We start from the raw sequence: 115,343 nt of genomic DNA on the forward strand, positions 1-115,343 counted from the left end.
CGTCTTTCTGAAATATTCGCTAACTCAGCAACACCTAATTTAAAGAAGTCCATTGCAAATGCGATTGGTTGACCATGGAAATTCCCACCAGAGAATACATCATCACCGAATAATAATGGATTATCAGTCGCTGCATTCATTTCGATTTCTAATTTTTCTTTTGCATAGTTCAGAACTTGCCAGCTTGCTCCATGAACTTGAGGGATACATCTTAATGTATAAGCGTCTTGAACTCGGATTTCACCTTGTCTAGTCGTTAATTGGCTTGTTGCTAAAATATTGCGGTAACGTTCAGCTACTTCAATTTGTTCTTTATATCCACGAGCAATATGAATTCTTTCATCAAAAACATCTGTAATACCATTTAATGCTTCAAATGTAATAGAAGAAATTAATTCACTTTGATAAGCTAATTCTTCACCTTCAAGATAAGTAAGAATACCCATTGCTGTCATTGCTTGAGTACCATTAATTAGAGCTAAACCTTCTTTAGCTTCTAGTGTGATTGGTAAAATCCCTTCTTTTGCTAAAGCTTCTGCTGTTTCCATACGTTTTCCTTTATAGAAAACTTCACCTTCACCAAGTAAAACTAGAGCTAAATGAGATAAAGGAGCTAAATCTCCACTTGCACCTAATGATCCTTGAGATGGGATAACCGGGTGAATTTGAGCATTAATTAATGAAAGTAATTTTTCAACAACTACTAAACGCACACCAGAGTGACCTTTTAACATTGTATTTGCACGAAGTACTAACATCGCTCTTGAAACTAATTCAGGGAACGGTTCACCAACACCACATGCATGTGAAGCGATTAAGTTATATTGAAGTGTTGAAACATTTTCTTTTTCAATTAATACATCACTAAATTTTCCAAAACCTGTTGTGATACCATAAACGACTTTGCCATTATTTACGATTTCTTCTACTTTTTCTCTACATGCTTTTACCGCAACTAAGCTTTCTTCACCTGCTTTTACATATGCCATATCGAATAAAATACTTTTCATTTGTTCCATTGTTAAGCTATTACCAGTTAAAGTTACCATTAAAAACACCTCCGAATTTTGTCAAAAAAAACACAGAAAGAGGCTATGAGACGTAAATAGTAACTTACGAATCATAGCCCCCTATCATCTAATAAACTATGGGCGATTATATGTGATTAATGCCGAGTCCTGCTGATTCATGCTCCGATCCTTTAATTGGAGCACCAATCGTTCCGTATAGTGCAACTGCTATCCAGTCACCTTCGTTCACGTTTTTATAAGGCTTTCCTCTAACAACAGCAAATCTAAGTCCCACTGTTCTAAGAACATCACCTAATTGAACATGACCTCTTGTTACGCCTTGAATTGCTTCAAGTGTTGCATGATATAATGAATGAACTTCTCTATATAGAGCTCCATTGATTACACCATTTTGTTTGGCAGCGGTTTCAATCGCAGCAACGACCTTTTGAGAATCCATTGTACCGACTTTACCTACACACCATACAACGTTTTCATTTTTCATTAATTCTTCTTCATGATCGGTCAAAGCAAGCATCATAGCTGTTCGACCAATTCGTTGATTTTGCTCTGCCATATCGCTAATACCTCTTACTTACTTTCTCTAATAAACTAGTATCTGATTACATTATATGCCAACAATTAGTAAACTTCAATATTTTCAGATTATTATTTTTAAAAAATATTTTTTTATTAAAACTTGTTGCAATATTCAAAATATTCATCAGTAATTTATTATTTAAAAAAACTTGTCCATTTATCGTCTTTTAATAATAATTTGATGAATAACAGAAAAAAGGAATGATTCGCCGATTATTAAGCTTTTTTTCTTAACACTAGCTGCCAAGTAACACCAAAACAATCAGTCACCCATGTAACCTTACTAAAATCATTCATTTCTACTGGCCCCATAAGTACTTTCCCATCACTCTTCAAGCCACCAAAAATCACTTCAAACTCTTCATCGTCTTTGCATTCTAAATAAAAGGAAACAGCCCAAGTAAAATCAGGACAAGATTCTTTATCCATATCCAAAACCATAAAAGACTGTCCTAAAATTTCAATGATGCCATTTAGAATGTTCCCTTCTACTCCTCGGTCATCTTTCGTATATCTTCGAAGAGAAACGAGTTTTGAATTCGGAAAAATACGAACATAATAGTTCATTGCTTCCTCCGCATTGCCACTAAACGTAAGAAATGGAGTAATCCTTTGCCCTGATACAACCGGTATTACTTGTTCTTGTGTCATCTCCTAAAACCCTCCAAACAATTTGTAATTACCTCGTTTTAGAACTAAAGAAACAGCTGTAATTCATCTATTTCCGCTTGAGATTTAGCCTTTAATAAATCTAAATATAAATAGATTGTACCATATTTTTACATATCTAAAAACTTCGCAAGTATATGAGAGTTAATAAAGAATGAGCTGACAATTAATGATATAACCAGCAATCTTTCCTCTTTCTCCAAGAAACATATAGATATGTTAATCCTCAATTCAAGTATTTCCTAATCTTAACAATTTTCTTCTTTTGTTAATTTTTTAATTATATAATTGTATAAAAGGAGGTTTATATGAAAAAATTTTTTGGAAGAATTTTTAAAAAGAATTTAAAAAATGATAATGCATACTATAACGATCTTTATAAGCAGTTTATAACAAACGACTTAAATCTAAATTCCAACTTTGCTAATTTATCGTTAGTTTCTAAACTAGAAAACGCATGGAAAATGGATTTCCTGGCTAATGTTAAAGAAAGAGTTATAGAAAAAGAAGGTTGGAGCAATGAAAAATATTCCTTTATTGAAAGGGAATTAAAGCGCTTTTTCTTAATGGCAGCAATCTTTGAAAACATTCCAATGTATAGTCAAGAAGTTGATAAAATCTGGCACGAAATGATTTTATTTACGAAAAGTTATCATAACTTCTGCAAGTCTTTTTCTGGTGAAATGATCCACCATGAACCAAATGTTCATAAAGAAGATGTAACTATAACCGATAGAACTGATGCTAGAGCTGTCTACAATTTGTTATATAATACTTTGTTTGAAACGACATCTGTAAATACCTATGTCTTAGGAAATTTAGTTGTTAATGATAAAAATACTAAAGTTCAAGAATATTTATCGAGTAAAACAATACAAACAAAAAGTTTCGTTTCACATTTAAACTCACAAACTAAACATAATTTTTTAAACGAGTTTGCTAGAATTCAAAAAATATTAGTAGAAAAAGAAAAAGAAGGAGCAAGAACTAAACACCAATCACCAAAATCTTACCCAAGTTCAGCTAATCGTTCATCTTCTAACAAAAAATCAGATGATGGGCATATTAATTCAACATTTTTAGCTACAAATACTTTTTTTGCATTAAATGAAAGTTCAAATGATTGTTCTAGCAAGAATGATAGTCATCATCATAGCTCGCACTCTTCATACTCTAGTTCATCACATTCCTCTTGTTCTAGTTCTCACTCTTCGTGTTCTAGTTCAAGTTGCTCAAGTTCTGGTTGTTCAAGTTGATCTATTAATACTGTCATCCAAGTATATTTACATTAACTCAACCTTAAGGTTGGGCTAAATTGCTTTATTTTTAGTAAACTTTTAATGCTTTTATTTAGGGGCAATTTAACCATTTCTCGTATCCCCAAAAGGTAAAATAATATAGCTAATTGTTAGCACTAAAATAATAATTGCTAACCAAAAATTATGGGCCGATTCTCCATTATTTACAATAATAAAACGAATAGTAGCTGTAATTCCGATATATAGAAGATAGCGTATTGGAAAATGATAATTTTCTTTGAAATATTGAACAATAATTGATATAAATCCAAAATATAAGAAAAATATTAAAACTTTGCCAAAAATCTGATGAACATTATTATTACCTAGTAAAATATCGTTAAAAATATAATAAAGTTCTCTGAAAAGGAAATACGCAAGAATCAAGCTCAGTATTAATAAAGATATATTTAATAAAGTTTGATAAAGCTTGATCAACAATTTTCGATTTTTAAACCAACTCATTCCAATCATTTGTCTCCCCCGGTTTTTTGACCCTTATAAAAATTTATTTACAAATGATAACCACTAATCATAATCGTTTCTTCTATATAATATTGCGATCGAACACAAAAACCGAAATGCCTATGTTTTCTTCAACTTTCATATCTGAAAAAAGATGGACTAATTTTGCACCTACAAGTTCCTCTAAACCTTCTGGTGGATTATTTAAGTACAATTCTTGAATCATTTTTGTTCGTGCAGTATGAACCATTTCTGCCCCGTTCATTGTTCCGGAAATAAATTTTTCAGTTGGAGTCAAATTACCATATAATGTTGAAACAGCCATGTTTTCAACAAATACCGTATGAATCCGCTCTGGACCTTTTCCAAACAAATCTTTCCGAAGTTTTCGCATCATATCATTAAATTCGTGTATTTTTTTTGACATTACTTTTTCGCCTCAATTTCAATTTTTTAAATGTTATAGCTTATCTTTGCACAGTATTCTTTAACCTATTTACTAAGACGAGGAATAATATGTTAGTTTCTATTACATTTTTCACAAAATCACTTCACTTACCACTTTTTTGAAAAAAAAAATTCCACCAGGAAGACAATTAGCCGATTCAAAGGCTTTCTGTCGTCATGGTGGAATAGTTAATTAGCAAAAAAATTTACTAAAATACCAATCCAATTTAAGTTAAATGAATTTAATAGAACCATAACAATAACATTATCATGTTTCCATATCATCCGGATTTATTATATCTCTATCTGTTTAAATTAACAATCATATTGTTAATTTTATATTTTTCTGTCAAATTCGAATGTTAAACATTTAATAGCTTACATAATTAAACATTGCCTGTACTGAAGCAGTAATTTTAATTTGTCCCTCTTGAATTGGCGTAGTTGGACCGCTGAATGCTGCTGCAGTCATTGTTAATGAAGACATTGGGCGTACAACTTGAATTCCTTCTTCAGCCATCCAAATTGGTATGTTATTAATCGATAACCCTAGGGATTTCGCAATGTTTTCGGCATTCATTTTTGCATTTAAAGTTGCCTTTTGTAGTGCTTCTCCGTAATATGGTTCGGGATTTGCTACTTCGAATGTAAGATTCCTTACTTCATTTGCTCCATTTTCAACTGCAACGTCAATCACTTTCCCAACATTTGCAAGATCCTTCACGATTACTTTGAAAATATGACTCACCCGATATCCCTTAAAAATTTGCTGTGAATCTTGGTAATCAACTATTCGATCAATTGTATATGAATTCGTTTCAATTTCGTCTTGTTTAATTCCTATCCCTTTTAATGCATCTATAATTTTATTTGAAATGATTGCATTCTCTGTTTGAGCCGTTTGTACCTTCATATCTTCTACTACAGAACCTAATAGGACAAACGACTGGTCGGGCTTTACTGATACTTCACCTTTTCCCGTTGCTTTAATCGTATAATTACTATTCATATTGCCTGATCGGAAAGCACTTTGATATTGAGGGGTTGAATAATCATTTCGCATACCTGTTAAGTTATAATTATTAAATGGATAAATCTTCCTCACATCCTTTTAAGATGAAAAATATTGTATTTGTGCCCATATTTTATGTATTGAGGGCTTTTTCTGTGAATAGATGAATCAAGAGAATATTTAGTTTGATATATTGATTTCAAACGGACAAAAAAAGCCAATAAACTTTAGGAAACTCCCTCTCGTCTACAGGCTTTATCAATTTATTTTCATTAGAAAATATATGGATTACCACTGATGTTTTTTCTCATGTCATCAGTTATTTTCAGTTCTTCTTCACCTAATTCATCATCAGTTTGATCTTTTGGTTTTCCAATTTCTAGTGGTACTTCATATACCGGTACGCTGCCATCGTAATATGTAGAATTGTTTTCCATTTTAATTCCCCTTTTTCAAATAATAGATTCGAAGTTAGTCAGACTTATTTATGTATTATGCTTAAATCTATCCACACTTTAATTAAACTAGAATATACCTTGAATTACTATTGGGGGAATTTAACCAATTTTATCTTGAAAAGAATTCTAAAATAACCAAATTTTAGTTACTTTTAGATTGGAAGCCCAATAAATTCAACAATACTTTATTGGGGGAATTTTTTAAAAAACACAAAAAAATGTTATTAAAATAACAAATAATTATCTAACATTTTTAATATTACTAAGATTATTCAAAAGTCCTACTCAAAAAAGGAATGGATTTCTCCATTCCACTTTTTTAGAAACTAAATACTGGTTTAAAATCACCTTTATAAGGTTCATGCTCAACAAATACAGTTATATCCTTACCATCTTTGTCTTTGCCTGTTCTTTTGTAAGTAAATTTATTATTATTAAGCTCAGTCAATTCAAGAACAGCACCATACTTATTTGTTCCGATTGAAACATGTGCTCTGATTTTATTTTCGTGGGCAATATCGAAATATCCATAGTCACCTCGGCTTTTACCTGTTTCTAAATTGAAAAACTCATATTTATTAGAGTATCCATCAAATTTTGCAAGACTAATAAAATTCGTATTATATTTCGTTACGTCCTTCCCTTGTTCATCTAGTACTTTTGTACCATTCCAAAGTGTTCTACCTAAAATTCTATCACCATCAACTTTTTTTACAATCTCGCCTGTTTTAGAATCTAATTTTTTATCAGGATCTGTAAAAGAAAGCTGTTTTTCTTTATAAGGAACATGTTCAACATATACTTCTACATCGTTACCGTTTGCATCTTTCCCCATTCTTTTATAAGTAAATACGTTTTTATTTAGTTTTGTCATATCGACTACAGCTTGGTAATTCATTGATTCAGAAATTAAAATTCGTTTTTTACCATCATTTGTAATAAAGAATGTTCCTTTATCACCACGACTTTGACCAGTTTTTGCATCAAAAAATTCGTATCTACCTGATTTTGCATCATATTTAGCAAGACCAATAAAATTTGCGTTCTCTTTTGTTAAATCATGATGATTTTTATCATACACTCTTGTACCTTGCCAGTTTGTACTACTTAAAATATTAGCCATTACCTGGCCCTTTGTTAACTTGTTCTTTACTTTTTTAGGTGCTTTGTATACTCTTTCTTGTTTTTGTTTACCATGCTCTACTTGTGCGTTAGCAGCAGAATTATAACTTGTTACTACTAAAGATACTCCGAGTAATATTGATGAAATTGTTTTTGTTTTTTTAATCATTTTAATGATCTCCTCATATTTTTATCGTTATTTATATAATCTCCAATTATTCTTACAATTGGTCATGAACTTTGATTATCTAGCACCTGCTTTTAGCAAAATCTCTTCTATCTCTTTAAAACCTCTCTCACGTGCATGCTGTAAAGGGCTAACATTCTCACGATCAGACAAATTAACATCTGCTCCATGATCTATAAGCAATTGTACTGTTTGCTGTTGTTTTTCACTTCCATCGTTCAAAATAATTGCTTCCAAAAGTGCCGTCCAACCTAAATTATTAACATGATTAACATCAATCTCGGCATTAGTAAGAAGTTCATTGACCACATCTACATATCCATGTTCTGAAGCGGGAATTAATGCTGTTCCACCATATCGGTTCGTAATTGTTGGATCAGCACCAGCTTTTATTGTAAGTTTTAGAATATCAATAAAACCTTCAGCACCAGCATATAAAAATGGATTGTTTTTCATATGATCACGAATATTGACATCTGCGCCTGCATCAATCAGTACTTTGGCAGTTTTGAAATCATTATGATAAGTTGAAATCATTATGGCAGTTTGTCCATTAGAATTCTGTGCATTCATATCCGCACCATTCTCAATTAACTTCTTAATGAGATCAGTTTCTCCTCGTTTAGCTGCTTGAAATAACTGTTCGTTCACTTTTTCTTCCCCCTTAGCAAATGAGGCACATCCATTTAGCAAAAGTATGCAGCTCGTTATTACTGCAAGTAACTTCCACATAAAGTACAACAGCCTCCTTTTCCATTACAAATCACCATAAAAATATCGTATTATTCCTGGGAAATTTTCCTCCAATCTTTTTCATAAGTTAGATCATTGTTTGTCTGAAATCTATGTTAATCCTTAAATGAAAACTCCTTCTAAACAAATTATTAAAAAAGTATAAAATTTTTAATAATATTTATTTATGGATTGCCTCTAATGTTTTTTGAACAAAAAATGACTGTCCAATTAGACAGTCATACACAATTACTTGATCTACTAAATTTTTGTTCGGATACTATAAAAAACTATTACTAGTTCAATTATTACAATGCTAAAAACTTTCAATTTTTAATTATATGTTTAGGTGAAATATAATCAGTCAACCACACTTCATTGTCTGCATAAAAAAATTTAACACCATTCTCGTAGGCATTTTTAGCATCTACTTTCAAAATTACTAATTCTCCCCTACGTTTTCCAGCCAATGTCGCGAATTCAACCCCTTCAGATAAATGAACATAATTACGTCCCATTGGTTTTAACCCTTCTTTGTGAATTAGTTCTTCAACTTTTTTATTTGTACCATGATAAAGAATCTCAGGAGGTTTTTTTGGCTGATATTGTATTTTAGTTTTCGAGTGCCCATAATTCGCTTTAATTCTATCACTATTTATTGCATACCGTTGTTTTGGACAATTCTTTACAACCTGAGTAATGTTTTCAACAGTGACACCGCTCCAATTTGTTTGACTATTTATTGCATCAACTAATTCTGATATGGAACATGACCCATCTTCTTTTAAATTCACTCCAAATTTTAATGGGTCATGTCTTAAAATTTTACTCATAAATTTACTTAGTTTTTCTTCGTCTTTTTGATTCATTTTTTTAATTCCACCCTATTTTTTTCAATTTTTTAATGGTTTGAAATGCAATTTTTTCAACAATTACATTTTGTTTATTATCTAAATCCCATATTTATCTATAAAATTCTACTTTCATTACTTCATTCCTTGTTCAAACAAACTACTATATAGTTAATCTTGCGAGTAAAATGTCAAAATAAAGAAAAAACCGGCACTATGTGACGGTTAAAAAACATAATTTAAATATTAAATCGATACCCTGCTCCCCAAACTGTTTCCAAGAACTTAGGGTTTGTAGGGTCTCTTTCTATTTTTTCACGTAATCTACTAATATGGACAGTTACAGTTGAAACGTCTGCCGCTGATTCGAGGCCCCAAACCTTTTCATAGAGCTGTTCTTTACTTAAAACTTGGTTCGGATTCATTACAAAAAACACCATTAAATCAAATTCTTTTGTCGTAAAGGGTACTTCTTTTTCGTTAATAAAAACTTTACGAGCTGAACGATCGATTGATATTCCATGAACGAAAATTGTTTTTGAAACGGTATTGTTACCAGCTAGCCTTTCATATCGGGATAAATGTGCCTTTACTCTTGCAACTAGTTCACTAGGACTAAATGGCTTTGTAATGTAATCGTCCGCACCTAAACCGAGGCCTCTAATTTTATCGATATCTTCTTTTTTAGCAGATACAAATAAAATAGGAATGTTTTTTACCGCTCGTATTTCTTTACAAATTTCAAAACCATTTTTTCCTGGCAGCATGATATCCAATATGATTAAATCATAATTTCCTTTTAGTGCATGTTGAAGGCCTTCATCGCCATTATGTTGAATATCTACACGAAAATCATTTATTTCTAAATAATCTCTTTGTAATTCTGCAATGCTTATATCATCTTCAATCAGTAATATTTCTTTCAATTTCTCTCACCTTTCTTTAAGGAAAAGAATATACTTGTCCCCTTACCAATCTCACTATTTGCCCAGATTTTCCCTCCGTGCTCTTCAACAATTTGTTTTGCGATTGCCAGTCCTAAACCACTACCGCCAGTTTGTGAATTTCTTGATTGTTCTGCACGGTAAAAACGTTCAAAAATAAATGGTAACGCAGCAGGATCAATCCCTTGACCATTATCTGTTACTTCAACAATTACTTCATTTAACTGTTCATTTAATGAAAATGAAATTTTCTTCTCTTCTTTGTTCATATATTTCACACAATTGCTTACTAAGTTCGACAACACTCTTTTTAATTTCTCTCGATCCGTTGTAACATTGATTGATTTATTTGACTGATTAAATTCTATCTTGATCCCTTGCTGCAGTAAATCTAAATAAATTTCCTCTATATAGCTTCCTATATATTTATTCATTTCGACATTTTCAAAGTGAAAGGGTTCTTTTTTTAAATCCAGTTTAGAAAACAAGAACAATTCATCGATTAATGAATCCATATCCTTTGCTTTTGAGTAAACTGTTGATAAATATTTTTCCATTTTCTCCGGAGTATTTGCTACACCATCTTTTATCCCTTCCACATATCCAATTATTGAAGTAATTGGTGTTTTTAAATCATGTGAAATATTTGACAATAGCTCTTTACGATTTTCCTCATATTGTATCTGTAGATTAATCGACTCTTTTAATTTGATTCTCATTTCCTCAAACGCTTTATTTAATACACCAATTTCATCATTTGAACTCGTATCAATTTCAAAATTCAAATCCCCAACTTTAATTTTTTCTGCACCATTTTTAAGTTTTGAGATTGGTTTAATAATGCTTCGGGAAACTAAATAGTTTAGCATTCCGATTATCATAATAAATAAAAATAACAATAAACCTAGTAAAATTGGAAAAAGATTACGAATAACCTCGGTATATGAGCTTGCCTTCTTTAAGACAAAAATACTCCCTTGGCTTTGATCTGGAAAATAAAAATCAAATTTCACATACGTAAAAAACAAATCATTAATTTTAATCGTATCGCGAGTATTAATATTCGTTTCCTCAAACCCAGGAAGTGCTCGTTCTAACACTTTTTTATCTAACGACGGGGAAGAGTACTCGATATTTGTTCCCTTTCGTACTACAATTCCGATATTCTTATGTTCAATACTTTTGAGTTCCTTCTTATTAAGTAACTGCTTAGGATTATGTTTTGCAAGTAGCTTCAAATCAAGAAACACACTTTCTTCAACTGTAGTCAAAGGCTTTTGTACATAAGTCTTTTTGTAAAGATTTTCTACTGACTTTACATCTCCTGTTATTGCAAAAATTATTAAAAAACCTGCTGCCAATAATAACGTGATCGAAAAAAGAATCACCCCAATATAAGACAACAGAAACCTCATTTTAATTGACATTTATTTCACTCACTCGGTAATAAAATTTTATTTAAATAATCTTTATTCTTAGCATGCAAGCTACTTTCGTAAACTACACACTCTAAAAATTAAAGTGTTTTTTTCAATTGAAATTAAGTGAACTATATCATATAAATCTTAAAAAAGTGTAAAATTTTTGTGAAATAAGTCTAAACAACAAACATTTCATAAAATAGTTAAAAAATCATCAATTATGTAGTTGAATTTGAATGTAAGATAGATTAAAAGGATGTAAAATATGAAAAATCAAAAAGAACGATTTGAATCAAAGGATTATAGTATTTATCAAATATTAAATGCAAGAAGAGAACTATCTGAAAAGGATTCAACATACTTATCGATCTAGAAAAAGGGTTCAAAGGTGAAAAGAAATTAGATTGGACTTCAACACTATCAGATAACTGGCTTATCCTTAACGATTTATTGTTCGAATGTAACAAATCCGAATTCCAAATTGATTCGATTGGTATAAACCGAGAAACTATCTATTTATTTGAAGTGAAAAATTTTGAAGGAGATTATTATATAGAAGGAGAACGATGGTATAAAACCCCAAAAAACGAATTAAAAAATCCTTACGAACAACTTAAAAGAACCGAATCCATGTTACGAAAATTACTGATTGAACATAAGATTTATTTCAAAATAAAACTCCATTTAGTTTTTGTAAACTCCGAATTTTTTTTATACAATGCTCCTATGAACTTACCCAATATTTTCCCATAACAATTAAATCGGTTTATAAACGAATTAAACATGCAACATTTCAAATTAAATGTTAATCATTACAAACTCACCAAAGCCTTATTATCTCTTCATAAAACAGACTCAAAATACTCCCAATATCCAATGAATCACTATGACCAACTAGTAAAGAGGAAGCATTTTTCATCTTTTTGCTATTATACTTCCCCATGAACACCTCATAAACGCATTTTTGTCTTACTCTCAAAAATTGTTCTAACAAAAAAACCACCAGCATAAAAGCTAGTGGCAATAACTACAAAATACAACTTATCCTAATGGTTTAATATAATCGTCAATCGTTTTCCCTTTATATTTTGTAACTGGTTTGATTTTTCCAGATACGTCAGGGTTTTGCATTAGATAGTTTCTCTTAACATAGTCAAGATCTTTGTAATCAACTATTCCGTCGAAATTGATATCTGCATTTCGATCATTTGTATTTAGTTTGCTAGTGATGTAGACTGCATCCATTATATCAACGACATTATCATTGTTAACATCTCCAGCTTTCATAATTGCGTAGTAGAAATATTTTAATTTTCCAGCATCCATTGTATCGTATGAATCTACCATTTCATTAACATTTACATGTCTTTCGAAATGTCCTGGTATTTTGATAACAATTTCGTAGGATTGATCTAGTAATGGTAGATTAGGTACTGAGAATCTAGCAGCACTGTTAATCGTTGCATCATAACGTTTTCCATCTTTGCCACCGATTACATACACTTCTGCTCCTACTTTTGAATAATCCCTCTTTGGATCTAACCAAATTAAATTACTTGGAATAAATCCATCTGGCAAGAATCCACCTTCAAGAATTGAATAAGAAGGAATAATATTAACTCCTTGGCCGAATTTGTTGTTAATCGTCATTTGTGGTTGTCCTAAAATATTCGCTTTAGCAGTTTGGAATCCTAATTGTTGAACCCATTTTGTATATGCGTTTGGTTTATCTTTAACTTTTAATGTAATCGTCGCAACTGGCATATTTGAATTAATTCCAGATGAAGGAGTAGGTCCATCTAAACTTGACGTTAATTTAAGCCAGTTATTAGATGTATCAGTTTTTTGATCTTGTGCTGTTAAGTTAGCTGTTAAGCCCAGTGCCTTTGCTGCATTAACATATTCACTACTAATTTCTGTGCTTTGGTATTCAAATACATCTTTAGGATAAGTAAGTGTAAACTCACCACCCATTAGGTTTTTAATATTGTGTTCACTTAAAGTTACTTTAACAGTATCACCGTATTTTGCGTCAAATTTGTCAGTTGTTAATTTGATGTAAGGTTGTCCTTTTTTAACTAATGTGTATATCTGACTTGGGTGATTTTGTATACCGTTCGTTGCAATATCTTGGCCTAATAAAGTCATTGTTGAGAAATTTTTCTCTGCTTGGATTTTTCTTGTGTACTCAAAGTTTCCTTTACTGTCAACGACTAATGGTACATTACCAATAGGGTTTTGTGCGCCAGTTACTTTGACTGTATTTTTTGATTGGTCAATATTATCACCATTTTTGTTTATTAGATCAATACTTGAATCTGAAATATTACCAGTAATTTTTAGACCAGAATCATCAACCTCGTAAACTCCACCTGGTATATTCATTTTCATTGTTGGAAGTGTATTATCAATGACAACTTGCTGAGACTTTTTAAATACTTTTCCTTCTTCATTTGTACCAACAACTTCAATCTCGTATCGTCCTGGAGATGCAAGAGCTTTTGTAACATGAACTGGTTGGTCAGGGTTTCCAGTGAACGGGAAATAAAGTCCGTTAAATCCACCATCTAAACCGAATGTCATGCCTTCATTAAATCCACCGTCAAATGAGTCAATGATTCCTAATTGCTCACCAGTATCCGCGTTCTTTAAAATGATATCAACTGTTTCCATGCGACTATTCAGAGAGAATGCAATTCCAGTAGATCCAGAGATTGCAAATGGTAAATCTCTTCTTGTATTAAAAGCTTTTGTTGTTAGTAAAACTTCTTTAATACCTTGCTCCATTTTATTTAAGCCAAATGGAATTTGATAGACTTCGTTGTTGTCATCTTTATTCGTAAAAGTAATGTAACCTTCATAAATGCCTAATTCTGCGGTTTTTGGAACTGTTAGTATCGGTTTAAATTTGGACATTCCATGAACTTTAGCTCTAACTTCAGATGGTACTGCTAAAGAAATACCATTTTTTACTGCGTCCTGATCGTAACTACTAACATTATTAAATTGAACTTTTACGTCAAACACTTTATCTTTGTCAGAGTTGTTTGTCAGTTCAATTGTCTTTTTGTCTGTATAATCCTCATCCGTTGATACAATGCCACCGTAGCTTAGGTCGCCAGCTGTTTCAGGGATCATCATTTTATTACCATTTTCATCGAGCGTTGGTGCATCATCATTCACACCAATTTGGATTGAAGAGTGTACAGCCTCATCTGCATCAATTCTACCCGATCCTTCTTCAAAAACACTATATGATCCGTTTAATGCGTCAGCAGAATTCATTAATGCTAATTTAACTTGCTCAGGAGTATAGTCAGGATGAGCTTGTAAAATTAAAGCAGCAGAACCTGTTACATGTGGTGCAGCCATCGAAGTACCATCAAATCGTGCATATGCATGTTCGTAGTCATCTTTATGAGTTACTCCATTGTAATAAGCTGGGATTGAAGAAAATACTGCTACTCCAGGCGCAGTAACCTCAGGTTTAATATCATAATATCTTCTTGCTGGTCCCTTTGAACTAAAGTCAGCCAATTTATCCCCTTCAGTATCAAAAGATCCAAAATCATTCATCGTTACGTTAACATTACCTTTAGATAACATATTGACAAGTTTTGTACCTTGATCATTCGGGATACTAAAAGTTGGAATAAAGTCAAAATTGTTTCCGAAATAATAAGGTATATAAGTTTCACCATTAATATTATTGAACATGATTACGGCCTTAGCACCATTTGCCTTTGCATTCTTAATTTTTACATTTAAAGTTAAATCGCCACGCTCCATCAGTACAATCTTGTCTTTAACATTTTTACCATTGTAATCTGAAACTTGACCTTTACCTACATAAACAATTGGAAGGTTAGATCCCTTTAAGGAATTGAGATTAGTATAATCTGAACCTAGTATTCTCATATTATCTAATTTAACAGTTTCAGTTGCTGAAGTTGCAACTGCATTGCTTGTTTGAACCGTAATTGGCGAACTGCTTGCGCCAACTGTAATACCAAGCGCTGATGAAGCAGGGCTACCAATTGTATACTGAGTAGGTCCAGCATTACCAGCAGCAAGGACACAAACTGTTCCAGCTAAAGTAGCATTATTGATCGCAACTGCCAATGGATCAAGCGGGTTAGCAACTGGTGCCCCTAAAGATAGGTTAATTACATCCATCTTATCTTCTACCGCTTTTTCAATTCCTGCAAGTATTGTATTCGATGAGCCAGAACCATATGGTCCGAGTACTTTATAACCATAAAGTTCAACTTCAGGTGCTACACCTGTTATGGCAAAATCGGATTTATTTTTACCTGTTCCCGCAATAATACCTGATACATGTGTTCCATGTGCCGTATACCACGGTTCACCTGAAGTTGGACTTATTTCAGGTTGCCCAGATTTTTTCCAATCATCATAAGTTGACTCCATAGGATCTGAGTCGTTATTTACAAAGTCATATCCGCCCTTATACACATCTTTTATATCAGGATGAGTATAATCGATACCTGTATCAATGACACCTACTTTAATCCCTTTACCAGTGATTCCTTCTTTGTGTAGCTTTTCAGCACCGATTTGTTCCATATTATTTAATTTAATCGAAGCGTTGTTTGTCGGCTCACCATTTTGTTCTACGAAAGGTTCGACAGTAATTTCTCGATCTTCATAAACTGCATTTACCGTATCTAATGTTAAAAGTTCTTTTACTTCATTAGCAGGTAATGTCATTGCAACTCCATTAAAGATAGTCTTATATTCTCTTTTAAGATCAATCGATTTTAATTTTGCATTTCCATTTAATTGTTCTTTGAATTTTTTATGAGATTCCTCTACCTTATCTCTTGACTCCTGCATGGAAGCATTAAGACCGCTCTTTTGTTTGATTTTAAAATCAATATCTGATGGAGCTTGTTTAAACTGAACAATTACATTTAAAGGAGTATCTACATTTAAATCTACGTCAGGTGAGATCTTTAGCCCTTCCGCATTATTATTTTCCTGCATGCTGTGAATCATTTCTCTATCTGCATTGGATATATTTTTGATATAACTATCAATATCCTTAATACTACCATTGGAGCCCGTAGAGTTTGTCACTGCGAATGTTTTGTGACCAGACATTAAACTTGCCGAAAATAAGCTAGAGGTGATTACTCCAGCAGTCATTACTTTGACAATTTTTTTGTTTTTATGCTTCATCATCTGCATTCTCCTTTTTGTACTTTTCTGAAAAATCTTACAATTATTATTATAATCAGACAAATTCTTAAAGTGTATTGGGGGAATTTTAGATGAAATTATTCCTCATTTTTCTACAAAAATTACATTTATTCCCAATAAATCTTGTTTTATTTCGAGATAATCATCACTAAATTTTAGTGGATTACAAAAATAGCACATTAAATTTTCATACTAATCTACTAAGTAAAGTCAGAATATTCATTTATTTTTTAACTTAGTTTTAATATTTTTCATATTGACTTCTATATGAAAATAAAAAAGAAATAAAATCACAAAAAGATGATTTTTGTTGTTTTTTGTAAGATTTTTTCAGCTGAAAATTGTGGGATTTGTAGGAATTCATGTCAAAATACAGGATTTTTTATTAAATTATTACAAAAAACTATACTCCTTTTTGAAGTATAGCTTCATTGATTTGCTCCAATATATTAGATTAATAAATCAATCTCTCTAAAATCTGTTTAATGCACTTACGATTTAATCTATAGTTTTTCCATTTTTATTTTTTTAGACGTTTTTACAGTTGGAATTGATACACCTCTAATAAAAGTGCGTTGTATTATCATTTATTTATGAAAGAGGATTCGATCATATTTGATTTCCTTACTAAGTGTTTCCCCATCTTTTTCAATAGGAATATAGCAAATTACCATACCACCTATCGTTTTTTCATTTGGAATATTAAAATGAATCATCGTTTTTGCGCTTTTCCAAACATCAACTGTTGTTGGTAATGCAACAAGATCATCCTGCCGATCGTAATTACCTGCTATTACTCCACTGTTTTCATTCTTAATACCATCAAATGTGCACAGCTCTACTCCAGTGTAATCTGTTTTGAATGTTACATTGTAATAAGTATTTTTTTTATCTTTCCATCTCTCTATTTCAAAATCGTGATTTTTTGTATTCGTTAACAACATTTCATCCATGTGTTCAATAGTTGCTTCATTTTTTGATATTGCCTCATTATTAAGTTTGAATTTATATTGACCAGATGCTTTATAACCATCCATTTCCACAATATAAATACCGCTTCTTGGTATATTAAAAGATCCTTGATATTTTGCCTTCTTTTTAATTGATGTTGTAAAAACAATATCTCTCGTTTTTTTATTATAGACAATTAAATCTACATAACCTTTATTAACAACAAATGAATAATCAACATAGTACACGTCTCCTTTATGTGCACTAAATGAAGTTAATTTATCATAATCATCCAATTCAAAATAGTTGCCATTAAATGATTGCGTTGCACAACTCGACAATAATACCCACAATAAACTTACATACAAAATAAACATTTTCTTTCTCATTTTTGATCCCCTTTGTTTAATGACCAACTTAATAGTCACATAAACACAAAGAGTTGGAAAGCAAAATTCTTATAAACTAATTTAATTTCATCACCGTTTCTTTCATACCAAAATTTAGTAGTATTTAGTTTGTAGTAATGTGTCAAACATACAAAATTTAGACTATATGATTTTCTTAATTACGCATGACTTTTTACTATTTTTGTATAGGAGATGGGAATAGCCCAATTTGCATAAAAAAAAAGACCATTCAAATGATTGGTCTCCAAAATTATTTAAGATTTCTTTTTAAAATTTTCCCAGTACTATTTTTAGGCAGTTCTTTTACAAAATTAATTTCCTTAGGAACTTTATAATAAACTAGTGCTTTTTTGCAAAAATCCATGATCTCACTTTCTGAAAGTGAGTCATTTGAAACGACTAAATAAGCACATACACTTTCACCTATTAATTGATTAGGTTTTCCGACTACCGCTGCTTCAATAATATTAGGATGTTGATAAAGTCTTTCTTCTATTTCTCTAGGGTAAACATTATATCCGTTCGTTATAATTACATCTTTTTTTCGATCTAATAAAAATAAATATCCATCTTCATCTTTTTTACCGAGATCACCCGTTTTAAACCAACCGTTAAAAAATGCTTTTTCAGTTTCTTCTATATTATTTAAATAACCACTCATCACATTCGGTCCATTCGCAACAACTTCTCCTACTTCACCAGTTGGAACTTCTTCGCCATTTTCATTTACTATTCTTGTCGTAACACTAGGTAGATCAAGTCCAACTGATCCTGGTTTACAAATTCCACGATATGGATTGAAAGTAAGAACTGGGGCTGTTTCAGATAGTCCATAGCCTTCTACAATTAATACTTTGTATTTTTCTTGAATTGACTGAAATAATTCGATAGGTATAGATGCCCCGCCTGAAATACATGCTCTCAAACTACTAAAATCGTTTGCTGTCGCACTATTTAATTGATATAAATAATTATAAATCGTCGGTACTGCCGCAATTAAAGTAGCTTTTTCTTGTTTGATTACCTCAACTAATTCAGCTGGATTAAATTTAGGAATAATGATTGTTGATGCTCCATTTAACAAAATCATATTTACACATAATGTTAAACAAAATGAATGAAACATTGGAAGGACTGCGATCATTTGATCATTTTCACTTAATTCGATTAACTTGGAAAAATCATTTGCATTTTCAATTAAATTAAAATGAGACAACATTGCCCCTTTAGGGTTACCGGTTGTTCCTGATGTATATAGAATAACAGCCGTATCATCTTGAAGGGTTTCAATTTCTTCTAATTGATTTTTTATTACCGTCTGTTGTATTTCATCTATTAAAATAATATTTAATAATGAAGGACACTGATTTTTAACACTTTTAAGTTTTTTCTCCTGTTCACTAGTTGATATAACAAGTTTTGTAGAAGAGTCTTTTAAAATATAGCTGAGCTCACTTTCCGTAAAAGCTGGGTTTAATGGAATGACGATTGCACCTAATCTTAATATTGCTAAATAAGCTTGTACAAACTCAGGAGAATTTCCTAATAAAATCGCAATTTCATCTCCCTTTTCAATCTTATTTTCAACTAATAGTTGTGCTATGTTTTCACACGAAGAAATGAATTCTTCATAATTTATTTTGTTTCCATCGTAACTAAAAGCTATGTTTTTACCTTTTTTATCTGCTACCTCTTTAATCATCCCATATATATTCATTTCTTTATCAATCCTTAGTTAATTTCATTGTTACTATTTCATATAATAAAATATTCTAGAAAAATGCAAAAGTTAGAAAGATAACTTTCTAACATTTACTTAAACTCATCTAATTTGTTATTTTCATCTTAAATTTTTTCTTTTTATCTCAGTAAAACGGCAGACTTTAGTCCCTATTTCTTTATTATTCTATCAAACAAATAATCTTTAATGATATAATTTTAATACTACATAATCATATCATAATTAGCGAGAAGGTGAAATGAATGGCACAACCAATGATCAATAACAAAACGAAAAAATCATTAACAAGAATTGGTGTTGTAATCGCACTAATAGGAACAAAATTAAAGCTACTTTTACCGCTATTAAAAGCTGCAAAATTTTTATCTTTTTTAAGCATGATATTGTATTTATTTGTATACGGATTTACTTTTGGATGGTATTTTGCTTTCGCACTTGTTTACTTATTAATTTGTCATGAAGGCGGGCATTTAATTGCTGCGAAACAAAAGGGTCTACCAACTTCACCAGCATTTTTTATTCCTTTTGTCGGGGCAGTTATATCACTTAAAGAAATGCCAAAAGATGCTGTAACTGAATCTTATGTAGCGTTTGGTGGTCCGTTTTTAGGCTTAATTTCGGTTCTACCAGCAATTCCGCTCTATCATTACACACATAATGAATTCTTCGGATTAGTCATTGCTTTAGGCTGTATACTTAATTTGTTTAATTTAATTCCTATTTCTCCTCTAGATGGCGGGAGAATTTTAAGTGTATTACCTCCAATTTTTTGGTTTATCGGAATTATGATGATGCTAGTGTATTTATTTTATCAACCTAATTTTATCGCATTTTATATTATTATTTTAGGTATTACGACATTCATTAAACGAATTCGAGAAGCTTACCAGTTAAAGGTAATTAAAGAAAAAATAAAATTATACGAGCATACTATTAAACAATTTCAATTTGGGATTTTTAATGTCTACTCTGATCGTACGATTGTAAAACGGTTCTTTTTCCCATTTTTTGAGGATAATAAGAAGTTAGAATTAGAAATTCATAAGGAACGTCTTGAAATAAACTATCTAATTCGTTCAGTTCGAGCACGCTTACAAGAACCAGACTTAGACTGGAGAACTTATATTGATGAAAAGATTCAAGAAATTAAGCATAAAAGAATTGCACCTTTACTGAAACAACAAGAAACGTTAGAAACTTACTATGTTTCTAGTAATCGTAAAAAATGGCAAATTTTTATTGCCTATATCATCTTAGCGAGTAGTTTAGCTTTACTTGGATTTTGGAGCTATGGGTTAATTGAACATGTTTTAGGTAGATAAAAGAAAAAGAACCTATTTTGAAAAAAATAATTCAAGATAGGTTCTTTTATTTTAATTATAAATGCTTTCTTGTTATTCTTGACCTTTTCCATTTCCCTATTAGGATTTGAAGTATAGTGCATAGTAAATAATATGCTAATGTTAGAGCTAGATGGTAGTTTAGTTCACCAAGGAAGAGGAATTAATGGAAAAAAATGGAATATCTTAAAGGTAGAACTAAAACGAGCTTTTTATTTTACATACATTTTGTGTAAATTTGAGTTTTGTGTAGTTTTCAATTAAAAATGTCAGTAGGTATACCACAATGTTTGTAATTGTTATTTTGGGATTTGTTATTATAATGATTGCATTTGGTTTTTTTATGGAAAAGAAGTTTGGTACTGGCGCTCCAAATAAAAGTGATAATCAAACATTGAATGAAGAAATTGGGAGAAATACAACCAATCCTACTAATTCGAATAATATTAATGGACCAAATTAAGAAGTTCTTCGTTAAAAAGGAGGATTTATAGGTAATTATGAGGCTGCCCATGAGGAGGGGTTATAAATGCAAATGTTTTTTAGATATAACTGGTCGGTAAGAGAAGAATGGTATAAGTGGTGTGAAGAGTTAAGTGAAGAAGAATTATTGTTGACCCGCTCTGGTGGAATGGGAAGTATTTTACATACACTTTTTCATATAGTTGATGTAGAGTGGAGCTGGATTCGAGTCCTACAAGGAAAATCTGATTTTCAGGAGAATTTCAATGCTTATAAAAGCTTAGATAAAGTCCGAGAATTGGACGCTAAATTTCATATTGAAGTGAAAAATTTTGTAGACAGCTGGGATCATGATATGGAAAACTGTTTATTTTACGATACCTTACCAGATGGAAGAAATGTGACGGATACTTGGGGTGAAATCATTAGACATACCATTGCTCATGAAATTCACCATATAGGACAATTATCTATTTGGGCAAGGGAAATCGGGAAACAACCTGTTTCCGCAAATTTAATTGGACGGGGTCTTGCCACTGTTTAAAAGTTGTTGTTGAGTGAAATTTATGAAGAAAATACAAAAATATAATTATTCTAATTGTAGGAGTTATGGGCTATTCAATATCAAGAAAACCCTCATATGGGGTTTTCTCTATTTTTCTGCAATTATCAACATTAAAGTTTAACAGAGCCTATATGTTAAATAGAATCAATTGGAAGAAATAAAAAATCAATTGTTTATTAAAGGTCGCTCTTGCAAGTAAAGGTCTATATCTGGACAGTTCCCTTCAACAATTTCCTTTGCAATAAGCTTCGAGAGCAGCTGGCTGTAAACTGTTCCGTTATCACCAAAGGCAAATAGAAAATAACTATTGGGAAATTCTTCATATTTTCCGATAATCGGAATGCCATCGAATGTCCCTCCATAAAATGCAGCTAAGTAATATTCTGGCTGTACTTGAATAGTTGGAAACATTTTATTAAACTCTTCAATCAGTTTCTTCTTTTTGTGAATCAATTTACTATCACGATCTTCTGGGTACGAAGTATTATCATCAAGTCCGCCTATGATAATCCGGTTATCTCTAGTTGTACGCATAAATAAATAGGGACGAGCGGTTTCCCAAATGAGTGTTCTGTTATACCATTCAGATAGATCCTTGACTGGATGGGTAGTTACAGTATATGTACTTACAAAGGAAGCTTTTTTCTCCTTTTTAATCTCAATTCCTTCATAACCTGCTGCATAAATAATATAGCGTGCTTTGATAGAATGACCATTCTTTGTAGACACAATCATCTTATCTCGTTCTTTATCATAATGGCGACCGTTCATTTCCGTATGTTCATATATACGGATTCCTTTGCTTGCGGCGTGATCCAAAAGTGCATGTGTGTATCTGAAAGGATTGATTTCTGCATCATTATATGAATAAATAGCGGCATCCCTGCTAAAAGGATATTTTGCTTCAATATCTTCCTTTGTTAAAAAAGCTGTTTTAAGAACTCATATTCCTTTTTAAGACTTTCAACGTCGTCTACACAGCTTGCGGAATAGAGAGTATCTCTTCTGTTGAATTCACAATTAATGCTGACTTTCTTTGAGGCTGCTTCAATTTCATTTATGGCCTCCTTCAGTAGTTGTAAATGCCTTTCGATGTAGCCTTCTCCAAAGGTGTTGATCATATCTGTAAACATTTTTTCACCGGAATATTGAAGGAGGGCCGTATTGGTACTAGTACTGCCGCTGCCAATGGTTGATTTTTCAATTATAGCTACATCTAAATTAGTATCGGAAAGATAATATGCACATTGTGCTCCTGAGCTCCCACCTCCAATGATTAATACATCACAAGATAGATCTGCTTCCAATGCTGGATATGATGGAGCATCGGGAAAAGTAGTCGGCCAATAATAGGTTCCAGATTGTAAATTCATCTATATCCTCCAGTTATAAAGTATAATGTTACTATTTCCAACCTCATTTGCTTTTTACTACCTATAATACAACTTCTAATAAGTAGTCGTTTATTGTTAAACGAAAACATAGCATTAGTTAAAAAGAATAAATTTATATTAAATGCATATCCAGCATCTTTCACTCTCCATTTTCCTTTTTTACTATCTCTAACCAGCGTCCAACTAAAATTATCCATCGTTTGATTTGCATCCCAACCACCTACAACTGTAGGAGCGGTTTTAATGGTAGAAAAGACAACTATGGCATTTTTATCTTCCATATAATCATCAATTGTATCTGCATCTATAGCTTGATTCTCTGAATAATGTAATTCGGTTATTGTGCATCCTTCATTATTTTTATCTTTCTTGAATTCTTTCTTGACGGTATCGAATGCTGTCTTTATATCGGTCTTCGTTAACTTTTTAGATTGTCCTATTCTCACTTTTACATGATTAGCATCAGTATAAGTATCTTCTGTTTGTATAACTCTCCATTTACCCTTATCATTATTTCTTATTAAAATCCAAGTATATCTAGTCTGAGTTGAATTTGGCTTCCAGCTTCCATCACCACCGGAAGAATCCACTTTAAAGTTTGAAAGCAAAACAATTACATTTTTATTGCCTACAACTCTTTCATAACTTTCACCATAATTCATATAATCTTTGCTGAAGGCAAGAGAATCTTTTTCTGAATACCATAGATCGGTCAAGCTGCACCCTTTATAACCTTTGAATTTTTCCTTTACAGTACTTACTGCTGTTTTATTTCGTCTTTAGTGAACTGATCTGATTGTCCTATTTTTACATTTACAGTTTCTGCATCAGTTTGGTGCTTATAAAATAGAATTGAAGATACAACAACTATAAATATTAAAAGAGAAAAATATCGTTACTTATTTTTCATACTATGTACTCCTATTAATATTTTTGTTTACAAAATTTCCAGTTACTCCCATAAAGATGATTATACAGTAAAGAACTACTACTGTAATTTGGGGTAATTTCGCTTTTTTGTCACAAAAATATTCTTATGAAATAATCTACTACATAGCAGTATAGGAAAATCAAAAATCTTTTTATCAGATCCTTAAATAAAGCAACTCAATAAACTAACAAAATTTTGTATGTAAATCCTTAAAAATACTTATAGCCTGAAAAAAATATTCATTATAAGTTCCTTCATCTTCTAAACTCCAACATGTTGATAAAACAGCATGCGAATAACCCCACAGCAGTACTCTTTCTTTATTTAGATTCAATTCTTTTACTAGTAGATCAATTCGATTTTCTAGAGTTGTATGAATATCTTTTCCTTCTAAGTTGTTCAAAAGAAACTGGATAATGTCATATTCTCTTTCGCCTATCAATCCTTTTGGGTCAATAACTTTCCATGAGTTTTCTCCAGCTTTTAAAATATTATAATGGTGTAAATCACCGTGAAGTAAGTATTTTGTAGATTGTGTACGATTCATTTCTTTAAAAATAGTAAACGCATTTAATAGCATTTCTTTTGATATAGGGCCTAAGCCATTAGGGAATTTTTCAACAATTCGACTTAAGCTTTTTTCTCTACTTAATATGGAAGGTATTTTAGTTGATTTAGGTGCAGCTTTCCATAAATTTTTCATTACTTTGACAGCAATATCCAATGCCTCTTCTTCATTTTTAATTGTAGCAAGAGTATCACCAGGCAATAGTTGGTCTAAAATTAGGATTCCTTCATTTAGATCGTAATCTATAACTTTAACAAAATCTTTATCTTTAAAATCCCTTAAAGCTTCAACCTCACTATTAAATTCCTCGTTAGGTACGGCTAATTTAATCACTGCGTTTTTTTGACCATCAATTAAAATTGGCGCTACAAAATTATATGATAATTCAAAAGGAGATAATATTTTCATATTCCATCGAATTTCACATCTATTACATAAGTCTTCAAAATTTCTTAGCCATATTTCTCCTTTTTCTTTGTGGATATCTTTAATCGTTTTTATAAACTGATCTGGAAGGGTTATCATTTAATCATCCTTTTCTATAAAGAATCGTTTTTAATGATTGTAATTTATAAAAATATGAGTAGAACTGAAGTACAATTGTTTTTTGTCAAAGTAGAAAAATTGAGTGCCTCACTTTTTAAAAAAACATGGAGAAACTCAACTTCCGTTAGATGAAAGATGTGGAGAGTAATCAAATTAGTTGTTCTTTCAATTTGTATTCTTCAATTAATTGATTTTTTTGGTAATTACCTTTTGCATATTGAATAATTTGATCTTTAATATTTGGATATAAGATGATATTGTCTAATTCATTAATTCGTATCCACTTTACGCCAGTTTGATTTGGGTCTGGATTTGGTGGCATTTTAGGAATTGAGTTTTCTTTAATATAACAGCGGAACATTAAACTTAATCCATGTATTCTATGTCCAGTCATATGAGGTGCATTTTCTGAAACAAATACTAGATCTCCAACATCAACTTCTACACCAGCTTCTTCAAATGATTCTCTTTTTACAGCCTCAATTATTGTCTCACCGGGTTCGGTGCCGTCAGCTGGTAAATTATAGTGAATTCCGTTCTCATCTGTACATTGAATTAATAATACTGAATCATTTTCAACAATTAAAGCACATGCTCTTACACGAATATGATACATAGCCTAACTCCTCCCCCAATAAAAGTGATTAGTCCATTATCTAAAAAATAAATTCAACTTTCAATCTATTTTTACGAATCAAGCAGAAAGACCTAAATAATAAAAAGGCATCATGGTATGAGTCCATGAATGCCTTCTAGTCAAAAAATACTATCCATCATTTAACTTGGCTATCTAAAAAATAAGAAGAAAGAACTTGTTTCATTATTTGATTTGCTTCATCTATTTCTTCGTATGATAAATTAATTGGCGGTAATAATCTTAATACATTAGGTCCTGCAGTTCCAACGATTAAACCTTTCTTTAAAAATTGCTCCACTAGTTGATCCACAGATTGATTTAATTCGATACCAACCATTAATCCTTTACCGCGTATTTCTACTATTTGTGGAAACTCTTCTTTTATTTCAGCTAATTTATCAAATAAATACTGTCCTTTATCTTTTACACTATTTAAAAATTGCAAATCATTAATTATATTGATTGTTTCAAAAGCAGCCGCCATTGCTAAATAATTTCCGCCAAAAGTTGAACCATGCGCTCCTAACGAGAATGTATTAGCTAGATTGTTCTTACCAAGCATTGCCCCAACAGGAAAACCATTCCCTAAACCTTTGGCTAGCGTAATAATATCTGGATTTAGTGCAGTTTGTTCATAGGCAAACATTGTTCCTGTTCTGCCCACTCCGGTTTGTACTTCATCAACAATGAGTAATAATTCATGTTTTTTACAAAGAGCTTGAACCCCTTCAAAAAAGTCATTATTACCAACGATTACACCACCTTCACCTTGGATTACTTCCAAAATAATTGCTCCAGTATTTTCATTAATTTCATTTTGTAAAGCATTCAAATCATTATATGGTACATATGTAAAGCCACTTAACATTTCGCCGTATCCTTCATGGATTTTAGACTGACCTGTAGCAGCCATTGATCCAAACGTACGTCCATGAAAGCTTTGTTTAAAACTAATTATATGAGATTTACCTGAATGTTTTCTTGCTAATTTTATAGCTGCCTCATTTGCTTCTGTACCGCTATTACAGAAAAATACTAATCCATCCTTAAAGCTTTTTACTAACATTTTAGCTAGCTCTTCTTGTTTTTTAATTGTAAATAAATTTGATACATGCCAAATCGATTCTGCTTGTTCTTTTAATGCATTTACAACTTTGGGATGACAATGACCTAGGTTACAAACAGCAATTCCACTTAAAAAATCTAGGTACTTGTTATTTTCGTCATCATATAGGTAAGTACCTTTTCCAGTTTGAAAATTAATTGTTTTTTTATTATAAGTTGGGAATAAATTACTCACTTAACACAACTCCTTTTGTAAATACTGTACCGTTAATCGTTCCATTTTCATTTAAGAAATTCTCACCAACAATAGCCACTGAACTTACTATATTTAATGCATTTAAAGCACTCGTAACTTTAGGAATCATTCCACCATAAATTGTTTTTTCATCGATTAATTTATCAACTTCACTAGGCGTAATCTTTTCAATCAATTTTTGTTCTAGATCTAAAACACCATTTGTATTTGTAATAAAGCAGAGTAGTTCCGCATTCATTGCCTTGGCTATACTTTTTGCCGCTTCATCTGCGTTAATATTATATTTTTGGCCAATTTTATCCACTCCAACAGGCGAAATAACTGGTACATAATCATTGTTAAGTAGTAAATTTAATAGATTCGTATTTACATCCTCAATTTCTCCAACCCAACCTAATTTTCCCTTATTATAAAGTGAAGCTTCCAGTAATAGATTGTCACATCCTGATAGACCAATCGCTTTAATATTATATTGATTACAAATAATCGTTAAATCTTTATTAATTTTTCCATTTAGCACATATTCTACAATTTCTAAAACTTCGGATGAAGTCTTACGAATGCCGTCTTCCATTTCAACTGGAATTGAAAACTTTAATAATAAGTTATTTATAAGTGGTCCCCCTCCATGAACAAGGATGACTTTTTTACCACTCATTTTTAATTGATTTATATTTTCAAAAAATGTATTAGATAAGTTATGGATTAAACTGCCACCAAGTTTAATAACTACTGTTTCCAATGTTTATTTCCCCCTTATGTGCGATAGCTTGCATTTATTTTCACATAATCATAAGTTAAATCGCAGCCCCATGCAGTACCAAGTGCATCTCCTTCATGTAAATGGACATCAATATAAATAATCTCATTTTTCAAAGCAATTTTAGCCTCTTCTTCATTAAACTCAACTGGTTTACTACCAAATAATACGGTTACACCATTAATGGAAATATCGATTTGATTAAATTTCCCTTCGACACCGCTATATCCAATGGCACCAATAATTCTTCCCCAGTTAGCGTCTTCACCATAAACAGCTGTTTTTACTAAATTTGATCCGACGATCGTTTTAGCAATTTGATTTGCATTTTTTAGACTTGAGGCTCCATTTACATTTACTTCAATTAACTTAGTTGCCCCTTCACCATCTCTAGCAATCTTTTTAGCCAAGTCTTCACAAACTAATTGAAATGCAGCTACAAAATTTGCCCAATCTGGATGACTTTCAGTTAATTCCTCATGTTCAATTGCTCCATTTGCCATAACTAATACCATATCATTTGTTGAAGTATCTCCATCAACTGTAATTTGGTTAAAAGTCTTATCTGTTACTTCTTTTAATAAAGTCTGTAACTGACCAGAACTAATCGTAGCATCAGTTGTCACAAAACCAAGCATAGTTGCCATATTTGGATGAATCATTCCAGAACCTTTTGCAGACCCAGCAATCGTTACAATCTTTCCATCAATTAATACTTCATAACAAGTCGTTTTTATTACAGTATCTGTCGTTAAGATTGCCTGACCAAAATCTTCTCCATCTTCCAACTTATTACCGACCGTTAACTTGTCAATGCCGCTCTTTAAACGATCCATTTTTAAATATTCACCGATTACACCAGTCGATGCGATTGCGACTAAATGCTCTGGTAAATTAAGGTGTTCAGCACACCATGCTCTCATTAAGTAGGCATCATCTTCTCCTTTTTTACCTGTACATGCATTTGCACAACCACTATTTACTAAAACTGCTTGAAGCTTATTACTAAATGCAATACTCTTTTTTGTAATCGCAATTGGTGCAGCTGGAAATAAATTTAAAGTATAAACTGCCGCAACTGTTGCTGGCTTCTCAGAATAAATTAATCCTAAATCTTTACGTTTATAACGTAGTCCAGCATGAACTCCACTTGCATAAAAACCATTTGGTGATGTAATTGTTCCATTTATTTTTTTTATATTCTTTTCTTTAGTTATCAACTTTTATCTCTCCTTATGGAAATATTGGTGTAAATTGTAAACCTGTTTCATCTGGCAAACCTAACATTAAATTCATATTTTGAATTGCCTGCCCAGCCGCTCCCTTAACAAGGTTATCAATGACAGAAACGATTGTAATTCGATTTGTACGGTTGTCATAAGTAGCGTATAAATCACAAAAATTTGAACCATAAACATCTTTTGTACAAGGTACGCCGTCTCTTACTCTCACAAAATAGGAATCTTCATAACTTTGGTTATAGATTTCTTTTAATTCTTCGTTACTAATTTCACGTGTTGAAGTAACATAAATCGTTGACAAAATCCCTCTAGTCATTGGAATTAAATGTGGTGTAAAAGTTATAAAATCCTGTGTTGAATCAATTGATCCAATAAATTGTTCAATTTCAGGTATATGTTGATGTTCAGTAATTTTATAGGCTGTTAAATTTTCATTTCGATTCATAAATTGAGTCGTTTGATTAGGCGTTTTTCCAGCACCAGAAATTCCAGATTTAGCATCTACTATAATTGAATTTTTCGCTACAATTCCTGCCTTTAATAATGGCGCGACTCCGAGTAGCGTTGCTGTTGGATAACATCCCGGATTAGCAATATTATTGGATTGTTTGATCGCTTCTCGATTAAGTTCAGATAGTCCGTATATAAATTGATTCGTTTTTGAAAAACAAGGATGTGTATGTTTATACCATTTTTGGTATGTTTCTTCTTTTTTTAATCGAAAATCTCCTGATAGATCAATCAATTTTGTATTTGAAAAATCGATTTCTTCCATTAATTCACTGCTAACTCCATGTGGTGTAGCAAAAAACAAAATATCATTTTCTGAAACAGATTTATTTTTATTCCACTTTTTTATTGCCCCACTAGTACTAGTAGCTAAATGTGGATAATACGTAGACAAATCTTCCGTATAATCTGATGTTGAATAAAAATTCATACCGCTTATTTCCGGATGCATTGATAGTAATCTTACGAGTTCAAGACCACCATATCCGGTTGCTCCCATAATACCAACTTTCATTTTAAAATCCCCTTTTGTAAAATTATATTCTTCATTATAATTATGAATAATTATAAAATCAATTGTATTTTTATAAATTTTCAAAAATAAAAAAAGATTAACCAATTTTCTTGATTAATCTTTTTTTATTTTTTTATTGTATTCTTTAAATAAAAATACAGTACAACTAGTTTTTAGCCCTATAAATAAAACTCAAATACTTTCGCTATTTTTTCTTTTATTTTTTCTTTAAAAGGTAAATTTTTAATATAAGTTGGCGTAATTTCAAATGCATGATTAAATACATCGTCTAATTCTGGTTCTACCTGCTTGATAAAATGTTGATCATATATATAACAATTCATTTCATCCGTTAAATGAAATGACCTGGAATCAAAATTTGTAGTGCCAATCATAAGAACTTGATCATCAATTTTAATTACTTTACCGTGAAAAATACCTTTTTTAAACCCATATACTTTTATATTATTTTTCCAAGCTTGCTTAATATATGGAAATGCTGCTTGTTGTACTAGAAGTGCATCTGACTTATGCGAATATAGTATTTTTACTTCAATCCCTCTATTTGCTGCATCTAATAAAGAATCCCAAATCACTTTATTATTCGGTATAAAATAAGGAGAATAAATTGTGATAGACTGTTTTGCTTGTTTAAACAATTTACTATATTCTTGCTCAATTCCTATTTTAGTATAAGAAACAAATTGATGCTGGCTTCTCCCAATTTTTTTACTGATCTCCATTTGAGTAATTTTTTGGTCTGAATTTTTTCTCCAATCATGTACAAATTGTTTTTCTAAGCCTTCAACACCGCTACCTACTAATCTAAGCTGAACATCTTCCCACGGTTTTAAGCCTTTTTTTTCATCTATATACTTTTTACCTATATTGAATCCACCAATATAGCCAATTTCCCCATCAATAATCGTCATCCGACGATGATTTCTGTTATTTAACGATGCAAAAAAATAGGATAATTGCGGTTTATTAAAATAGGTAAAATGTACTCCATGATCAATTAAAGATTTTCTTTCTTTCCGTTCTAATAAAATTCCACCAAGTCGATCAACAGCATAATAAACTGGAATTCCTTCATCACTCTTCTTTTTTAAAACATCTAAAAATTCATGTGAAACACGGTCATTAGATACTGAAAAAAAGTAGATATGCACTTCCTTTTTTGCATTCCTAATATCATGAAATAATTGGTTATTTAACTTCCTTCCGTTCGTATAAATCGACAAATCACTATGTCCCATTCGATAAGTTATTGGCTTTTCTGCAAAAATATTCTTTTTTTGAGCTTTCTCCATTTCAATCTCATTTAAAGCAAATAAGATGACCAATAGTGAAAATAGGAGTACTAAAGTTTTAAATATGAATTTTAAGATTTTTTTCATAGATTCCTCTTACTAGGTTTGGCATAAGAGTATTTTTTGAATAAAATGACTTAAATATCCATATTTATTTCAATTATGGTATTTTTTTTCATTTAGAAACTCTTTAAATAAAAAGTTGTATTTGGACTAAAAAAAGGCTGCCTAATTAGACAACCTTAAAGTATTCTTATTACTGAGAATTTTTAGTTCACCAATTAAGCCTTTAACATTTTCATCAAAAAATCAGTAGTAGGTAAACCAAATTTATTATCAACTAGATCTTGAATCGTTAAACTATTTATCACATTGAAATACCATACTAATATTTTTCGTGGATCTTCCTTTATGAATTCACCACTTTCTTGTCCTTTTATAAATATTGGAATTAGTAAATCAATTAAATAATCAGGTGAATATTTTGATAATAATTCAGTCACTTTTTCTGGTACTTCGGTGTTTTTCCTCGCTTGTTGGATAATCATAAATGCATACTTATGATTTTCGTCTAACATTTTTTCAGTTAATAATTTTAATAGTTGGTAAGGCGTTCCCTGGAAAAACTGCAATGAACTTAGCTCACTTTGAGACTCAATCATTAATCCTTCAATAAGTTGAAAAAACAACTCTGCCTTAGATTGAAAATGGCGAAAAATTAAACCTTCACTTACATTTGCTTCAGTTGCAATTACACTTGTTTTCGTATTTTTATAACCATTCAATGCAAAAATTTTCAATGCAGATTGTTTTATAAGCACCTTTCGATTAGTTTGTTGATTATTCTCTTTAGGTAACAACTTACTCACTCCAATTTATACATTCTTACTTAATTATGAATTGCTAATGGTCTTACTCTTTTTATTAATTCTTGTAAAAACTGCTCAGGTCTAGCAAAGCAAGCTAAATGTCCAGCGTTATTGATATAAATAAACTCTTTTAAAGGTGCTTCGATTTCTTGCAAAAATCGTTCTGCATTTTTAGTAGGGGTAATAATATCATTGTCTCCTTGAAAAATAAAGAAAGGAATTGAAAATACTGTTCCTAACCGTCCATAATTAAAATTCATTAGTTCGTTAAACAATTGTTCCCCCGAAAATTTCATCCCTTTAAAAAAATCGAAAAGATCGTTAATATTATGTTGTGGTGATGAAAGCATTGAAGGTAAAATAAGGTCCATTACCATATTAGGCACATTTTTTATAGATTTTACTAATATCTGATTTCTTTTATCATAATCTTTTTGTGTCCATTTTGTTTGATCTGGTCCTAGTTCTGAAAATTTCTTTAGTCCCCTCGTATTCCCTGCATCAGACAAGGCATCAATGGCCAATTGATATGCAATATTTTCATAATCAAAACAGTTTTGATCAGTCCCCACATACGCATAAAAGAGATTTGGCCTTTCCTTTATCATTAATGTAGCTATAAGACTACCGACGGAACTTCCAACCAAAATAATTTTTTCTTTCTCAAGTTCCATACAAATTAGATTACTTAATTCAATTCCATCTTCTGCCAACTGGAGTAATGTAATTTTACCACAGCCTTCTTTCCCATTTCTTTTAAAAGTTTTTCCTGCACCTCGCTGATCCCATTGAACAATTGTAAAATGCTTTTCCCAAGGACGTATTAAAGAACTAAAAATTGTATAAGTTGAAGCGGGACCACCATGAATCAATAAAAGAACAGGGTTTCTTTTATCTTCCCCTCGAATTGTAATCCATTGATCAATCCCCCCAATTGTTACATACTTTTCTACATTGATCATATATTCAGTATTAATTTCTAACTTCTTTTCATTTTTCCACTGATTAAATTTACGAAAAAAGATATCGGGTAAAATATTGGATTTTGTCATTTTGAGTTATTCCTTTCTAATATCTTTTTTTTAGTTAGTTAGTGAGTGAGTTACTCACTCATAATATATTATGCATCTTGCTCTGTCTATTCCACTTAGGAGATATAAAAATGTCGGAAAAGATCCATTTTACATTTAATCCCATATCTACCTTAAGATATTTATTAGTTAGTTCAATTATGTTTGATTATTCACTTTAACTGATTTTTTGTTCCAAAAAACTCGACTTAAGTCGGTCAAGTAGTGCAACTAGGAATTCGTTAGTTCAATAAGAATTTATTAAGAAGTATCTAGTTAAGTATGAGTAATTCCCTAAAAAACTAATTCTCTTTTATTTCCAAATTTTTATTAGCTTTTTTTTCTAAAAAATAACACAAAATAGATGTTATTAATTACTAAACATCGGAGTTGATTTTTAGCTGTGAAAAAAGTTTTTTTTATTGTTATAATGTCACTTTCATTAATTTGCTTTGCAGATTTTACTTACGCTAAGACAGACAAACAAGTACTCCCCCCAATTAGCTTTCAAATAGAAATTCAGGATTGGGAAGCTGTTAACAAAATAATTCCAAAATACTCGTTGTTCACTGTAATCGATGTAGAAAGTGGTAAGAGCTTTAATGTACAACGAAGAGCTGGTAGTAGGCATGCAGATGTTCAGCCATTAACGAGAGAAGATACAAGGATAATGAAGGAAATATACGATGGGAACTGGAGTTGGCGAAGAAGGGCTGTATTAATTTTAGCTGATGAAAACCTAATCCCTGCCTCCATGCACGGTATGCCACATGGTGCAGGTTCACTTCCAAACGGTTTCTGTGGTCATTTTTGCATTCATTTTATGGGAAGCACGACACATCGGACAGGTAAAGCAGACTTATCTCATTATGTGATGATCCTTAAAGCTGCTGGAAAGATTAATGAATATATGAATAACCAACCACCTTCCCAACTGCTAAATGTATTATTCGTTTCTATTAAAAACCAAGATAAAGGCTTGGTTAAAAAAATTGCCATAAGTAATCAAAAAAATATAAAAAAAGATCTAAAGAAAATAAAAAAAATAGAAGCAATACAGTGGACTTTGCCCCAACCAAAGGAGACAGAGTCATCCTCTTTAGAAACTGAAATCCCAGTTGAGGTTAATCTCTTTATAAAAGATAAGGGTCGAATAAGGACCAAACTTTCTTTTACCTTTGTGAGAACGTCACCTATCTCTCCATGGAAAGTGAATATCGATCCTTTGTTTTCAAGCATTAACTAGGTCAAAAGAAATAAAAGGGCTACCATAGTAGCCCTTTTATTTCTGCATATGTATTCCTTAAAGATCTGTTATTATTACTAAAATATTGAAAACTGCCCTAAATATTGAAATAATTAACGAGATTATTAGCAAACAAAAGTAAAAATCGTAATCATGTTCTAACCACCTTGAAATGCTCACAAAAGTAAATAATAAAATAGCTCCTATACTTTTCCATTCGTATGCAACTATAGATTTTAATTTATTCATTGTTGATTTCCCTCTTTTTCCTCAACAAAAAACTTAGCTAATGATCTTTAAATTTTGTTTTTTTCTTAAAAATTCAACTAAAGCTAAAATTGATAGACCTATTATTACCGTTATGATATGAAAAACCCATTTCTTTTCATTAGGAATATTGTCTTTTATAATTCCAAAACCTGCTATAAATGAATTTGAACCAATAAAATAGTTCATTCCATGTCCAATTAATATGTACTTTCTATAAAAATAAAAAGATGCAAATATAAAAAATACAAAAAATAAAATATCAAAAATCACAATTTTTCTCCCTATTCAATTGAGTTTTTGAAAGTCGTTTTATTTAATTTAATTATCTATAAGGACTTTCTTTATATTTCTAATTACATATTTTCTGTACTTCGATTATACCATTATTTACTAAAGATTCTTTCCTTCGACTACTATATCTTCAGCTACAATCTTAAATTCTATAAACGGGATGTCAAAAAGGACGTGAAGTTCAAAACCTATTTTTGTTGGATAAACTTCATCGTAAAGCCAAAAACCACCTTTAATATTCTCAGGCATACTTATTTCTTTAACTCCCTTAAAAGTGAGTTTGATTTCAGAAAAATCATTAAAACCGCCTTCGCAATCTAAATAGATAACAAATGTATCGTTTGTAGGATTTTCAATAGATATTACATTTGAATCATGTAATGAAATTTCATTTAATTTTACAATGTTAAATGGAAGTAAATCTTTACTCGAGTTATAGTTTGATAAATATTCTTTATCCAGTTCCTCCATTTGCTGGTTGTATTTGTCCTTCCAATTATTAATCATATTTCTAAGTTTTTCTGATGGATACGATGTATTCAATGTTCCGTCATTAATATATTGATGGAACGGCTCAGGAAGAAATTTTAGCAAATCATTTTTTAAAATTTCTAAGTCTTCTTTATGGTTTTTTATATAATCTCTTCCATAAGATTCAAAATTCTTAATAGATTTATCCCATTCTTCTTTTGTTTCTGGAAAGGACAACAAGAAACCATATACCTGCATTTTGCTGTACCAGTCTTTTGAATAATACTTCATTTAATTAAACCCCATTTCGCTGATAAGCCTCATTAAAATATTAAGTTTATTGTATCTAATATTTCTAGCTTTGTAATTTGGGGGATTTTTGCTTTTTTACATAGAATTTCAGATACTAAAAAAAGCCACATATTGTAGCTCATAATCTTCAACTATTGAATTTGAAGTCGCATTATTCCATATTTTCTTTGTTTAACCTTTCTATTTATAATTCTGATAAGCCAAAAAAAGAGAATGATTCTAAAAAACCATTCTCTGTGTTTCTACCTACATATTTATTTGTTCTGCATATTTTTTAAAATTGTCTAGAATTGCTTGCCAACCTTGTTGTTGAAACTCAACAGGATTAGTTGTTTCAGAATCGAATGTTTCAATTATTTCCGTTTCGTTTCCTTTACCACTAAATGTGATATTAACCTTTCTTCCATCACCTAGAGTATATGCAATTACCTCATATTTTTTTACTTCATCATAAATTCCACCAAAGTCGAAACCGAAGCTGCCATCTTTTGCTTCCATTCTTGAACGGAATTCCCCACCAACACGTAAGTCATTTTCTGCAATAGGTGTGTGCCAGTCATCTGAAGCACTGTTCCATTTTTTAATATGTTCAGGTTCTGTCCAAAATTCCCATACATTTTCGATTGATGCTTTAATAGTTGCTTTTACTGTTACTTTTTTAGATGTTTCCATTTCAATACCGCCTCTCTTGATTCCAATATTTATTAAGTTAATCAATAATTGTGGCTAACTATATTGTACACGATTTACACGATTTCAATAAATCATTCTATGTATTCATTTTTTCGTTTTCGTTTCTATCAATGTTTTTAGACTACTAGAACAGGTTAAATTTATTTAATAAAATATATAATTTAATGGGTAAAATATAAAGGGTTTATCAGAGAAATGCAAAGAAAGGATTGATGAAGTTGGAGAATTTAGAAAAAAACTCCCCTAAAACGAGCATTAATTGTCCAAATTGTAATTCAAATGTTTCCAATAATGACGAAAATGGAAATATTAGTGACGAAATTCAAGAACATTATTTATATGAATGCCCAAATTGTGGAAAACCAGACCTTTTTTATAATAAAAAGTAATTTTAAAAACGACTCTTATGAGTCGTTTTTCCAACACTAATGCACTGTGTTAGTTGATAAGAGAATCTAGAAATTATTTAAGCCTAGTATTAATTTTTTTAATTTTTTTCATTTTCTTCAGTATTAAATAAATCTGCTAAAGGATTTGGGATTGAATTGAAATATGTTGAAAACATATTAAGAATCCCTACTACGAATAAGATCCAACCAAAGCCTCTCAGTAAAACAGGTCCAATATATGTATATGTAATTTGAATTTTATTTTATCATAAAGTAAAAAAATGGTAATCTATCAAAAGACTCATGAAAAACTGTAATTCCCAATGGTACTAATCTGCCATTGACTGAAAATAAAAAAATCGCTTTTAGTATTTTTGATCTTCACATGGTTGTGTTAGTTAAACACAACTACTAATCCCAAACATAAACAAAATGAAGCAGGAGAACAAGTTAACCTGCTCTTCCTGCCTCTGATGTCATTCTTATTTTGGCTGCATACGAATTGCACCGTCTAAACGGATTACTTCACCATTTAACATTGGATTTTCAACAATGCTTTTCGCTAAGTGTGCGTATTCAGATGGCTTACCAAGACGTGATGGGAATGGAACCATATTTCCTAATGATTCTCTAGCTTTTTCTGGTAATACATCAAACATTGGTGTTTCAAATATTCCAGGAGCAATACTCATCACTCTGATGCCGTATCTTGATAAATCTCTAGCAATAGGTAATGTCATTCCAGCTACAGCACTTTTTGATGCACCGTAAGCTGCTTGCCCCATTTGGCCATCAAATGCTGCTACTGAAGCGGTGTTAATAATAACACCTCTTTCACCAAATTCATTTGGTTCATTGTTAATCATTTGTTCAGCTGCTAAACGAATAACGTTAAATGTACCAACTAAGTTTACATTGATGATTTTTTGGAAAGATTCTAATGAATGAATTCCGTCTCTTTTAATTACTTTTTCAGCTAATACAATTCCTGCACAGTTTACTACTGTATTAAATGAACCATATTTAGTTAAAACATTACTAATTGAATTTTTTACGCTCTCTTCTGAAGATACATCTGTTTTTTCAAAACAAACATTTTCTTCACCTAATTCAGAAATTAAACTAGCAGCTCTTTCTTCATTTAAATCGAAAATAGCAGCTTTCCCACCATTTTCTACGATCATTCTAACTGTACCTGCACCTAAACCTGATGCTCCACCTGTAACGATTGCTATACTATCACGAATATTCATTTTTAAATCCCCCAGTTTGTTGTTGGTTATTAATTTAATCTCTCAATAATCGTTGCATTTGCCATACCATGACCTTCGCAGATCGCTTGTAGTCCAAAACGGCCACCAGTTTTCTCTAAAGCATTACACAAAGTAACCATAACCCTTGCACCACTAGCACCAAGTGGGTGACCTAATGCGATCGCTCCACCGAATATATTTAATTTTTCAAATGGTACATTTAATTCTTTTTGCCATGCTAAAGGAACTGCAGCAAATGCTTCATTTATTTCAAACAAATCGATTTGATCGATTGTTAAACCACATTTATGTAGAACTTTTTGAGTTGCTTGAATTGGACCAGTTAACATTAATTGAGGGTCAGATCCTACTACCGTTCTCCCAATAATTCGAAACTTTGGCTTAAATCCTAATTGATGAGCTTTTTCTTTGCTCATTAAAAGTAGTCCTGCAGCACCATCACTAATTTGACTTGCATTTCCAGCAGTAACCGAACCATTTTCAGTAAAAGCTGGTCTTAAAGTAGATAATTTCTCAATAGAAGAGTTTTCTCTTGGTCCTTCATCTTTCGTAACATTAACAAGTTCACCTTCTTGATTGGTAACAGAAACAGCAACAATTTCATCTTCAAAATAGCCTTGTTTCATTGCTTTTAATGCTTTTTGATGGCTATTATAAGCAAATTCATCTTGCTCACTTCGACTGATATTCCACTTTTCATTTATGCGTTCTGCTGAGATCCCTTGGTTAAAGTCACCAAACATATTCGTTAGTTTTTCATTCCATTTTGATCCTTTTAAATTCGAAAACATTGGTACACGTGTCATACTTTCAACACCAGCTGCAATGACAATGTCCATATCTCCACTTAAAATGGCTTGTGATGCAAAATGGACAGATTGTTGACTTGATCCGCATTGACGGTCAATTGTAACACCAGGCACTTCAATTGGTAGACCTGCTAATAAAGCAGCAACTCTACCAATATCACCAGCCTGTTCACCAATTTGAGTAACACAGCCCATAATCACATCATCTATTTCTTTCGGATCAAATTCATATCGACTTACTAATTCCTTTAGTACAATTGCAGCTAAGTCATCAGGTCTTGTTTCGCTAAAGCTGCCGCCTCTTTTACCAATAGGTGTTCTTAAAGCATCAACAATAACTACTTCTCTCATAAATTTGATCCTCCAATTTTATGTCTGTTTTAATTTAATCCCATTTGTTTTGCGATAATTGTCTTCATGATTTCATTTGTACCTGCGTAAATTGACATGATTTGAATATCTCTGAAACGTCTAGCAATCTCGTATTCTTCCATATATCCATATCCACCATGTAATTGAAGACACTCTGAAGCTACTTTTTTACCTAAATCTGTAATCCACCATTTTGCCATTGATACTTGCTTAACAACATTTACGCCTTCCATATGCTTATAAATTAAGTCCTCAATGAAAGTACGACCAATTTCAATTTCAGTAGCCAATTCTACAAGTTTAAATTGAGTATTTTGGAACCCAGCAATTGATTTTCCAAATGCTTTTCTACTTTTCACATACTCAGTTGTCACTTTCAACATTTCTTCAGCTGAAACTAATGCTTCTAAAGCAACTACTAATCTTTCTTGCTGTAATTTTTCCATTAAGTAATAGAAGCCTTTTCCTTCTTCTCCTAATAAATTCTTTACAGGTACTTTAGCATCTTGGAAAATTAATTCAGCTGTATCTTGGCTATGAAGTCCTACTTTATTCAATTTCTTTCCTCTAGAAAACCCAACTGTATCTTTTTCGACAACTAGCAAGCTTATTCCTTTATGAGCAGGTCGAATTGTCGTATCCGTTTTAACTGCAATAATAATTAAGTCTGAATGAATACCATTCGTAATAAACGTTTTCTCACCATTAACGATATAGTAATCACCTTGTTTTACCGCAGTTGTTTTAATATTTGCTAAATCTGATCCAGCACCTGGTTCAGTCATAGCAACTGCACTAATATATTCGCCTGAAATACATTTAGGTAACCATTCCATTTTTTGCTCTTCATTTGCATAAGCAGTCAAATAAGGTACAACAATATCATTGTGTAATGCTACACCAACTAAACTTGAACCAACTTTCTCAAGTTCCTCTATAATAATGACTGAATAGCCAAAATCTACACCTAACCCGCCATACTTTTCGTCAACATAAGGACACAAAAATCCTTCATTTCCTAATTTATCCCAGAATTCTCTAGGGATCATTTTGTTTTGTTCCCACTCATCATAGAATGGTACAGCTTCTTTTTGTAAGAACTTTCTAAGAGCCGTGCGGAAGATTTCATGTTCTCTAGTTAAGTAAGAATGTTTCATAATAAGCCCCCCAAAATATTTAATCACTTCAATAAAACGCTTACAATACTCAAAATACTAAATTTTTTAAATATTACATTTGTAATAATCATATGATGTTAATTGTAATTTATCAAGGAGCAAAAAAAAAAGAACTGAATAATTCAGTTCTTTTGATTGAAGACAAACTTGTAAAAAAAAATCCAAATCAACCAATTTTAACGATAATCTTACCAAAATTATTTCCTTCACCCATACGTTTTAATGCACTAATGACATCCGTAAATTCAAATGATTGATCGATAATTGGTTTAATTTTATGTTCTTCAAAAAATGCCAACATTTGTTCAAATTCTCTTGGACTTCCCATAGTAGTCCCTCTAATATCCATATTTTTAAAGAATACTTTTGGCAAGACTGTTTGAGGAACTGGTCCATTTGTCGCACCGAATGTTACGATTCTTCCACCTTGAGCAGTCAAATCAATTAATCGATTAAATGATTCTCCACCAACTCCATCGATTGTAAGATTTACAAATCCAAAATCTTTACGGAGTTTTTTATACCAATCATTTTCACGGTAATTAAAACCAGCAGCCGCACCTATTTCAACTGCCTTTTCAATTTTTTCATTGCTACTAGATGTAACTAGTACTTTTGACCCGAATGCAACAGCAATTTGTAATGCATACAATGCAACCCCACTACCAATACCTGGAATCAATACTGTATCATTTTTTTGTAATTGACCGCGTGTAATTAATGCTCTATATGCAGTAAGTGCAGCTAATGGAATTGCTGCAGCCTCTTCCCATGACAAGTACGCAGGTTTTTTATAAACATTTTCAACTGGTAGTTTAATAAATTCAGCAAATGTACCATTAGAAGGCATTCCCAGTACAGTGAATTCATCAGAATTGATGTCGTCACGATCTCCCCAGTTTATACTTGGGTTCATGATCACTTCATCACCTACAGAAAACCCCGTTACTTCATCTCCAATAGCTTCAATAACTCCGGCACCGTCAGATCCTAAAATTCCATCTAACTTCATCCCTGGATACATACCGTGCGTTATAAAAAAGTCACGTCTATTTAATGATGCTGCCTTTAACTTAATGACTACTTCATTCGGATGAACAGTACCAATCTCAACATTTTCAAATTTTAGTGACTCTGGCCCTTTAGTGTCTCTTAAAATATAAGCTTTCAATTACATCACTCCTATTCATGAAAGAATTTAAATATGTAAAAAGACGATTAATAAATCTTACTCAATTTTTATTTTACCAAAAAAGTTTAATACGGTTTAGTAAAATGATTTAGGTAGGTAATATTGAGGGGTAAAATAGGTGGTGGATTCTGGGATTTATGTGATATAGTTTATGAGTTTTAGGTTAGAATTTTGGATTTTAATGAGTTTTTGTTTTACTTTAACGTAGTTATGTGTTTTTATATTTTTTAAATCAAATTCGGTACGTGAAATTCCTTATAGATGTGCCCCTGGTTGGAGTGCGGAAACAGATTGGATCGATATTCATAAAAAACGGGATATTATTTGCAAAGTACTTTTATTTTAGGACTAATTAAAAATATTTTTTAAAAGATTCTCTAGATTTTAAGCTTATTTGATAGTTTACACACAAATTGGAGCATCTTATTTGCAGTTTCGGACGTTTTCATTGCAATTTTAATATTTTTATTTGCACATTTGTTGATTTTAATTGCAGTTCAAATAATTTAATTGAAATTTTAACATTTTTAATTGCAGTTTTGGGTATTTTGTTTGCACTTTTGATGTTTTTATTTGCAGTTGAAAAAAACGGCAATCCAACAATAGTCCTTAATTCCAGAAAATTATCATCCTAGTTTTTCGAACGTTCTTTCCTATTGAAATAGTGGCACCTTAAACTTCTATCCTACCAAAATTAATTTCCACAGGAATAATCTACTGCGTTCAAAATAGTCGTGATTTTTTATTTTAAAATTACAAATTTTCTGATATTTTTACATTTCACATTGTCAAAAGTTGTTTTATCATCAATAAACAAGTCTCTTTATAAGTAGCGGAAATATATTCTTATTTCCTATTAAACTATTTTTTATTATATTTATATATTTTTTATTTAAAAGTTTTACTAAACAAAAAAACTCTCACCACTTTGAGAGTCGAATAAATTTTCTTAATTAGCTAGAAAAAAGATTCCTATTGCACTAGGGCCAGTGTGAACGCCGACTGCTGAACCAACTGAGTTTTCTATTATCTGTTCACTACCAATTAGATCCTTTAATTGTTTAATAAATTGTTCGGTGGAATCATCTTTTACCCCATATACAACTCCAACATTTTTACTAAATTCATCTTTTCGGATCTTCATTAATTCTAGCATTCGATTTAATGCTTTTTTTCGACCTCGTACTTTTTCAAGTGGTTTAAATTTTCCTTCGCTTACTTCCATAATCGGATTTATATTTAGCATGCCACCTAAAAATCCGGCAAACTTACCAACACGTCCACCACGTATTAAATATTGGAGGTCTTCTATCGTAAAAATATGTTGGATCTTATTTATATTGTGATTTAATTGCTTCATTAGATTCTCAAATGATTCATTCTTATTTAAGCCTTCTATTAACTCCATAACTAATACGCAAATTCCTAGTGAAACTGATCTAGTATCGATAATATGAATAGAAGCATTTGGATTATTTTCTAAAATATCTAGTTTTACTAATTGTGCAAAATTATACGTACCAGATAAGTCACCAGAACAAGTTAGATAGACACAATTTTGATCTGTACCACATGAGACTAAAGTTTGATAAATTGCATCATAGGAAGGTAAAGATGAAGTAAAGTTCTCTCCATTTTTCATTCTTTGCATTAACTCATGTGATTGTAAATTTACTCCATCAAGATACTCTTTTTCTAATTGGTCATAGACTCTTAATGGAATGACTGAAATATCGTATTTCTTCAATAGATCAGCTGGAAGATCAGATGAGCTGTCTACAATAATTTTAAGGTTCAAATTAATCACCTCTCTCTAGATTAATAATGTATTTAATCTTATTAAACAATAATCTAAATATTCAAACAACAATATTTCATTTAAGTTAATTTTATCGACAAATTTGCATTAAAAAGGGAGTACTTATCTATTTTTCGTAATTTTCATGCTTGCAATTAAAAAGAAGTATCTCATAAGTAAGTTAACTTATAAGACACTTCCTATTTTAATTATGCGTGTAATTTTTCATATTGCTCAATGTCATTTTCATATTTCATCGTAATCGCAATATCATCTAGGCCATTTAGTAACTTTTCTTTCCAAACAGGATCGATTGAAAAATCAAAGTTTCCAAATACTGTTTTAACGACTTGTTTTTCTAAATCCACTTCAATTTCTTGGTTCCCACTTAATGTAGATAATTGTGAGCGAATCTCATCATTTAAGACAATCGGGAGCATGCCATTTTTTATACAGTTATTATAGAAAATATCTGCGAAGCTACCAGCAATGATAATTGTAAATCCATAATCATTTAACGCCCAAGGTGCGTGTTCTCTAGATGAACCGCAACCAAAATTATTACCACTTATTAAGATTGAAGCATTTTTTCGATCCTCATTATTTAATGCAAAAGATTGATTAGGTGAGCGATCATCATGATATCGCCATTCATCGAATAAAAATTCTCCAAAGCCAGTTCGTTCTATTCGCTTTAAATATTGTTTTGGAATAATTTGGTCTGTGTCGATATTATCTAACATAATTGATACAGTTGTGCCTTTATGCGTACGTAACGGTTTCATTTGCTTGCTCCTTTCGAATATCAATAAAATGACCATGTACTGCAGCAGCCGCTGCCATTACCGGACTAACTAAATGTGTTCTTGCTCCTTTACCTTGTCTTCCTTCAAAGTTTCGGTTTGAAGTAGATGCACAATGTTCTCCAGCTGGTACTTGGTCTGGATTCATTGCTAGACACATCGAACAACCAGCTTCCCTCCATTCAAATCCTGCTTCTATAAAGACTTTATGTAGTCCTTTTGCCATCGCTGCATTTCGGACCTTTTTTGATCCTGGAACAACTAATGCACGCACGTCAGATTTTACTTTCTTTCCTTTTAGATAATTTGCCGCTTCCTCTAAATCTGACAATCTAGAATTTGTACATGAACCAATGAATACATGTTGAACTGGAATCTCATTAGGTGTGATTTCTGGCTTTAATCCCATATATTCATAAGCTCGTTCGTAGTTCTCATCCTTGGCTTTTGGAAGGACTTCATCAATTCTTACGCCCATTCCAGGATTTGTTCCCCACGTTACGTAAGGTGCAAGGGTTGCTACATCCACTTCGATTGTTTTATCAAATGTCGCTCCCTCTTCTGTATATAATTTCTTCCATTCTACTAATTTTTCATCATATGAATTTACTGTATATTTTCGACCTTTTAGATAATCGAAAGTTTTTTGATCAGGAGCAACTAATCCTGCTTTTGCTCCTCCCTCAATCGCCATATTACATAAAGTCATACGCTCTTCCATTGACATATTTGTAATTGCTTCACCATAAAACTCAATGACATATCCAGTTCCTATTGATACACCATAAGTTGCTAGTAAATGAAGAATGATATCTTTCGCATATACACCTTTTGGAAGCTTACCATCAAGTTTCACACCCATTGATTTCGGCTTAACTTGCCATAATGTTTGTGTTGCTAAAACATGTTCAACTTCGCTTGTTCCAATTCCAAAAGCTAAAGCACCAAATGCACCGTGGGTAGATGTATGACTATCTCCACAGACAATTGTTTTTCCTGGCTGTGTTAACCCAAGTTCTGGTCCGATTACGTGGACAATGCCTTGGTCCTCATCCGTAATATCTGCTAAAGGAATATTGAACTCCTGACAATTATTTCTTAACGTATCCATTTGTTGTTTAGCAATTAAGTCAGTGATGACTAATTGATTTTCTGTTGGTACATTATGATCCATCGTCGCAAAGGTTAATTCTGGTCTTCTTACTTTTCGATTGGATAATCTCAATCCTTCGAAAGCTTGCGGAGAAGTTACCTCATGGACTAAGTGTAAATCGATATACAAAAGCTGGGGTTTACCTACTTCACCAGTTACAACATGATTTTGCCAAAGTTTATCAAACAATGTTTGTTTCATCGAATACTCCCTCCAACTGTTTGAAATTGTAATTCCTTTACTACTTGTTCTGTAAATTCAATCGTTGAACTTTTTCCACCTAGGTCACCAGTTAAATAGCCATTATTTATTGAATTAACAATCGCATTTTCAATCGAGTTTGCTTCATCAACTAAGTTAAAATCACGAAGCATCATTGCAACAGACCTTAAAATTGCAATAGGGTTTGCCTTATTTTGTCCAGCGATATCTGGAGCGGAACCGTGAATTGGTTCATATAATGAAGGACCCTTGCCAGATCTACTTGCAGAAGGTAGCATGCCTAATGAACCAGTAATCATGGAAGCTTCATCGCTTAAAATATCCCCAAATAAATTTTCAGTAACGATTACATCAAACCTTCTTGGGTTTCGAATTAACTCCATCGCAGCTGCATCAACAAGAATATGTTCAACTTCTACTTCTGGATAGTTTGAACTTAATTCATGTACAATTTTCCGCCAAAGTTTACTAGATTCTAATACATTTGCTTTATCAACTGATGTAAGTTTTCCTTTTCTAGTTTTTGCTAGCTCAAATCCATACTTTACAATTCGTTCAATTTCTTCTCTAGTATAGGAAAGTGTATCGGTTGCTTCATTTTCATTATGGAAACGAGGTTCAGAAAAATAAATTCCACCTGTTAATTCTCGAACGACAACAAAGCTTACATTTTTTACTTGTTCAGATTTTAAAGGAGAATGATTTACAAGTTCATCATAAACATCGACTGGTCGAATGTTTGCGTATAAATTAAGTGATTTTCTTAACCTTAATAAGCCACTTTCTGGTCGTTCAACACCTTGATCCCATTTTGGTCCACCTACTGCCGCCAGTAATACGGCATCCGAATTTAAACAATTATCTAATGTTTCTTTCGGTAATGAAGTGCCTGTTTCATCGATCGCGTGACCGCCGAATAAATTTGTGGAAAAAGTAAAGTCATGTTGATAAGATTGTGCAATCTGTTCTAAAACCTGTACTGCTGAACTCATAATTTCTGGTCCGATTCCGTCTCCTGGAAGACATGCGATGTTTAATTTCATTTTAGAACCTCCTTTTTGCTCCACTTACTAATAATGTTTAATAAATCTGCATCTGTAATTTCTTTTTTCGAATCTGTCAAAGCTTTAAATTGAATAAACGCTTCGTTTATAATTTCTGTTGAAAAGTTGAATCCAAGTTCTTTTAATCGATCAGTAAAAGCATGACGCCCTGAATGTTTCCCTAATACTAATGAATTTGTAGAAAGCCCAATTAATGATGGGGGTATAATTTCATATGTTGTTGGCTCTTTTAGGACGCCATCTTGGTGAATACCTGATTCATGAGCAAATGCATTTGTACCAACAATTGCTTTATTCTTCTGGACAACCATACCTGTAAGACGACTAACAAGTTCACTTGTCTTCGTAATTTCTTGTAATCGTAAATTACTATTTTTCCGGTAAACATCTTCTCTAATATGTAGTGCAACGGCTATTTCTTCTAGTGCTGCATTTCCTGCTCTTTCCCCAATTCCATTTACGGTGCATTCAACTTGGGTTGCGCCAGCCTGTATAGCAGCTAAAGAATTCGCTACTGCCATTCCTAGGTCATCATGACAGTGACAAGAAAAAATGGCTTTATGATAAGACGGTACATTTTCTTGTAAATATTTAAATAGATCGTAATATTCTGAAGGACTCGTGTAACCGACAGTATCTGGAATATTAATCACATCTGCCCCTGCTCTAATTGCAGTCTCTGCGAATTCGGCAAGAAATGCTCGATCAGTACGACAGGCATCTTCAGCTGAAATTTGGACTTTTGGAAAAAAGGATTTTGCAAGCTGCACACAATGTTTAGCAGTTTCCAAAACTTCTAATCTCGTCATGTTTAATTTATATTTCATATGAATGTCACTTGTTGCTAGAAATATATGAAGTCTCGGTTCAGCAGCATGTTTTAACGCATCCCATGCTGTTTTAATATCTGAATCTTTTGCTCGTGAAAGGCTTGAGACGGAGACAGAACGAATCTGTCTCGCAATCTCTTGAACTCCTAAAAAGTCACCTTCTGAGGAAGCGGCAAAACCAGCCTCAATGATATCAACACCTAAAGCTTCTAGTTGTCTTGCAATTTCGAGCTTTTCAAATCGATTTAAATTAACCCCAGGAGATTGTTCGCCATCACGTAATGTTGTATCAAGAAACTGAATTTTACTCATTTTTTATTTCACCTCGACCTTTTCTTTTCTTTGGATAAATGGCATCATAGCACGAAGTTTTTCTCCAACCTCTTCAAGCTGATGTTGTTTTTCACTTTCATTAATTTCATTGAATACTGGACGACCATTTTTATTTTCGTTAATCCAGCCTTTAGCAAACGTACCATCTTGAATTTCTGCTAAAATATCTTTCATCGCTAATTTTGACTCATTCGCAACTACTCTAGGACCAGATACGAAATCACCCCACTGTGCAGTATCAGAGATTGAGTATCTCATATAGCTCATTCCGCCTTCGTACATTAAATCAACGATTAGCTTCAACTCATGTAAACACTCAAAGTATGCTACTTCTGGCTGATAACCAGCTTCTACTAATGTTTCAAATCCTGATTTTACTAAAGAAGTTACACCACCACATAGTACAGCTTGTTCTCCGAATAGATCTGTTTCAGTTTCCTCTTTGAATGTAGTTTCAAGAACTCCTGCTCTAGTAGAACCAATTCCTTCAGCGTAAGAAAGTGCTACATTTTTTGCTTCACCTGTTACATCTTGGTAAACAGCGAATAATGCTGGTACCGCTGCTCCATCGACAAAAGTACGTCGAACAAGATGTCCTGGACCTTTTGGAGCTACTAAAAATACATCAACATTTGCGGGAGGAACAATTTGATCAAAGTGAACATTAAATCCGTGTGCAAACGCAAGTGCATTACCATTTTCTAGATACGGCTCAATTTCATTTTTATATACAGTTGGTTGATGCTCATCTGGTAATAGGATCATTACTACGTCTGCTGCCTTTGAAGCCTCTGCAACTGTAGTTACATGTAGTCCGTCATTTGCTGCAGCGTCCCATGATTTACCAGGGCGACAACCAACAACTACTTTATGACCATTATCATGTAAATTTAAAGCATGCGCGTGACCTTGTGATCCATAACCAATTACTGCAATCGTTTTCCCTACTAATACATTTTCCTTCACGTCTGTACCATAATATACTTTAGCCATTTTCAAATTCCTCCAATTTTTTTATGTTTTATATTTTTATTTAATAAGAGAGTAGCTTTTGAGCATGCTCCTTATGTTTAGCAGATCTAGTAAATGCGGTTACACCTGTTCGAGCTATTTCTTTTAGTTCGAAAGGTCTTAATAATTCAATCAAAGCCTCTACCTTATCAGAAGTACCAGTTACTTGAACGACAATCTGATCACGGCTTACATCAATAACCGAGGCTCTAAATGGTTCAATTAGACTATAAATTTCATTTCTTGTAGCTGCATTTGTACTAACCTTTATTAAGGCTAGTTCTCTAGCAATAACTGATTCTTCTGTTATATCTGCTACTTTTATCACATCAATTTGCTTGTGAAGCTGTTTAATCAATTGTTCGACCTGTTGTAAATCCTCTACATGTACGACAAACGTAATTCTTGAAATATGATCTAGTTCAGTATGTCCTACAGAAATACTTTCGATATTAAAACGTCTTCTGGAGATCACTCCTGTAATTCGGTTTAGTACGCCACTGTTATTTAATACAGTTGATGTAATGACCCGTTTCATTATTTCACCCCTTCCATTTCATGAATTCCTTTACCAGGTGGAACCATTGGTGTAACGATTTCAGCTTGATGAATTCGACAATCAATTAAAACTGGTCCATCAAATTCAATTGCTTCTCTTAACTGACTTTCAACTAAATTTGGATCTGAAATTGTCATCCCTTTTATACCGTAAGCTTCAGCAAGTTTTGTGAAACTAGGTTGGCAGTCTAATAGAGAACTAGAGAAGCGGTCATTATAAAAAGCTGATTGCCACTGTCTTACCATTCCTAAAGCTGCATTATTTAAAATTAAAATTTTAACTTGTAAATTATGTTCCTTGATCATGCTCAATTCTTGCAATGTCATTTGGAATCCGGCATCACCTACAATCGCTACAACTAATTCATCAGGCTTTGCAAATTGTGCTCCGATTGCAGCTGGTAAACCAAATCCCATCGTTCCGAGTCCACCTGAAGTGATCCATTTATGTGGTTCGTCAAAAGGATAATACTGAGCTGCCCACATTTGATGTTGACCTACATCCGTGGAAATCGTCGCTTTCCCATTTGTAATCGAATGAAGTAAAGTTAAAACAGTTTGTGGTTTAATGACTTCCCTACTCGGTTCATACTGTAAAGGAAAGGCCTCTTTACGACTTTTAAGTAGCTCTAACCATTCACCATGATTTTGTTTATCTATTTTTTGTTTTAATAGAACTTTCAGAACTTCCTTAGCACATCCAACGATTGGAATATTTGTCGGAATAACTTTGTTTATTTCGGCAGGATCTATATCGATATGTGCTACAATCGCATTTTTAGCAAAATGTGCTAAATTACCCGTTAACCTATCATCAAATCTTGCTCCGATGTTAATAAGCAAATCACTTTCATACATTGCCATATTTGCTGTATAAGTTCCGTGCATGCCCCCCATTCCTAGGAATAATTCCTCATTTGCTGGAAATCCACCTAGCCCTAAAAGCGTATTAACAACTGGGATATTGAACTTTTTTATAAATTCAGTAAACTCATCAGCTGCTTTTGCATGTAATATTCCTGCTCCAGCTAATACGACTGGCTTTTTAGCTTTTTCAATTGCTCCTATTAACTTTGTAATTTGAAGATAATTTGGTTCATAAGTCGGTTGATAACCAGGTAATTGAACTTCTACTTCGTCCTTTTTCACTCCTTTTTCAACCATCATGTTTTTTGGTAGATCGATGACAACTGGACCTGGACGGCCTGTTGAAGCAATATGGAATGCTTCTTTAACGATTTGTGGGACATCTTCTACATTACGCACTTGGTAGTTATGTTTTGTAACTGGCATTGTAATTCCGATCACATCTGCTTCTTGGAAGGCATCTGTTCCGATTACATTTGTTGCAACCTGACCAGTAAAAACAACTAATGGTAATGAATCCATCATCGCATCTGCTAAACCAGTCACTACATTTGTTGCCCCTGGACCACTTGTTGCGATTACAACCCCTGGTCGACCAGTCACTCGTGCATATCCTTCTGCAGCGTGGATGGCCCCTTGTTCATGTCTTGCTAGAATGTGAGGAATATCAGCATCATAAAGTGCATCATATAATGGTAATACTGCCCCTCCAGGGTAACCAAAAATCATTTCAACATTTTCATTTTTCAAAGCATCAATTAGTAAATTTGCACCTGACAATTCTTTTGACAGAGTTCTTATCGAATGATGACTCATTTCTACATTTCCCTCCATTTTTGGATAAAATTTACCCATTTATTCGCAATAAAAAAAGCCATAACTCCACACTTCAGCAGATGCTGAAGGGGCGAAAGACTTTTCGCGGTACCACCCTTCTTCTTAGGTTAATAACCTAACTTTGGGATTTTGGCTAACCAAAATCTAGCGATAACGTGGCCAACGTTCAAGCTTACCTTACAAATGAATTCAGCTTGACACTCAAGAGTGAGTTTCATTAATCAAGGTCATCGGTTCACACCACCCACCGACTCTCTGAAGAACCTTTTCATAACTACTTTTCTCTTTCATTGCTTTTTCATATTTTTAATATTCCGCCTGTATTAGCAGAAGTCACTAACTTTGCATATCTTGCTAAATAACCCGTTTTAACTTTTGGTTCATGTAATTTATATGATGTTTTACGAGATTCTAATGTTTCGTTTGAAATTGATAATGTAATACTTCTTGATAAAAGATCGATTATGATTTCATCGCCATCTTCAATATATGCTATTGGTCCACCTTCAGCCGCTTCTGGAGAAATATGTCCAATTGCAATTCCTCTAGTAGCTCCTGAAAAACGACCATCTGTAATTAACGCAACTTTTGTTCCTAAGCCTCTTCCAACAATTGATGCAGTTGGTGCAAGCATTTCAGGCATTCCAGGTCCACCTTTTGGACCCTCATATCGAATGACAACGACATGACCCTCTTTAACGAGACCTTTGTCAATCGCTTCAACAGCTTCATCGTGTGAGTCAAAACAAATTGCTTCACCAATAAATGTTTGGATTGAAGGGTCAACACCACCTACTTTAATAACTGCTCCGTCTGGGGCTAGATTCCCATGTAAAATCGATAATCCGCCTGTTTGTGAGTAAGGATTTTCTTTTTTACGAATCACTTCACTATCGGTGATTGTAGCTTCTTGCACATTCTCGAATAAAGTTTTTCCGGTAATTGTAATGCGGTCACTATTGATTGCTCCAGGAATGGTTGTAAGTTCTTTAATAATTGCTGGCACACCACCTGCTAAATGAACATCATGCATTGAATAGTGCGAAGCAGGACTAATTTTAGATAAATAAGGTACTCTTCTAGCTACGTCATTTATATCCTTTAAATCGTATTCAACTCCAGCTTCATTTGCGATGGCCATTAAGTGTAAAACAGTATTTGTCGATCCACCCATTGCCATATCTAGTGCAAACGCATCATCAATTGCCTCTTTTGTAATAATATCTCTTGGTTTAATATCATTTTCAATACAATCCATTAGATGAAAAGCTGCATCACGGATTAATTGATGTCTGTCTTTACTAGTTGCAAGTATTGTTCCGTTATATGGTAGTGCTACACCAAGCATCTCCATAATGCAATTCATGGAATTTGCTGTGAACATTCCTGAACATGATCCACATGTAGGACATGCTGACTTTTCAATATCGAGTAATTCTTCTACACTCATTTTTCCTGATTTAAAAGCACCTACACCTTCAAATACTGAAGCAAGAGATAGAGCCTTTCCATCTTTGGATAGCCCACCTGCCATTGGTCCACCTGATACAAATACTGCTGGTACATTTGTACGAACAGCTGCCATTAGCATTCCAGGTGTGATTTTATCGCAGTTTGGCATATAAAATACTCCATCAAACCAATGTGCATTAATGACTGTTTCAGCTGCATCGGCAATGATTTCCCTACTTGGTAAAGAATACCTCATTCCGATATGTCCCATTGCGATTCCATCATCGACACCAATCGTATTAAACTCAAATGGAACTCCACCAGCATCTCGAATCGCTTGTTTTACAACATCAGCCATTTCCCTTAAATGAATATGACCTGGAACAATATCAATATATGAATTACAAATCGCTATAAATGGTTTATTAAAATCTTCCTCTTTTACACCTGCCGCTAATAATAAGCTACGATGCGGCGCACGGTCTATTCCTTTTTTGATCATGTCACTTCGCACAATTTATCACCCTTGTTTTACGTAAATTTTTTCTCCATCTTCAACTACTAATTGACGAAATGCGTTTAATAATCTTTGTGTATTTGGTCCTGGTTTTCCATCACCAATCACTCGTCCATCTACCTTAGATACGCCAATTACTTCAGCTGCTGTTCCTGTTAAGAAAACCTCATCGGCAATATAAACATCATGTCTAGTGAACAATTTTTCCTCAACTTCATAACCTAATGTGTCACCTAATTCCATAATTGCATTTCGAGTAATTCCTTCTAATGCACCTGCTGAACTTGGTGGAGTAATTAACTTATTCCCTTTTACTAAAAAGACATTATCTCCTGAACCTTCAGCTACAAAGCCTTGATCGTTTAGCATTAGTGCTTCTTGAACACCAGCTAGTTTCGCTTCAATTTTTACTAATATGTTATTTAAGTAATTTAAAGATTTAATTTGTGGATTTAATACATCACTTCGATTTCTTCTCGTTGCTACTGTTACAATTTCCATACCATTTTCGTATAGTTCTTGTGGAAACAGTGCTAGTTGTTCAGCTATGACAACTACATTTGCTCTTGGACAAGATGTTGGATCTAATCCAAGATTCCCTTCACCTCTTGAAACGACGAGTCGAATATAACCACTATGTAAATTATTTCGATTTACTGTATCAACTACAATTTGTGTTAACTCTTCTAAAGAATAAGGAATTGTTAATAAAATTGATTTTGCTGATTCATATAATCGAATGAGATGTTCTTTTAAGCGAAATACATTGCCATCATATACGCGAATCCCTTCGAATACTCCATCTCCATATAGATATCCATGATCATATACAGAAACTTTAGCATCTTGTTTTTGAACGAATTCACCATTTAAAAAAATCTGTTGCTCTGTCACGGTTAATCCTCCTCAAGAGTTAAAATATTTGTACTTACTTTATTCCAATCTACTAAATAAATCAACAAGTTTTTAGAAAATTTAAAATTCACAATTTATTCAAATGTCGTACAAATATTGGTAAATCAACAATGAAAACCTTTACATTTTTTTAAAATATTTTTTCGACAAAATTCTACCCTTGAAAAATGTTTTTAAAAGGATTATCATATGATTACTTTATACAGAATTTTCTGTAAATTAAAATCGGAGGCGAGTAAAAATGGCTACTTTACAAATTAATGGGACTGTTAACGAAATCAATGAAGTGTTGAAAGTAATGAGTAATCATTTTGACATTCAGATTAAAGACGAAAAATCCGATCAGGAGTATTCAGTAGATTTCTCTTATGAAGAATGGGAAAATGATTCTTTTGTAAGTGAGATGTTAACTGGAGCCTATAATGATTAAACATTGAAATTCTTATCGTATGATAACTAAAAGAGGGTAGCCGATTATTTAGGCAACCCTCTTTTTATTGATTGGTCTTAGGTGGTGTGAATAAGTCTTAGGGTTGTGCAAGTAAGGATTGGCCAGTGCAAATAAAGAATGAAAATCTGCAAATAAAATTAGCAAATCTGAAATTATATTTAGTGAAACTGCAATTAAATCTAGCAGAAGTGCAATTAAGATACAAAATTCCCCCTACCAGTACAGGTATTTCACCCCAAAACTGTTCATCAATTCATACTCTTTAAAGAAAACCAGCAATTTCCCACTTATTTTTATCTATCTCGAATATAAAATCGCTACTAATCTTCTAAAAAATATGAATTGTGATAGAACAGCGCCTTACGTTCAAGTGTATTACAACAAAAAAGGACCGCTTTGATCAGTTCCCCTGACCAATAAGACAGTCCATTTCGTTTATTTTAGTAAACCCTCTTCTTTCAAAAACTCTCTAGCAACACTTTCGGCAGATTTTCCACCAACATTTACTTTATAATTCATTTCTCGCATTTCATCATCCGTTATTTTATTTTTTAATTTATTTAATATAATTTCGAATTCTGGATATTTTTTAAGTGTTTCTTTTCTCAGAAGTGGTGCGCATTGATAGGGCGGGAATAAATTTTTATCATCGACTAGCACTTTCATGTTATAACTTTGGAGCTCACTATCAGTTGAATACGCATCGATTATTGAGAGATCGCCCGATTGAATTGCGTCATATCGCAATTTTGGCTCCATTGTTTTTAGGTTTGGGAATTTTAATCCATATAGTTTTTGTAATCCTAAATATCCGTCTTCACGATCCGTAAATTCTAAAGTGAAACCTGCTTTTAACTGATTTTCTACTTTGGTTGCATCTGAAATTGTTTCGATTCCAAATTGTTTCGAAATGTGATCCGGAACAGCTAATGCATACGTGTCATTAAATTTCATAGGTTCCAAATAGCTCAAATTATACTTTTTTGCTAAACCTTCAGCAGCTTGTTCATATACTGCTTTTGCATCATTACTAACAGCCTTTTCTTTCAAAAAAGTAGAAATGACCGTTCCTGTATATTCTGGATAAATATCAATATCACCTTTTTTTAATGCATTAAACACAAATGTAGTTTTACCAAAATTGGGCTTAACTTCAACGTTTAGATGCGTTTCATCCTCAATCAATAATTTATACATATTCATTATTATTTCTGGTTCAGCACCTAGTTTTCCAGCGATTACTAAGTCCGTTTTATTCCAAGATTTAATTGTTAATGGAGAAAATAATAATGCTAATAAAATAAAACTAGCAGTTATTATTCTTAATGAAAAACTCTTAAAACTCCTCTTCTCTATTAATCTTAAAATAAAATCAAATATAATTGCTAAAAGTGCTGAAGGTATTGCCCCTATAATGATTAAATTCATATCGTTTCGGTCGATTCCTAATAATATTAAACTACCTAAACCTCCAGCTCCTATTAATGCAGCGATTGTTGCCGTTCCAACAATTATGACCATCGCAGTTCGGATTCCCGCCATTATAACTGGTAATGCTAATGGTAATTCAACCTTAAAAAGTCTTTGTCTACCGTTCATCCCTAACCCAGTTGCTGCTTCTAATAGGATTGGATCTATCTCCTTAATTCCGGTATATGTATTTCGTAAGATCGGTAATAATGCATAAACACTTAATGCAAATACCGCTGGAATCTTTCCTATACCCACTAATGGTATTAAAATCCCTAACAGTGCCAAAGAAGGAATAGTTTGAATAACTGCTGTAGTTCCAATTACAAATTCAGAGAGAACTTTCTTCCTCGTTAAGTAAATTCCAACCGGGACAGCTATTATTATTGCAATAATTAGTGCAAATACTGAAATTTGAATATGCTCTAACAATGCTGTTAATAATTGCTCTTTTCTATTTGCAAGGGTCGTTGTAAATGAAGTGAGAATCATCTTATATTCCCTCCTTTACAACAGCTTTACCTCGATAATTGTCTATAAATTGTTCAACAAAAGGATTGATTGGATTAGTTAAAATTTCATCCTTCGAACCAACTTGAACTAGTTCACCATCGTGCATGATCCCGATTCGGTCTCCTAAATAAAATGCCTCGTCTAAATCATGAGTAACGAAAAGGATCGTTTTATTAATCTTAGTTTTTAATTGCTTCAGGTCCTTTTGTAATTGTAATCTTGTAATCGGATCTAATGCACTGAACGGTTCGTCCATTAATAATAAATTTGGATCCCCTGCTAATGCCCTCGCTACACCTACCCGCTGTTGTTGACCCCCAGATAACTCTGAGACTGATCTTTTACTAAATTCCAAAGGATTTAATTTTACTAATTCTAATAATTCTCGAGTGCGCTCTTTTATTTGTGCTTTGTTCCATTTTTTTAATTCTGGTACAATCGAAATATTTTCTTCAACATTCAAATGGGGAAATAGTGCAATCTGTTGTAGTACATATCCAAACTCTCTCCTCAGCTTATGTTCGTCATAATCTTTAATGTTTTTATCATTATAAAAAATTTCACCGTCAGTTGGTTTAATTAATCTATTTATTAATTTAATTGTTGTTGTTTTTCCACAGCCACTTGGGCCAATTAAAACAAAGCATTCACCTGAATGAATTGAAAAAGATAAATCCTGAACTGCACTTTTTCCATTTGAAAACTTAAAAGATATATCTTGAAATTGGATCATTCTAGTCCTCCCTTAAAAAAGCCTATAAATATATATAGTTTGAGGACAAGACTTCTTATGCTTCAAGTAATAAAAATTAGGACAAAAGAAATTTTTTTTCATTCTATATGAAAATTGTAAGAATTTTAGAAGATTTTGTAGTAAATAGGATTGTTTTTTGATAGAATGAGAAAATCATTTTTAAAAAACAACTATGTTTGAGGTGAATTATTTGAATACTTTAACAAAAAAAGAAATACTGTTTATTGGATTTATGTTATTTTCTATGTTATTTGGTGCTGGTAATTTAATTTTCCCAGCATATATCGGACAAGCAGCCGGAGAGAATGTATGGCAAGCAATTATTGGATTTATTATTTCGGATGCAGGTATTGCGATTTTAGCATTTATAGCAATAGCAAAATCCGGTGATTTTGATACGCTTGTAAGGAGAGTACATCCTATTTTTGCACTTCTCTTCCCGATGGCAATCTACTTGTCGATCGGACCTGGACTTGCAATTCCACGAGCTAGTAGTCTCGCATATGAAATGGGTGTTAAACCATTTTTATCAGAAGGTTTGGCTGTCTCACCAATAGGGCTATTAGTTTATACGATTGTGTTTTTTAGTATCGTTTATTGGTTTGCTAAATCACCTTCAAAATTAGTTGACAGATTCGGTAAAATTTTAACTCCAGCTTTACTAATCTTAATTTTAATTGTTTTTATTAAAGCCATGTTTACAGACTTATCGAGTTTTAAGGATGCATCCTTAACATACAAATCTAATCCTATTTCACAAGGAATTTTAGATGGCTATCAAACAATGGATGGGATTTGCGCATTAATCTACGGGATTGTTTTCATCAATATTTTTCAAAGATTAAATGTAACAAATCAAAAATTACAAATTAAGTATTTAATTATTTTCGGTTTAATTTGTGCATTATTATTATCGATGACTTATTTTATAATTGGCTACCTAGGTGCCTCAGCGACGATTACCGAACAAATTGACAATGGAGCAGTCGTCTTAACAACAGTTATGAATCAATTATTTGGAAATGGTGGAACGATTGTTTTAGGGCTTATTTTTACACTTGCATGTTTAAGTGTTTGTATTGGTTTAATTACATCATGTTCTCAGTATTTTAATAGTATTTTCCCTAAATTATCTTATAAAAAATGGGCAATCGTATTATGTTTTGTAAGTGGATTCGTAGCAAATTTAGGACTTACACAAATATTAAAAGTATCCGTTCCAATATTGGGCCTTTTATATCCAATGGCAATTGCTCTGATTGTTCTAGCACTTTTACACGATCAATTACCATTTAAAGGTAGACCCGTTTATTTATTAACAATTTTGTTTGTTGGAATTTATAGCTTAATCGAGATTATCAATTCATCATTTTTAAATAACGGACTAAATGAATTATTATCGATTGTTCCAATGCAAAGTAAAGGATTTGGTTGGGTAATACCTGGCTTAATCGGTTTTGTAATTGGCTGTATGATGGAGAAGTTTTTCGTTAAAGAATATACCGAAGTAAAGAATGCAGCTTAATTAAATTTTCAAAAATAAAGAGCGACTCATTAGTCTAAGCACTCACTGAGATCGCTCTTTTTAATTTTTAAAAATGTTTACTAAGGTTTTCTTTCACTAACAAAGATGGCTTTAATTCACTGATACTTTTTTGTCCGGATAAAGCCATCGTTAAATCGAAATCAGCTAAAATATTTTTCATTACTTGGACAACCCCGTTTTTACCAGCAAGAGCTAGGCCATACATATACGGTCGACCAATTAATACTGCATCAGCACCGATTGCTAATGCTTTATATACATCTGATCCCCTTCTAATACCGCTATCCATTAAGATTGGTAATCTACCTTTTAATTCACTACAAATACTCTCTAATGCATCTAAAGTACTAATTGTTCCATCAACTTGTCTTCCACCATGATTCGAAACGATAATGCCATCCATACCATATTCAAGAGCAAGCATCGCATCGTCCTTATGTAAAATTCCCTTTAATAAAATTGGTAATTTAGTTTGTTTTCGCAAAAATGCTAAATCTCCCCATGTTAATGCAGGATTACCAAAGAGTCTTGTCCACAATAGAATTGCTGACTGTGGACCTTTTTCAGGTGATTTATTTAATCGTGAGCAAAATACAGGATCCTCTAAATAGTTACCAATACCTTGCCCTTGTAAAAATGGTAAATATGCATTTTCAATATCTTTTTCTCTCCAACCCATAATCGAGGTATCAAGCGTAATAACAATTGCTTCGTAACCATTGTCTTCTGCACGTTTAATCATACTTGCTGCTATTTCCATATCACTACTACAATATAATTGATACCATTTAGGAGAATTACCTAGAACAGTTGAAACCCTTTCTAATGAGTAAGTAGATGCAGTACTAGTAATGTATGGAATATTCAATTCCGCAGCTGCTCGAGCAGCTTCAAGTTCCCCTTCTGGATGCGCAATCGACTGGACACCGATTGGAGCAAATAAAATTGGCGAATTATAAGTTTTCCCAAATAAATTTATACTAATATCACGCTCAGCCACATTACGTAACATTCGCGGTACAATTTTCCACTTATCAAATGCTAATCGATTTTCGTTCATTGAGCGCTCACTACCTGCGCCCCCAGCTATATAATAAAAAGGGCCTTCCTCTAATTGATCTTGAGCTAACTTTTCTAAATCCTCAAATCTAACAGGAATCTCACTTTTTTTCCCACCACGATACACTTGCAATTGAATATTATTTCCGAAATTCTGCATTCGAAACACATCCTTCAAAAAGTTATAACCGTTTACATATTCTAATTTGATTTAACTAACTCCTTTAATTTTCTTAATAAATCATTCGACATTTTGAATATTTATTAGAATTCTTATCCCGATTAGTACTTTAAAAATTTTTGTTTGAATTATATTACTCTATTATTATTGTTCTTATAAAAAATGAATTTTCTTACTTTAGATTGATTAAATAGGTTCTTAAATACTCTAATAGAGTGTACAAATAAGTAAGATACCCTTTTTAATATTTATGGTTAATTTAAAGAATTATAAATCGTTTAACCAATTTGATTGACTAGTTATTTATATTAATTAAAGAGATTAGATAAATGTAAATACCTTTCGCCCTTATTACTATAAAGGTGGTGTTAGTTTGAATCACTCTGATTGGATTAAATTAAGTGTAAGACTTGCTTACGAAAACTTATTAAATAAGAATGGTGGGCCATTTGGAGCTGTTATTGTCCAAGATGGAAAAGTAATTGGTGCCGGCGTAAATGGAGTCACAACTTTAAATGATCCAACTGCACATGCAGAGGTCCAAGCAATTCGAAACGCATGTCAAAATTTAGGTACCTATTTATTAAAGGATGCTGTCTTATATACTAGCTGTGAACCATGCCCGATGTGTCTAAGTGCCGCCTATTGGTCTAGAATTTCAAAAATATATTATTTTTTCACAAAAGATGATGCTGCAAAAATTGGATTTGATGATGCACATATTTATGATGAACTTTCATTGCCATATGAAGATCGAACAATCCCTAGTGAACAAATTATGATTAAGGTCAAAGATATTGAAAACCCTTTCATTGTTTGGTCAAAAGATGAAAGTCATATACATTATTAATCGGTATAAGAAAAGGTTGCTCATTAATAATAATGGGCAACCTTTTCTTAATTTTGTTTTATAAATTTTAATCATTTAGCTCATGATCTTGCTCAGACTCTTCAATTACCACTAAATTTGTTGCATCATCTTTTTCGTTATTATTTTCTTTCCAAATTTTATACTTTTCAATATCTTTGTTAATTTGTTTAAATGTATACGCTAAAATCGTTGCATCATCTAAAAAGCCTAAACCGACGATAAAATCAGGTATTGCGTCAATTGGACTGACAAAATAAATTAATGCTCCAATTACTGTCAAAATTGATTTTGTGGAAATATCTCTATAACTGCCATTAATATATGATTTAAATAAATCAATAAATAAATTTACTTTTTCCCAAGCTTCACCTAACGCACCTTTTTTATCCGGAGCCAGCTTAGCTGCTTTTTTCAATAAATTCGTTGATTTTTCTTTATTTCCTAAATAGGAAGAAGCTTTCTTTAAATACTTTTTAAAAAACTTATTTTCATTTAACTCAGACATTTTTTCTCCTCCCTTTTTTATAGTTTAACAAATATAAAAACAAGATGAAAGTATGAAAAACCACTAATCAATTGATTAGTGGTTTCACGCCTTTCACTGTGAAAGGCCTTAGTATGTGGAATTACTTATTATATAACTCTTCTACTTGCTTTTGTAAATCCTTGTTCTCTAAGAACTCATCATAAGTACATTCTTTATCAACTAAACCGTTTGGTGTTACTTCAATGATACGGTTTGCAATTGTTTGAATGAACTGATGGTCATGAGATGTAAATAATGCAGTACCTTTGAAGGCAATTAAACCATTATTTAATGCTGTAATTGACTCTAAGTCTAAGTGGTTAGTAGGATCATCTAATACTAATACGTTTGCTCCACTTAACATCATTTTTGAAAGCATACAACGAACTTTTTCTCCCCCAGATAGAACAGAAGCTTTTTTCATTACTTCCTCTCCTGAGAATAGCATACGTCCTAAGAAACCACGAAGGAAGCTTTCAGACTCATCTTGTGGAGAGAACTGACGTAACCATTCGATCAAGTTCATATCACTTTTTTCGAAGAACTCAGAGTTATCTTTAGGGAAAAATGCTTGAGAAGTTGTTACACCCCATTTAAATGAACCAGTATCTGGCTCCATTTCACCCATTAAGATTTTAAATAAAGTTGAAATTGCAACGTCATTTTTACCAACAAACGCAATTTTATCTCCTTTATTTACAGTAAAACGTACATTATCTAATACTTTTTCACCATCGATTGTTTTTGAAATTCCGTCAACAGTTAATAAATCATTCCCAACTTCTCTCTCTGGCGTAAATCCAACGAATGGATAACGACGAGAAGATGGTCTAATATCATCAAGTGTAATTTTATCTAATAGTTTTTTACGTGAAGTAGCTTGTTTTGCTTTTGATGCATTAGAGCTAAATCGAGCAATAAATCCTTGTAGTTCTTTAATTTTCTCTTCTTTTTTCTTATTAGCATCCGACATTAATCTTTGAGCTAATTGACTTGATTCATACCAGAAATCATAGTTACCAACATAAAGTTGAATTTTACCAAAGTCTAAATCAGCCATATGCGTACATACTTGATTTAAGAAGTGACGGTCATGTGATACAACGATAACTGTGTTTTCAAAGTTAATTAAGAAGTTTTCTAACCATTGAACAGCTTTAAGATCTAAGTTATTCGTTGGCTCATCTAGTAAAAGAATATCTGGTTGACCAAATAGTGCTTGAGCAAGTAAAACTTTTACTTTCTCACCAGCTTGTAATTCAGCCATTTTTTTATCATGTAAGTCTTCAGTAATGCCAAGACCTTTTAATAAAATCGCAGCTTCTGATTCTGCTTCCCAACCATTTAACTCTGCAAACTCACCTTCAAGTTCTGCAGCTTTCATGCCATCTTCTTCAGTGAAATCTTCTTTCATGTAGATTGCATCTTTTTCTTTCATTACTTCATAAAGACGTGTATGACCCATAATAACTGTTTGAAGAACTTCAAACTCTTCATATTCAAACTGGTTTTGTTTTAATACTGCAAGGCGCTCACCTGGCGTTACAATAACATCACCTGTAGAAGGCTCGATATCACCAGATAAAATTTTAATAAAAGTAGATTTACCCGCACCATTAGCACCAATTAAACCGTAACAGTTACCTGGTGTAAATTTTATATTAACATCATCAAATAATTTTCTGTCCGCAAAACGCAAACTAACATTGCTTACTGTAATCATATTAATTTTATTCCTCCAACTCTTTTGCTCTACTCTTTACAATACCATACTTTAAAGGGAAATTAAATTTTTTCTAAAATAAATTCATAAACATTCACCATATTTTGTAAAAAAACAGCTTTATTTAGTTTTTCATTTCCTTTTTAAAGGCAATATATGAGTATATAGTTGTGAACCCAACTAAAAATATGATTAATGGAATGACAATTATTCCTTTATTACTCACTGGTATAAAATAAAGCAATATAAAACATAAACCAATGATCATAAATAATCTACCGCTAACACGATGTGTTTTTTTCCAAACATTTTCACTACTTAATGTCCATGGTGTACGGACGCCAATAAAATAATTCGAACGAACATGGGGCATATAATTTCCAAGAAACATAAACAAAAGACCAATAAAGAGAAAGCTCATTGAACCAATATGAACGTTATAACCTAAACCATAAAATAAAACACTCATATTAATTAAAAAGAAAATAAATAAAATCCCTGTTGCCATAAAGTACAAGCTTCTTTGGAATAACTTATAATTCTCTTTCCTTGGATCAATCTTCGGAGTAACAATTGGTAATAAATAAACGAAAAGCATGAGCGCATGAAGCTCGATAAATGTTTGCATTTTTGAATCGTAATTATTAACATTTCCTGAAAAATCCCAGTGAACTGGTAGTTGACTTGGTAAATCATGAAAGTTAATAATCCATAATACGAGTGAACAAATAAATAGTAAAATTGCTATGATATGCTTCTTCAAAAAATGTCACCTCTCAATTATTTTTCTTTAAAACTATATGCCCAACTTATAATTTCTTGGAAAACCGTCATATTTAGAGAATAAATAATAAATTGCCCCTTCTTTTCATCTTGAATTAACTGGGCTGATTTTAATATTTTAAGATGCTGCGAAATACTAGGTTTTGACATATCGAATTGTTCTGAAATTTCTCCAGCAGTTAAATCCTTCTCTTTTAATAAATCTAAAATTTTCCTTCGAGTTGGATCCGATAATGCTTTAAATAATTCGTTCACATTTCACACCTCTAAGATTTAGTATTTAGTTAATTAACTAAATACTAAATCTCATTTGTCTAATTGTCAATTATGCTAAAATTAGAAACAGAATATTTTAAGTTTTTATTCCGTTTCTATATAATTTAAATTAAACAACAAATTTTGGAAATAAAAAGATTAGAGGTATGATCATGGCAAACAAACTATATTTTGAACACCCCTCATTAAAAAAATGGTTTACTAAAATTACTGAAATTAAAGAAGTTGACTCTTTATTTCATATCAAACTTGAGGATTCATCATTTTATCCTGAGGGTGGCGGGCAACCATCTGACTTCGGTACAATTAATGGAATCGAAATTGTTGATTTAATAGAAGATGATGAAGAAGTGATCCATGTCTTAAATGAAAAACCAGATACAAATGAAGCAACATGTGAAATAAATTGGGATCGAAGAATTGATCATATGCAGCATCATAGTGGCCAACACTTACTTTCAGCAACAATTATTGAACTATTTGATATTCCTACTGTAAGTTTTCATTTAGGAAAAGAGACAGTTACGATTGACTTAGATACACCTTCTCTTTCTGCTGAACAATTAAATCAAATTGAAAGAGCAGTTTATGAAAAGATTCTTGCTAATATCGAAATTAAAACTTACTTCGTAAATAAAGAAGAATTAAATACACTTCAACTACGCAAATTACCAAAAGTTGAAGATAACATACGAATTGTTGAGATTTTACATACAGATTTATCTGCTTGTTGTGGTACACATGTAAAACAAATAGGTGAAATTGGATTAATTAAATTAATTAAAACTGAAAAAGTAAGACAAACTACTCGACTTCATTTTAAATGTGGCTATAGAGCACTAGAAGAAGTTCAAAAAACTAGTAAAACATTATCAAATATTAATCAATTATTTAATACACATACTGATCAAGTTAAGGATAAAGTCGAAACGACGATTAATGAATTCAAAGAAGCGCAAAAAGAAATCGAGAAAATGAAAGAAACAATCTTTAACTCAATCTCTAACGAGTTACTATTAAACGCAACGAATGATATCATTATTAAAACATTTGAAGAAGAATCAGTAAAAGACTTACAATTACTCGCAAAGACAATCCAATCGAAAAAACCTTCATTACTTGTTTTTTCAAGTGTAAAAGAGCAAAAATTATTGCTAATTAATCAACTTAAAAATGATGTGCATTGCGGGGAACTAATTAAAAATTTACTAAAACAGGTTGAAGGAAAAGGTGGAGGCGGTGCAGGGCAAGCACAAGCGACATTCGAAACATCAATCCAATTAAATGAAGCTGAAAATACTCTTAAACGTATTCTTCTTAGTCAGGTAAATGTGTAATTCATTAGAAAAAACAATTTTCTCATAAAAAAAGATTGTCAAGTTAGACAATCATTCTAAAAAGAACAACGACGGACTGCTCAAGTCCACAGTTGTTCTTTTCTTTTTATGTATTCATTTCAGTCTATTCAACCGAATACTTATAGAATTTTTTATCGACCTTCATTACTGGAAAATTCTCAGGTAACTCGGTAACTTCTACACTTGTAAAACCATTTTTCTCATAAAATCTATGAGCTGCTAAAAATTGAGGAGTTGTTCCAAGATAAATTGCTTTTATTGACATTTCTTTCGCCCATTTAATGGCATTATTTAATAAAAGACTTGCAGTTTTATATTTTGCACCTCTGTATTCTTTGTCTACAAACATCTTTCTTAATGCAACTTCTTGATTCCCTATGTCTAAAAGACTGATTGTACCAACTACTTTATCGCCATCAAGAGCAACCCAAAAATTCCCGTTTCCATTCTGATAAAATTCTTCTATTGTAAACAAATCAGGCTGGTCATCCTTGGTGATCTTAATATTGTATTCTTTTTGCTGAATATCAAGAATCAAATCTACTACTTGAGCTTGATAATCATTAGAGTATTCTTTCACTATTGGACTGCTGTTCATGAATATACACCGCCTTTAAAATAATTTAACCACTTCTCTTTACTATCACTGTTACCTCTTTATTCAATATAGAGATCGAGATGTCCTTTTAGTTGCATATGTGTAGGGACAATAATAGATAAAAATTTACATTTCAGGCGGAATTTTATATGTAACTTTCCCATCTCCGTCTAAAAACTCCATACGAGGAATATCATTTTCGTCTACTACCATTCTAATTCGAGGTTTTCCTTTGCTATCTGATAGTTGAACTGTTATTTCACCTATAGAATTCTTCCCCATAAAGGCACGTGGGGTATTTCCTTTCCAAATATTTTCTAACTCTCTATCAACTTCCGGTTCAGTTAATTCAGAGTTTTGTATTTTATGTGTTCTTTCTACAAGATCTGGTAAAGGTGTATTTGGTCTATCATAAATCGAAATTCCATAATTTCTTTGCTCATTCTCATCAATATAATGCATTTGTACAACTTGATCTTGTTTATACTAATCAAAGGTTAAAGAGGCGTATGATTCATAGTTTCCTAGTTCATCTTTTTTACTTCCAAAAATAAGTCCTCCACACTCATCACCTTCTCCGTTATAAAACATTAATCCAGCAATAGGAACTTTCTGCCTGTGACCTGGAAGAAAATCTTTTCCATCCATAATTGCAGGTGGAATGTTTTCATTATTAAAAATTCTCATTCTTACAGTTCCATCTTTATCGACAATATTTATATTTTCAACATTAATACTTTTGAATTCAGCCATAAAAAATTCCTCCTATATATCCATATATAGGAGTTTCTATGAAAACCCATTATTTTCCTTTATTATAGACTCATAACAAAATCCTTTTGTAACTAAACTGCCATTATGTTGAAAAAGAAAAAAGCTACAGAAGCAGCTTAAAGGTTGTTCAACTAATGCATGCGTTAGTTGTATAAGGAAATTTAAGTTTATTTATTAATCTCCTACTGCAACAATTTGTTTTCCTTTTCGTTTCATCATCCATTTCACGATTTTCTAATAGATCTATTTGCTTCTGAATCTCTTTCGTTTCAGAAGCTTTTCTATTTTTCAGCTTTTTTTTATGATCTTTATTGAAATCATTAAATGCTTGATCCATTCCAAAACTTCTTAAAACTAAAGGATGTTTCATTATTTCTGGTTGATTTTTCCCTAAATAGTCTTGAAACTGGACATTGAATAATTCAATCGCTTGTTTCAATTCGGACCTATTCACAATGAAACAAGATTTTCCAGGAATATGAGTGGAGTATACAATTTTATATCCGTCATACCATAGATCATTCTGTTTATGATGGTAAAAAACGTGAATTTCATCTTCAAATCTTTTAAAGACTAATTCAGTTTGATATGCATCATGAGTCAAACATACTTCTTCAGTAGGAATAATGTCTTTTAAATCATGGTTCATTTGAAATAACATTCCGAATAAAGGATAATTCGCATGTTTATGTTCATAAGTAAATATATTACCCTCCCATTCACCTGATTGAATATATTTTGCTAATTCACTACTTTTTGTTACAGGTGAAAAATTTATGAAGAAAGATTTTTGATTATTAATAATATTAATTGAGGTCTCAAAGTGTTCAAATAACTCTTCAATTTTATCCTCAAAAAGTACAAACTTTTTAAATTCTATATCTAGTTTAAATGTCATCGATTTTCCTCCAAGACAAATGCTTACTTACTAATATAGCATAAAAACCTTGTTATTCTTGTTCAACTAAACTGCCATTTTGTTCAATAAAAAACGAGCCATTTTTGTGACTCGTGATCTTCAACTATCGGTAGCGTTAGTTGCATAAGAATTCAAAATATATGTATCAAAAAAGTTGTTTAATTTGCAATTATTTTGCGGTAATGAAATTAAATATCAAAAATAAAGGAAATATCTTCTTGACAGTCGAATATTTGCCTAGAACCATATTTAACTATTCCGATGAGGAGGATTCTTGTGCGTCCACGACCATTATCTATTGAAAATCCAGAGCATTATAGGTATGTAAGTCTTGTGCCAGATGGAGATATTATAGAAATACTTAGTAAGCAAAGAACTAATACCATTACCCTCTTAAGCAGCTTATCAGAGGAGTCAGCAAGGAAGGCGTACGCACCAGGGAAATGGACTTTAAAAGAAGTGATTGGGCATATGACCGACTCGGAACGTGTGATGTCGTATCGAATGCTTGCCATTGCACGAAATGAAAGTGCACCACTCCCAGCAATGGATCAGGATCAATACGTTTCTGCGGCAAACTTCAACAAATTATCCTGGGAGCAGCTACTAGCTGGTTTAGACACGGTACGCTACAACACGTTAAGTCTTATTTCAACTATTGATGATGCAGCGTGGGATCGAAATGGAACTGTAATGAACAGTCCAGTTTCGATAGGTACCATTGCATATGGCATTGCCGGGCACGAGTTACACCATATGAAAGTGATTAGTGATAAATACTTATAAGTCTTTTTATAATAATGAAAAAATCTAATTTCTCATTTAGGGTGCGTTAGATAAAGAAGCAGCAAAAAAAAGGATCTTCCTGGAGGGTCCTTTTTTTATTGCCGATAACGGTATTGGTAAACTAGATTTACATACAATACTCAAGCGAAATTGAAGTGGTTCTTGTTCAACTAAAGCATGCGTTAGTTGAATAAGAAAAAAATCTCTCAAAATTAACTTCTATACTTATCCTGAAGCTCTTTAAATTGTTCTTCATATTTTTTTAACCTCTTCAAATCAACTTTTGAATTTAAAAACGGTTTTCGTTTACCGATAACCATTACATCTTTATTATCTATTGAATTAGACATAAAAATGTATGGTTGGAAAAAATCACATTTGGTTTTCGTTAACGTGACGGATAATCTTGCATATTCTTCAGTAGGAAACTGATTAGAGACACTTAGTTCTTGAAGACTTGTTAAATGTGAAATCGGTTCTAATGATTCATCTTTTGCAGTTATAAATAGAGGTTTTTCAATTTAGCTAAATACTTTATCGGTTCCAATGTATTTAGCTTTAAGGTATTCCAAATACCTCCTTCAAGTTTTAATGTTTCCAGCTCCTTACAGATCTTTAAATCACTTATATCATGAAGTCTTTTAAAATCAATAATTCCCAAGAATTTTAAGTTAGTATTTTTATTTAGATTCCATAATCTACTTGCCTTTGTGTTCCACTCTAACTCAAGTGTCTCGACGTTTGAAAGTCTTTCAAGTGATGATAAATCCTCTACCCTCATTTCTTTGATATAAAGAAATTTAGGATTTACTAATTCAATAATCCTATTAAACTCAGTTTGATTAACCGAATATAACCATAACTTTTGTAAATTTGATAATGATCTTAGTTTATGTATATTTTTAGTTTTACCTTGTATTTTTAATTCAGTTGTTGAAATATCTACTCTATCTAAATTACCAGTTATGCTTAATTCATGATTTTCTTGAATCACTTTGTCTCTACTCCTTTTACACAAATTCAAAAAATCACTATATTTTTTCATTTTCCGATGATAAGTATACCATTTTCTTATTCCACTAAACTGCCATTCTTGTTGTTCAACTAATGCATGCGTTAGATGTATACGTCATATAGAATTAAGTTTATTTTTTTCTTTCCAGTATAGAATAAGTGCTTGGTGCATTTCTTTTGGTTTTTCAATCTCAATCCAATTTATGCTACCACTATATCTCCAAAAAATATTTTTTAAAGGAAGTTTATGTCTTAATCTAACTTGCTCTTCTTTATAAATGAAAACTCGTATAAATGTTGATTTTGTAAACCATTCATTATCATTTTTATGCATTTCAATATTCTCAATTTCATTCCAAAAAATTTTGTTACCTTTAAAATCAACTACTACACCTTCATCATCCCAATATACTCCTTTACCTCTTTTTCTCGAAACGAATATAGTGTATGCTGACCAAAATAGTAAAAAAGTAAATGCTATCAATCCAATCCAATAGAACAAATTTGAAACAGTAAAACGACTTAAACTAACTGTGAACAAAATTGTTAAAAATAGTGAAATTAAAGCAAATACTATGAAAAAAAACATCAATTGGATTTTAGCCTTATAAACTTTCATTCTTATTGTTTTCAACTCCTGTTAGTAATACTTTTTTTGCCTTAATAGATTTAATAAGTTAATTATATAGTTCATATCAACTTTTGTAATTGGGGTAATTGTGTTAGTTTCATAAAAGTTCAAACTATACTTATTGCACTAAACTGCCATTTACTTCAATAAAAAAACCCACATATTTGCAGCTTGATCTTCAACTTATAAAACGTGTAAATTAGTAATTGAAAATGATAAAACATTATCTGATTGATTCGTTATTCCTTCACAAGACAATGTTAAGTCTCTTTCCTCATTATTTATCCAAAGTTCAAATTCCATTACATATCCTTTTCCAACATCGTACTCAATATAGTTAATCTTCTCGTTAGCTAAATCAGGTGGAATTGTGAGTGTACCCTTTGATTTAGTTCTTCTTTAATGTCCTCGATTGTAAGTTCCTCAATTAGTTTGGATCTAATTTTTACAAAATCTTTATCTACTAAATCCAAAATAGTTTCTTTAAGTAATAACATTAATTTTTCTTTTAAATTCATAATTCCACCACCTATTATGAATTTAATTATACAGTATCTTATTGCACTAATCTGCCATTTAGCCACCCATGGATCGCATGCGCTGCACCACAGCGAATGAAAATGTATGGGAAGTGTCTATACTGATACTGATTTGATCCAGTCAACTGAAATCACTAGGCTTTTTAGTTAACTCTTTTTAGTTAACTCTACTCTTTTTTAACGATTCAGCAGAGTTTTCTTTAGTAATGTCATTTATCTATTTATGAAGAAACTAATTTTCAGGGTAGTTGAACTAAAAAAAGGATGCCGTAGCACCCCCCTATTCTTTCATTAACATAAGCTACCCGTTACTTTAGGTACAATAATTCACAAACTATTGATGAAGATTATAAATAGATATATCTTCTAATCAACTACGTTTACTAATTATTATTTTTCTGTACATTCCATTCATCATTACATTTTTATCTTCATTTATCGTTAAATTTTTATTATTTCTACAGTACAGCTCTTCAAAATTCAATCCAATATCTGTTCCTAAAACTTTAATAAGTGGTCTAAGAAGTTTTTTTGGTAAAGATAATTTATGTTCTTTAGATACGAATTTGTCAAAAACAATTATCTTTCCTTCTTTTTTTAGAATCCTTGTCATTTCTGTTAAACACTTATCTGCATCAGGTACAACGGAAAGAATAAGACTGGCAACCACATAATCAAATGTTTCATTTTTAAACTTCATATTTTGAGCATCCATTTCTATGAACTTAATAGAGGAATTCTTGAATTTTTCCCTTGCCCGATTTAGCATATCAGGTGAAAAATCAATTGCTGTTATAATCAAATCCGATGGATTAATTAACTCCAAATCAGCACCTGTTCCTACGCCAACAAATAAAACTTTTTGACCACTATTAAAAGGTATCTGCTGAAATATTTGTCTTCGAGCTTTTAAGAAAACACCTGAATTAAAAATTCTATCATATATTGGAGACCAGATTCTATATATTACTCTATTCCAAGAATTATTCATTACTTTCCTCTCCTGAAGGTTTCTAATTGCGTTTATTTACTATTTCTATACTAATTATTTGAATTCCTCTAATTGAACTAACCTGCCATTTAGTGACATAAAAAAAATCGACTAAACAGCCGATCTTGTTGTTCAACTAATGCAAGCGTTAGTTATATAAGGAAAAATAAATTACTCTAATTCTTCTTGGATGAATTCTAATTCATCTTGGATGATTTCTAATAAGAAATCTCCAAAATCATCTGCAATTAGTTCTATTGATTGGTCACTAAATTCTTTTCCCAAATTAATAGAAACAACAGCAGGTTCATTTTCTCGATTAAGTTTATTAAAATCTAAACAAAATAGTTCACCCATACCCGTGGCATAAATAATAAGATAATTTTCTGGCAAACCAGTATTTTTTCTTTGTTTGATTGTGTACCATATAGCATCTGGAACAGAAGAGTTTATAAAGTCATCGTCAATTACTCCATATACTTCTTCTGAGCCGAAATCTCCAGCTCCATAATTAATGAGAAAATGGCGATATATCTTTGAAAATTTTAACCCTAAAGTAGTTTCTGCTTTTTCAATTAAACTTTCTGAACGCTTTCCTACAAAATCGGATTCTTCTTGATTTTGCTCGATTATTTCAATTGCTTTTTCATAATTTGACCAACTCATTGTTCTCCCCCATAATGTTCATTTGATGTTAATATACCATATAATTTCTCTTTTCTTATTCAACTATATAGCCATTTTGTTGAATAAAAAAATCGACTAAACAGCCGATCTTGTTGTTCAACTAATGCAAGCGTTAGTTCAATATCAATTATTTTACTAATTATATATTTTTAAATGGTTCATACTAACGTTAAATAACAATTAGTTATGAAAAAATTCTTCATGTAAAAATTATTTAATCACACAGGTTCACAGTTTTTTTGAAAGGTTGTAATTATTGGATGTTTTAAAATACGTTATTCCTTTTGGATTTATCTTAATCCTTATATTAATAGGATACATTGTTTTTAAAAAACTGGACTAAGTCATTATGTAACTAATGCATTCGTTAGATGTATAACGAATTTGTTTTATTATCTATTAGCTTAGCTATGATAGACTGTTAATCACCAAAAGAGAGATTGTATTAAGTAATAATAGTAAATCCAGGACTTAACTTTTTATTTTGTCGTACAATCTTTATTCTTTGAATTAGTAAAATACATAAAAGCAATCCAGCAAAAATATTAAATGTCAAACGCACTTCAATTCCCCCATTTATAATTCTTAATTAATTATACACTTCATACGACTTAGATAATTTGGGGGAATTTCACATTTTTTTATATAAAATCTGAAAATCCTTATGTAACTAAACTGCAATTTAGTTAAACAAGCACCACTTCAACAACCAAATTAATCAAAACCCATATTCTACTTTTTCAATTTTATTTCGATATTACATAGTCTTTTTTTACTATTGATGAGATAATAGATTTTGTCGAATAAGATTAAGGGTAAATGGGGAGAAATTTTTATGTGGAAAAACCGAAACGTTTGGATCGTGTTGTTCGGTGAGTTTGGAGCTGGTATAGGTCTTTGGTTCGGAATTATCGGAAATTTGGAATTTATGCAAAAACATGTCCCTTCTGATTTCTTTAAATCGTTAATTCTTTTTTTCGGTTTATTAGCAGGAGTTTTTGTTGGTCCGTTGGCTGGAAGGTTAATTGATCAATATTCAAAGAAAAGGATTTTATTAATTAGTGGTTTAGGTCGGACTTTAAGTGTAATTCTTATGTTTTTTGCAATACAATACGAAAGTATTATTTTCATGGTCTTCTTTTTAGTTATGCTGCAAATTTCTGCTGCATTTTACTTCCCAGCGCTTCAAGCTGTTATACCAATGATTGTGAAAAACGAACAGTTATTAACTTTAAATGGCATTCATATGAATATTTCAACAATATCAAGAATTGCCGGAACTTCAATTGGTGGTATTTTAGTTGTATCAACTAGTCTCACAAATGTATATGGAATGAGTATGCTGGCATATGCATTTTTGTTTTTAATGACGTTCTTTTTACGAATTGAAGAACCTATGATCAAACCAGTTAATATAGAAAAAACAAATAAATCTAAATCTGATAAAGGATTCGGTGAAATATTTGCACTCATAAGAAAAAGTCCAACAATCTTAAATTTATTTATCTTAAACCTGATTCCGGTACTTTTTCTTGGCGGATTTAATTTAATGGTAATCGAAATAAGTGATCTTCAACATGATCCTTCAGTTAAAGGCCTTATTTATACAAGTGAAGGTATCTCATTCATGATTGGAGCATTTGTCATTAAACGATTAACAAAAAGGTATACGAATAAGCAATTATTATACTTTTCAACTTTTTTAGTAGCTTTTGCTCAGCTATCACTTTTCTTTGCAGATCACCATTGGTTGACACTTATCTCATTTGCAATTTTCGGATTTTCAGTTGGTTGCTTCTTTCCTGTTTGTTCAACTGTTTTCCAAACTTCAATTGACAAATCATATCATGGTCGACTTTTCTCATTTAGAAGTATGTATGACAGGGTAACATTCCAGATTGTCCTTTTAAGTACAGGACTATTTTTAGATACTATTGGTTTACAATATATGGTTTTAATTTTCGGAACGGTTTCTCTCTTAATTCTTGCTAGATTATTATATAATGACAAAAAATCTAAAAAAGAGTTAGTAAATGAAAAAGCTCAAAACTTATCATTGTAATTAAAAGAGGCTGTCTCAAAAGTCAGGTTAACTGACTTTTGAGACAGCCTCTTTTTCATTATTTTAATTGGAGTAATCAGGGGTATTACAACAGAGCTTTTCATATGTTGGTCATCTAATCGATCTCGTTTTTAAATAATGGATAGATTTTTAATGTATTTACTATTAATTAGAACATATTTACTAGTAAATAATATAAAAGTATCAACAAATCTTACAGTTTTAAAGTCATAATACCCTAACCCGTACAGGTAATTATAAATTTTATTTGCGATTATCATAGATTTAATTGCAGTTTTTTTATTTTTATTTGCGGTTCTCGATGTATAATTGCAGTTTTGCTACTTTTATTTGCGATTTTCAGATTTTATTTGCAGTCCGCTGTTTTTTTGTAGTTTTTCATCATTTATTTGCACAGATAGATTACTTATTTGTAGTCCACTTTTTCTTCCATAAAAAAAGGGGTCCCATACTAATTACAATGTAGGAACACTCTATTTTATTAAAATTCAATATCCATAAGCAGCTAAAAATTCATTCAAACTTGAATACAGAGTAACGACTTCCCATTTTCGTTCAAATTCATAGGCAGTACATACTTCCCCTGATTCCTCGTTGATGAAAATAACATCATCTGTTTCGTCATCGAAGCCAATTATTAACCAATTTTCTGGCCATTGTATTTTTTTACTTAAGTCCTTTTTAGCCTCATTTAAATCTTCTTCTTTTATAAAATAGATCGTCATATTTTCATTTGAGACTTCATCTATATCTATTCCTTTAATTCTTGAAAACCATTCGTTTTGCATGCTATTCCCCCACTTCCAATAAGAAAGCCTGTATCAACCAAGTGATCACAGGCTAACTTTTTTACTTTTGTGCTTTTTTTGATTCAGATAAATTTGATTTATCTTCGTAGTTTGGTTGTTTTTGACCGGCGTTATTTTTTCTTCCACCATTTCCACGTCCCATTTCTTTCGCCTCCTTAAATTGTCATAAAAATATTTTATACAATTAAGGTAAGACTATCCCATTAAATTACAGGAAGAAAAAATAGATAACAAATTGGATAAAAAGAATGATCCAATAACCAAAAACAAATTTTGGATGCTTTGTTTTATGTTTAAAATAATACATTCCTAAAATTGAACCAATCGAACCTCCGATAATTGCAAATAAAAATAAGATGCGTTCAGGAATTCTCCATGCTTTTCTTTTTGCCCGAGACTTATCAATTCCCATAATTGCAAATGAAACAATGTTTACGATTACTAAATAAAACATAAAATACCCTACCATTTTGATCCCTCATAAGACTCGTTTATTTTGAAATTTTTGCTATTTTACTACCAGTTGTTTGTATTAAATCTTTTGCATTCAACTGAAGTTGTATACCTATTTTTCCACCGCTAACAATAATCTCTTCTATATTATTAACAGATTCTTCAATAAAAGTAGGGTATTGCTTTTTCATACCAATTGGTGAACAGCCACCTCGAACATATCCTGTACTTGCTAAAAGGTCTTTCACTGGCAATAATTCTACTTTCTTTTCTCCAGTAGCTTTTGCTGCTAATTTTAAATCTAATTCTTTTTCGACTGGTATGACAAATACATAAATGGCCTTGGATTGACTGATTGATACAAGTGTTTTATAAACTAATTCAGGATCTTCATTAATTTTATTTGCTACAGAAACCCCATCAATCTTTCCGTCATTCGAGTCATAATTTAAGGTTGTATAGTTAACTTTTTTTGAATCTAACATTCTCATTGCATTCGTTTTACTTACAGCCATTTTTACTCCTTTCAATGCTACAAACATAATGTATTTTTAGGCAGAAATTGATTGTTTTTTATTTCGACTTTTAAGTTTTTGTTCAATGGATTTCATAAACGGTGTAGTTGAGACCGCAAAAACGATACAAGCTAACCAAATAAATGAAAATGAGATGAAGTCTTTCTTTGAAAAACTTTCATCGTATAATAAAATCCCAATTAATAAACTAATAGTTGGTGATATAAATTGCAAAAATCCAACATAAGTATACGGAATTAATTGTGCTGCTTTACCGAAAAACAATAAAGGAATAATTGTTACTAAACCAGCACCTACTATTAATAATTGCTCAATTGGTGCACTTTGTACAAGTCCTGCTTGGCCTTTAAAAGCTAGGAAACCAAAGTATAGTAAGGCCACTGGAAAAATTAATAAAGTCTCTATTGTAAGGCTTAAAAAAGAGTCGATATTTAAAATCTTTTTCAATAATCCATAAAAAGCAAATGTTAAAGATAAAAGTATTGCGACGATCGGTAACGTACCAGACATGATTGTTAAATATCCTACCCCTATTGTTGCTAAACAAACTGAAACGATTTGCCAAATTGACAGTGACTCTTTCAATACGATTACACCAAGTATAATACTAACTAATGGATTAATATAATAGCCTAAGCTTGCATCAAGAATATGATTTGAATTGACCGCCCAAATATAGATTAGCCAATTGGTACTAATTAATAGTGAAATAGCAATCATTGAAACTAATACTTTTTTATTACTTACAATTTGCTTCCAAGTAATTTTGAATTGCTTTAATTTTTTTGTAAGAAGAATGAAAAGTATTAACGTTACAAAAGACCATATAATACGATGTGTTAATATTTCAAAAGGTGAAATATCTTGAATTAGTTTCCAATAAATTGGTAAGACACCCCAAACCACATATGCAAGTACACCGTACAAAATCCCTTTAAGTGTGTTGTTCATTCTCTCCCAGCTTTCTTTTTCAATATTAGTGTGCTATTTCAACCTTTTTTTCTTCAGATTGTTCAGACGGTAAAAATAAGACGAAAATAAACGTAATAATACTAAATATCGCCATAAATAAAGTAATGATTTCAAAACCAGCAGTTACAGCTTTTACTGTCGATAGATGATTGATTTGATTATGAGCATTAAGTACCAATTTTTGACCATTCAATACTTCAGATGCCTTAATCGTAAAAATGGTTCCTAACACAGCAACCGTAATTGTTTGCGAAAAAGTATTTAAAAAGGAATTTGCGGCAATTGCAATACCCCTTTGGTTCATATCTACAGCTGATGAAATTAGGATCATATAAATTGGAAAAGATAATCCAAAGCCAAGTCCTAAAAATGCATTAAATGGATAAATTAATATTTTTGAATCATGGAAAAAGTTCATCCCTAAGGCACCTATAATACATAAGAAAGCACCTAATAGGATAATATTTCTTGCCTTCATTTTCTTAATGAAACGACCAGATAAAAATGAACCTATTGTCCAAGCAAATGAAAGTGGAATTAACATTAAACCTGACTGTGTCGCACTTAATCCAAACACACTTTGATTATAAACTGGTAAATACACCTCGATCGAGATTAGAAGTGCATGTGCAATAAACATTGCTGCATATGTTACAACTAAATGACGGATTTTGAATAAAGAAAGTGGTAATAATGGTTCCTTTGCTCTTGTTTCAACAAAAAGAAATAACCCAAATAAAATAATTGCAAATGCAAAAAGGAATAGTAAATTCGGAGAAGTCCAGTTATGTTGCTCTCCCCCTACAACTAAAGCATATAAAGCTGATAAAGTACTTAATATAAAAAGAATGGACCCTAAATAATCAATTGAAATATTATTTTTGCGGTCAATTTTTTGGTGATAATATTTCCAAAATAGAATAATAGAAATGATTCCGAATGGAAAATTAATAAAAAAGATATAACGCCAAGAAATGAAGTCTACAAAAAATCCTCCGACTAATGGACCAATTACACTTGAAACTGCCCATACTGCACTAATATACCCTTGCACCTTAGCCCTTTCTTGGAATGGATACAAATCACTTATTACTGTCATCGTTAAAGGTAATGCAGCACCAGCACCTAGTCCTTGAATTGTACGAAATAATATTAATTGACCCATATTTTGTGAAAAACCACATAAAACTGAACTTAAAATAAATAAAATGATACCAAACATTAATAAGTTTTTACGACCATATAAATCCGATAGTTTCCCATAAATCGGTGTTGTTACAGTCATTGCTAACATATAAGCTGCAAAAATCCAACTCATCAACTTAACACCAGATAATTCTGTAGTGATGGTAGGTGTGGCAGTTGTAATAATCGTCCCTTCAATCGCAGACAATGTAACAGCTACCAACAACCCGATCGTCACTAGCCTTCGATTTGTTTCCATAGTATACCTCCATCCGAGAGCAGATATAAGGATTGTATTTTTTTAGAATAGATAAATATTCCTATGCACCCTTAAAAATAATAGAAGCTCTAATGGAGCTTCTATTGTTTCATTGCCTACTTTTTCCAATTTGATTCAATAAATTCGTCTCTTCCAGACATTGCTCTATCTTCTTTATAGTGTTTTGGATTTTTTTTATGATAGTCTTGGTGATACTCTTCAGCCTCATAAAAAGTAGTTGCCTGTAATATTTCAGTTACGATCGGTTTCTTAAAAATATTACTTTCAATTAATTTTTCTTTTGATTCCATTGCTTCCTTAAGCTGTGAATCATTATGAACAAAGATTGCAGCTCGGTATTGTGAACCTCTATCTTGGAATTGACCGTCTGGATCTGTTGGGTCAATTTGTGGCCAAAATAATTCTAATAGTTTTTTGTATGAGAATAATTCATCGTCAAATGTAATTTGAACTACTTCATAATGACCAGTAGTCCCCTTTTTAACCTCTTCATACGTAGGGTTTTCTAATTCTCCACCCATATAACCTGAAACAATACCATGTATACCAGGTAAATCCTCAAACGGTGTTACCATACACCAAAAACAACCACCTGCAAATGTAGCTTTTTGAATCATTTTAAATCCTCCTTACATCACCTAGTTTACATAACATTATTATGACAAACCTGTATATTTCTTTAATCTTATCTTATCTCTTTTAAAAGAATTTTTAAATATTTTAGCTCATAATTTTCCAATTTTTTATAAAATGAATTCCGCTAGCCTGATTGGACCTTTAAAAACTGAAAAGACGATAAAAAACAGACATCAATTGTCTATTTGAATGACAATTATGTCTGTTTTCTTATACTGTTTTAAGCAGCCATTGACTTATTATTGTTTTTGATTCTTGTTCCAACGAACAACCAAATCACAAATAGTAATAAAATTAGTTGTGGAATGATACTTTCAAGGGATGGATAAATCCCTAATTTAGGTATTATTGGAAAAATAGTACTCATATGGTCTGGCATATAGCCAATTCCTTGTAATGCATGAATACTTTGACCAATGAATTTAAACGTCAAGTAATAAATACATAAACTTGCGATTGTAAAAAACGGCTTTAAAGGAATAAATTTGCTTCCTTTTAAGATGAAAATTCCAATTACAATAAGTAATATAATTCCACCTGCAAAACCAGTAATCAATTCTTTCGCTGTAATTGAAGAACTCATACCGATATAGAATACGACAGTTTCGGCACCTTCTCTAAATACTGCGAAAAATGAAAGTAAACTTAATGAAAGAATTCCTCCGCCTGCGATAGCTGCTTTTGCTTTTTCTTTCATCTTACTACCATATTCTTGTTGACGAGATTGTTTATGCAACCATAACCCAACTGTTAACATGAAAACAACTGCAATTAGACCAGAGATCCCTTCAATTAATTGATTACTAATTCCGGCTGAGATTTTTGATAATAAAAACTGGAATAATAAACCGGCTACTAAACTAGCTAGAATACCAAAAGCACCACCAACGAAGATCCACTTACGTGCTGATTCTTGTTTACCTTTTGACACTAATGCTAGTAAAGCAGAAATAATAATTAAAGCCTCTAAACCTTCACGAAATACAATAGTTCCTGCATCAAACATCGTATAAGATGTTTTCTTCGTAGCTAAGTTTAAATTGTTTTGAATTTGTTTTAATGTTTTCATCGTTGTTGCAGATTTTGGCTTTTCAGTTAATTGAGTTAATGCAATGGATGTATCATTTTCAATCTTCTTATATAATTCCATTGAATTTGCTTGAACCATTACTTCAACATATGGCCAATCTTGTATAAATTCATTAAATGTTGATTGTGCTTTCTCTGTATCATTTGATTCTACATAATTGATTGTTTGATCGAGTAGTTTAATTGCTTTCTCAATACTTACTTCTTTTGTTGAGTCACTACTTGGATTATTCAATACATCAATTAATTTAGTAAAAGAATTATTTATTTTAGTAATTGACGGATTTTCAGTAAACAAAGTTGACCTTGAAGTAATCATATTTGCTTCGATTGAACCATAAAAACCACTGTTTGCTTTTCTTATATCATTTTCAACCTTCGACCATTCAATTTCAAAAAGCTTATACTCTGATTGTGCTTTTTCCCAATTCGATTCATTTGATAAAGTTTTAACATTATTTAAATGTGATACTAGTTTAGTAAGATTAATTTGAGAAAGATCTTTTTTATCATTCGTATTTTCGATCCACTTTTCTGCTTCAAAAGCTATCCCGCGAATATCATCTTTAACTGTTGCAAGTTCATTTTGATCAATATCTTTAATCGCTTGGTCAACTAGTTTATTTAATTTTGAAGTTTTTTTCTCATTTTTAATTAAATCTTTAATCGCTAATAAATCTGTTTTTACTTTATCTTTTTCACCATTTTTAACTTCTGTTAATGAGTTACCAATATGTGAAAGTACTTGTTCTTGAAGATCAGTTTCAGCAAATGCTTTATGAAACGGACTAAAAATTAAACTAAAAAATAGTAAACTAGCTATTAAAAGTATATTTTTTTTCATGCAATTCACCTACTAAAGTAATCCTTCACCAATATAGCTTCCGTTCTTAACCCCTGGGAAGCATGCAAATACTGCACTACCATTATGCTCAATGTATTCATTCAATAAATCCAATTTCGCTAATTTATCTTGTAAAGGAATAAATTGTTTTTCTAAGTCTCTTTGGAAACTAACAAATAGTAAGCCTGCATCTAATTTTCCTGTTTGGATATCAAGTCCGTCAGTATATGAATAAGATCTTCTTAAAATTTTAATTTTTCCATTTCCTTTTGCTAAGGCAACATGTGAATTTGCAGGAATCAGTAATTTCCCATTATCATCTGTTTTCTTTAAATCGATTTTAGCAAATTCACTACTTTCACCGATTGGAGCACCAGATGCTCTTTGACGTCCAAATGTTTGTTCTTGATCTTGTAATGAACTACGATCCCATTCCTCTACACGTATACGAATACGTCTTGCAACTAGATAAGAACCACCTGTTAGCCAAGCTGGGCCATCGCCATTTTGTACCCAAATATGTGTATTCATTTCTTTTTCATCTTTAGTATCTGGATTTCCAGTACCGTCTTTAAAACCCATTAGGTTCCTAGGTGTACTACCAGATGGATCCGCTCCAGTTGAACGTTGGAAGCCGTGTTGCATCCATTTTAAACTAACCGTTCCGCGTCCGATTCGAATCAAGTTTCTTACACCATGAAAAGCCACTTGTTGATCGTTTGCACAAACTTGAACTACGATGTCTCCACCGTTCCATTCCTCTCTTAAATCATCACCAGGGAAATGAGGTAAATCTTTTAACCCCGATGGTTTACTTGATTGAATTGATAATCGATCAAAAAATGTAGGGCCAACTCCAAATGTAAACGTAAGCTTCATTGGTTGTAAACCTGTTGCTTCACCCGTATCAATTGGTGGTGACGAAGGAAATTCAGAATCACCTAGTTCCTTTCCTTCACTCATTAAAGCTGCTGCTTCAGTCCATTTTTTAAACATTGTTTTGACATCTGCTTTTGAAGTAGTTTCTAGTTTAAATGACGCCAAATATATAAAATCTTGAGCAGGAGTTGTAATACCTTGTTGTTGCTTACCATAAAACGGAAAAATCTCTCTTGCATCCGCTTTAGCTGGTGAAAAGAAATTAGTTACCTTTTCAGTAGCTGCTTCAATTCCAGTTGCACCAATAAGTATACCAGCTCCACCAACTCCCATAAGTTTTAATGCATCTCTTCTAGAAACTTTATTCGTTTCTAATTTTTTCATATTATTTAACTCCTAATGTTGACCCAACTTGAGAGATCGGTTCTGCTAATGCATCTACTTGTTGAGCCAATTTTTTCACTTCATCTTCTTTTAATTGTTTGTAATCAACGTATTGATCACCTTTTTTATAAGTATTTAATGTTGTCATTAAATCATTGAATCTAGTTTCAATTGTTGAAGCTAAATCAGCATCTTTTGCTTTTAGTTTTTCTGATAATAATTGAACGATTTTATCTGAACCTTCAACGTTAGCTGCAAAATCAGCTAAATCCGTATGTGAATATCGTTCTTCCTCACCTGTAACCTTTGAAGATGAAACTTCATTTAATAATTCTACAGGACCAGTTACAAATAATACAGGATCAATTTCAGCTGTTTCTACTTTTGCTCTTAAGTAGTTAGCATCCTTCATAAGTTGATCTGTATATTTTTCAAGACCTTTTGTTGTATTTTGAACCCAAATAACTTGCTCAATTTTATGGAAACCAGTCCATTCATTAGCAGGTACATCACCTTCACGTGCATCGATTTTTGGATCTAAATCGCCAAATGATTCTGCTACTGGTTCAATTCTTTCATAATATGAACGACTAATTGGATATAAACGTTTTGCTTCTGCCATGTTTCCTGCATTAATTGCATCAACGAACTTCTGTGTATTTGATACGAACTCTTCAGTTTGAGATACAACGAAATCTCTATAATTATTAATCTCTGAATCTAAATTTATTTTTGCTTCTACTTTTGATTCTTTTTTTACGTTACTAGCTTCTTCACTTTTTTGTGCACAACCTGCCATCATTAAACTTGTAGCAAGAGAAATTGCGATCATAGTAGTTTGCTTCTTCATGAAAATACCCCCGAAAAATCTAAATTAAATATATGTAATTGATATTGATAACTTTTCTCATTACTTATCATAATACAATTGATAAATATTTTCAATTAGATTCTCAAAAAAAATGACTGAAGCTTGTTCAGTCATTTTAAGCTATATAGAAATTCACCTATTATTCAGGCCAAGTTTTCTAATTAATTTCACTTAATGTTCGTACTTTTTAATATTACCTCAGATATAATTAAGGTACTACAGCTGAAACTATTAAATCATTTAACTGCAAGACTTATAACCAACAACTATTATTCAATCTTAAATAATTTCGATAAATAAGCATTCACAAAAATATTATTCTTATCTAATTGACTTCGAATAGTAAGAAAGTTAGATAATGATGGATACGAGTGATTTAGTTTTTCTATATTCATTGAATGCATTTTTCCCCAATGCGGTCTGCCATTATAGCTTTGAAGAATTTCTTCTATTCTATTAAAATAGTCTTGATGATCCATTCCTTTATACATATGGATTGCGATATACGCTGAATCACGCATCGAAGCAGGACTTATTAAAAAATTATCTCTTTTTACGAATCGACATTCGATTGGGAAATGGACGTTAAATCGTTTATTTTTTATTTCTTCCTGTATTTCTAACGTCGCATCATTCATATATTCAGCTGGAATACTGTATTCCATTTCGTTAAATTTTACATTTCGAGTTGTTACAAATAATTCATGGCTCGGTCCAACCATCCTTGTATTTGGAACACTGCTACCACTTATTTTACTAATTTGAGAACTACTTTTTGGAAAGTTTCTACTAAATTCACTTAATAACCAAAAGGCTTTATTTTCAATGGTTGCTACCTTCCATTTCTCAAATTTAAATGAATGTTTCTTCGTTCTAGTTTCATTCATTATCTTTACTTGAACTTGATCAGAATAAGGGAATAAGTAAAACTCAAAATGTTCATTTTCTTTTTTCAAATTTAGTAGATTACTATAAACTTCATCAATCATTATTTTATTACTCTCATAACGATATGTTTTTGCAGGCTTTATTCTAATTTTAAATTTAACTACTATGCCAAGTAGACCTAACGATACGCCAATTGCCCTATAAATATCTGTATTTTTTGTCTTTGAACAATCTAATAGATCACCTGATGGTAATACTACAGTCATCTCTTCGATTTGTGTAGATAAAATTCCGTGATCAATTCCTGTGCCGTGTGTTCCCGTTAAAAATGCTCCTGCAATCGATTGTACATTAATATCCCCTAAGTTTTCTTGTGAATAACCTGATTCGTATAATTCATTTCCAAATTGCTCAAGCTTAGTTCCAGCCCAGACCTCGGCAATTTGTTCCTCTTTGTTGATTGAAATAACGCCATTTAAATTATCTAGTGACATTAAATAATCGTTCGTTGAAATTAGTGGAGTAAATGAGTGACTTGAACCTACTACTCTTATTTTCTTATTTTCCGAGTTAGCTTTTTTAACGAGGTTTACAACTTCGTCAATCGATGAAGGATACAATACTTGAATTGGTTTAAACTTTACACTTCCAGACCAGTTTTTCCATAACATACTTTTCATAGGAAGCACCCCCTATCTCCTCTGTATGTTGTGAACCGGTCGATGATCTTATTTTTACTTACTACATATAAATGAGAAAAACGCTCAGCAATTTCACCAGACTTACTTGGTCTAAATAAAATGGCTTCTCCTATTTTTAAATCTTCATGTCCTGAATAAAAAACTGGGGTTTGAACTTCACCAGCACCTTCTAGTGGCAATAAAGTACAATGATCTGGGGAATATGGAGTTGGTAATTTTTCTTTTCCAATAGCACCTGATGCGATAAATCCTCCACTTGTGCATGTAAAAATCTTATCCGCTGGTTTTCGAATGATTGGTAAAGCAAAGCCAATTGCTGGCTGATATTGAAAACTTCTGTATTCATCAAATAATGTTGGAGCGTAAAATCCTGAGCCCACTGTTACTTCAGTAACTACTTTCTCCTTTGTCGTCGAGTGAAGACTTCCAGTACCTCCACCATTTACAAACTCAAGATGATAGCCATCTTTTTCAATGTATTTAACAATTTCTCTTCTTTTTTTCGCTATTTCACCTAATGATTTCTTCTTTAAAAACTGGATTATTTTATTTTTCAATACCTTATTTTTTGCAGCATCTCCAACCCCTGCAATTTGTGCCTCATATCCCATAATTCCTTCCAAGCGTACATTCAAGGATTGCAATATATGTGTTAGTAGTGGTACTAAATCTCTAGGTTCTTTTATTGGTGACCTTCTAACTCCAAAATGAAAACCAAAATATGATATACTCATGTCAATGTCGATGCAAAGTGGAATAACAATCTCATTTTTTGCTGCAACCTTTTCAATCATAGTAATTTGTTCAGTCTGATCCACCATACAAATGATTTTTTTACCCTTTTTTATTTGACATGCAATTTTATTTAATCCAATTACATCAACTGTTGGATAACCAATTAATAAATTATCAAATCCATTTTCAGCAAGAAAATCTGCTTCATGGGGGTTATAACACATTAGTCCCTCAAAACAATCATTGCTCTCTAAAATATATTTTAAAACTTGTACACTACGAATTGATTTTGTAGCAATTCGTATTTTCTTACCGTTTGATTTAGCTGCAATATCATCCACATTTTGAACAAAAGCATCCCAATCTAAAAAAGCACAAGGCATAGACAATTTAGAAAATACCGATCGATCGACCATTTATTCACCTATCCCGTAGCATTTTATTTTTAATTTATGCTCAAAATTAATTAATAAGAATAAAAAAAATTACATAGAATACTTTCTATGTAACTTTTAATAGTCTATAAATCCTTTTAATACTTGACACGTTAAAGGACAATTTAATCTCGCTGAGTTATTTGATTGGTTTAAACTAACTTGTGACAAAGGAATTCCATACCATAAAAGTTCATTATCAATCATAATGAATGGTTGAACTTGATCTTTTTTAATAAAGCTTCTATTTTTTTGATTATCAAAATGAGATTCACTTATAAATAGAATTGGTATCTCAACTTCATTGATCAGTTTTCGAATTTCCAAAGACATTTCAGATAAATTAGGCATGGAGACAATTATTTTTTTCTTTGCATTTTTTAGATCATTTACTAATTCATTTTTCATGTCCATTGAATGATCCGAAAACAGTCTTAACCTCTTTGATATACTCTTTGAAAAAACCTTTTCAAACTCTTCTTTACTCACCTTGTATTCATTTTTCATTTGGAAATGAATTAACTTATTAATCGTCTTTTTTGAATTTGTTTTACTTTTTATAAATGGAATATCTGCAATATGAATAAATTTGCCACGAGCTCTAGTCAAAGCAACATTAATTAATCTTTCACTGTTTTGATCTGTAAGCAGTAATCCAGGAGAATATTGTGGTTTCGTATCAACTGAATCAAAAATGATTACGTCACACTCCGCTCCTTGAAATCGGTGAACTGTTGCGATTTGTATTGGTAATTCTCGATATTTTGTTTTCCCGATAATCTCTTTATGGAGTGCGGTAAGTAACTTTGCCTGTGCTCTATATGGCGTAACAATTCCAATTGACTTGACCCCATCTACTATACTTGAAAGAATACATTGAATTGCAATAATCGCAGATCCTAAATTATATCTAGAATTCGTATTTGAATCTTTTAAAGCATAGGTTTTAAGAAATTGAGAATTTATTAAACTATTTGCTTGCATTGGAAATGGTTTATGTTTTGCGATTTCCTGTCTTTTTTTAACAGATGGATGATCAAACACCAATGAATGATAGATTTCATTATTTGTAAACCCAGATATGGCCGGATGCATTCTCCTTTGTTGATTCAATAAAACTAAATTATTTAATGGTTCACCATTCTCTATCTTTTGGACAATACCAGTATGATGAAATAAATCTTCCTGTAACCACTTTTTCACATTTTCATTATGAAAGCATGATGCAATTGGCGGTAATTGTTTAAAATCTCCACAAACAACAATTCGTTTCCCTAATGTTGAAGCAAAGGCGATTTGTGGTGTATACGCCATACTAATTTCATCAACAATAACTAAATCGAACTGGCGTAAATAGATTAAAGGATCAATTGAACATTTGGATAGTGTAGTGCCAATCACTTTTGCTTGATCAATCAATTCTTTTTCCTTTTCACGAATTTCCCCTCGAATTTTATTTAACTTATTTTGAATTTTACTTAAATCATCTAATTCTTTTTTTGAGGCTGCCCCTCTTCTAGCTTTCCTTAGCATCGAGTGCTTTCGTTCATCTAAATTTTCCAACTCATATTGATTTATACTTCCATTTACTTCAACAAGCTTTGATGAAAGAACATCTTCGTGTTGTAATAACACTTCATCTTTTGTATAACCATAGCGGACAATCTCGCCACTTTTCCATTTATCTTTCATTTCTAATTCATGAATTACATTTTTCATTAACACATCTACTGCAGCATTAGAATGAGCTATTACTAAAACTGACTTATTTTTTTCGTAATGTTTTAAAATAATATTAGTTAAATTATAAGATTTTCCTGTACCCGGTGGACCCCATATATATGTTGTTGCATTATAGAACGAACGATAAATTAGCTCCTGCTTTGTTGAACTTTCTTTCTTCATTTTACTTAAATGTTTAGCAGTAGAATCAGCATTCATTAGCTTCATAATTCTTTTTTGTTTACTCCGATAATCTTTTAATTCCTCAAGTCTTTCAATTAATTGATCTAGTAACTCCCATGGTTCATTAAAAAGTTCTGCATATGGAATCGTCGAAGTAATTCTTTCATTTATTTTTATTTCAACTTGAGAACCTTTAAATGACAACAATTCACCTTGATATTCTTGATTTTCTATTTTTATTCGAACCGGCGTTCCTTCTGGGACAAAAATTTCTGCATAAATCGTAAACAAGATAACCGTACTTTGTCCAATTTGGTATAGTGGTGTCCCCTTAGAAAGGGTATAACTTCTCCCACCATGAAATTTCAAATAATTTCGTTCCGCTTCAATTGCAGTTTGCCATTCAGTGATTAACTTATTTACATCATTTAGTGTATTTACAATCATTTATTTCACCTTATTAATTTTGAAATTGATATTTATAGATTTTTCTTTAGTCACCTATTTTGCTTTAATGAGTTCCAATCTATATAGCAAACAAACGCTCCATAATTATAACGATAGAAAGTTTAACATTTATAGTAATTTACTTATCATACACTAGTTCATACAGTTTATTAAATTATTACATCCTATCTTATCAGTTAATATATTGTTGATTTTTTTATTGAACTAAAGTGTAATTATTCACAATCTGTACTATTAAATGTACTTTTCCTCCACACTAAAAAACTCCCACCAGATGAAATAGGAGAATGTTTTCAATATGAAATCATTCCCCTCGAATGGTATGAAAATTTATATAGTGATATTACTCCTCAATGACTAGCTAAACGTTTTTCAAACTCCGCCTTAAACAGTAGAATAGCATCGATATTTACAGCAAAATCGTGGTCACTAATATTAAAATTAGTTATAAATTCGTCAGACCTCTCACGAACCATAATTGTCGCGCGGATATTGTCTCCAATAGCGTCCTGAGTTACACCACTTCCATAAATATACCAGTTAGTTTCAGTAGCCTTATTTGCTGCATTTTTAGATAAGTCATTTTTTATTATTTCACATAAATTTTCCATAAAATCTTCATTAAGATTAATGTTTTTTCCAAATTCACCATCAACAGTTAAATCAGCATCTCCATACCATATATTCCTGCTTGTTCTTTTTCCGTCATTTGAAGTATAAGTTTCATCAAACAAAATTTTCATTTTCATTACCACCTTGTTAAAATACAATTTCTTCACACTATTATATACCAATTAGAAATTGTAAAATAGCTTGCTATAAGTCTCACTAAACTTGTAAGAGTTAGGCAAGTTAATTTCATAGTTGGGTTCCTCCTATAGTTGTGAGTTTGAGTGGTGTCTATACTCATATTAGACTACCTTTCCTTATTATCGAATGGGCTTTTTTGTGTGTCTACTATAAGGGGATAATTTCATTCAGCAGTTTTTTTATTTGTGCATAAAATTAAAATATTTTAATTATTTTACCAAATATTGCCATTAAAAATGTATAATGAAATTAGGAGGTGATAGTTCTGAAGTTCAACAGGATTTTCTTTTGCCTAATTACGATTTTTTTGATTACAGCAATAGGATGCTCTAAAGAAGTAGAAACTGAAAAACAAAAGATTTTGGTTCAAAAACATAATAATCATAAATTCGAGAATTATAGAGAAGTTACAATAGATAAAGACGTATTAAAAGCACAAGAAATTTTTAGAAATTCTGATTGGAAAGTTTTAGATACGAAAATGTACCGCCAACCTGAATATGAATTGGTTTTTCAGTTTAAAAATCCTGATATTCAAGTAAAACAAATACTTTACAGAGTATGGGTTAATTCTAGTGACAACATGTTGGAAATAACTAAAAGTGGCCGATATGTACAATTATCAAAAGTAGATTCAGCGACTTTATATGAAATTATTACTGGAGAAAAATTAGCAAATAATTAAATAACTCTAGTAGTCTTAGTAATTTTTGATGTTTAAGGGGTAATAGGATGATAATTATTGATCAAAGTTCTATAATATTGCTTTTGTTATTCTTCTTGCCTTATTTTGTTCTTTTACTATACATAATTGAAAATGAAATAGAAAAAAAATCAAAAGTACCCAATTTAATTATTGATGTAACAAAAGTAAGAACTAACAGTGAATTGCATACGCTATTAAAAGAAAAACTGAAATTCCCATTTTATTATAGTGAAAATTGGGACTCTTTTTGGGAGACCATTACTGGAATCGTAGAGTTACCAAATAAAATAGAGTTTGTTGGGTGGTCAGAAATGGCGAGAAGATTACCTGAAGATTCGAAAATAATGAAAGAGTATCTTCTTGAACATAATGAGGAATTCCCCGATTGGAAATGTGAGTTCTTATTCAATTAACGTATGCTTTAGTTCTACAACGCGATCGACTATATAAGTCGATTTTTTTTATTTAATGTGAAACAAAAGATAAAAACATTAGATTTGATGTTATTTCTGCAAGCTTAGAATCACGTCATTTTTATATATAATAGCAAGTAAGTTACTTCAACCAAAAACAATTATGCTTTAAACCAGGAGGCGAAAAATTGGTTAAAAAGTTAAGTTCTTTATTACTTTTAATTGCAATCATTCTGCAAGTTTACGGATTTATTACTAACCGATTTTTGATCTTGATACCATATTCCCTTTTCTTATTAGGAATAGTGCTTTTCCTATTGGGTTTACGGGAAAAAGGAAAACTTAGAAGAAATCTTTTCATCATGACAGGGAGTACTTTTTTTATCGGATTTATAAGTTTATTATCGAACTAACGCATTGCTTTAGTTGAACAAAATGATCGACTTTATAAGTCGATTTTTTTGCTTTAAAGCGGGATAGATTGATATAAAAGTACTTATCTATGAAAAAATAGAATAAATTTTATGGAGTTATCGAGATAGAAGGTATATTGAAAATCTCTATTCGGAGGTAGTAGATTTGAAAAAATTTATAAAAATTGGTGTTATTTTACTTTTAATAATAATTATTTTTGTGGAGGTTTTATTAGCGTAAAATTAACTTATAACAAACCAACAAGAGAGATTAGGGTGGGATATGAAACGCCTCATCAAGAAGGTGTAATTGAAATACGTAATGTCATTACTGATGTTAACAATCAAGATAAGATAGATAATTTACAACAAGTACTTGCCTTTGCTAAGCAAATTAATAATGAAAAATTTGACTTAGGTAAACCTAATTTACACTTATTTATCAATAGTCCAAAAGAAGGTGTCTTATTAATACACGCAAAAATATGGTTTACTAGGGACGGTGCAATCGTTAATATGGGAGATTATCGAAAAGTTAGTCTGACGAATGCAAAAATGTTAAAGAAAATAGTTGGATACAAAGATCTATGAATAATTCTTATTCAACTAACGCTATGCATTAGTTGAACAACATAAACGGCTTTTTAGTCGGTTTTTATTAAATTAAATGACAGTAGTGAATAAGGAATAAGGATAATCCATTAAATAATTACGAATACCTTATAAAGAACGCCTCGTAAAAAGATACGAGGCTCTCCCCTATAAATATTTTTAGCTCATTAGTTTATTTTCAATAACGTCCGCCATGAACAGAGTTTTCTGGACTGACTTGTTTATATCCTGACATTTTATTTAAATAATTCTCCTAAATAATACGGCATTTGTTTTCGCCACCAAACCCAGTCATGTGAAGCATCTTCGCCCCACTCATCAAACCATGCTTTAATTTGCTTTTCTTCGAATGCCTCTTTTAATGTAAAGTATGAAGGCAGTCCGTCTTGTTCCCAATCACCTAGCCCGGTACAAATTATGATATCTGCTGAACGGTATCGATCTATAAACCAGCCGTCATTTTGATTCCATATGTAATCGCTTGGTGAATTTTCGTATACAAGAGGATCATTTCCGTAGTCTCCAAAAAAGAAACGGACATCGTAAACACCGCTAAGAGCAACGGTTGTTTGGAAGACATCCGGATGTCTTAGGAAAAAGTTCAATGCATGATACGCACCCATACTACAACCTGTTGTCATCATTGGATCAAACCAACCTGTTTTATGTTTAATAAATGGAATAGCTTCTGAAATTACATAACGATCATATGCTTCATGAGCTAATGCACGGTCATGTACCGATTTTGAGTCGTGTAGCCAACTTTCGCTATCTATGGTAGACAGTGTAAAAAATTGGACTTTTCCAGATTCAATAAAGTCATGACACACATCAATCATTCCAAAATTATTGTATTCAAAATGTGTCCCCCCAGATGAAGGAAAAACTAGGATTGGCATGCCACTGTGTCCATATCTGTTCAACTGCATTTCGCGTCCTAATTCCCCGCTCCAATGGCTTAAATGTTCTATATTCATAGAAAAATCTCCTATCCCTATACGTTTACAACGCTGCAATTTTTTCGTTCATGTACAAAACGAATGATATCTTCGACTTCTTCCTGTGAATCGGCATTAATCGCATAAAATTGATTTCCTTGGAGTTCCGCAAACGCTTCTGGAATACGCTTATCAAACTTCACACGGTCGCCAAATTGTTCATAAATAGCATTCGTATCGTGGTTATACTCATACGCATCACGCTGTGTTATACCGACACAATACTCGTTTTTTGCATCGGGTTCCTTAATTTCTCCACCTGTTACAATAGAAGCATACTGATCAAATAAATCAATGGAGTATGCGAAATTGTACATATCGATCGTGTAGCCGCCAGCTAAGCGGTTATTATATTCAAGTGCAACATAATCCCCATCTTCTAATTTAAAAAACTCAATATGGAAAAAGCGTTCCTTCATCCCAAAAGCTTTTACAATCGATTTACCATAGTATTCAAGCTTTGGATCAATTTCTTTTTGAATAATATAAGCTAAATCCAACTGACCTTTAACAAGTTCCAGAGTAGGCACATTATATGTAAAGCTTGTTTGGAAAACAATATTCCCTTTTTGATCAACTAAACCATCAAATGTACAAAGCACGCCTCCTTCGACATATGGTTCAATGAAGTACACTTGTGCTTCATCCCATACTTCTTCAAAATGGCGTACAGCCTCTTCTGAACATAATTTAAAGGTTGCAGCTGAACCAACACCATTATCTGGTTTAGCAATAACTGGCAGTCCTAATTCATCAATGGCTTTAGTTAACTCTTTTTTAGTTTTAACGACTTTTCCATCTACAACAGGCACACCTGCTTTTTTAAACAGCTTTTTCATTTCAGATTTATATTTAACTTTTTTCAAGTCACTCGGTTTATTTCCATATACATTAAATTGTTCACGCAACTGCGCATCAAGTTCTAACCAGTATTCGTTATTAGATTCAATACGCTCAATCGGACCATGTTTATAAAATAAAAATGCAACAGCACGTTTCACTTCATCTAGATCTTCTAAATTATTCACACGATAATATTCTGTTAAAGAGTTTTGTAATTTGGGCCCTAATTGGTCATATGGCTCTTCGCCAATACCTAGTACATTAACACCTGCAGCTTTCAAACGATGAGCAAATGCCTGAAAATTCTCTGGATAATATGGAGAGATCAAAATATAATTCATAAAATTGCTCCTTTATAAAAAGTAATAGTTATCTAATTTAAGTCAAATATCATTATTCAGTTCATTTAAGACCATTTCTCACTTAAAAAACGTAAACATTCTGGTAAGTGTTTTGCCCAAGCCTTTTCATCATGTACCTCATCTGCATAAATATTTAAACTAATGCTATCAATTGAAACAGAGCCTTTTATCAGTTGTTTATAATACTTAAGCGAGCAATCGATATATGCCTGCTTCATATTTCCATACATGAATTGACGATCGGTATCATCGCCTTCCTGAGTACCAACTTGAATATACACTCGTTGTTCAGGATCCAACTCTTGACTAGCAATATACTGATCAAATGCTTTACTTGTAATCCAATTGGCTAAAGAAAAAATACCTAATCCACCTATTTGATCTTTATATTCAACACCCATAAATGCCGAAATATTCCCTCCAAGTGAACTACCAATCACCGCTGTATGATATTTATCAGGTTTAGTTCGATATTGCTTATCGATGAACGGCTTCACGACTGTCATGACAAAACTAGCAAACTCCACGCCTTTCCCGCCTAACTCAAAATCTTCAGGAAGTGGGCTTTCAGTAATTTTCCAAGGCGTATATTCATTAATTCGATTTTGTCCACCGTTATCGATTCCAACAACAATCATCCTTGGTAAATCTTGGTTTTGTTTGATTGCCGGAATCACTTTCCATGAATACCCGCTATAAGATTCACTACTATAGAAAATATTTTGACCATCATGCATATAGACAACTGGATAATTTTTATCCTGGTCTTCTTCATAATTTTTGGGCAATAAAACACGCACGCGACGTTTTTCATTTTTATAAGACATATGTAATTGATGTGTTTCTAATTTTAAATAAAAATAGGATTGATTCATTTTAACTTCCTCGCTCCTTTAAACTTACCTTTAGAAAAATTCAACTGTTTAAGTTCTTCTAATGAATAAGTGTTTGATAAATATAAATTCACACTTGGAAGAGAACTATTCAATAACTTAATTTACTCCTATGTACTAATTTCTTTATTTAAATCTAAATCTATTAAACTTTGATGCTAACCAACTGCCTAAACAATTCTTTTCCAAGCAGTTTCCACATCGTCTGAAAAATCATTTGTAACTAATTCAACGAAAATAGACTAGATTCCTTCTTGAACAATCATGTCAAATAATGAAATTAGGATATTCGATAAATGAATATCCTCTATTTCACACTATGGAAATATTAAAATATGAAAAAACAATTTAAGCAAACAAATATAAATTTCAATTTTACGATTTATATAAAAAGTTCTAAAATAAGAAGAGATAATAAATTAAATTTGGGGGAAAGAAAAAATGATTAGGGAAGCTACTCAAAAGGATTTAATGGACATTTTAGAGATTTATAACGATGCCATTCTAAATACAACTGCAGTTTATACATATAAACCACAAACGCTTGAAAGCAGACAAATTTGGTTTGAACAAAAGATGGCTGAAGGGCTTCCAATACTAGTCTTCGAACTTGATCAAAAGGTCGTTGGATTTGCTACATTCGGTCCTTTTAGAGCTTGGCCTGCCTATAAATATTCGATTGAGCATTCAGTTTATGTAAATAGTGAATACAGAAAAAAGGGTATTGCCACTTCATTAATGAAAGAATTAATCTCTATTGCCAAAGAAAGAGAGTATATGACTTTAATTGCCGGAATTGATGCAGATAATGAAAAAAGTATTTCCATGCACAAAAACTTCGGATTTGTTTATTCAGGCACAATTAAAAAGGCAGGTTATAAATTTAATAGATGGCTTGACTTGTCCTTTTATCAATTAGATCTTGATGGACCAAAGGCTCCTACAGAAGAATAAATTAGTAATCTATTAAGGGTATGTTTTGAACAAATTTTTTTAAAACATACCCTTTCTTATTCTAACGAAAAACGTTTTATTTTACTTCTAAAGCAAAAGCATAAAAGGCATCGCCATGTGATAAGTGCTTATCTTTTTTATCCAACCAATATACTCCATATGAGTAGTAATATACTCCTTTATTAATAGGTGCTGAAAATTGATTCTTCACTACTACAATATCAATTTCATTATTATCATTTATTTGACTCAAGTGGACTTCATTTGGTTTAGGATTATAGTTCATTATAATTTTAACATTTTCGCCAGGTTTTACTTCAATCGGCTTTTTACCCTTTAGCAACTCGACCGGTCCTGCCGTATCAACGCATTCCCCTTGACCTTTCGATTGCCAACAATAAGTACCTAACTTAGTATCATATGTTTGTTCCTCCACTTGAACCATTGTTTTTGGAGGCTTATTACCTTTCAATTCATTATTTGCTGAACATCCAGTGAAAATGAGTAAGAAAAAAAGTATCGCGAATCTTAACCATTTTGCCATTTTGAACACTCCCTATTTTCAAATTGGACTTTAAATTTTTCTTTATTTATGAATGCAATTTCAATTATTTTTCAGTTTTTAAAAACTTTAAGATTGTTCCGTCCTCTTGTTTTACAATCATGACATTTGGGTCTTCATTCGTTAAATAAATTTTATCGCCAACCTTTAACATATTTGACGAAAAATTGACTTTCGGAATCGTATTATTTATAATGACTTCTTTGACTTCACCAATTTGGTCTTTCAGTATAAATTCATCATTATGTAAAATTCTTTCAAACCGATATTGAGCCCCATTTACAATTAATAGTCCAAAACTAGATTCCGCAGAAGTACTTTTATATTCTTTTGTTATACCCATGTCTTCCTTTAGTGCGTTTTTAATAGGAGAATTAATAAAAATGGTAATAGCCAGAAACAAAAGAATCCCAACTGAAACAAACGGTTTTCGAATTCGATTATAACCTCGATTGGAATTCGCTTTATTCCATATTTGATCATATGTGACGGAAGGATTATGTTGATCTAATTTCTGCTGGAGTGTGTGTTTAATGTCAGAAATAGGATTGTTTTCCACCTTTAAGTTCTCCCCCTTTCAGTTTTTGTTCTACTTTAAACAGTTCGTTTTTCGATAAACGATTTCTTAATTTTGTCAACGCGTAATTAAGCCTTGATTTACATGTACCGATCGGAATATTTAAAGAGTCCGCCACTTCATCTAATTTAAGTTCTAAATAATAATGAAGAACAATCACTTCCTTACTCTTCTGCGGTAATAAATTTATCTCTTTCCATAAATGATCTTCCATTTCATTTTGTAAAATCGATAGTTCAACTTCATTTTCAGTTAGAACATCATACTTAATGCCGAAAAGTTTCTTAATTTTTTGTTTACGTATCATATTGCGGGTGATATTTACTGTCATTCGATAAATCCAAGGCTCAATTGGTTTTGTTTGATCAAACAGATGGAATTTTTTTATGATACGAATGAACGTCTCTTGCGTAATTTCATCTGCCATTACTTTTGATTTGGTTAAAAAGAAAGCAGTACGATACACCAATGACGAGTGATTTTTAAACAATTCTTCTAAACAATCTTTGTCAATTCTTTCAGGCACTAGTTCTCCTCCTTTCACCACTTACTCTATATACAGTTAAAAACAGATTATAGTTCGGAGTTTTTTAAAATTATTTTCTCTAAAATTACTTTAAAAAGAATGAGTAAGGAATTGTGTTAAGCAAATCTATAAATTTCATCAATCCGAGTTTTAAAAATATTCTTTCGATTAGTTATATAGTATGATAAGAATTAAATTAATTAAAGGTGGGTTTTTAGAATGAAGGCAGTTCAAATTGATGAATCAAAGCATTTATTTATTGACGATTATCAGATGCCTGTTTTAGGTGAAAATGAACTACTTGTTAAAGTTCATGCTACGGCTATTAATCGAGCTGACTTACTTCAAAAACATGGTAAGTACCCCGTACCCAATGGCGCATCACCGATTTTAGGTTTAGAGATGTCCGGGATTGTTGAACAGGTTGGGGCTAATGTTACAAATTGGAAAGTTGGAGATCGTGTTTGTAGCTTATTGCCAGGCGGAGGTTATGCGCAGTATGTTTCCATTCCTTCAGATTTGGCAATTTCTATTCCAGATCATTTTTCGTTCGAAGAGGCTGCGGCTATACCCGAAGTGTTTTTGACAGCTTACTTAAATTTATTTGAATTAGGTAGATTAAAAGAAAATGAAACTGTATTAATTCATGCCGGAGCTAGTGGTGTTGGGACCGCTGCAATTCAGCTTGCAAGAGAATTTGGTGCTAGTTCAATCGTTACTGCTGGGAGTGAAACGAAACTTGCAGCTTGTACTGATTTGGGTGCAAATTATGTGATTAACTATAAAAATGAAGATTTTAAAACTGTCGTCGAAAAAGTTACTGATCATGTAGGTGTAGACGTCATTTTAGATTTTATTGGTGCATCCTATTTTCATCAAAACTTACAATCATTGAATACTAATGGTAGGCTTATTTTGATTGGAACAATGGGTGGAGTTAAAGTGAACGATGTGAACTTATTACCACTTTTGACAAAGAGAATTTCCATTATAGGAAGTACTTTACGTTCACAAACACTTGAGCAAAAAATCTATTTAACAAATCAATTCAAAAAAGATGTCTTACCACTTTTTACGAATAAGAAAATAAAACCGATTATCGATTCAGTATATAATTGGCATGAAGTGAATGAAGCGCATACTCGAATGGAGAACAATTTGAATACCGGAAAAATAGTCTTAAAAATAGATTAATTATATGTAAGTTAAAGGGGATAATCATGGTACTACTCGGTTCAATTGTTAATGCAGCAGCTATTATTTTTGGCTCTTTACTAGGTTTGTTTATTAAAAGAATTCCAGATCGAATGAAAAACCTAGTAACTCAGTCAATTTCTCTCGTAATTATAGTTATAGGATTTACTTTAGCTATGAAAACAAATCAAGTTCTGATCGTCGTTTTCAGTTTATCGCTAGGTGCGGTTGTAGGAGAATGGTTAGATATCGAAAGTAAATTAGATAAATTAGGACTATTTATCGAAAGTAAATTTCAATCTAAAAGCGAAGGCTCTATTTCTAAAGGATTTGTTACATCGACTTTATTATTCTGTGTTGGCGCGATGGCTATACTCGGAGCACTAGATAGCGGACTCCGTCATAATCATGAAATATTATATACAAAATCAATGATGGACGGATTTTTATCAATCATTTTAACTTCGACTCTCGGCATTGGTGTGTTATTCTCCGCTGTCCCAGTTTTAATCTATCAAGGATTTATTGCCATTTTTGCCTCATTTGTACCGAATCTAGTAACACAGCATTTATTAGATTCAATAATTGCTGAGATCTCAGGTACAGGAGGAATTTTATTAATTGCTCTTGGTTTGAATTCACTAGGTTTATTAAAAATAAAAATTGGAAATATGTTACCTTCTATTTTATTTGCACTTATTATTGTTTGTTTCATTCAGTTTTTCAAATAAGATTACTAAAATGAGCCCCGAAAAGGGCTCATTTTTTTAAATTAATGGAGTTTCCTTCTAAAATAACCTTTGTCTTTATGATATAAGATTAACGCTACTATTAATACTCCTGCAGCAATCCAAACAGCCTGATTCCCAATATACTTTGTGGATAGACTCCCAAACAATGCGCCAAATGAAAAGGAAAGGATAATAACGAGAAACTCTTTAAATTTTGTTTTTGCTTCTTTGTCATGATTTACAAAAGCTGTATATGCTGCCTGTGAAGCAATTCTAATATTACCAGTTGTCATCGTAGAATTGTATGTCCATTTATCTAAATGAGTGAAGGTTGAAATTTGTAATGATGAGACAAAGGAGATGCAAACTGTTACAACTATATTAGGTACACTACTAGGTAATAATCCTACAATCAATAAAACACTACATTCTAACAAGAGAATTGAACGTCTATAGCTGTATAATAGTTCTCTTAAACGTGGATGTTTAACCGATTCAGCAACTAATACCCCCAAAATAAAGGCTATAATAGGTAGAATATAATCCACAGAGTTTTTCCAATTTCCAAATGATAGATTTATTGCCAAAAGTACAAGATTTCCCGTTTGTGCATTGGCAAATACACCGTCCCTGCTTATAAAAGTATACCCATCTAAAAAACCACCTACTAAAGCTAACAATAATCCTAGATAGACTGAATTCGATGATAATGATGGAATGATTTTTTGTTTAGATTTCAATCTAGTTCTCCTACTTCTATTACTAAACTTAGCACAATCATAACACACTTATTATGTAAATAAATGTGAACAATAATCCAACAATTACATAAAAAATTATCGATTTTTCACTTGGGTTAATTGCTATTTTTTAATGGCTCTGTTAAATTAAAATGTTAATTTTGGAAATAAAAAGAGGCTGTAAATTAGACAGCCTTTAGGACTTTTATTGAACAAATGAAAGCTTTTAAAATAAAAAAAGACGATCAAAACATTCATTTGATCATCTCTTTCTTCTTATTTAATAATCTTAACCATATGGTCTTCATCGTAAAACTCACCGTTAACAAATAATGCTCTTTTTTCTGTTCCAAAGCTTTCAAAGCCTACTGCTTCATAAAGTCTTTTTGCAGATTGATTAGATGAGATGACTGCCAATTCAATTTGTAAAATTTCTTCAATTTCCATAGCATCTTGGATCGCTTGACTTAAAACTTTTTTCCCTACACCTTTACCTCGGTAATCTGGTGTAACATACATTCCCCAAATTGTTCCTTTATGTTTCATTTTTTCAGATCTTTTTTGGTAGAAGCCAGCAACACCAACAAGTACGCCATTGTCGAAAGCACCAATAATAAAATTATCGAAAGTCTTAGGGAAATTATTTGTGTGCTGTTCGATTGATTTTCTCTCATACTCAGTTAAACTTTCCCCGAATGCTTCTGGTGATAATGTTAATCCTTCACTTCTTAATCGAATAAACTCAGGTAAATCTTCAATTGTTAATTTTCGAATTTCCATACTTAATCCCCCTTCGAAGCTTTTACAATTCACTTCGTATCATTCAAATATAACATATAATTCTGAAGTTTTAGAATAAAAAAAGGACTGATCAAATTAATACATGATCAGTCCTTGCATTGTAAGACAAATTCCAATACCAATGATTATCAGACTGATTGCAAGCGCTTGTCAACAGTCTGAAAGTTTAATAGAGACTAGTTTCAATTCAGTCATCTCTTGTATTGCATATTTTATGCCTTCTCTTCCATAACCACTTTCTTTTACGCCACCATAAGGCATTAAATCAACTCTAAATGTAGGAACATCGTTTACTAGCACGCCACCTACATGTAATTTTTTAGTAGCATATAATGCTCTTTGTAAGTTGTTTGTATAAACACCAGCTTGTAATCCAAACCGACTATTGTTTACTTCATTTATTGCTTCATCAAACTGTTCATATGAATTGATGACGACAACTGGACCAAAAATTTCCTTACAGGATACATCACTACTGTTCTTTACATTTGTTAAAATAGTTGGTTTATAAAGACGTTCATCTATTATGTCCCCACCAGTTACTAGATCAGCTCCATCTTTAATAGATTGCTTTACCCATTCATCTATTCTAGCAACATCTTTTTTAGAAATTAATGCACTAATATCTGTTTGAAGGTCTAATGGCGAACCTATATTTAACATTTTAGTAGCATTTTTCATCTTCAATAGGAATTCATTATAAAGTGTATGATGTACAAAAATTCTTTGTAATGAAATACAAACTTGGCCGTTATAAATAAAGGCTCCCCATACACAACGATTGATTAATTCATCAGTTAACTGGACATCTTCATCGATGATCAATGCTGAGTTTGACCCTAGTTCTAACGTTACTTTTTTTAATCCTGCTTTGTTTTTTAGTGAGATGCCGACTTCAGGACTGCCGGTAAATGTAATTGCGTTCACGTCAGGATGTTTTACTAAAGCATCACCGATTTCCGAGCCCTTTCCGGTAATCAGGTTAAACGCACCCTTAGGTAAATCCGTTTTATCAATCATTTCAGCTAATGCAATGGCAGAAAGTGGAGTCTGACTAGCTGGTTTTAAAACAATTGTATTTCCTGCAGCAATTGCTGGACCAACTTTATGTGCGACTAAATTAAACGGGAAATTAAACGGTGTAATTGCACCAATTACACCAACTGGCTCTCTGACTGTATAAGTGACTCGACCTTCACCACCTGCTACTGCATCAAGAGGGATTGTTTCTCCATATATTCTTTTTGCTTCTTCAGCGGCTATTTTATAAGTTGCAATCGTTCGATCAATTTCACCTAAAGCAGCCCTTAGAGGTTTGGATGCCTCTAATGCTAAAATTTCAGCAAGTTTTGAACGATTTTCTTTAAATTGTTCAACTAATTGCTCTAAAATGACACTTCTTTCATACGAGCTGAGTTTTTCCATTTGAGTTTTCGCGTTATTAGCCGCTCTGATCGCCTCTTCTAAATTCTCTATCGTTGCGATTGGAATTTCGGCTAACACCTCACCAGAATGAGGGGCAACAAGATTTTCATGTTTAACCCCTTCAACCCAACTTCCTTCTATATAAAATTGCTTTTTCATTCTATTTCACCTCAGTTACAAGCTGACTAGCAACTTGATATATTGATTGTTTGATAATATTCAGTCCTTCATCTAATTCCTCGTCAGAAATAATTAAAGGCGTTAAGAAACGTAGAATATTACTATGAACACCTGCGCTAAGAATAATAACTCCATTTTCACAACATTTTTTTGTTAACGCTGCTACAAACTCTTTTGCTGGTTGACCAGAAGTAGGATCTATAAATTCGATACCTACCATTGCTCCTAGTCCCCTAATATCATAAATTATTGGAAAATCATTTTTCAATTGACCAAAAAATGATTTGATTTTTTCTCCAATCGATCTAGCTCGAATCCATAATTTTTCACTTTCAATTTTTTCAATCACTTCGAGCGCTGCTACACAACCTAATGGACTTCCGCCATAAGTTCCACCTAATTCACCGGGTGATGCCGCATCCATTATTTCAGTACGCCCTGTCACCGCACTAATTGGTACACCAGCTGCGATTGATTTTGACATTGTGATTAAATCAGGTTCAATTTCAAAAATGGTTGATGCAAATAATTCACCTGTTCGCCCAAATCCTGTTTGAATTTCATCCGCTATGAACAAAATTCCATGTGACTTACAAATAGAATATACTTCCTTTACAAATTTCTTTGGAGGAACAATAAATCCTCCTTCTCCTTGGACGGGCTCCATAATAACCGCAGCCACTTCTTCCGGTGATACATCTGTTAAAAGAAAATCCTTAAATTGAGAGATACAAAAATTAATATATTCTTCTTCAGATAACTCTTTTGGTCTATTCGATAAATAAGGGAATTTTGCTTTATATGTAGCTGGAGCAAATGGTCCCATTTTATATTTATATGGTTTTACTTTACTTGTTAAAGACATTCCTAATAAAGTCCGCCCATGAAATCCTCGTGTAAACGAAATAATGCCTGAACGGCCAGTGTACTTCCTTGCAATTTTAACAGCATTTTCAACTGCTTCAGCACCGCTATTTAATAGAATTGTTTTTTTAGAAAAATCCCCAGGCGTTATTTCAGATAATTTTTTAGCTAAATCAATATAAGACTTATACATTCCTACATGAAAGCACGAGTGGATTAATCGCTCTGATTGATTTTTAATCGCTTGTACAACATTCTTTGGAGTATGTCCTACATTTAACGTACCAATTGCTCCAGCAAAATCTAAAAATTTATTTCCATCAACATCCTCAACGATTGTACCGTTTGCTTTTTCTACAAAAACAGGTGTATTATTTCCAACTCCATTTGGAACAAACTCATTACGTAATTCTATGAGCTCTTTTCCCTTTGGCCCTGGAACTCCTGCTGAGACATTAACAAATTTTCGATTATTGCTCATGCAAACTCTCCCTCTCATAAAAATAATTTCATTTCAATCTATAAAATTATTAAATTATTAGCTTCATTATTAATATACTCGCTTTCAAACATTTAAGAATGAAATAAAACTAAGCCAAGGGCTTATTTGAGGGAAAGGGAAAAGCCACTCAGGTGAGCGGCAAATAGTTTAGAACATTAATAATTCGCGAATGTCTTCTTCTGTTAAATTAAATGAAGGTTTTCCATTCGTTTCAATAATTTCTCCTATTAATTGTTTTTTCTTCTCTTGTAGTTCATTCATTTTATCTTCAATCGTTCCTTTAGCGACTAGCTTGATCACTTGAACATCATTTATTTGACCGAAACGATATGCTCGATCCGTTGCCTGGTTTTCAACCGCAGGATTCCACCAATTATCATAAAGAATTACTGTATCAGCTCCAGTTAAATTGAGTCCCACTCCTCCTGCCTTTAATGAAATTAGAAAGAAGTTATGTTCACCAGTGTTAAATCGATTGCATATCGATAGACGTTCTTCTGAAGGAGTTTGTCCATCTAGATAAAAAAATTGTTCTCCCATGACTGATAGTTCTCTACCGATTAAATCTAACATTTTCGTAAATTGAGAGAATATCAATACTCTTCTACCGGCTATTTTTGATGCCTCAATTAGTTGAAATAGTTGTTCAAACTTAGCTGAACTACCTTCATAACCATCTATAAACAAAGCTGGATGGCAACAAATTTGTCTTAAACGGGTTAAACCAGCTAAAATTTTGATATGATTTTTGCCTAATGTAAATTTATCCACTGCTAAGTGCTTTAGTGTGTCGTGTCGTAGTTTTGCTAAATATGCTGCATATAATTTTTTTTGCTCTGGTAACAATTCGACGGATTCCTTCCATTCGATTTTCTCTGGAAGCTCCTTAAGAACATCCTCTTTTAATCTTCTTAATAAGAAAGGTCGAACTCTTTTAGAGATTGTTTTTCTAGTCAAATTGCTAAATTCCTTTAACCCTCCAAATAATTCTGGAAAAACTACATGATAAATTGCCCAAAGTTCTTCGAGTGAATTTTCAATTGGCGTACCTGTTAAAGCAAACCGTTGATCAGCATTTAGCTTTTTTACGACTTTAGCTGTTTGAGTAAAAGGATTCTTAAAATTTTGTGCCTCATCAAAAAATACTGTATGAAACTTTTGCTTTTCGTACCACTTTATATCGTTTCTTAACATCGGATAAGAGGTAATTAAAACGTCGATATTGACTAGTTCCTTTTGTATTTTCAATCTTTCATTTTTATTTCCATCAATGACAAGCGCTTGAATTTCAGGTGTAAATTTGAATACTTCGCTTAACCAGTTATACGTTAATGCAGTAGGACAAACAATTAGAATTGGTGCATTAAATGAACGGATTTCGTTTAAAACGGATTGTATATAAGCAAGGCTTTGAATTGTTTTACCTAATCCCATATCATCCGCTAAAATTCCTCCAAATCCGAACTTTGCTAAGTTCTTCATCCACTTGTATCCAAAAATTTGGTAATCTCTTAACAGATTTTTCATTGTTACAGGTACTTCTTCTACTATTTCATTTGGATTTATTAAACTCTCATAAAACTGATTCAATCGATCTTCTATTTTAAACAAACTAGTTTCTTCCGCAGAATCTAATAAATATAGACCATTTTTTATCGGTAAGTTTAAAACACTTTCATAATCAAACTCTTGCTCAGGTACTGCATTTAAAAATCGCCTTATCTCTTGTAATTCTCTCGTTTCAAGCGAATACAAAGTTCCATCATGTAACCGATAATATTTCCGTTTCTCTTTTAGTGCTAATAAAACTTCTTTGATTTGTTTCTCGGGAATGTCTAATTCAAATTTAAATTCCAACCAATTCGTTCGTTCTCTTTTTAAATTAACTCGTATTTGTGGTTTCTTATTTTCTTTAAAAATTCGATTTCGAACAGCGGTCGTTGCATAAATTTCAGTTAGTTTTTCAAGCTTAGGTACTATATTTCTTAAAAAATCGTATTCAAGTTCTTCATTTTGTAAGAAATAGCCACCTTCAGTTTTTGAAAATGAACTATCTTCCATTAATTGTAATATTTCTAATTCTTTTTCTTCATCTCTAATTAACGTTTTACTCAGTTGAATTTCTCTTTGATCTAGCGGATTTATCACGATGCGATCATAATGAAATTCAATCCCTGCAAGTAATTTATTTTTAATACGATCTAAATATAGCTTTGCTCTTAACGGGGCTTCTGAATATTGGTTTGATAATGCAGTAGGAATTTGTACTTTACCAAGCTTTATAAGACCTGGAATGACTTTCTCAACATAAAGATGGATTTGGTCTGTTGGAATATTTATTTTTTCATGTACTGTATTTTTAAATATTTGTTTTAACTCAACAAGTCGATTAAATTCCTCAACTTTAAGATTATATATTCTTCCACGATATAAGACTGTTGAATAAGCTTCCATTATTGTTAATTGCTCAATTCCTTTTGCAGTTAAAAAGTATTGATCACTTAAATGCTCAATTTCAAATTCCAAAGGTAATTTATCTTCGGTAAATGAAATTCCATAAAATGGTATTCCATTTTCAATTATTTTTACGTTTTCTGTAACAGTTAATAAATTAATGAATTGTCTCCAAATTGTCGGAGAAATGAACATGTATTCATTTTTCTTAGTCAAATGATCATTAAACATTTTTTCATCATCTAACAGCTTTATTAAAAGTTCCCAAATTCGATTAACTTCATTTTGTACACAATGTAAATTAGGGTCAAAAATAATATCATCCGAAATTTTACTTACTTTACCCTCATTAACATCCTTTAAAAAATTTCGTAGATTTTCTACTTTCATTTTTCCAAATGTCATAGCAATTCCAAGGATTTTATAGCCTTCACTCATTTCAACGACTTCGCAAATAAACTCAAAATCAATTATTTGCCGATCGTCAAAATGCTTTAATTGTCCGCTTTTACGAAACGTTTTATCATGAAAAAGTTCTAAAATACCATTCGATCTATCGGAGTTTTCCATAAAAACATCAATTTCTGAAGGATTTCTCTCGTTTTTCTGACGTTCAAAAATCGAAATTAAAACTGCAGCTATGTGTTGACAATCTGTTTTAATTGAAGCTAGTTTAGGACATGTGCACTTACTATAAAAATCACCATTTTCTTCTCTTATAACATGAACGGTAAAATCTTCATTTCCTATAACTGTTGCTGTACAAGTATCTTCATTAACTTTTTCGATTTGTACTTTATTTGCGCGATAAAAAGAGTCACCCCTTTTGAAGGAGACTGTACCGCAGCGTTCTTTTATGATTTTATGATTCAATTTTATCTTCAATTAACTGCTCCTTCCAAAATAAATAAAACGAATATAACTATCTTACCATTAATTATTTATTTATCTAAAATATTGCTTCAAATCTTCTTATAAAAATAGAAAAAAAGAAGCCATTTTTGACTTCTTTTTATAAATAAATCTATTTTTGTTCAACAATTCCATGTCTAAAAGCATAAATTACGGCCTGAGTTCGATCGACCACTTCTAATTTCGTTAAAATATTACTTACATGCGTTTTTACCGTTTTTAATGAAACAAATAAAGTATCGGCGATTTCTTGATTTGACTTACCTTCAGTCATTAAATGAAGTACTTCTTGTTCTCTAGCCGTTAAATCATCATGTAATTCCCGTTGGGTAGATTTTCTCATTCTATTCATCATTTTCCCAGTAACAACTGGTTCTAAAACTGATCCACCTTTATGTGTCGTTCGTATTGCATTTGCGATATCACTAGCTCTAGATGTTTTTAACATATAACTAATTGCACCAGCATCAATGGCAGGATAAACATTTTCATCATCAATAAAACTTGTAACAATGATGATTTTTGCTTCTGGCCATTTTGAAATTATTTGTTTCGTCGCTTCAATTCCATCCATAACTTCCATAATTAAGTCCATTAATACAATATCAGGACGTTTTTCTAATACAAGTTCTACGCCTTCTTTTCCATTACTTGCTTGACCAACCACTTCAATATCAGATTGAGTACTTAAATATGTAGAAACACCCATTCTTACCATCTCATGATCATCAACTAACACGACTTTGATCAAATTTCCCACCTCTATTCAATTACAGGAACTTTTACTTCAATCTGGGTTCCTCTTTTTGGTATACTTACTATTTTTGCCGTTCCACCAATTTCAGAAGAACGTTCACTAATTGATTGCAATCCATACGAACCAGTTTTTCGGTTCTCGATATCAAACCCAATTCCATCATCAATCATTCGAACTAATACAAAATCTTCAATTTTTCTAATTCGTATTTCAAAAGTTTTTGCATTTGCATGCCTTAAAGTATTCGATAATGCTTCTTGAATAATCCTAAATAAATGATCCTCTACACCTTTTGAGAGTGAAATATCATCGATTTTCCATTTTAATTGAAGAGCTTGACGATTTGTTAATTCAGTTAGAAGCTTTTCTACGCCTTCTTTTAAGCTTTTACCTTCTAACTGAACTGGTCTTAAATGTAATAAAAGTGCACGCATTTCTGATTGAGCATTAATCGCCATTTTTTCAATATATTGTAATTGTTCTTTAAATGTAGTTTCACCAAGTTCATTGATCGCAGAAATCATCATCGAAATCGCAAATAATTGTTGGCTAACTGAGTCATGTAATTCCCTCGCTAGTCTATGTCGCTCTTTTGTTACGACATCTTCAATTGTCTGAGATTCAATTAATTTCTTTTCATCTACTAATTTTTGAACAGTCTTCCTTGAATCTTCAATTTGTTTAGATATTTTTTGAAGTTTTAATTCGATTTCGTTATCAATTGACCGAATTGAATGCTCTGATTCTTTATGATAAATTCCATTTTCTGCCTTTGCTATACCTTCTAATAATGCTTTTTCATTATGACGAATCGTGCTCAAAACAGCTGTACTATAAACAATTGATATGATAATGATTGCTACAAATAATATTAATAATAAAGAAAAATTTCCAATTTTATACAAAAGCAATTTATCAAGAAAAGTATGATCAATGAAATAATAAACAACGCCACAGATTAAAATACTTGATGTAAATGCAGCAAGACAGATTGATAAAAAGATACCTTTGTCAATTTTCATTTATTTGTCACCTCAATATTTCCGATTGCTAAAGAAGTGACAATTTTTAACTTTCTTGAAGCTTCTTTATAATCATTAGAAGTGAACTTACAATTCTTGTTAAATCCGTTCAATTTATTTTTAAGGATATTAATTTTCCCAAATAAAGTAGAATGCTGGATCGAGACTTCTAAATCATACGGCACATACAATGTAATATTACCGATGATTCCATTTAATACCAGCACTGTCTCTCCTTCAGGAATAAATGACTCTGAAAGATCGATTATGACATCACCAATTCCAAAATAATAATCAACATCATCTAATTCAAATGAATCATTCTTTAGATGGATATTTGTGAAAAATCGATTTGAAATGAGAGAATTTGTTTCAAAGACTCCTGTATTCGTTGTTTCAACTATGTTTGGAACAATGACCTTTGCATTAAATTTAGAATTAACGAATATTAAATATCCTACATAAATCACAATAAAGGATAATACCCCTAAGATTGATTTCAATTGAAATACATTACTGATAAATAAAATGATTCCTCCAAAAAACGCGATATTCGCAGATGTAGAAGGGTAAACTTTACGTTTTTTTGCCCCATACTGAAATAAATAAATACCTACCCCAGCTGCGATTATTGCAAAAGGATTTAAAAATAGATCAAATAATAATCCTATGCCTGCAATTATGAATAATAATCCAGTTAATTCATTGCTAGACAATCGTCTAAATCGCTTCATATAGCTCTCCTCTATTCACTAAACTAGCTTGTTAATAGCAATCGAAAGCTTTTGTTATTAACTATTCTACTATGTAGTTTATCTATTTTTTGCTCGTTTTGATACAAACTTAAGTATTGTCTTATCTCGGTCTTAAGACTGAGATTTTTTTGAGGAATTATGTAAGTACCCTTTGACTCATTATGAGTAAGGTAAACGCGGATTTTTGCCTCTTTACATACTCATGAACCTTTTATGAGGCACTAAATCGCGGATTTTTGCCTTTGTACTTCCTCATGAACCCCTTATGAGGCACTATATCCCGGTTTCTTGCCTTTGTACTTCCTCATGAACCTCTTATGAGGCACTAAATCGTGGATTTTTGCCTTTGTACTTACCCATGAACCCCTTATAAGTCACTAACTCGTACATTCATGCATTTTTACTTACTCATCAACAACCCCATAAAAGTCACTAAATCTCAAAAGAAAAAGAAGAGTATAAATACTCTTCTCCCTTACTTATAAGACTTAGTATTCATCATTTTACTAATTTTTTTCCACTTATCTCTTTCTTGTCTAGCTAGTGATGCGTCTTGTTTACGTTCTGCATACGCTAGTTCTCTCATTAATTTACGATAGCTTGTGAGTCTTTGCTGATCTAGTTCGCCGTTTTCGATTGCTCGATTAACTGCACATCCTGGTTCGTTTGCATGTGTACAGTCAGAGAATTTACATGATTTAGCTAATTCTTCGACATCTGAAAATGTCGAGCTTATATGTTCTTCTCCACCCCAAAGCTGTAATTCTCTCATACCTGGTGTATCGATGACCATTCCACCAGATGGTAGGAAAAATAATTCGCGATGTGTAGTAGTATGTTTTCCGCGATCGTCACCTTCACGTACGTCCTGTGTTATTTGAATTACTTCACCGATTAACGCGTTTAATAATGTAGATTTACCGACACCTGAAGAACCAAGTAAGGAAACAGTCTTCCCGGATGATATGAGCTGTTTCAGTTCTTCAATACCTTCTCCATTTGTACTATTTACAGAATAAATCGGTACACCAAATGCAATCTCTTCAACTGCTGCAATTTTGGTTGGTAGGTCAGTGCATAAATCCTTTTTTGTTAAAACAATAATTGGATTTGCTCCACTATCATAGGCAACAAGTAAATAACGTTCTAATCTTCTTATATTAAAATCGTTATTTAATGCCATTACTAAAAACACATAATCTATATTAGCAGCTACTATTTGTTCTTCAGTTTTTTCTCCTGCAGATTGCCTTGAGAATTGACTTATTCTCGGCAATACTTTTTGAATAATTGCTTTGTTTTCACCCTTTAACGGTTCAATTACAACCCAATCTCCAACGGATGGATAATCACTTTTTACTTTTGCTTGGAATTGAAATTTCCCAGAAACTTCACCAGTTAGTTCATTTTCTCCATCATGCAATTTATAAATTTGTCTTTGTTCAGATATAACTCTTGCAACTACAGTATTTTGATCCTTTTCTCCGAACGCTTCGTTCCAACCTAATTGTTTTAAATTCATTTTGTCCTCCAATTATATAAGGACAATAATGAAGATTTACTCCATTTTTTGTCCTCTACTATTTACCTTCTTCTGAACTAAATTAATTAACTTTCCCATATTCATCACTCCGTTTCATATATAGTACTTTTAGTATATCCATATTTTAGAAAATCGTCCATATGAATTAATTGAATATTAAAAAAAGGAGAAAACTTTCTTTTTCTTTTCGACATATTTTGACAATTCTCATTCTTTTGTTTAATTAAACTTTTATAATATTAAAGTAAAAAATAATAAAAACCCTTGAAATATTTCAAAAACTTATTATTATTTAGATATAGGTCTTTTTGTTTAGGCTGTACTAATACAGGTCAATCGACAATGTCTAAAAATACTAATTTAATAAGAAAAATCAGTATTGCTAGATTTGTCTGACAATATAAAAAACTTTACAGAAATACGCTATTGTGTGTTATACTAAAATAGTAAATTGGTCCCAAGTTATTTTTGTGGATCTAGATAAAAATTTAGTAGCATTGTTCTGATGAAAATAGTTAGAAATTTTTTTTAACTCAAATTGTCGAAATTTGTTGAATTCGGAAATTATTTTTTACAGTAAATTGACAGAATAGTATATGAATTGGCGACAATAAATATTCATACAGAAAATTACACAGAATAGCACTTATGAGGGAGGAATTTGAATGAGCGTAGCAGCAAAACAAAACGTTTCATCAAACGAGCAAAATCAAAAAACGAAACACCCACCTGGCCTTTACTTACTTTTTGCAACTGAGGCTTGGGAGCGCTTTAGTTATTATGGAATGCGTGCACTTTTAGTTCTTTATTTAACAACTTCAGTAGTTCAAGGTGGACTTGGATTTAAAGATGCATGGGCACTACAACTTTATGGATTATTTACTGGACTAGTATATTTCACTCCAATCATTGGTGGGTGGATTACAGATAATTTCCTTGCAAAGCGTGCTGCTATTACAATTGGTGGTATTATTATGGCAGCTGGTAATATCGCATTATTCGGTATTCATTCTTCAACTGGTTTATATCTTGGTTTAATTTTAATGATTATCGGTAATGGTTTCTTCAAGCCAAACATTTCAACAATTGTTGGTGAACTTTATGAAGGAGATGACCCACGTCGTGATGGTGCATTCACAATCTTCTACATGGGTATCAACTTAGGTGCATTCTTTGCTCCACTTGTTACTGGTTATTTAGCACAAACTTTATTTATGTCAAAAAATGCTGCTGGCGATGATTTATTCGGTTACCGTTATGGTTTCTTAGCAGCTGCAATCGGTATGATTATTGGTCAAATTATTTTCAACTTATTAGCATCAAAATATCTTGGTGACTTAGGTACAAAACCTAATGCAAAAGTTGTGAAAGAGGGTAACAGCGCTTCAGTTAAGGATATCCCTCTTACTAAAAAAGAAAAACAACGTACTACTGTTATCTTTATCTTAGCTGCATTCGTAGTATTTTTCTGGGCTGGATTTGAACAAGCTGGTTCATCATTAACACTTTATACTGAGCGTTTCTTAGATCTTAAAGTTGGAAGCTTCAATGTACCATCTGCATGGTTCCAATCTGTTAACCCATTATTCATTATGCTTTTCGCTCCAGTTCTTTCTATGATCTGGATTAAAATGGCAAGAAATGGTAAAAACATTAGCGTTCCTGCGAAAATGGCAATGGGTCTTATCCTATTAGGTGTTGGTTTCGCATTCACAATTATGGCAGTTATGAAAACAGGTTCTGATCCAAATCATATTACTGTAAAAGCAAACATGTTATTCATGGTTATGACATATTTCTTCCATACAATTGCTGAATTAGTACTTTCACCAGTTGGGTTATCAGCAGTATCTCGTTATGCACCTGCTAAACTTGCTTCATTATTAATGGGTGTATGGTTATCATCAAGTTTCATTGCAAACTTAGTTGGTGGTCAATTAGCTGCATTTACAACAACTCTTGGAATGTTACAAGTATTCTTAGCAGTAGGTGGAGCAGCAATCGTTGCAGGTTTAATCTTACTTGCTTTATCACCAAAACTTGCAAAAATGTTAGACTAATTACAAAAAAAAGAACTCGATCTGCTCGAGTTCTTTTTTTTCTGCATTTTTATTTGCCAGTACTTCCAAAACCACTTACTCGTTCTTCCCCTGCGAAATCATCATCAGCTAATAAGAACTTTTGGAAAACAGCTTGTCCAATTCTCTCACCTTTTTGAATGATAACAGGCTCCTTTGATACATTTATTAATTGCATCATGATATGGCCATCGTTTGAAGGATTGCTGTAGTAGTCTGAATCAATAACCCCTACCCCATTTCCTTTCATTAAGCCTTTTTTTAGTGGTGTAGACGAGCGTACAAATAATGCTAAAAATTCGTCTTTTTGCATATACGCTTTTAACCCTGTACCAACAAGTTTGATCTCGTTTGGATTTATAATTGTTTCTTCAATACATTCGATATCATATCCAGCTGCATGAGTCGTTGCTCTTTTTGGTAGATTCACTCCACAATTTTCGAATCCTTTTGCTACTTCAAATCCTCTTATTTTTTCCAAAACTTTCACCCTTTACCATTTAATCCATTTCTAGTGTAACATAGATATTTTCATAGTACATAAAAAAAGAGGCTGTCATAAAAAAACAGACAGTCTCTTACAAATTATTGGCTAATTTTATAATAATCTTGAGTATTATATTGTCTAAATCCACAATCGATATATAATTTCTTCGCGTTACTATTTTCTAAAGCAACTTCTAAATGAATTTCGTTTCCAATCTCGTTTTCTTTTTGAATGGTTTGGAGTAATGCATTTTTTCCATATCCCCTACCTTGGTATTCTGGAAGTATTGCAAAACCATAAATCCAACTCTCATTTTTTTCTCGAAGCAAGCTCATTTTACCAATTTTTTTATCATTTACTTCTATTATAAATAAATCACGATCTGGTTCATTTAAAATGCGTTGGTTGTACTTCTCTGCATCACTATTTTCAAATCCAAAACATACAACATCTAAATTTGAAATAAATACGAAATCTACTTGCTCTGCTTTCGTGAATTTAACGATTGGTGTAAATGCTTTTACCTCTTGGTTTTTCCAAGCCATTTGATATTCAGAAAAAGAATAGGTACAATTTTTTTGATTTCGAATAAATGCTTTCGCTGATGCTGAAGCTTGAGGAGCATTTAATAAAATGGTAGTGGCTGGAGCTATTGAAATCAGTGCTTCATTTAACAAACTAGAAAAAATTCCTTTTCGTCGAAATTCCGGATGAACCATACCGCAGATTTCAACTTTTTCTCCAAAATAATAAGTCGCTAAAAATCCAACTAATTGATTTTCTTCATAGTGAAAGAAATCTTCTTTTACATCTTTTCTTCGATTTCTTAACATTTCCCAGTTTAACTTTAACGTTATTTCATCAAATTTTTCGCATGTATCTTGTAAAATGCTAATTTCGTTTAATTGTTTTTCTGTAATCAAATTTTCCACCTACTTCTTACAATAATTCTCTTAGTCCCATTAGTGTTATTCAACAAAAAAACATTTCTTCCTTTATTTAGAAGAATGCTTTAATCGAATTAATTACTATTTATTTCCACAAGTAGTATATCAAGTGCTTCACTTTGATTCGATGATTTCATATTGGTAATGAAAAAGTCCTTTTTAGTTTGAAGTTCTTCAATCGATTCTTGGAGTGATTTAGTCGTTAAATCCTCTTCTTCCATCATTAATGCAAAGCCTTTAT

The 115,343-nt window shown here is 31.9% G+C and carries 108 protein-coding genes, 2 pseudogenes and 1 other annotated feature (2 of these 111 only partly in view); of the genes and pseudogenes, 19 read left to right on the forward strand and 91 right to left on the reverse strand.

Translation table 11 applies throughout. The annotated features are described in order from the left end of the window. The 3 genes from hutH to COJ46_RS02890 all read right to left on the reverse strand — a co-directional run. Positions 1-1,049: the 5' portion of a histidine ammonia-lyase gene (hutH, locus tag COJ46_RS02880; protein ID WP_097977574.1), read on the reverse strand. 460 nt of this gene lie to the left of the window's left edge; only the first 1,049 of its 1,509 coding nucleotides appear in the window; its start codon is at positions 1,047-1,049; its stop codon lies off the left edge, out of view. Between the two features lie 106 nt (positions 1,050-1,155). Continuing rightward, a complete protein-coding gene (gene hutP / locus COJ46_RS02885; protein ID WP_097977576.1) occupies positions 1,156-1,587 on the reverse strand; it encodes a histidine utilization transcription antiterminator HutP in 432 nt (143 codons plus the stop codon). A 239-nt stretch (positions 1,588-1,826) separates the two neighbouring features. Continuing rightward, complete coding sequence (locus COJ46_RS02890) at positions 1,827-2,261, reverse strand: VOC family protein (protein WP_097977578.1); 435 nt, start codon at positions 2,259-2,261, stop codon at positions 1,827-1,829. A gap of 326 nt (positions 2,262-2,587) precedes the next feature. Here COJ46_RS02890 and COJ46_RS02895 point away from each other — a divergent pair, with 326 nt between their 5' ends. Then, entirely contained in the window at positions 2,588-3,535 is a 948-nt protein-coding gene (locus COJ46_RS02895; protein WP_097977580.1) for a glycine-rich domain-containing protein, read from the forward strand. A gap of 105 nt (positions 3,536-3,640) precedes the next feature. Here the strand turns inward: COJ46_RS02895 and COJ46_RS02900 are convergent, their stop codons facing one another. The 9 genes from COJ46_RS02900 to COJ46_RS02935 all read right to left on the reverse strand — a co-directional run bounded on the left by COJ46_RS02900 (position 3,641) and on the right by COJ46_RS02935 (position 11,222). Then, positions 3,641-4,051: a phosphate-starvation-inducible protein PsiE gene (locus COJ46_RS02900; RefSeq protein WP_097977581.1), complete on the reverse strand. Its 411-nt coding sequence runs from the start codon at positions 4,049-4,051 to the stop codon at positions 3,641-3,643. Positions 4,052-4,124: 73 nt separating this feature from the next. Next, positions 4,125-4,469, reverse strand: coding sequence for a Na-translocating system protein MpsC family protein (locus tag COJ46_RS02905; protein ID WP_097977583.1), 345 nt, complete (start codon positions 4,467-4,469; stop codon positions 4,125-4,127). A gap of 390 nt (positions 4,470-4,859) precedes the next feature. Further along, positions 4,860-5,594: an SIMPL domain-containing protein gene (locus COJ46_RS02910; RefSeq protein WP_141437811.1), complete on the reverse strand. Its 735-nt coding sequence runs from the start codon at positions 5,592-5,594 to the stop codon at positions 4,860-4,862. A 179-nt stretch (positions 5,595-5,773) separates the two neighbouring features. After that, the gene (locus tag COJ46_RS24330; RefSeq protein ID WP_176522595.1) at positions 5,774-5,938 is read right to left on the reverse strand and encodes a hypothetical protein; all 165 of its coding nucleotides are present in this window, start codon (positions 5,936-5,938) and stop codon (positions 5,774-5,776) included. A gap of 340 nt (positions 5,939-6,278) precedes the next feature. After that, a complete protein-coding gene (locus tag COJ46_RS02915) occupies positions 6,279-7,250 on the reverse strand; it encodes a DUF4822 domain-containing protein (protein ID WP_097977587.1) in 972 nt (323 codons plus the stop codon). A 75-nt stretch (positions 7,251-7,325) separates the two neighbouring features. Further along, complete coding sequence (locus COJ46_RS02920; protein WP_097977589.1) at positions 7,326-8,000, reverse strand: ankyrin repeat domain-containing protein; 675 nt, start codon at positions 7,998-8,000, stop codon at positions 7,326-7,328. Positions 8,001-8,326: 326 nt separating this feature from the next. Beyond that, positions 8,327-8,869 (reverse strand): RNA 2'-phosphotransferase, encoded by a 543-nt coding sequence (locus COJ46_RS02925; RefSeq protein ID WP_097977590.1) that lies wholly within the window; start codon positions 8,867-8,869, stop codon positions 8,327-8,329. 221 nt (positions 8,870-9,090) lie between these two features. Then, the gene (locus COJ46_RS02930; protein WP_097977592.1) at positions 9,091-9,777 is read right to left on the reverse strand and encodes a response regulator transcription factor; all 687 of its coding nucleotides are present in this window, start codon (positions 9,775-9,777) and stop codon (positions 9,091-9,093) included. Further along, positions 9,774-11,222: a sensor histidine kinase gene (locus COJ46_RS02935; protein WP_097977594.1), complete on the reverse strand. Its 1,449-nt coding sequence runs from the start codon at positions 11,220-11,222 to the stop codon at positions 9,774-9,776. The genes COJ46_RS02930 and COJ46_RS02935 overlap by 4 nt, the downstream gene beginning before the upstream one ends. A gap of 357 nt (positions 11,223-11,579) precedes the next feature. On the opposite strand from COJ46_RS02935, the gene COJ46_RS25210 reads away from it, so the two are divergent. Further along, on the forward strand, positions 11,580-11,969 hold the full coding sequence (locus COJ46_RS25210) for a nuclease-related domain-containing protein (RefSeq protein WP_353615945.1): 390 nt from the start codon (positions 11,580-11,582) through the stop codon (positions 11,967-11,969). 288 nt (positions 11,970-12,257) lie between these two features. Here COJ46_RS25210 and COJ46_RS02945 read toward each other — a convergent pair whose 3' ends face one another. The 3 genes from COJ46_RS02945 to COJ46_RS02955 form a co-directional block, all read right to left on the reverse strand. Then, positions 12,258-16,421 (reverse strand): S8 family serine peptidase, encoded by a 4,164-nt coding sequence (locus COJ46_RS02945; protein ID WP_176522596.1) that lies wholly within the window; start codon positions 16,419-16,421, stop codon positions 12,258-12,260. Between the two features lie 605 nt (positions 16,422-17,026). After that, entirely contained in the window at positions 17,027-17,779 is a 753-nt protein-coding gene (locus tag COJ46_RS02950; protein ID WP_097977599.1) for a hypothetical protein, read from the reverse strand. Between the two features lie 271 nt (positions 17,780-18,050). After that, entirely contained in the window at positions 18,051-19,517 is a 1,467-nt protein-coding gene (locus COJ46_RS02955; protein ID WP_097977601.1) for a long-chain-fatty-acid--CoA ligase, read from the reverse strand. Between the two features lie 266 nt (positions 19,518-19,783). On the opposite strand from COJ46_RS02955, the gene COJ46_RS02960 reads away from it, so the two are divergent. The 3 genes from COJ46_RS02960 to COJ46_RS02965 all read left to right on the forward strand — a co-directional run bounded on the left by COJ46_RS02960 (position 19,784) and on the right by COJ46_RS02965 (position 21,887). After that, on the forward strand, positions 19,784-20,863 hold the full coding sequence (locus tag COJ46_RS02960) for a site-2 protease family protein (protein WP_097977602.1): 1,080 nt from the start codon (positions 19,784-19,786) through the stop codon (positions 20,861-20,863). 304 nt (positions 20,864-21,167) lie between these two features. Beyond that, positions 21,168-21,344 (forward strand): hypothetical protein, encoded by a 177-nt coding sequence (locus COJ46_RS24335; protein ID WP_176522597.1) that lies wholly within the window; start codon positions 21,168-21,170, stop codon positions 21,342-21,344. A gap of 66 nt (positions 21,345-21,410) precedes the next feature. After that, positions 21,411-21,887, forward strand: coding sequence for a DinB family protein (locus COJ46_RS02965; RefSeq protein ID WP_097977604.1), 477 nt, complete (start codon positions 21,411-21,413; stop codon positions 21,885-21,887). Between the two features lie 186 nt (positions 21,888-22,073). Here COJ46_RS02965 and COJ46_RS02970 read toward each other — a convergent pair. From COJ46_RS02970 to COJ46_RS03020, 11 genes and pseudogenes are all read right to left on the reverse strand, one after another. Then, positions 22,074-23,281, reverse strand: a pseudogene (locus COJ46_RS02970) (NAD(P)/FAD-dependent oxidoreductase). Continuing rightward, positions 23,278-24,018, reverse strand: coding sequence for a hypothetical protein (locus tag COJ46_RS02975; RefSeq protein WP_097977606.1), 741 nt, complete (start codon positions 24,016-24,018; stop codon positions 23,278-23,280). Before COJ46_RS02975 ends, COJ46_RS02970 begins: the two are co-directional and overlap by 4 nt. A 399-nt stretch (positions 24,019-24,417) precedes the next feature. Then, positions 24,418-25,326 (reverse strand): aminoglycoside phosphotransferase family protein, encoded by a 909-nt coding sequence (locus tag COJ46_RS02980; RefSeq protein ID WP_097977607.1) that lies wholly within the window; start codon positions 25,324-25,326, stop codon positions 24,418-24,420. A 169-nt stretch (positions 25,327-25,495) separates the two neighbouring features. Beyond that, positions 25,496-25,963: an NUDIX domain-containing protein gene (locus tag COJ46_RS02985; protein WP_097977609.1), complete on the reverse strand. Its 468-nt coding sequence runs from the start codon at positions 25,961-25,963 to the stop codon at positions 25,496-25,498. 157 nt (positions 25,964-26,120) lie between these two features. Then, positions 26,121-27,284, reverse strand: coding sequence for an acetylornithine transaminase (locus tag COJ46_RS02990; RefSeq protein ID WP_097977611.1), 1,164 nt, complete (start codon positions 27,282-27,284; stop codon positions 26,121-26,123). Then, positions 27,277-28,047: an acetylglutamate kinase gene (gene argB, locus COJ46_RS02995; RefSeq protein ID WP_097977613.1), complete on the reverse strand. Its 771-nt coding sequence runs from the start codon at positions 28,045-28,047 to the stop codon at positions 27,277-27,279. Before argB ends, COJ46_RS02990 begins: the two co-directional genes overlap by 8 nt. Before the next feature lie 14 nt (positions 28,048-28,061). After that, positions 28,062-29,285: a bifunctional ornithine acetyltransferase/N-acetylglutamate synthase gene (argJ, locus tag COJ46_RS03000; protein WP_097977615.1), complete on the reverse strand. Its 1,224-nt coding sequence runs from the start codon at positions 29,283-29,285 to the stop codon at positions 28,062-28,064. Between the two features lie 13 nt (positions 29,286-29,298). Continuing rightward, the gene (argC, locus tag COJ46_RS03005; protein WP_097977616.1) at positions 29,299-30,330 is read right to left on the reverse strand and encodes an N-acetyl-gamma-glutamyl-phosphate reductase; all 1,032 of its coding nucleotides are present in this window, start codon (positions 30,328-30,330) and stop codon (positions 29,299-29,301) included. 179 nt (positions 30,331-30,509) lie between these two features. Then, positions 30,510-31,730 (reverse strand): phospholipase D-like domain-containing protein, encoded by a 1,221-nt coding sequence (locus COJ46_RS03010; protein ID WP_097977618.1) that lies wholly within the window; start codon positions 31,728-31,730, stop codon positions 30,510-30,512. A 194-nt stretch (positions 31,731-31,924) separates the two neighbouring features. Next, the gene (locus tag COJ46_RS03015; RefSeq protein ID WP_420488149.1) at positions 31,925-32,503 is read right to left on the reverse strand and encodes a TetR/AcrR family transcriptional regulator; all 579 of its coding nucleotides are present in this window, start codon (positions 32,501-32,503) and stop codon (positions 31,925-31,927) included. A gap of 29 nt (positions 32,504-32,532) precedes the next feature. Next, positions 32,533-33,564 carry an alpha/beta fold hydrolase gene (locus COJ46_RS03020; RefSeq protein ID WP_097977622.1) on the reverse strand — a complete coding sequence of 344 codons (1,032 nt, stop codon included), beginning with the start codon at positions 33,562-33,564 and terminating at the stop codon, positions 32,533-32,535. 421 nt (positions 33,565-33,985) lie between these two features. On the opposite strand from COJ46_RS03020, the gene COJ46_RS03025 reads away from it, so the two are divergent. Continuing rightward, positions 33,986-34,828, forward strand: coding sequence for a hypothetical protein (locus tag COJ46_RS03025; protein WP_097977624.1), 843 nt, complete (start codon positions 33,986-33,988; stop codon positions 34,826-34,828). Between the two features lie 282 nt (positions 34,829-35,110). On the opposite strand, the gene COJ46_RS03030 is transcribed toward COJ46_RS03025, so the two are convergent. From COJ46_RS03030 to ilvE, 17 genes and pseudogenes are all read right to left on the reverse strand, one after another. Next, entirely contained in the window at positions 35,111-35,368 is a 258-nt protein-coding gene (locus tag COJ46_RS03030) for a hypothetical protein (protein WP_097977626.1), read from the reverse strand. Between the two features lie 120 nt (positions 35,369-35,488). Next, entirely contained in the window at positions 35,489-36,151 is a 663-nt protein-coding gene (locus COJ46_RS03035; protein ID WP_097977628.1) for a DUF4085 family protein, read from the reverse strand. Positions 36,152-36,418: 267 nt separating this feature from the next. Continuing rightward, a complete protein-coding gene (locus COJ46_RS03040; protein ID WP_097977630.1) occupies positions 36,419-36,844 on the reverse strand; it encodes an SRPBCC family protein in 426 nt (141 codons plus the stop codon). A gap of 892 nt (positions 36,845-37,736) precedes the next feature. Beyond that, complete coding sequence (locus tag COJ46_RS03045) at positions 37,737-38,507, reverse strand: 3-hydroxyacyl-CoA dehydrogenase (RefSeq protein WP_025568444.1); 771 nt, start codon at positions 38,505-38,507, stop codon at positions 37,737-37,739. A 29-nt stretch (positions 38,508-38,536) separates the two neighbouring features. Further along, positions 38,537-39,688 (reverse strand): thiolase family protein, encoded by a 1,152-nt coding sequence (locus COJ46_RS03050; protein ID WP_097977631.1) that lies wholly within the window; start codon positions 39,686-39,688, stop codon positions 38,537-38,539. Between the two features lie 29 nt (positions 39,689-39,717). Then, positions 39,718-40,866 (reverse strand): acyl-CoA dehydrogenase family protein, encoded by a 1,149-nt coding sequence (locus tag COJ46_RS03055; RefSeq protein WP_097977633.1) that lies wholly within the window; start codon positions 40,864-40,866, stop codon positions 39,718-39,720. Positions 40,867-41,053: 187 nt separating this feature from the next. Then, positions 41,054-42,058, reverse strand: coding sequence for a zinc-dependent alcohol dehydrogenase family protein (locus COJ46_RS03060; protein ID WP_097977635.1), 1,005 nt, complete (start codon positions 42,056-42,058; stop codon positions 41,054-41,056). Between the two features lie 970 nt (positions 42,059-43,028). Beyond that, entirely contained in the window at positions 43,029-43,877 is an 849-nt protein-coding gene (locus COJ46_RS03065) for a DegV family protein (RefSeq protein ID WP_176522598.1), read from the reverse strand. A gap of 209 nt (positions 43,878-44,086) precedes the next feature. After that, positions 44,087-44,662 (reverse strand): 3-isopropylmalate dehydratase small subunit, encoded by a 576-nt coding sequence (gene leuD / locus COJ46_RS03070; RefSeq protein WP_097977638.1) that lies wholly within the window; start codon positions 44,660-44,662, stop codon positions 44,087-44,089. After that, a complete protein-coding gene (gene leuC, locus COJ46_RS03075) occupies positions 44,640-46,034 on the reverse strand; it encodes a 3-isopropylmalate dehydratase large subunit (protein WP_097977640.1) in 1,395 nt (464 codons plus the stop codon). The genes leuD and leuC overlap by 23 nt, the downstream gene beginning before the upstream one ends. Further along, positions 46,031-47,098, reverse strand: coding sequence for a 3-isopropylmalate dehydrogenase (gene leuB / locus COJ46_RS03080; protein ID WP_097977642.1), 1,068 nt, complete (start codon positions 47,096-47,098; stop codon positions 46,031-46,033). The genes leuC and leuB overlap by 4 nt, the downstream gene beginning before the upstream one ends. Positions 47,099-47,139: 41 nt before the next feature. Beyond that, positions 47,140-48,261 (reverse strand): annotated as a pseudogene (locus COJ46_RS03085) (2-isopropylmalate synthase); the annotation flags it as partial. 3 nt (positions 48,262-48,264) lie between these two features. Further along, the gene (gene ilvC, locus COJ46_RS03090) at positions 48,265-49,275 is read right to left on the reverse strand and encodes a ketol-acid reductoisomerase (protein WP_097977646.1); all 1,011 of its coding nucleotides are present in this window, start codon (positions 49,273-49,275) and stop codon (positions 48,265-48,267) included. A 40-nt stretch (positions 49,276-49,315) separates the two neighbouring features. Further along, entirely contained in the window at positions 49,316-49,831 is a 516-nt protein-coding gene (gene ilvN, locus COJ46_RS03095; protein ID WP_097977647.1) for an acetolactate synthase small subunit, read from the reverse strand. Beyond that, the gene (gene ilvB / locus COJ46_RS03100) at positions 49,831-51,534 is read right to left on the reverse strand and encodes an acetolactate synthase large subunit (RefSeq protein ID WP_097977943.1); all 1,704 of its coding nucleotides are present in this window, start codon (positions 51,532-51,534) and stop codon (positions 49,831-49,833) included. The genes ilvN and ilvB overlap by 1 nt, the downstream gene beginning before the upstream one ends. Positions 51,535-51,618: 84 nt before the next feature. Beyond that, positions 51,619-51,855, reverse strand: a binding site (T-box leader). Beyond that, on the reverse strand, positions 51,854-53,521 hold the full coding sequence (gene ilvD, locus COJ46_RS03105) for a dihydroxy-acid dehydratase (protein WP_097977649.1): 1,668 nt from the start codon (positions 53,519-53,521) through the stop codon (positions 51,854-51,856). It overlaps the preceding feature by 2 nt. Before the next feature lie 6 nt (positions 53,522-53,527). Then, entirely contained in the window at positions 53,528-54,418 is an 891-nt protein-coding gene (ilvE, locus tag COJ46_RS03110) for a branched-chain-amino-acid transaminase (RefSeq protein WP_056477125.1), read from the reverse strand. A gap of 262 nt (positions 54,419-54,680) precedes the next feature. Here ilvE and COJ46_RS03115 point away from each other — a divergent pair, with 262 nt between their 5' ends. Then, entirely contained in the window at positions 54,681-54,869 is a 189-nt protein-coding gene (locus COJ46_RS03115) for a hypothetical protein (RefSeq protein ID WP_056477121.1), read from the forward strand. Positions 54,870-55,325: 456 nt separating this feature from the next. Here COJ46_RS03115 and COJ46_RS03120 read toward each other — a convergent pair whose 3' ends face one another. Then, complete coding sequence (locus tag COJ46_RS03120) at positions 55,326-56,852, reverse strand: ABC transporter permease/substrate-binding protein (protein WP_097977651.1); 1,527 nt, start codon at positions 56,850-56,852, stop codon at positions 55,326-55,328. Between the two features lies 1 nt (position 56,853). Continuing rightward, positions 56,854-57,606: an ABC transporter ATP-binding protein gene (locus COJ46_RS03125; protein WP_098565691.1), complete on the reverse strand. Its 753-nt coding sequence runs from the start codon at positions 57,604-57,606 to the stop codon at positions 56,854-56,856. A gap of 211 nt (positions 57,607-57,817) precedes the next feature. On the opposite strand from COJ46_RS03125, the gene brnQ reads away from it, so the two are divergent. After that, positions 57,818-59,152 (forward strand): branched-chain amino acid transport system II carrier protein, encoded by a 1,335-nt coding sequence (gene brnQ, locus COJ46_RS03130; protein ID WP_097977655.1) that lies wholly within the window; start codon positions 57,818-57,820, stop codon positions 59,150-59,152. A 67-nt stretch (positions 59,153-59,219) separates the two neighbouring features. Here the strand turns inward: brnQ and COJ46_RS03135 are convergent, their stop codons facing one another. Further along, a complete protein-coding gene (locus COJ46_RS03135; RefSeq protein ID WP_097977656.1) occupies positions 59,220-60,392 on the reverse strand; it encodes an alpha-hydroxy-acid oxidizing protein in 1,173 nt (390 codons plus the stop codon). Between the two features lie 394 nt (positions 60,393-60,786). Here COJ46_RS03135 and COJ46_RS03140 point away from each other — a divergent pair, with 394 nt between their 5' ends. Beyond that, positions 60,787-61,263 (forward strand): nucleoside deaminase, encoded by a 477-nt coding sequence (locus COJ46_RS03140; RefSeq protein WP_097977658.1) that lies wholly within the window; start codon positions 60,787-60,789, stop codon positions 61,261-61,263. Positions 61,264-61,330: 67 nt separating this feature from the next. Here the strand turns inward: COJ46_RS03140 and COJ46_RS03145 are convergent, their stop codons facing one another. From COJ46_RS03145 to COJ46_RS03160, 4 genes are all read right to left on the reverse strand, one after another. Then, a complete protein-coding gene (locus COJ46_RS03145; protein WP_097977660.1) occupies positions 61,331-61,789 on the reverse strand; it encodes a YkvA family protein in 459 nt (152 codons plus the stop codon). A gap of 121 nt (positions 61,790-61,910) precedes the next feature. Continuing rightward, a complete protein-coding gene (locus COJ46_RS03150) occupies positions 61,911-63,533 on the reverse strand; it encodes an ABC-F family ATP-binding cassette domain-containing protein (RefSeq protein ID WP_097977662.1) in 1,623 nt (540 codons plus the stop codon). Between the two features lie 124 nt (positions 63,534-63,657). Further along, positions 63,658-64,296 (reverse strand): SdpI family protein, encoded by a 639-nt coding sequence (locus COJ46_RS03155; RefSeq protein ID WP_097977663.1) that lies wholly within the window; start codon positions 64,294-64,296, stop codon positions 63,658-63,660. A gap of 17 nt (positions 64,297-64,313) precedes the next feature. Beyond that, the gene (locus COJ46_RS03160; protein ID WP_097977665.1) at positions 64,314-64,571 is read right to left on the reverse strand and encodes an autorepressor SdpR family transcription factor; all 258 of its coding nucleotides are present in this window, start codon (positions 64,569-64,571) and stop codon (positions 64,314-64,316) included. 173 nt (positions 64,572-64,744) lie between these two features. On the opposite strand from COJ46_RS03160, the gene COJ46_RS03165 reads away from it, so the two are divergent. Beyond that, entirely contained in the window at positions 64,745-65,929 is a 1,185-nt protein-coding gene (locus tag COJ46_RS03165) for an alanyl-tRNA editing protein (RefSeq protein WP_176522599.1), read from the forward strand. A gap of 124 nt (positions 65,930-66,053) precedes the next feature. Here COJ46_RS03165 and COJ46_RS03170 read toward each other — a convergent pair whose 3' ends face one another. The 4 genes from COJ46_RS03170 to COJ46_RS03180 all read right to left on the reverse strand — a co-directional run bounded on the left by COJ46_RS03170 (position 66,054) and on the right by COJ46_RS03180 (position 68,220). Further along, positions 66,054-66,548, reverse strand: coding sequence for a GNAT family N-acetyltransferase (locus COJ46_RS03170; protein ID WP_097977668.1), 495 nt, complete (start codon positions 66,546-66,548; stop codon positions 66,054-66,056). Between the two features lie 126 nt (positions 66,549-66,674). Beyond that, positions 66,675-67,010, reverse strand: coding sequence for a hypothetical protein (locus COJ46_RS24900; RefSeq protein WP_286133608.1), 336 nt, complete (start codon positions 67,008-67,010; stop codon positions 66,675-66,677). A 24-nt stretch (positions 67,011-67,034) separates the two neighbouring features. After that, positions 67,035-67,301 carry a hypothetical protein gene (locus tag COJ46_RS24905; protein WP_286133609.1) on the reverse strand — a complete coding sequence of 89 codons (267 nt, stop codon included), beginning with the start codon at positions 67,299-67,301 and terminating at the stop codon, positions 67,035-67,037. A gap of 148 nt (positions 67,302-67,449) precedes the next feature. After that, positions 67,450-68,220, reverse strand: a complete 771-nt coding sequence (locus tag COJ46_RS03180; protein WP_097977670.1) for a hypothetical protein — start codon at positions 68,218-68,220, stop codon at positions 67,450-67,452. A gap of 297 nt (positions 68,221-68,517) precedes the next feature. Here COJ46_RS03180 and COJ46_RS03185 point away from each other — a divergent pair, with 297 nt between their 5' ends. Further along, entirely contained in the window at positions 68,518-69,027 is a 510-nt protein-coding gene (locus COJ46_RS03185) for a DinB family protein (protein WP_097977672.1), read from the forward strand. 499 nt (positions 69,028-69,526) lie between these two features. Here the strand turns inward: COJ46_RS03185 and COJ46_RS25215 are convergent, their stop codons facing one another. The 6 genes from COJ46_RS25215 to COJ46_RS03205 all read right to left on the reverse strand — a co-directional run bounded on the left by COJ46_RS25215 (position 69,527) and on the right by COJ46_RS03205 (position 72,868). Further along, positions 69,527-70,021, reverse strand: coding sequence for a hypothetical protein (locus COJ46_RS25215; RefSeq protein ID WP_353615944.1), 495 nt, complete (start codon positions 70,019-70,021; stop codon positions 69,527-69,529). Positions 70,022-70,156: 135 nt separating this feature from the next. Then, entirely contained in the window at positions 70,157-70,660 is a 504-nt protein-coding gene (locus COJ46_RS03195; RefSeq protein ID WP_097977673.1) for a hypothetical protein, read from the reverse strand. A 195-nt stretch (positions 70,661-70,855) separates the two neighbouring features. Then, positions 70,856-71,041, reverse strand: coding sequence for a DUF7668 domain-containing protein (locus COJ46_RS25320; protein ID WP_420488341.1), 186 nt, complete (start codon positions 71,039-71,041; stop codon positions 70,856-70,858). After that, the gene (locus COJ46_RS24340; protein WP_176522600.1) at positions 71,026-71,190 is read right to left on the reverse strand and encodes a hypothetical protein; all 165 of its coding nucleotides are present in this window, start codon (positions 71,188-71,190) and stop codon (positions 71,026-71,028) included. The genes COJ46_RS25320 and COJ46_RS24340 overlap by 16 nt, the downstream gene beginning before the upstream one ends. 391 nt (positions 71,191-71,581) lie before the next feature. Next, a complete protein-coding gene (locus COJ46_RS03200; RefSeq protein ID WP_097977675.1) occupies positions 71,582-72,202 on the reverse strand; it encodes a class I SAM-dependent methyltransferase in 621 nt (206 codons plus the stop codon). Positions 72,203-72,373: 171 nt separating this feature from the next. Further along, the gene (locus COJ46_RS03205) at positions 72,374-72,868 is read right to left on the reverse strand and encodes an SMI1/KNR4 family protein (protein WP_097977676.1); all 495 of its coding nucleotides are present in this window, start codon (positions 72,866-72,868) and stop codon (positions 72,374-72,376) included. An 856-nt stretch (positions 72,869-73,724) separates the two neighbouring features. On the opposite strand from COJ46_RS03205, the gene COJ46_RS03210 reads away from it, so the two are divergent. Beyond that, entirely contained in the window at positions 73,725-74,951 is a 1,227-nt protein-coding gene (locus COJ46_RS03210) for an MFS transporter (protein ID WP_097977678.1), read from the forward strand. 509 nt (positions 74,952-75,460) lie between these two features. Here the strand turns inward: COJ46_RS03210 and COJ46_RS03215 are convergent. The 13 genes from COJ46_RS03215 to COJ46_RS03275 all read right to left on the reverse strand — a co-directional run bounded on the left by COJ46_RS03215 (position 75,461) and on the right by COJ46_RS03275 (position 89,784). Then, entirely contained in the window at positions 75,461-75,760 is a 300-nt protein-coding gene (locus COJ46_RS03215; protein WP_097977680.1) for an SMI1/KNR4 family protein, read from the reverse strand. A 229-nt stretch (positions 75,761-75,989) separates the two neighbouring features. Further along, positions 75,990-76,250 (reverse strand): DUF1294 domain-containing protein, encoded by a 261-nt coding sequence (locus COJ46_RS03220; protein ID WP_097977681.1) that lies wholly within the window; start codon positions 76,248-76,250, stop codon positions 75,990-75,992. A gap of 22 nt (positions 76,251-76,272) precedes the next feature. Next, entirely contained in the window at positions 76,273-76,749 is a 477-nt protein-coding gene (gene ybaK / locus COJ46_RS03225) for a Cys-tRNA(Pro) deacylase (protein ID WP_097977683.1), read from the reverse strand. Positions 76,750-76,785: 36 nt separating this feature from the next. Beyond that, on the reverse strand, positions 76,786-77,721 hold the full coding sequence (rarD, locus tag COJ46_RS03230; protein ID WP_097977685.1) for an EamA family transporter RarD: 936 nt from the start codon (positions 77,719-77,721) through the stop codon (positions 76,786-76,788). Between the two features lie 25 nt (positions 77,722-77,746). Continuing rightward, positions 77,747-79,186, reverse strand: a complete 1,440-nt coding sequence (locus COJ46_RS03235; RefSeq protein ID WP_098565692.1) for an MDR family MFS transporter — start codon at positions 79,184-79,186, stop codon at positions 77,747-77,749. A gap of 116 nt (positions 79,187-79,302) precedes the next feature. After that, positions 79,303-79,821 carry a peptide-methionine (S)-S-oxide reductase MsrA gene (gene msrA, locus COJ46_RS03240; RefSeq protein WP_097977945.1) on the reverse strand — a complete coding sequence of 173 codons (519 nt, stop codon included), beginning with the start codon at positions 79,819-79,821 and terminating at the stop codon, positions 79,303-79,305. Positions 79,822-80,063: 242 nt separating this feature from the next. Then, a complete protein-coding gene (locus COJ46_RS03245; protein WP_097977689.1) occupies positions 80,064-81,776 on the reverse strand; it encodes an FTR1 family iron permease in 1,713 nt (570 codons plus the stop codon). Positions 81,777-81,788: 12 nt separating this feature from the next. Then, complete coding sequence (gene efeB, locus COJ46_RS03250; protein WP_097977690.1) at positions 81,789-83,039, reverse strand: iron uptake transporter deferrochelatase/peroxidase subunit; 1,251 nt, start codon at positions 83,037-83,039, stop codon at positions 81,789-81,791. A gap of 1 nt (position 83,040) precedes the next feature. Continuing rightward, positions 83,041-83,889 (reverse strand): iron uptake system protein EfeO, encoded by an 849-nt coding sequence (gene efeO, locus COJ46_RS03255; RefSeq protein WP_097977692.1) that lies wholly within the window; start codon positions 83,887-83,889, stop codon positions 83,041-83,043. Positions 83,890-84,179: 290 nt separating this feature from the next. Continuing rightward, positions 84,180-85,487, reverse strand: a complete 1,308-nt coding sequence (locus COJ46_RS03260) for a D-arabinono-1,4-lactone oxidase (protein WP_097977694.1) — start codon at positions 85,485-85,487, stop codon at positions 84,180-84,182. Next, positions 85,475-86,650 (reverse strand): amino acid deaminase/aldolase, encoded by a 1,176-nt coding sequence (locus COJ46_RS03265; protein WP_097977695.1) that lies wholly within the window; start codon positions 86,648-86,650, stop codon positions 85,475-85,477. The genes COJ46_RS03260 and COJ46_RS03265 overlap by 13 nt, the downstream gene beginning before the upstream one ends. Before the next feature lie 96 nt (positions 86,651-86,746). Beyond that, on the reverse strand, positions 86,747-89,020 hold the full coding sequence (locus COJ46_RS03270) for an AAA domain-containing protein (RefSeq protein ID WP_097977697.1): 2,274 nt from the start codon (positions 89,018-89,020) through the stop codon (positions 86,747-86,749). Between the two features lie 371 nt (positions 89,021-89,391). Further along, positions 89,392-89,784, reverse strand: coding sequence for a hypothetical protein (locus COJ46_RS03275; RefSeq protein WP_097977699.1), 393 nt, complete (start codon positions 89,782-89,784; stop codon positions 89,392-89,394). A gap of 374 nt (positions 89,785-90,158) precedes the next feature. Between COJ46_RS03275 and COJ46_RS03280 the strand changes: the two genes are divergently transcribed. From COJ46_RS03280 to COJ46_RS03295, 3 genes are all read left to right on the forward strand, one after another. Then, complete coding sequence (locus tag COJ46_RS03280) at positions 90,159-90,536, forward strand: hypothetical protein (protein ID WP_098565693.1); 378 nt, start codon at positions 90,159-90,161, stop codon at positions 90,534-90,536. Positions 90,537-90,583: 47 nt separating this feature from the next. Continuing rightward, positions 90,584-90,970 (forward strand): barstar family protein, encoded by a 387-nt coding sequence (locus COJ46_RS03285; protein ID WP_097977703.1) that lies wholly within the window; start codon positions 90,584-90,586, stop codon positions 90,968-90,970. A gap of 689 nt (positions 90,971-91,659) precedes the next feature. Then, positions 91,660-91,974, forward strand: coding sequence for a hypothetical protein (locus COJ46_RS03295; RefSeq protein WP_097977707.1), 315 nt, complete (start codon positions 91,660-91,662; stop codon positions 91,972-91,974). A gap of 257 nt (positions 91,975-92,231) precedes the next feature. On the opposite strand, the gene COJ46_RS03300 is transcribed toward COJ46_RS03295, so the two are convergent. From COJ46_RS03300 to COJ46_RS03310, 3 genes are all read right to left on the reverse strand, one after another. Further along, positions 92,232-92,972 (reverse strand): esterase family protein, encoded by a 741-nt coding sequence (locus tag COJ46_RS03300; RefSeq protein ID WP_097977709.1) that lies wholly within the window; start codon positions 92,970-92,972, stop codon positions 92,232-92,234. A 17-nt stretch (positions 92,973-92,989) separates the two neighbouring features. Beyond that, the gene (locus tag COJ46_RS03305) at positions 92,990-94,177 is read right to left on the reverse strand and encodes an ATP-grasp domain-containing protein (RefSeq protein WP_097977710.1); all 1,188 of its coding nucleotides are present in this window, start codon (positions 94,175-94,177) and stop codon (positions 92,990-92,992) included. 65 nt (positions 94,178-94,242) lie between these two features. Then, the gene (locus COJ46_RS03310) at positions 94,243-95,073 is read right to left on the reverse strand and encodes an alpha/beta hydrolase (RefSeq protein ID WP_097977712.1); all 831 of its coding nucleotides are present in this window, start codon (positions 95,071-95,073) and stop codon (positions 94,243-94,245) included. Between the two features lie 459 nt (positions 95,074-95,532). On the opposite strand from COJ46_RS03310, the gene COJ46_RS03315 reads away from it, so the two are divergent. Beyond that, complete coding sequence (locus COJ46_RS03315; RefSeq protein ID WP_097977714.1) at positions 95,533-96,045, forward strand: GNAT family N-acetyltransferase; 513 nt, start codon at positions 95,533-95,535, stop codon at positions 96,043-96,045. A 76-nt stretch (positions 96,046-96,121) separates the two neighbouring features. Here COJ46_RS03315 and COJ46_RS03320 read toward each other — a convergent pair whose 3' ends face one another. The 3 genes from COJ46_RS03320 to COJ46_RS03330 form a co-directional block, all read right to left on the reverse strand. After that, positions 96,122-96,589 carry a hypothetical protein gene (locus tag COJ46_RS03320; protein WP_097977716.1) on the reverse strand — a complete coding sequence of 156 codons (468 nt, stop codon included), beginning with the start codon at positions 96,587-96,589 and terminating at the stop codon, positions 96,122-96,124. Between the two features lie 64 nt (positions 96,590-96,653). Then, positions 96,654-97,166, reverse strand: a complete 513-nt coding sequence (locus COJ46_RS03325) for a hypothetical protein (RefSeq protein ID WP_097977718.1) — start codon at positions 97,164-97,166, stop codon at positions 96,654-96,656. Further along, positions 97,144-97,710 (reverse strand): RNA polymerase sigma factor, encoded by a 567-nt coding sequence (locus COJ46_RS03330; protein WP_097977719.1) that lies wholly within the window; start codon positions 97,708-97,710, stop codon positions 97,144-97,146. Before COJ46_RS03330 ends, COJ46_RS03325 begins: the two co-directional genes overlap by 23 nt. 219 nt (positions 97,711-97,929) lie before the next feature. Here COJ46_RS03330 and COJ46_RS03335 point away from each other — a divergent pair, with 219 nt between their 5' ends. Both COJ46_RS03335 and COJ46_RS03340 read left to right on the forward strand, forming a co-directional pair. Further along, the gene (locus tag COJ46_RS03335; RefSeq protein ID WP_097977721.1) at positions 97,930-98,904 is read left to right on the forward strand and encodes an NAD(P)H-quinone oxidoreductase; all 975 of its coding nucleotides are present in this window, start codon (positions 97,930-97,932) and stop codon (positions 98,902-98,904) included. A 26-nt stretch (positions 98,905-98,930) separates the two neighbouring features. Then, positions 98,931-99,635 (forward strand): DUF554 domain-containing protein, encoded by a 705-nt coding sequence (locus COJ46_RS03340; RefSeq protein ID WP_098565694.1) that lies wholly within the window; start codon positions 98,931-98,933, stop codon positions 99,633-99,635. A 41-nt stretch (positions 99,636-99,676) separates the two neighbouring features. On the opposite strand, the gene COJ46_RS03345 is transcribed toward COJ46_RS03340, so the two are convergent. The 9 genes from COJ46_RS03345 to rsgA all read right to left on the reverse strand — a co-directional run bounded on the left by COJ46_RS03345 (position 99,677) and on the right by rsgA (position 111,569). Then, positions 99,677-100,375 (reverse strand): YoaK family protein, encoded by a 699-nt coding sequence (locus tag COJ46_RS03345; RefSeq protein ID WP_097977725.1) that lies wholly within the window; start codon positions 100,373-100,375, stop codon positions 99,677-99,679. A gap of 276 nt (positions 100,376-100,651) precedes the next feature. After that, a complete protein-coding gene (locus tag COJ46_RS03350) occupies positions 100,652-101,155 on the reverse strand; it encodes a GNAT family N-acetyltransferase (protein ID WP_097977727.1) in 504 nt (167 codons plus the stop codon). 171 nt (positions 101,156-101,326) lie between these two features. Beyond that, positions 101,327-102,760, reverse strand: coding sequence for an aldehyde dehydrogenase family protein (locus COJ46_RS03355; RefSeq protein ID WP_098565695.1), 1,434 nt, complete (start codon positions 102,758-102,760; stop codon positions 101,327-101,329). Position 102,761: 1 nt separating this feature from the next. Next, on the reverse strand, positions 102,762-104,126 hold the full coding sequence (gene gabT / locus COJ46_RS03360; protein ID WP_097977731.1) for a 4-aminobutyrate--2-oxoglutarate transaminase: 1,365 nt from the start codon (positions 104,124-104,126) through the stop codon (positions 102,762-102,764). A gap of 168 nt (positions 104,127-104,294) precedes the next feature. Then, positions 104,295-107,486 (reverse strand): DEAD/DEAH box helicase, encoded by a 3,192-nt coding sequence (locus COJ46_RS03365; RefSeq protein ID WP_097977733.1) that lies wholly within the window; start codon positions 107,484-107,486, stop codon positions 104,295-104,297. Positions 107,487-107,625: 139 nt separating this feature from the next. Further along, on the reverse strand, positions 107,626-108,264 hold the full coding sequence (locus COJ46_RS03370) for a response regulator transcription factor (protein WP_056476946.1): 639 nt from the start codon (positions 108,262-108,264) through the stop codon (positions 107,626-107,628). An 11-nt stretch (positions 108,265-108,275) separates the two neighbouring features. Next, a complete protein-coding gene (locus COJ46_RS03375; protein WP_097977735.1) occupies positions 108,276-109,292 on the reverse strand; it encodes a sensor histidine kinase in 1,017 nt (338 codons plus the stop codon). Continuing rightward, on the reverse strand, positions 109,289-110,026 hold the full coding sequence (gene liaF, locus COJ46_RS03380; RefSeq protein ID WP_097977736.1) for a cell wall-active antibiotics response protein LiaF: 738 nt from the start codon (positions 110,024-110,026) through the stop codon (positions 109,289-109,291). The genes COJ46_RS03375 and liaF overlap by 4 nt, the downstream gene beginning before the upstream one ends. 496 nt (positions 110,027-110,522) lie before the next feature. Further along, positions 110,523-111,569, reverse strand: coding sequence for a ribosome small subunit-dependent GTPase A (gene rsgA, locus COJ46_RS03385; RefSeq protein ID WP_097977738.1), 1,047 nt, complete (start codon positions 111,567-111,569; stop codon positions 110,523-110,525). Between the two features lie 686 nt (positions 111,570-112,255). Between rsgA and COJ46_RS03390 the strand changes: the two genes are divergently transcribed. Next, positions 112,256-113,650 (forward strand): peptide MFS transporter, encoded by a 1,395-nt coding sequence (locus COJ46_RS03390; RefSeq protein WP_097977740.1) that lies wholly within the window; start codon positions 112,256-112,258, stop codon positions 113,648-113,650. Between the two features lie 49 nt (positions 113,651-113,699). On the opposite strand, the gene COJ46_RS03395 is transcribed toward COJ46_RS03390, so the two are convergent. The 3 genes from COJ46_RS03395 to COJ46_RS03405 form a co-directional block, all read right to left on the reverse strand. Beyond that, the gene (locus COJ46_RS03395) at positions 113,700-114,149 is read right to left on the reverse strand and encodes a dCTP deaminase domain-containing protein (protein WP_069032426.1); all 450 of its coding nucleotides are present in this window, start codon (positions 114,147-114,149) and stop codon (positions 113,700-113,702) included. Between the two features lie 104 nt (positions 114,150-114,253). Next, entirely contained in the window at positions 114,254-115,078 is an 825-nt protein-coding gene (locus tag COJ46_RS03400; RefSeq protein ID WP_097977741.1) for a GNAT family N-acetyltransferase, read from the reverse strand. Positions 115,079-115,176: 98 nt separating this feature from the next. Next, positions 115,177-115,343: the final stretch of an undecaprenyldiphospho-muramoylpentapeptide beta-N-acetylglucosaminyltransferase gene (locus tag COJ46_RS03405; protein ID WP_097977743.1), read on the reverse strand. 898 nt of this gene lie beyond the right edge of the window; the window shows 167 of its 1,065 coding nt (coding positions 899-1,065); its start codon lies off the right edge, out of view — the gene reads right to left on this strand; its stop codon occupies positions 115,177-115,179.

Origin of the sequence: Bacillus sp. AFS077874, from assembly GCF_002566505.1 — a bacterium.
In the GTDB taxonomy this organism is placed as follows: domain Bacteria; phylum Bacillota; class Bacilli; order Bacillales; family Bacillaceae_G; genus Gottfriedia.

Bases quoted from the DNA above. Each gene is read 5' to 3' on its own strand.
- COJ46_RS03045 (WP_025568444.1), bottom strand. From the start codon at position 38,507: ATGAATATTCGTGATAGTATAGCAATCGTTACAGGTGGAGCATCAGGT.
- COJ46_RS03165 (WP_176522599.1), top strand. From the start codon at position 64,745: ATGGCAAACAAACTATATTTTGAACACCCCTCATTAAAAAAATGGTTT.
- COJ46_RS03195 (WP_097977673.1), bottom strand. From the start codon at position 70,660: ATGAAAGTTTATAAGGCTAAAATCCAATTGATGTTTTTTTTCATAGTA.
- COJ46_RS03040 (WP_097977630.1), bottom strand. From the start codon at position 36,844: ATGGAAACATCTAAAAAAGTAACAGTAAAAGCAACTATTAAAGCATCA.
- ybaK (WP_097977683.1), bottom strand. From the start codon at position 76,749: ATGGCTGTAAGTAAAACGAATGCAATGAGAATGTTAGATTCAAAAAAA.
- COJ46_RS02955 (WP_097977601.1), bottom strand. From the start codon at position 19,517: ATGAATATATATGGGATGATTAAAGAGGTAGCAGATAAAAAAGGTAAA.
- COJ46_RS02935 (WP_097977594.1), bottom strand. From the start codon at position 11,222: ATGTCAATTAAAATGAGGTTTCTGTTGTCTTATATTGGGGTGATTCTT.
- COJ46_RS03010 (WP_097977618.1), bottom strand. From the start codon at position 31,730: ATGAAAAAAATCTTAAAATTCATATTTAAAACTTTAGTACTCCTATTT.
- COJ46_RS03245 (WP_097977689.1), bottom strand. From the start codon at position 81,776: ATGAAAAAAAATATACTTTTAATAGCTAGTTTACTATTTTTTAGTTTA.
- COJ46_RS03315 (WP_097977714.1), top strand. From the start codon at position 95,533: ATGATTAGGGAAGCTACTCAAAAGGATTTAATGGACATTTTAGAGATT.
- COJ46_RS03335 (WP_097977721.1), top strand. From the start codon at position 97,930: ATGAAGGCAGTTCAAATTGATGAATCAAAGCATTTATTTATTGACGAT.
- COJ46_RS02965 (WP_097977604.1), top strand. From the start codon at position 21,411: ATGCAAATGTTTTTTAGATATAACTGGTCGGTAAGAGAAGAATGGTAT.
- COJ46_RS03120 (WP_097977651.1), bottom strand. From the start codon at position 56,852: ATGATTCTCACTTCATTTACAACGACCCTTGCAAATAGAAAAGAGCAA.
- COJ46_RS02905 (WP_097977583.1), bottom strand. From the start codon at position 4,469: ATGTCAAAAAAAATACACGAATTTAATGATATGATGCGAAAACTTCGG.
- COJ46_RS03180 (WP_097977670.1), bottom strand. From the start codon at position 68,220: ATGACATTTAAACTAGATATAGAATTTAAAAAGTTTGTACTTTTTGAG.
- COJ46_RS03340 (WP_098565694.1), top strand. From the start codon at position 98,931: ATGGTACTACTCGGTTCAATTGTTAATGCAGCAGCTATTATTTTTGGC.
- ilvN (WP_097977647.1), bottom strand. From the start codon at position 49,831: ATGAAACGGGTCATTACATCAACTGTATTAAATAACAGTGGCGTACTA.
- COJ46_RS03220 (WP_097977681.1), bottom strand. From the start codon at position 76,250: ATGGTAGGGTATTTTATGTTTTATTTAGTAATCGTAAACATTGTTTCA.
- COJ46_RS02945 (WP_176522596.1), bottom strand. From the start codon at position 16,421: ATGATGAAGCATAAAAACAAAAAAATTGTCAAAGTAATGACTGCTGGA.
- COJ46_RS03020 (WP_097977622.1), bottom strand. From the start codon at position 33,564: ATGACAAAATCCAATATTTTACCCGATATCTTTTTTCGTAAATTTAAT.
- COJ46_RS03285 (WP_097977703.1), top strand. From the start codon at position 90,584: ATGATAATTATTGATCAAAGTTCTATAATATTGCTTTTGTTATTCTTC.
- COJ46_RS24340 (WP_176522600.1), bottom strand. From the start codon at position 71,190: ATGAATTTAAAAGAAAAATTAATGTTATTACTTAAAGAAACTATTTTG.
- leuB (WP_097977642.1), bottom strand. From the start codon at position 47,098: ATGAAATTAAACATCGCATGTCTTCCAGGAGACGGAATCGGACCAGAA.
- leuC (WP_097977640.1), bottom strand. From the start codon at position 46,034: ATGAAACAAACATTGTTTGATAAACTTTGGCAAAATCATGTTGTAACT.
- COJ46_RS03270 (WP_097977697.1), bottom strand. From the start codon at position 89,020: ATGATTGTAAATACACTAAATGATGTAAATAAGTTAATCACTGAATGG.
- COJ46_RS03310 (WP_097977712.1), bottom strand. From the start codon at position 95,073: ATGAATCAATCCTATTTTTATTTAAAATTAGAAACACATCAATTACAT.
- COJ46_RS02985 (WP_097977609.1), bottom strand. From the start codon at position 25,963: ATGTATCATATTCGTGTAAGAGCATGTGCTTTAATTGTTGAAAATGAT.
- ilvC (WP_097977646.1), bottom strand. From the start codon at position 49,275: ATGGCTAAAGTATATTATGGTACAGACGTGAAGGAAAATGTATTAGTA.
- COJ46_RS03150 (WP_097977662.1), bottom strand. From the start codon at position 63,533: ATGATTACAGTAAGCAATGTTAGTTTGCGTTTTGCGGACAGAAAATTA.
- ilvB (WP_097977943.1), bottom strand. From the start codon at position 51,534: ATGAGTCATCATTCGATAAGAACTCTGTCAAAAGAATTGTCAGGTGCA.
- COJ46_RS03275 (WP_097977699.1), bottom strand. From the start codon at position 89,784: ATGAAAATTTTGTTTGATGAAACTTATACTTCAAATGACGGAAAAAGA.
- COJ46_RS24335 (WP_176522597.1), top strand. From the start codon at position 21,168: ATGTTTGTAATTGTTATTTTGGGATTTGTTATTATAATGATTGCATTT.
- rarD (WP_097977685.1), bottom strand. From the start codon at position 77,721: ATGAACAACACACTTAAAGGGATTTTGTACGGTGTACTTGCATATGTG.
- efeB (WP_097977690.1), bottom strand. From the start codon at position 83,039: ATGAAAAAATTAGAAACGAATAAAGTTTCTAGAAGAGATGCATTAAAA.
- COJ46_RS03265 (WP_097977695.1), bottom strand. From the start codon at position 86,650: ATGGTCGATCGATCGGTATTTTCTAAATTGTCTATGCCTTGTGCTTTT.
- COJ46_RS03235 (WP_098565692.1), bottom strand. From the start codon at position 79,186: ATGGAAACAAATCGAAGGCTAGTGACGATCGGGTTGTTGGTAGCTGTT.
- COJ46_RS02895 (WP_097977580.1), top strand. From the start codon at position 2,588: ATGAAAAAATTTTTTGGAAGAATTTTTAAAAAGAATTTAAAAAATGAT.
- COJ46_RS03305 (WP_097977710.1), bottom strand. From the start codon at position 94,177: ATGAATTATATTTTGATCTCTCCATATTATCCAGAGAATTTTCAGGCA.
- COJ46_RS03300 (WP_097977709.1), bottom strand. From the start codon at position 92,972: ATGAATATAGAACATTTAAGCCATTGGAGCGGGGAATTAGGACGCGAA.
- COJ46_RS03355 (WP_098565695.1), bottom strand. From the start codon at position 102,760: ATGAAAAAGCAATTTTATATAGAAGGAAGTTGGGTTGAAGGGGTTAAA.
- liaF (WP_097977736.1), bottom strand. From the start codon at position 110,026: ATGAAGCGATTTAGACGATTGTCTAGCAATGAATTAACTGGATTATTA.
- COJ46_RS03115 (WP_056477121.1), top strand. From the start codon at position 54,681: ATGGCTACTTTACAAATTAATGGGACTGTTAACGAAATCAATGAAGTG.
- COJ46_RS02980 (WP_097977607.1), bottom strand. From the start codon at position 25,326: ATGATAACCCTTCCAGATCAGTTTATAAAAACGATTAAAGATATCCAC.
- COJ46_RS03390 (WP_097977740.1), top strand. From the start codon at position 112,256: ATGAGCGTAGCAGCAAAACAAAACGTTTCATCAAACGAGCAAAATCAA.
- COJ46_RS03125 (WP_098565691.1), bottom strand. From the start codon at position 57,606: ATGATCCAATTTCAAGATATATCTTTTAAGTTTTCAAATGGAAAAAGT.
- COJ46_RS02925 (WP_097977590.1), bottom strand. From the start codon at position 8,869: ATGAATCAAAAAGACGAAGAAAAACTAAGTAAATTTATGAGTAAAATT.
- COJ46_RS02920 (WP_097977589.1), bottom strand. From the start codon at position 8,000: ATGTGGAAGTTACTTGCAGTAATAACGAGCTGCATACTTTTGCTAAAT.
- gabT (WP_097977731.1), bottom strand. From the start codon at position 104,126: ATGAGCAATAATCGAAAATTTGTTAATGTCTCAGCAGGAGTTCCAGGG.
- COJ46_RS03170 (WP_097977668.1), bottom strand. From the start codon at position 66,548: ATGAACAGCAGTCCAATAGTGAAAGAATACTCTAATGATTATCAAGCT.
- COJ46_RS02900 (WP_097977581.1), bottom strand. From the start codon at position 4,051: ATGATTGGAATGAGTTGGTTTAAAAATCGAAAATTGTTGATCAAGCTT.
- COJ46_RS03145 (WP_097977660.1), bottom strand. From the start codon at position 61,789: ATGTCTGAGTTAAATGAAAATAAGTTTTTTAAAAAGTATTTAAAGAAA.
- efeO (WP_097977692.1), bottom strand. From the start codon at position 83,889: ATGAAGAAGCAAACTACTATGATCGCAATTTCTCTTGCTACAAGTTTA.
- leuD (WP_097977638.1), bottom strand. From the start codon at position 44,662: ATGAAACCGTTACGTACGCATAAAGGCACAACTGTATCAATTATGTTA.
- COJ46_RS03350 (WP_097977727.1), bottom strand. From the start codon at position 101,155: ATGGAAATTCGAAAATTAACAATTGAAGATTTACCTGAGTTTATTCGA.
- COJ46_RS03215 (WP_097977680.1), bottom strand. From the start codon at position 75,760: ATGCAAAACGAATGGTTTTCAAGAATTAAAGGAATAGATATAGATGAA.
- COJ46_RS02960 (WP_097977602.1), top strand. From the start codon at position 19,784: ATGGCACAACCAATGATCAATAACAAAACGAAAAAATCATTAACAAGA.
- COJ46_RS24900 (WP_286133608.1), bottom strand. From the start codon at position 67,010: ATGCATTATATTGATGAGAATGAGCAAAGAAATTATGGAATTTCGATT.
- COJ46_RS03135 (WP_097977656.1), bottom strand. From the start codon at position 60,392: ATGCAGAATTTCGGAAATAATATTCAATTGCAAGTGTATCGTGGTGGG.
- COJ46_RS03055 (WP_097977633.1), bottom strand. From the start codon at position 40,866: ATGAAACATTCTTACTTAACTAGAGAACATGAAATCTTCCGCACGGCT.
- COJ46_RS02950 (WP_097977599.1), bottom strand. From the start codon at position 17,779: ATGAGAAAGAAAATGTTTATTTTGTATGTAAGTTTATTGTGGGTATTA.
- argC (WP_097977616.1), bottom strand. From the start codon at position 30,330: ATGAAAGTTGGTATTATGGGAGCAACCGGATATGGTGGTCTTGAACTC.
- COJ46_RS03210 (WP_097977678.1), top strand. From the start codon at position 73,725: ATGTGGAAAAACCGAAACGTTTGGATCGTGTTGTTCGGTGAGTTTGGA.
- COJ46_RS03200 (WP_097977675.1), bottom strand. From the start codon at position 72,202: ATGAATAATTCTTGGAATAGAGTAATATATAGAATCTGGTCTCCAATA.
- COJ46_RS03375 (WP_097977735.1), bottom strand. From the start codon at position 109,292: ATGAAAATTGACAAAGGTATCTTTTTATCAATCTGTCTTGCTGCATTT.
- COJ46_RS24330 (WP_176522595.1), bottom strand. From the start codon at position 5,938: ATGGAAAACAATTCTACATATTACGATGGCAGCGTACCGGTATATGAA.
- COJ46_RS03320 (WP_097977716.1), bottom strand. From the start codon at position 96,589: ATGGCAAAATGGTTAAGATTCGCGATACTTTTTTTCTTACTCATTTTC.
- COJ46_RS03050 (WP_097977631.1), bottom strand. From the start codon at position 39,688: ATGAGAGAAGTAGTTATTGTTGATGCTTTAAGAACACCTATTGGTAAA.
- rsgA (WP_097977738.1), bottom strand. From the start codon at position 111,569: ATGAATTTAAAACAATTAGGTTGGAACGAAGCGTTCGGAGAAAAGGAT.
- COJ46_RS02890 (WP_097977578.1), bottom strand. From the start codon at position 2,261: ATGACACAAGAACAAGTAATACCGGTTGTATCAGGGCAAAGGATTACT.
- hutP (WP_097977576.1), bottom strand. From the start codon at position 1,587: ATGGCAGAGCAAAATCAACGAATTGGTCGAACAGCTATGATGCTTGCT.
- COJ46_RS24905 (WP_286133609.1), bottom strand. From the start codon at position 67,301: ATGGCTGAATTCAAAAGTATTAATGTTGAAAATATAAATATTGTCGAT.
- COJ46_RS03035 (WP_097977628.1), bottom strand. From the start codon at position 36,151: ATGAAGTATTATTCAAAAGACTGGTACAGCAAAATGCAGGTATATGGT.
- COJ46_RS03205 (WP_097977676.1), bottom strand. From the start codon at position 72,868: ATGAGTTGGTCAAATTATGAAAAAGCAATTGAAATAATCGAGCAAAAT.
- COJ46_RS02915 (WP_097977587.1), bottom strand. From the start codon at position 7,250: ATGATTAAAAAAACAAAAACAATTTCATCAATATTACTCGGAGTATCT.